The 115,343-nt window shown below is 58.4% G+C and carries 94 protein-coding genes and 2 pseudogenes; 51 read left to right on the plus strand and 45 right to left on the minus strand.

Annotation, left to right across the window (positions count from 1 at the left end; genetic code table 11):
* The first annotated feature begins 250 nt into the window (after nucleotides 1-250).
* Both ACMGFH_RS20260 and ACMGFH_RS20265 read left to right on the plus strand, forming a co-directional pair.
* A complete protein-coding gene (locus ACMGFH_RS20260) occupies nucleotides 251-1,069 on the plus strand; it encodes an alpha/beta hydrolase (protein ID WP_415380420.1) in 819 nt (272 codons plus the stop codon).
* Nucleotides 1,070-1,261: 192 nt separating this feature from the next.
* Nucleotides 1,262-2,575, plus strand: coding sequence for an MFS transporter (locus ACMGFH_RS20265; protein WP_415380421.1), 1,314 nt, complete (start codon nucleotides 1,262-1,264; stop codon nucleotides 2,573-2,575).
* A 76-nt stretch (nucleotides 2,576-2,651) separates the two neighbouring features.
* On the opposite strand, the gene ACMGFH_RS20270 is transcribed toward ACMGFH_RS20265, so the two are convergent.
* Complete coding sequence (locus tag ACMGFH_RS20270) at nucleotides 2,652-3,470, minus strand: TrmB family transcriptional regulator (protein ID WP_415380422.1); 819 nt, start codon at nucleotides 3,468-3,470, stop codon at nucleotides 2,652-2,654.
* A gap of 374 nt (nucleotides 3,471-3,844) precedes the next feature.
* Here ACMGFH_RS20270 and ACMGFH_RS20275 point away from each other — a divergent pair, with 374 nt between their 5' ends.
* Nucleotides 3,845-4,636 (plus strand): TrmB family transcriptional regulator, encoded by a 792-nt coding sequence (locus ACMGFH_RS20275; RefSeq protein ID WP_415380423.1) that lies wholly within the window; start codon nucleotides 3,845-3,847, stop codon nucleotides 4,634-4,636.
* A 193-nt stretch (nucleotides 4,637-4,829) separates the two neighbouring features.
* Entirely contained in the window at nucleotides 4,830-5,114 is a 285-nt protein-coding gene (locus ACMGFH_RS20280) for a HalOD1 output domain-containing protein (protein ID WP_415380424.1), read from the plus strand.
* A gap of 45 nt (nucleotides 5,115-5,159) precedes the next feature.
* On the opposite strand, the gene ACMGFH_RS20285 is transcribed toward ACMGFH_RS20280, so the two are convergent.
* Nucleotides 5,160-5,492 (minus strand): ArsR family transcriptional regulator, encoded by a 333-nt coding sequence (locus ACMGFH_RS20285; RefSeq protein WP_415380425.1) that lies wholly within the window; start codon nucleotides 5,490-5,492, stop codon nucleotides 5,160-5,162.
* A gap of 244 nt (nucleotides 5,493-5,736) precedes the next feature.
* Here ACMGFH_RS20285 and ACMGFH_RS20290 point away from each other — a divergent pair, with 244 nt between their 5' ends.
* Nucleotides 5,737-6,507: an AAA family ATPase gene (locus ACMGFH_RS20290; protein WP_415380426.1), complete on the plus strand. Its 771-nt coding sequence runs from the start codon at nucleotides 5,737-5,739 to the stop codon at nucleotides 6,505-6,507.
* Nucleotides 6,508-6,564: 57 nt separating this feature from the next.
* Here ACMGFH_RS20290 and ACMGFH_RS20295 read toward each other — a convergent pair whose 3' ends face one another.
* Nucleotides 6,565-7,797: an RNA-guided endonuclease InsQ/TnpB family protein gene (locus ACMGFH_RS20295; protein WP_415380427.1), complete on the minus strand. Its 1,233-nt coding sequence runs from the start codon at nucleotides 7,795-7,797 to the stop codon at nucleotides 6,565-6,567.
* A 55-nt stretch (nucleotides 7,798-7,852) separates the two neighbouring features.
* Here ACMGFH_RS20295 and ACMGFH_RS20300 point away from each other — a divergent pair, with 55 nt between their 5' ends.
* The gene (locus tag ACMGFH_RS20300; protein WP_415380428.1) at nucleotides 7,853-7,987 is read left to right on the plus strand and encodes a hypothetical protein; all 135 of its coding nucleotides are present in this window, start codon (nucleotides 7,853-7,855) and stop codon (nucleotides 7,985-7,987) included.
* Between the two features lie 116 nt (nucleotides 7,988-8,103).
* On the opposite strand, the gene ACMGFH_RS20305 is transcribed toward ACMGFH_RS20300, so the two are convergent.
* From ACMGFH_RS20305 to ACMGFH_RS20320, 4 genes are all read right to left on the minus strand, one after another.
* Nucleotides 8,104-9,657, minus strand: coding sequence for a TrkH family potassium uptake protein (locus ACMGFH_RS20305; protein WP_415380429.1), 1,554 nt, complete (start codon nucleotides 9,655-9,657; stop codon nucleotides 8,104-8,106).
* 128 nt (nucleotides 9,658-9,785) lie between these two features.
* Complete coding sequence (locus tag ACMGFH_RS20310) at nucleotides 9,786-10,496, minus strand: potassium channel family protein (protein ID WP_415380430.1); 711 nt, start codon at nucleotides 10,494-10,496, stop codon at nucleotides 9,786-9,788.
* A 10-nt stretch (nucleotides 10,497-10,506) separates the two neighbouring features.
* Entirely contained in the window at nucleotides 10,507-10,944 is a 438-nt protein-coding gene (locus tag ACMGFH_RS20315; RefSeq protein ID WP_415380431.1) for a universal stress protein, read from the minus strand.
* A gap of 1 nt (nucleotide 10,945) precedes the next feature.
* Nucleotides 10,946-11,296: a hypothetical protein gene (locus tag ACMGFH_RS20320; RefSeq protein ID WP_415380432.1), complete on the minus strand. Its 351-nt coding sequence runs from the start codon at nucleotides 11,294-11,296 to the stop codon at nucleotides 10,946-10,948.
* Between the two features lie 288 nt (nucleotides 11,297-11,584).
* Here ACMGFH_RS20320 and ACMGFH_RS20325 point away from each other — a divergent pair, with 288 nt between their 5' ends.
* Together ACMGFH_RS20325 and ACMGFH_RS20330 are read left to right on the plus strand one after the other, a co-directional pair.
* Nucleotides 11,585-12,328, plus strand: coding sequence for a winged helix-turn-helix transcriptional regulator (locus ACMGFH_RS20325; RefSeq protein ID WP_415383287.1), 744 nt, complete (start codon nucleotides 11,585-11,587; stop codon nucleotides 12,326-12,328).
* A gap of 282 nt (nucleotides 12,329-12,610) precedes the next feature.
* Entirely contained in the window at nucleotides 12,611-13,192 is a 582-nt protein-coding gene (locus tag ACMGFH_RS20330) for a hypothetical protein (RefSeq protein WP_415380433.1), read from the plus strand.
* A gap of 128 nt (nucleotides 13,193-13,320) precedes the next feature.
* Here the strand turns inward: ACMGFH_RS20330 and ACMGFH_RS20335 are convergent, their stop codons facing one another.
* Nucleotides 13,321-14,616, minus strand: a complete 1,296-nt coding sequence (locus tag ACMGFH_RS20335; protein WP_415380434.1) for an ABC transporter substrate-binding protein — start codon at nucleotides 14,614-14,616, stop codon at nucleotides 13,321-13,323.
* A gap of 322 nt (nucleotides 14,617-14,938) precedes the next feature.
* Here ACMGFH_RS20335 and ACMGFH_RS20340 point away from each other — a divergent pair, with 322 nt between their 5' ends.
* From ACMGFH_RS20340 to ACMGFH_RS20350, 3 genes are read left to right on the plus strand one after another with little or no spacing between them, the layout of a single operon-like run.
* Nucleotides 14,939-16,177 (plus strand): hypothetical protein, encoded by a 1,239-nt coding sequence (locus tag ACMGFH_RS20340; RefSeq protein ID WP_415380435.1) that lies wholly within the window; start codon nucleotides 14,939-14,941, stop codon nucleotides 16,175-16,177.
* Nucleotides 16,178-16,221: 44 nt separating this feature from the next.
* Entirely contained in the window at nucleotides 16,222-16,368 is a 147-nt protein-coding gene (locus tag ACMGFH_RS20345; RefSeq protein ID WP_415380436.1) for a hypothetical protein, read from the plus strand.
* Nucleotides 16,369-16,428: 60 nt separating this feature from the next.
* Complete coding sequence (locus tag ACMGFH_RS20350) at nucleotides 16,429-18,045, plus strand: helix-turn-helix domain-containing protein (RefSeq protein ID WP_415380437.1); 1,617 nt, start codon at nucleotides 16,429-16,431, stop codon at nucleotides 18,043-18,045.
* A gap of 97 nt (nucleotides 18,046-18,142) precedes the next feature.
* On the opposite strand, the gene ACMGFH_RS20355 is transcribed toward ACMGFH_RS20350, so the two are convergent.
* From ACMGFH_RS20355 to ACMGFH_RS20385, 7 genes are all read right to left on the minus strand, one after another.
* Nucleotides 18,143-19,114, minus strand: coding sequence for an FAD-dependent oxidoreductase (locus tag ACMGFH_RS20355; protein WP_415380438.1), 972 nt, complete (start codon nucleotides 19,112-19,114; stop codon nucleotides 18,143-18,145).
* Between the two features lie 2 nt (nucleotides 19,115-19,116).
* The gene (locus ACMGFH_RS20360; RefSeq protein WP_415380439.1) at nucleotides 19,117-20,382 is read right to left on the minus strand and encodes an ABC transporter substrate-binding protein; all 1,266 of its coding nucleotides are present in this window, start codon (nucleotides 20,380-20,382) and stop codon (nucleotides 19,117-19,119) included.
* A gap of 189 nt (nucleotides 20,383-20,571) precedes the next feature.
* Nucleotides 20,572-21,417, minus strand: coding sequence for an ABC transporter ATP-binding protein (locus ACMGFH_RS20365; RefSeq protein ID WP_415380440.1), 846 nt, complete (start codon nucleotides 21,415-21,417; stop codon nucleotides 20,572-20,574).
* Nucleotides 21,418-21,692: 275 nt separating this feature from the next.
* Nucleotides 21,693-21,929 (minus strand): HTH domain-containing protein, encoded by a 237-nt coding sequence (locus tag ACMGFH_RS20370; RefSeq protein WP_415380441.1) that lies wholly within the window; start codon nucleotides 21,927-21,929, stop codon nucleotides 21,693-21,695.
* Between the two features lie 24 nt (nucleotides 21,930-21,953).
* A complete protein-coding gene (locus tag ACMGFH_RS20375; RefSeq protein ID WP_415380442.1) occupies nucleotides 21,954-22,208 on the minus strand; it encodes a hypothetical protein in 255 nt (84 codons plus the stop codon).
* Nucleotides 22,209-22,243: 35 nt separating this feature from the next.
* Complete coding sequence (locus tag ACMGFH_RS20380; RefSeq protein WP_415380443.1) at nucleotides 22,244-22,606, minus strand: hypothetical protein; 363 nt, start codon at nucleotides 22,604-22,606, stop codon at nucleotides 22,244-22,246.
* 85 nt (nucleotides 22,607-22,691) lie between these two features.
* Nucleotides 22,692-27,173: a hypothetical protein gene (locus tag ACMGFH_RS20385; protein WP_415380444.1), complete on the minus strand. Its 4,482-nt coding sequence runs from the start codon at nucleotides 27,171-27,173 to the stop codon at nucleotides 22,692-22,694.
* A gap of 386 nt (nucleotides 27,174-27,559) precedes the next feature.
* On the opposite strand from ACMGFH_RS20385, the gene sod reads away from it, so the two are divergent.
* Complete coding sequence (sod, locus tag ACMGFH_RS20390) at nucleotides 27,560-28,174, plus strand: superoxide dismutase (RefSeq protein ID WP_415380445.1); 615 nt, start codon at nucleotides 27,560-27,562, stop codon at nucleotides 28,172-28,174.
* Between the two features lie 1,633 nt (nucleotides 28,175-29,807).
* On the opposite strand, the gene ACMGFH_RS20395 is transcribed toward sod, so the two are convergent.
* Nucleotides 29,808-33,386: an ATP-binding protein gene (locus tag ACMGFH_RS20395; RefSeq protein WP_415380446.1), complete on the minus strand. Its 3,579-nt coding sequence runs from the start codon at nucleotides 33,384-33,386 to the stop codon at nucleotides 29,808-29,810.
* A 972-nt stretch (nucleotides 33,387-34,358) separates the two neighbouring features.
* Between ACMGFH_RS20395 and ACMGFH_RS20400 the strand changes: the two genes are divergently transcribed.
* Nucleotides 34,359-34,685, plus strand: a complete 327-nt coding sequence (locus ACMGFH_RS20400) for a hypothetical protein (RefSeq protein ID WP_415380447.1) — start codon at nucleotides 34,359-34,361, stop codon at nucleotides 34,683-34,685.
* Between the two features lie 219 nt (nucleotides 34,686-34,904).
* On the opposite strand, the gene ACMGFH_RS20405 is transcribed toward ACMGFH_RS20400, so the two are convergent.
* Nucleotides 34,905-35,093, minus strand: a complete 189-nt coding sequence (locus tag ACMGFH_RS20405) for a hypothetical protein (RefSeq protein WP_415380448.1) — start codon at nucleotides 35,091-35,093, stop codon at nucleotides 34,905-34,907.
* A gap of 375 nt (nucleotides 35,094-35,468) precedes the next feature.
* On the opposite strand from ACMGFH_RS20405, the gene ACMGFH_RS20410 reads away from it, so the two are divergent.
* Nucleotides 35,469-36,500, plus strand: a complete 1,032-nt coding sequence (locus ACMGFH_RS20410; RefSeq protein WP_415380449.1) for a CAP domain-containing protein — start codon at nucleotides 35,469-35,471, stop codon at nucleotides 36,498-36,500.
* An 82-nt stretch (nucleotides 36,501-36,582) separates the two neighbouring features.
* Here the strand turns inward: ACMGFH_RS20410 and xseB are convergent, their stop codons facing one another.
* Nucleotides 36,583-36,783, minus strand: coding sequence for an exodeoxyribonuclease VII small subunit (xseB, locus tag ACMGFH_RS20415; RefSeq protein WP_415380450.1), 201 nt, complete (start codon nucleotides 36,781-36,783; stop codon nucleotides 36,583-36,585).
* Nucleotides 36,780-37,781 carry an exodeoxyribonuclease VII large subunit gene (xseA, locus tag ACMGFH_RS20420; RefSeq protein WP_415380451.1) on the minus strand — a complete coding sequence of 334 codons (1,002 nt, stop codon included), beginning with the start codon at nucleotides 37,779-37,781 and terminating at the stop codon, nucleotides 36,780-36,782. Before xseA ends, xseB begins: the two co-directional genes overlap by 4 nt.
* 160 nt (nucleotides 37,782-37,941) lie before the next feature.
* On the opposite strand from xseA, the gene ACMGFH_RS20425 reads away from it, so the two are divergent.
* The 3 genes from ACMGFH_RS20425 to ACMGFH_RS20435 are packed head-to-tail and all read left to right on the plus strand — an operon-like array spanning nucleotide 37,942 to nucleotide 40,485.
* Complete coding sequence (locus ACMGFH_RS20425) at nucleotides 37,942-38,799, plus strand: hypothetical protein (protein WP_415380452.1); 858 nt, start codon at nucleotides 37,942-37,944, stop codon at nucleotides 38,797-38,799.
* Nucleotides 38,799-39,575, plus strand: a complete 777-nt coding sequence (locus ACMGFH_RS20430) for a hypothetical protein (protein ID WP_415380453.1) — start codon at nucleotides 38,799-38,801, stop codon at nucleotides 39,573-39,575. Before ACMGFH_RS20425 ends, ACMGFH_RS20430 begins: the two co-directional genes overlap by 1 nt.
* A gap of 10 nt (nucleotides 39,576-39,585) precedes the next feature.
* Complete coding sequence (locus ACMGFH_RS20435) at nucleotides 39,586-40,485, plus strand: hypothetical protein (RefSeq protein ID WP_415383288.1); 900 nt, start codon at nucleotides 39,586-39,588, stop codon at nucleotides 40,483-40,485.
* 113 nt (nucleotides 40,486-40,598) lie between these two features.
* On the opposite strand, the gene ACMGFH_RS20440 is transcribed toward ACMGFH_RS20435, so the two are convergent.
* Complete coding sequence (locus ACMGFH_RS20440) at nucleotides 40,599-40,763, minus strand: hypothetical protein (protein WP_415380454.1); 165 nt, start codon at nucleotides 40,761-40,763, stop codon at nucleotides 40,599-40,601.
* Nucleotides 40,764-40,965: 202 nt separating this feature from the next.
* Between ACMGFH_RS20440 and ACMGFH_RS20445 the strand changes: the two genes are divergently transcribed.
* The 4 genes from ACMGFH_RS20445 (at nucleotide 40,966) to ACMGFH_RS20460 (ending at nucleotide 44,112) form a co-directional block, all read left to right on the plus strand.
* Complete coding sequence (locus ACMGFH_RS20445) at nucleotides 40,966-42,231, plus strand: lamin tail domain-containing protein (protein WP_415380455.1); 1,266 nt, start codon at nucleotides 40,966-40,968, stop codon at nucleotides 42,229-42,231.
* Between the two features lie 242 nt (nucleotides 42,232-42,473).
* Entirely contained in the window at nucleotides 42,474-43,085 is a 612-nt protein-coding gene (locus ACMGFH_RS20450) for a twin-arginine translocation signal domain-containing protein (protein WP_415380456.1), read from the plus strand.
* 208 nt (nucleotides 43,086-43,293) lie between these two features.
* Nucleotides 43,294-43,782 (plus strand): Lrp/AsnC family transcriptional regulator, encoded by a 489-nt coding sequence (locus ACMGFH_RS20455; protein WP_415380457.1) that lies wholly within the window; start codon nucleotides 43,294-43,296, stop codon nucleotides 43,780-43,782.
* A gap of 81 nt (nucleotides 43,783-43,863) precedes the next feature.
* Complete coding sequence (locus ACMGFH_RS20460) at nucleotides 43,864-44,112, plus strand: HalOD1 output domain-containing protein (protein WP_415380458.1); 249 nt, start codon at nucleotides 43,864-43,866, stop codon at nucleotides 44,110-44,112.
* A gap of 309 nt (nucleotides 44,113-44,421) precedes the next feature.
* On the opposite strand, the gene ACMGFH_RS20465 is transcribed toward ACMGFH_RS20460, so the two are convergent.
* Both ACMGFH_RS20465 and ACMGFH_RS20470 read right to left on the minus strand, forming a co-directional pair.
* A complete protein-coding gene (locus ACMGFH_RS20465) occupies nucleotides 44,422-44,784 on the minus strand; it encodes an ArsR family transcriptional regulator (RefSeq protein ID WP_415380459.1) in 363 nt (120 codons plus the stop codon).
* Between the two features lie 68 nt (nucleotides 44,785-44,852).
* The gene (locus ACMGFH_RS20470) at nucleotides 44,853-45,524 is read right to left on the minus strand and encodes a bacterio-opsin activator domain-containing protein (RefSeq protein ID WP_415380460.1); all 672 of its coding nucleotides are present in this window, start codon (nucleotides 45,522-45,524) and stop codon (nucleotides 44,853-44,855) included.
* A gap of 863 nt (nucleotides 45,525-46,387) precedes the next feature.
* On the opposite strand from ACMGFH_RS20470, the gene ACMGFH_RS20475 reads away from it, so the two are divergent.
* The gene (locus tag ACMGFH_RS20475; protein ID WP_415383289.1) at nucleotides 46,388-47,197 is read left to right on the plus strand and encodes a DNA-binding protein; all 810 of its coding nucleotides are present in this window, start codon (nucleotides 46,388-46,390) and stop codon (nucleotides 47,195-47,197) included.
* A 346-nt stretch (nucleotides 47,198-47,543) separates the two neighbouring features.
* On the opposite strand, the gene ACMGFH_RS20480 is transcribed toward ACMGFH_RS20475, so the two are convergent.
* The 3 genes from ACMGFH_RS20480 to ACMGFH_RS20490 form a co-directional block, all read right to left on the minus strand.
* Nucleotides 47,544-48,560, minus strand: coding sequence for a hypothetical protein (locus ACMGFH_RS20480; protein WP_415380461.1), 1,017 nt, complete (start codon nucleotides 48,558-48,560; stop codon nucleotides 47,544-47,546).
* Entirely contained in the window at nucleotides 48,557-48,763 is a 207-nt protein-coding gene (locus tag ACMGFH_RS20485; protein WP_415380462.1) for a hypothetical protein, read from the minus strand. Before ACMGFH_RS20485 ends, ACMGFH_RS20480 begins: the two co-directional genes overlap by 4 nt.
* A 72-nt stretch (nucleotides 48,764-48,835) precedes the next feature.
* A complete protein-coding gene (locus tag ACMGFH_RS20490) occupies nucleotides 48,836-49,555 on the minus strand; it encodes a DUF2270 domain-containing protein (protein WP_415380463.1) in 720 nt (239 codons plus the stop codon).
* A 419-nt stretch (nucleotides 49,556-49,974) separates the two neighbouring features.
* Here ACMGFH_RS20490 and ACMGFH_RS20495 point away from each other — a divergent pair, with 419 nt between their 5' ends.
* The 8 genes and pseudogenes from ACMGFH_RS20495 (at nucleotide 49,975) to ACMGFH_RS20530 (ending at nucleotide 54,490) form a co-directional block, all read left to right on the plus strand.
* Nucleotides 49,975-50,445, plus strand: coding sequence for a hypothetical protein (locus tag ACMGFH_RS20495; RefSeq protein WP_415380464.1), 471 nt, complete (start codon nucleotides 49,975-49,977; stop codon nucleotides 50,443-50,445).
* A gap of 186 nt (nucleotides 50,446-50,631) precedes the next feature.
* Nucleotides 50,632-50,760 (plus strand): hypothetical protein, encoded by a 129-nt coding sequence (locus tag ACMGFH_RS20500; protein ID WP_415380465.1) that lies wholly within the window; start codon nucleotides 50,632-50,634, stop codon nucleotides 50,758-50,760.
* Nucleotides 50,761-50,879: 119 nt separating this feature from the next.
* Nucleotides 50,880-51,212 (plus strand): hypothetical protein, encoded by a 333-nt coding sequence (locus ACMGFH_RS20505; protein WP_415380466.1) that lies wholly within the window; start codon nucleotides 50,880-50,882, stop codon nucleotides 51,210-51,212.
* A 445-nt stretch (nucleotides 51,213-51,657) separates the two neighbouring features.
* Nucleotides 51,658-52,023 (plus strand): nucleotidyltransferase domain-containing protein, encoded by a 366-nt coding sequence (locus ACMGFH_RS20510; protein ID WP_415380467.1) that lies wholly within the window; start codon nucleotides 51,658-51,660, stop codon nucleotides 52,021-52,023.
* Between the two features lie 169 nt (nucleotides 52,024-52,192).
* Nucleotides 52,193-52,429, plus strand: a pseudogene (locus ACMGFH_RS20515) (HEPN domain-containing protein); the annotation flags it as partial.
* A gap of 655 nt (nucleotides 52,430-53,084) precedes the next feature.
* A complete protein-coding gene (locus ACMGFH_RS20520; RefSeq protein WP_415383290.1) occupies nucleotides 53,085-53,312 on the plus strand; it encodes a transcriptional regulator in 228 nt (75 codons plus the stop codon).
* A 238-nt stretch (nucleotides 53,313-53,550) separates the two neighbouring features.
* A complete protein-coding gene (locus ACMGFH_RS20525) occupies nucleotides 53,551-53,877 on the plus strand; it encodes a HalOD1 output domain-containing protein (RefSeq protein ID WP_415380468.1) in 327 nt (108 codons plus the stop codon).
* A 211-nt stretch (nucleotides 53,878-54,088) separates the two neighbouring features.
* Nucleotides 54,089-54,490 (plus strand): hypothetical protein, encoded by a 402-nt coding sequence (locus ACMGFH_RS20530; protein ID WP_415380469.1) that lies wholly within the window; start codon nucleotides 54,089-54,091, stop codon nucleotides 54,488-54,490.
* Nucleotides 54,491-54,544: 54 nt separating this feature from the next.
* Here the strand turns inward: ACMGFH_RS20530 and ACMGFH_RS20535 are convergent, their stop codons facing one another.
* Nucleotides 54,545-56,800, minus strand: coding sequence for a type B DNA-directed DNA polymerase (locus ACMGFH_RS20535; protein WP_415380470.1), 2,256 nt, complete (start codon nucleotides 56,798-56,800; stop codon nucleotides 54,545-54,547).
* Between the two features lie 550 nt (nucleotides 56,801-57,350).
* On the opposite strand from ACMGFH_RS20535, the gene ACMGFH_RS20540 reads away from it, so the two are divergent.
* From ACMGFH_RS20540 to ACMGFH_RS20560, 5 genes and pseudogenes are all read left to right on the plus strand, one after another.
* Complete coding sequence (locus ACMGFH_RS20540; RefSeq protein ID WP_415380471.1) at nucleotides 57,351-59,117, plus strand: restriction endonuclease; 1,767 nt, start codon at nucleotides 57,351-57,353, stop codon at nucleotides 59,115-59,117.
* A 131-nt stretch (nucleotides 59,118-59,248) separates the two neighbouring features.
* Nucleotides 59,249-60,568, plus strand: coding sequence for a hypothetical protein (locus ACMGFH_RS20545; RefSeq protein WP_415380472.1), 1,320 nt, complete (start codon nucleotides 59,249-59,251; stop codon nucleotides 60,566-60,568).
* A 133-nt stretch (nucleotides 60,569-60,701) separates the two neighbouring features.
* A pseudogene (locus ACMGFH_RS20550) lies at nucleotides 60,702-61,579 on the plus strand (ParA family protein).
* Nucleotides 61,576-61,977, plus strand: coding sequence for a hypothetical protein (locus ACMGFH_RS20555; RefSeq protein ID WP_415380473.1), 402 nt, complete (start codon nucleotides 61,576-61,578; stop codon nucleotides 61,975-61,977). Before ACMGFH_RS20550 ends, ACMGFH_RS20555 begins: the two are co-directional and overlap by 4 nt.
* Before the next feature lie 274 nt (nucleotides 61,978-62,251).
* Nucleotides 62,252-62,704, plus strand: coding sequence for a hypothetical protein (locus ACMGFH_RS20560; RefSeq protein ID WP_415380474.1), 453 nt, complete (start codon nucleotides 62,252-62,254; stop codon nucleotides 62,702-62,704).
* A gap of 19 nt (nucleotides 62,705-62,723) precedes the next feature.
* Here the strand turns inward: ACMGFH_RS20560 and ACMGFH_RS20565 are convergent, their stop codons facing one another.
* Nucleotides 62,724-63,149, minus strand: coding sequence for a hypothetical protein (locus ACMGFH_RS20565; protein WP_415380475.1), 426 nt, complete (start codon nucleotides 63,147-63,149; stop codon nucleotides 62,724-62,726).
* Nucleotides 63,150-63,539: 390 nt separating this feature from the next.
* Between ACMGFH_RS20565 and ACMGFH_RS20570 the strand changes: the two genes are divergently transcribed.
* Nucleotides 63,540-64,397, plus strand: a complete 858-nt coding sequence (locus ACMGFH_RS20570; protein ID WP_415380476.1) for a hypothetical protein — start codon at nucleotides 63,540-63,542, stop codon at nucleotides 64,395-64,397.
* Nucleotides 64,398-64,811: 414 nt separating this feature from the next.
* Nucleotides 64,812-65,297 carry a hypothetical protein gene (locus tag ACMGFH_RS20575; protein WP_415380477.1) on the plus strand — a complete coding sequence of 162 codons (486 nt, stop codon included), beginning with the start codon at nucleotides 64,812-64,814 and terminating at the stop codon, nucleotides 65,295-65,297.
* 104 nt (nucleotides 65,298-65,401) lie between these two features.
* Here the strand turns inward: ACMGFH_RS20575 and ACMGFH_RS20580 are convergent, their stop codons facing one another.
* Both ACMGFH_RS20580 and ACMGFH_RS20585 read right to left on the minus strand, forming a co-directional pair.
* Entirely contained in the window at nucleotides 65,402-65,725 is a 324-nt protein-coding gene (locus ACMGFH_RS20580) for a hypothetical protein (protein ID WP_415380478.1), read from the minus strand.
* 2 nt (nucleotides 65,726-65,727) lie between these two features.
* Nucleotides 65,728-66,702, minus strand: coding sequence for a hypothetical protein (locus ACMGFH_RS20585; protein WP_415380479.1), 975 nt, complete (start codon nucleotides 66,700-66,702; stop codon nucleotides 65,728-65,730).
* Nucleotides 66,703-66,885: 183 nt separating this feature from the next.
* Between ACMGFH_RS20585 and ACMGFH_RS20590 the strand changes: the two genes are divergently transcribed.
* Together ACMGFH_RS20590 and ACMGFH_RS20595 are read left to right on the plus strand one after the other, a co-directional pair.
* Nucleotides 66,886-67,575, plus strand: a complete 690-nt coding sequence (locus ACMGFH_RS20590) for an SOS response-associated peptidase (protein ID WP_415380480.1) — start codon at nucleotides 66,886-66,888, stop codon at nucleotides 67,573-67,575.
* Nucleotides 67,576-67,731: 156 nt separating this feature from the next.
* Nucleotides 67,732-69,852, plus strand: coding sequence for a DUF262 domain-containing protein (locus ACMGFH_RS20595; RefSeq protein ID WP_415380481.1), 2,121 nt, complete (start codon nucleotides 67,732-67,734; stop codon nucleotides 69,850-69,852).
* 180 nt (nucleotides 69,853-70,032) lie between these two features.
* Here the strand turns inward: ACMGFH_RS20595 and ACMGFH_RS20600 are convergent, their stop codons facing one another.
* Nucleotides 70,033-71,061 (minus strand): Cdc6/Cdc18 family protein, encoded by a 1,029-nt coding sequence (locus ACMGFH_RS20600; protein WP_415380482.1) that lies wholly within the window; start codon nucleotides 71,059-71,061, stop codon nucleotides 70,033-70,035.
* 265 nt (nucleotides 71,062-71,326) lie between these two features.
* On the opposite strand from ACMGFH_RS20600, the gene ACMGFH_RS20605 reads away from it, so the two are divergent.
* Complete coding sequence (locus ACMGFH_RS20605; protein ID WP_415380483.1) at nucleotides 71,327-72,247, plus strand: DUF955 domain-containing protein; 921 nt, start codon at nucleotides 71,327-71,329, stop codon at nucleotides 72,245-72,247.
* A 23-nt stretch (nucleotides 72,248-72,270) separates the two neighbouring features.
* On the opposite strand, the gene ACMGFH_RS20610 is transcribed toward ACMGFH_RS20605, so the two are convergent.
* The 3 genes from ACMGFH_RS20610 to ACMGFH_RS20620 are packed head-to-tail and all read right to left on the minus strand — an operon-like array spanning nucleotide 72,271 to nucleotide 75,340.
* The gene (locus ACMGFH_RS20610) at nucleotides 72,271-73,431 is read right to left on the minus strand and encodes a BREX system ATP-binding domain-containing protein (protein ID WP_415380484.1); all 1,161 of its coding nucleotides are present in this window, start codon (nucleotides 73,429-73,431) and stop codon (nucleotides 72,271-72,273) included.
* Nucleotides 73,428-74,309, minus strand: a complete 882-nt coding sequence (locus tag ACMGFH_RS20615; protein WP_415380485.1) for a hypothetical protein — start codon at nucleotides 74,307-74,309, stop codon at nucleotides 73,428-73,430. Before ACMGFH_RS20615 ends, ACMGFH_RS20610 begins: the two co-directional genes overlap by 4 nt.
* On the minus strand, nucleotides 74,306-75,340 hold the full coding sequence (locus tag ACMGFH_RS20620; RefSeq protein WP_415380486.1) for a tRNA-guanine transglycosylase: 1,035 nt from the start codon (nucleotides 75,338-75,340) through the stop codon (nucleotides 74,306-74,308). Before ACMGFH_RS20620 ends, ACMGFH_RS20615 begins: the two co-directional genes overlap by 4 nt.
* A 108-nt stretch (nucleotides 75,341-75,448) precedes the next feature.
* Here ACMGFH_RS20620 and ACMGFH_RS20625 point away from each other — a divergent pair, with 108 nt between their 5' ends.
* Nucleotides 75,449-75,739, plus strand: a complete 291-nt coding sequence (locus ACMGFH_RS20625; protein ID WP_415380487.1) for a winged helix-turn-helix transcriptional regulator — start codon at nucleotides 75,449-75,451, stop codon at nucleotides 75,737-75,739.
* Here the strand turns inward: ACMGFH_RS20625 and ACMGFH_RS20630 are convergent.
* On the minus strand, nucleotides 75,736-78,648 hold the full coding sequence (locus ACMGFH_RS20630) for a DUF6884 domain-containing protein (protein ID WP_415380488.1): 2,913 nt from the start codon (nucleotides 78,646-78,648) through the stop codon (nucleotides 75,736-75,738). The two genes, ACMGFH_RS20625 and ACMGFH_RS20630, sit on opposite strands and share 4 nt — an antisense overlap.
* A 130-nt stretch (nucleotides 78,649-78,778) precedes the next feature.
* Here ACMGFH_RS20630 and ACMGFH_RS20635 point away from each other — a divergent pair, with 130 nt between their 5' ends.
* The 5 genes from ACMGFH_RS20635 to queC all read left to right on the plus strand — a co-directional run bounded on the left by ACMGFH_RS20635 (nucleotide 78,779) and on the right by queC (nucleotide 82,701).
* Nucleotides 78,779-80,020: a hypothetical protein gene (locus ACMGFH_RS20635; RefSeq protein ID WP_415380489.1), complete on the plus strand. Its 1,242-nt coding sequence runs from the start codon at nucleotides 78,779-78,781 to the stop codon at nucleotides 80,018-80,020.
* A 143-nt stretch (nucleotides 80,021-80,163) separates the two neighbouring features.
* The gene (locus ACMGFH_RS20640) at nucleotides 80,164-80,625 is read left to right on the plus strand and encodes a 6-pyruvoyl trahydropterin synthase family protein (protein WP_415380490.1); all 462 of its coding nucleotides are present in this window, start codon (nucleotides 80,164-80,166) and stop codon (nucleotides 80,623-80,625) included.
* Between the two features lie 3 nt (nucleotides 80,626-80,628).
* Nucleotides 80,629-81,396, plus strand: coding sequence for a 7-carboxy-7-deazaguanine synthase QueE (locus ACMGFH_RS20645; RefSeq protein WP_415380491.1), 768 nt, complete (start codon nucleotides 80,629-80,631; stop codon nucleotides 81,394-81,396).
* A 2-nt stretch (nucleotides 81,397-81,398) separates the two neighbouring features.
* Nucleotides 81,399-82,016, plus strand: a complete 618-nt coding sequence (gene folE / locus ACMGFH_RS20650; protein ID WP_415380492.1) for a GTP cyclohydrolase I — start codon at nucleotides 81,399-81,401, stop codon at nucleotides 82,014-82,016.
* Complete coding sequence (gene queC, locus ACMGFH_RS20655) at nucleotides 82,009-82,701, plus strand: 7-cyano-7-deazaguanine synthase QueC (RefSeq protein WP_415380493.1); 693 nt, start codon at nucleotides 82,009-82,011, stop codon at nucleotides 82,699-82,701. Before folE ends, queC begins: the two co-directional genes overlap by 8 nt.
* Nucleotides 82,702-82,863: 162 nt before the next feature.
* Here the strand turns inward: queC and ACMGFH_RS20660 are convergent, their stop codons facing one another.
* Nucleotides 82,864-86,007: an ATP-dependent DNA helicase gene (locus tag ACMGFH_RS20660; protein WP_415380494.1), complete on the minus strand. Its 3,144-nt coding sequence runs from the start codon at nucleotides 86,005-86,007 to the stop codon at nucleotides 82,864-82,866.
* 504 nt (nucleotides 86,008-86,511) lie between these two features.
* Between ACMGFH_RS20660 and ACMGFH_RS20665 the strand changes: the two genes are divergently transcribed.
* Nucleotides 86,512-87,426: a transcription initiation factor IIB gene (locus ACMGFH_RS20665; RefSeq protein ID WP_415380495.1), complete on the plus strand. Its 915-nt coding sequence runs from the start codon at nucleotides 86,512-86,514 to the stop codon at nucleotides 87,424-87,426.
* Nucleotides 87,427-87,438: 12 nt separating this feature from the next.
* Here ACMGFH_RS20665 and ACMGFH_RS20670 read toward each other — a convergent pair whose 3' ends face one another.
* Entirely contained in the window at nucleotides 87,439-87,756 is a 318-nt protein-coding gene (locus ACMGFH_RS20670; protein WP_415380496.1) for a transcriptional regulator, read from the minus strand.
* A 496-nt stretch (nucleotides 87,757-88,252) separates the two neighbouring features.
* On the opposite strand from ACMGFH_RS20670, the gene ACMGFH_RS20675 reads away from it, so the two are divergent.
* From ACMGFH_RS20675 to ACMGFH_RS20690, 4 genes are all read left to right on the plus strand, one after another.
* Complete coding sequence (locus tag ACMGFH_RS20675; protein WP_415380497.1) at nucleotides 88,253-89,320, plus strand: hypothetical protein; 1,068 nt, start codon at nucleotides 88,253-88,255, stop codon at nucleotides 89,318-89,320.
* Nucleotides 89,317-92,052: a DEAD/DEAH box helicase gene (locus ACMGFH_RS20680; RefSeq protein ID WP_415380498.1), complete on the plus strand. Its 2,736-nt coding sequence runs from the start codon at nucleotides 89,317-89,319 to the stop codon at nucleotides 92,050-92,052. The genes ACMGFH_RS20675 and ACMGFH_RS20680 overlap by 4 nt, the downstream gene beginning before the upstream one ends.
* A gap of 65 nt (nucleotides 92,053-92,117) precedes the next feature.
* The gene (locus tag ACMGFH_RS20685) at nucleotides 92,118-94,199 is read left to right on the plus strand and encodes a hypothetical protein (protein WP_415380499.1); all 2,082 of its coding nucleotides are present in this window, start codon (nucleotides 92,118-92,120) and stop codon (nucleotides 94,197-94,199) included.
* The gene (locus ACMGFH_RS20690; protein ID WP_415380500.1) at nucleotides 94,189-97,404 is read left to right on the plus strand and encodes a PD-(D/E)XK nuclease family protein; all 3,216 of its coding nucleotides are present in this window, start codon (nucleotides 94,189-94,191) and stop codon (nucleotides 97,402-97,404) included. The genes ACMGFH_RS20685 and ACMGFH_RS20690 overlap by 11 nt, the downstream gene beginning before the upstream one ends.
* 60 nt (nucleotides 97,405-97,464) lie before the next feature.
* Here the strand turns inward: ACMGFH_RS20690 and ACMGFH_RS20695 are convergent, their stop codons facing one another.
* The 9 genes from ACMGFH_RS20695 to ACMGFH_RS20735 form a co-directional block, all read right to left on the minus strand.
* A complete protein-coding gene (locus ACMGFH_RS20695) occupies nucleotides 97,465-98,223 on the minus strand; it encodes a hypothetical protein (RefSeq protein ID WP_415380501.1) in 759 nt (252 codons plus the stop codon).
* Complete coding sequence (locus ACMGFH_RS20700; RefSeq protein ID WP_415380502.1) at nucleotides 98,223-101,591, minus strand: S-layer protein; 3,369 nt, start codon at nucleotides 101,589-101,591, stop codon at nucleotides 98,223-98,225. Before ACMGFH_RS20700 ends, ACMGFH_RS20695 begins: the two co-directional genes overlap by 1 nt.
* 5 nt (nucleotides 101,592-101,596) lie before the next feature.
* Nucleotides 101,597-102,478, minus strand: coding sequence for a hypothetical protein (locus tag ACMGFH_RS20705; RefSeq protein ID WP_415380503.1), 882 nt, complete (start codon nucleotides 102,476-102,478; stop codon nucleotides 101,597-101,599).
* A gap of 5 nt (nucleotides 102,479-102,483) precedes the next feature.
* Nucleotides 102,484-103,338: a hypothetical protein gene (locus ACMGFH_RS20710; RefSeq protein ID WP_415380504.1), complete on the minus strand. Its 855-nt coding sequence runs from the start codon at nucleotides 103,336-103,338 to the stop codon at nucleotides 102,484-102,486.
* A 318-nt stretch (nucleotides 103,339-103,656) separates the two neighbouring features.
* Nucleotides 103,657-109,140: a DEAD/DEAH box helicase gene (locus ACMGFH_RS20715; RefSeq protein ID WP_415380505.1), complete on the minus strand. Its 5,484-nt coding sequence runs from the start codon at nucleotides 109,138-109,140 to the stop codon at nucleotides 103,657-103,659.
* Nucleotides 109,137-109,919, minus strand: coding sequence for a hypothetical protein (locus ACMGFH_RS20720; protein WP_415380506.1), 783 nt, complete (start codon nucleotides 109,917-109,919; stop codon nucleotides 109,137-109,139). The genes ACMGFH_RS20715 and ACMGFH_RS20720 overlap by 4 nt, the downstream gene beginning before the upstream one ends.
* Before the next feature lie 2 nt (nucleotides 109,920-109,921).
* Nucleotides 109,922-112,993 carry a hypothetical protein gene (locus ACMGFH_RS20725; protein ID WP_415380507.1) on the minus strand — a complete coding sequence of 1,024 codons (3,072 nt, stop codon included), beginning with the start codon at nucleotides 112,991-112,993 and terminating at the stop codon, nucleotides 109,922-109,924.
* Nucleotides 112,990-113,886, minus strand: coding sequence for a hypothetical protein (locus ACMGFH_RS20730; protein WP_415380508.1), 897 nt, complete (start codon nucleotides 113,884-113,886; stop codon nucleotides 112,990-112,992). The genes ACMGFH_RS20725 and ACMGFH_RS20730 overlap by 4 nt, the downstream gene beginning before the upstream one ends.
* Complete coding sequence (locus ACMGFH_RS20735) at nucleotides 113,883-114,548, minus strand: hypothetical protein (protein WP_415380509.1); 666 nt, start codon at nucleotides 114,546-114,548, stop codon at nucleotides 113,883-113,885. Before ACMGFH_RS20735 ends, ACMGFH_RS20730 begins: the two co-directional genes overlap by 4 nt.
* Nucleotides 114,549-115,343: the final 795 nt, after the last annotated feature.

A 115,343-nucleotide genomic window follows, 5' to 3' on the forward strand; every position in this document is an offset into this window, starting at 1 on the left:
GGGATTTCGCGAACTGAAGCGCTGGTCGCCGGTATCGATGGGTCACGGTCGTCGGTCCAGCGGCGATGACGACGACCCGAAGCGAGCGGACGCTCGCACGGCTCGCAGTCCCGTTCTGGACCGCTTCGGAGGGACGAGCCCGTGCACTCTGGCGGACCGTCGCGGCGCTCGCGCTCACGCGGGACGCTCTACCCGGCGTTCTCGGTCCGCGAGGAGTAGACTGATACTGTGACCGAGCGTGACTCTCGGTGTGAACGCCCCTTCTCGGGACGCTGTAAAAGAGTGGCTCGGTCGACGGTCGCTCCGGCGGATCGCGATCCGGCTCGTCGCGGTCGTCGCCGTCCTCGCCCTCCTCGCGGGTGTGGGGTTCTACGCCTACTTCGGCGTCTTCGCTCACCACGCACCGGCCGACGTGCAGGAGTCCGTCCGCGCGAACGAGGCCGTCGACGTGCGCGAGGCCTACGGCGGGTACGTGGTGTCCGACGCTGACCCCGGCCGCGAACGGCTCGGACTCGTCTTCTACCCGGGCGGACGGGTCGCACCGGACGCGTATCTCCCGACAGCGGCCCAGGTCGCAGAGCGGGCGAACGTGACCGTCGTCGTCCCGAAGATGCGCGCGAACCTCGCGGTCTTCTCTCAGGGGCGAGCCGACGCCGTCGTCGGGGGCGAACCGCAGGTCGACCGGTGGGTCGTCGGCGGTCACTCGCTGGGCGGGGCGATGGCCTGCCGGTACGCCGCCGCGAACGGCGACGCGGCCGACGGCCTCCTTCTGGTCGGCTCGTACTGCGACCGGCCGGTCGAGGAGACGCCGACGCTGGCCGTCCTCGGCACGCGAGACGCCGTGCTCGACCGCGACCAGTTCGCGGCCAACCGCGAGAACCTGCCGGCGGACCACACCGTCAGTCGCATCGACGGGATGAACCACTCGCAGGCGGGCTGGTACACCGGCCAGCGCGGTGGACAGCCGGCACGGATCGCGACCGCCGAGGCCCACCGCAGACTCGCGACGGCGGTCACTGACTGGCTCTGTCGTGACCTCGACCACTGCCGGAACGGAACGGCTCGCTGACCGGCGTCGCCGGTCCGCGGACCCGTGCTTGTGGTGTCGTGGACGCTGAAGCGACTACTGGAGAGAAGAGGTCGAAACGATCGGGTATTCACTCGGCTATTTTGTGTTCATATGCTGTATTCTGGCTGTCTGCGGCGCATATATTGCGAACATAGGTGGCCTGATGAGTACGAGCGTACACTCTCGACTCGTATGAGCGAGAGTCGGATACGCGGCAGTCCGCGGCGGGGGCTGGCGTCGGCGACCCTGGGGTTTTTCGTCGGGTTCGCCGGGGTCGTGCTGTACGGGCCGGTCGCCAACGAGTTCGAGTCGGCGATGGGGCTGTCGGGGCTGGCGCTCGGGCTGCTCGTCGGCGCGCCGCAACTGACCGGGTCGCTCCTGCGGATCCCCTTCGGCGCGTGGGTCGACGACGTGGGCGCGAAGAAACCGTTTCTGGTGCTCCTGGGGCTGTCGATCCTCGGGATGGCGGGGCTGTCCGGGGTGCTTCTGACCGCGTACCCGGAGGGGTTGACGATGGAGCTCTACCCGCTGATCTTCCTGTTCGGGGCGCTGAGCGGCTGCGGTATCGCGGTGTTCTCGGTCGGGACGACCCAGACCTCCTACTGGTACCCGAAGGCGAACCAGGGGACGGTGCTGGCGGTGTACGCCGGGCTGGGGAACAGCTCGCCGGGGCTGTTCACGCTCGTGCTCCCGATGGCGCTGGCGGCGCTCGGGCTCACGAACGCCTACCTCGCGTGGTTCGCCTTCCTCGGCGTCGGGACCGTCGCGTACGCGGTGGTCGCGGTCGATCCGCCGTCGTTCCAGTTGCGCGAGCGCGGGCTCGACGCCGGGGAGGCGCGGGAGCGCGCTGCCGACTACGGCCAGGAACTGTTCCCGGGCGGCGACGCCTTCGCGTCGATCCGCGACGCTGCGGCCATCCCGCGGACCTGGGCGCTGGTCGCCCTCTTTTTCACCTCGTTCGGCGGCTTCCTCGCGCTGACGGTGTGGCTGCCCTCCTACTGGGCGGCGGTCCACGACGTTGGCGTGCAGTCGGCCGGAGCGCTGACGGCCGTCGCGTTCACGCTCCCCGCGGCGCTGATCCGGGTTCCCGGTGGCTACCTGAGCGACCGCGTCGGCGGCGAGATCACGGCCGTCGCGAGCTTCGTCGCCGTCGGCGCGGCCGCCGTCGCGCTCGTCGGGACTCGCGGGTACACCGCCGCGTTAGCGTCGACGCTCCTGCTCGCCGCGGGCGTCGGCGTCGCCAACGCGGCGGTGTTCCAGCTCGTCCCCGCGTACGTCCCGGAGGCCGTCGGTGGCGCTTCCGGACTCGTCGGTGGACTCGGCGCGTTCGGCGGCTTCGTGATCCCGCCGGTGCTCGGCGTCTTCGTGGACGTGTTCGGTCCATCCGGCTACGCGACCGGCTTCCTCGTCTTCGTCGCGCTCGCGCTCGGCTCGGTCGCGCTGGCCGAGCGGCTCTACCGGCTCCGTCCGACGGTCGCCCCCGACGCCGCGCCGGCCGGCGACTGAGCGGTCGCTCCTCGGTGAATCCGCTGGCGAGCGAACGCGCCGTCGGAGGAGGGACGGACCGAGGCCGGTCGCAAAGTCAGCTGATACCGGGGTCCTCGACGGGGAGCAAGCCGGTGGCCATCAGTCGACGGACGATGGTGACGAGGCCGTTGTCGAACCCGCGCCCGAAGACGGCCTGTTCGCCGCCGTTCGACGTGTCGTCGTCGTGGGCCGTGCTCACCAGGATGGTCGACCGATCGACCAGCAGGATGCGGGTGATCTCCGTGTCGTCGTTGGGGATCGAGCCGTGGAGCCACTCCAGCCCGGAGACGAACACCTCGGCTTCCGGGACGGTGCTCTCGACCCGGTCGCGGAGCGGCTCGGACACCGTCCCGACGATGAGCGTGGCACCGCGTCGCCCGGCCTCCGCGAGCGCCTCCAGCAGCGACTCGGTGGCCACGGCCTCGCTACCGAGGATCAGCACGACCTCGTCGTCGGCCTCCCCGAGGAGCTGTTTCGTCCGGTTGCCGATCGCCGTTCGTCCGGTCAGCGCCCACACTTCGTGGGTCGACTCCGCCCCCGTCTCTCCGGGAGCGGGTTCGATTTCCTTGAGACGATCCCGGAGCGTGTCCGTCTTGGCCTCGTACTCGACGCGCAGCGTCTCGGCGGCCTCGTCGATCCCGACCGCGCGGAACTGCTGGGGGTTCGCGTGCTGGATCTCGACCAGCCCCTTCGATTCGAGCACCCGGACCGCGTCGTACACGCGCGTTCGTGGCACTTCCGAGATGTCGCTGATCTCCTTGGCCGTCGCCTGCGGGAGCCGCGTGAGCGCGACGAACGCCTTCGCCTCGTACTCTTTCAGTCCGAGGCCCTGTAACAATTCTATCGCCTGTTCTGTGTTCGAAATATCGTCCATAGGGTCCCAACCTCAGGTTCCGGTCTCCCGGTCACTGACGTAGGTGTAACTGTCCCACGTGAATACGCCTTCCCCTTGAGAACTCACGAAGGGATCGGCCCGCTCCGCGGCCCGATCCGGAGCATTGCCCGAAATCTGCCGAGAGAGGCGTCGAGGCCGTTCGGCCTTCGCGCTCGACCTACGTTCTCGCCCGCTCTCGTCGGTCCCGGTCGATCGGTGTCGGCCGATGGCTTCACTCACATTATCACAACACGAATATATGCCAGTGTTCCTTATCCCCTGATGGCACGCGGTTCCAGTAGGGTCCCAACCACGCTGTCACCGCGTGTCTCCCTACCCCCTCGGGTAGGATTCGCGGCGACGAGTAGGATTCAATGTCTCAGGACGCCTCGGAGTCGGCTCGATCGGTGGCAGTCGAACAGTTACGGGAACTCGGTTTGAGTACCTACGCCGCGCGGACGTTCGTGGCGCTGGTGAGCCTCGGGGGCGGCACGGCACAGGAGGTGAGCGAGGTCTCCGAGGTGCCACGAACGCGGGTGTACGACGCCGTCGGGGAGCTACAGGAGCGCGGGCTGGTCGACGAGCGCCAGTCGACGCCCAAGCGGTTCTGGCCGGTCTCCGGGGAGACGAGCGGCCGGCACTTCGAGCGCTACTACCGCCACCGCGTCGCGCGGCTGACGGACGCGCTCGACGCCCTCGAACCCCCGTCGCGGGCGGACAAGCAACGCGGCGTCTGGACGGTCACCGGTCGGGAGACGGTCACCGAGCGGGTCGTCGAATTCGTCGACGACGCCGAGGGGGAGGTCGTCCTCATGGCCGTCGGGGACCTGCTCACCGACGAACTGGTCGGCCGGCTGGCCGCCGCGAGCGAACGCGGTGTGTCCATCAAACTCGCCGGTCTCTCCGACTCGGTCGCGGAGACCCTCCGCGAGCGCCTGCCCGACGCCGACCTCTTCGAGTCCATCTGGGCCTGGTCGGACACGCCCGCGGGCCGACTCCTCATGGTCGACCAGGAGCGGACGCTCGTGAGCGTCCTCGTCGAGAACGGTGACGACCCGCCGGATCGCCGCGACGAGACGGCTATCTGGGGGTCGGGGGAGCGGAACAGCCTCGTCGTCGTCCTGCGTGCGATCTTCACGTGGCAGCTCGACGGGAACCGCGAGTAAGGTCCTCTCGGCGGACTCTCAGCTCGAATCCCCCACCGATCGGACCGCCCGGCAGACGGCAAATCGACGTTGTTACTCGCCCCCTCACACAATCTCTATACGTCGCGGGCACTTCGATCAGCGTATCCGAACGATCCTGTCGGCCACCCCTGCGGGGACGGATCTCGCGGACCGTGTCGACGGCGTCGGACTTATGACCGATGTAAATCAGCACTCGGACGGGAAGTGGACCGTCCGACACGACGCGGAGCGGAGTATCGAACCGAGCGTGGCGATCGTCGAGGCCGTCGCGGCGATGACCGACACCGAACCGTCGCTGCTTCCCCCACTGGCGCACACCGTCGACGGCGACGCGTTGAACGCGATCCTGGGCGACGCGGGATCGTCCGTCGCGCTGTCGTTCGCCTACGCGGGCGTCGACGTCTGTGTCGAGGCGACCGGCGAGATCCTCGTCCGAGCAGTCTCCGACGGGAGCTGAACGCGGCCGGGGGTTGCGCCGACGGCTGCGGCCGCTCCACCACTTCTATTCGAGTTCCGCGACGACGAACGCGAGCAGCTTCTCGACGCGCTCGTCGCGGCAGTACCGAACGGTGCCGGTCCGGGCGTCGAACGCGAGGACGCCAGTGTCAGCCAGCTTCGGCAGGTGGACGTGCTGGAGCTGGACGCTCACTCTCTCACGGTCCGAGGAGAACGCCGTCGCGCAGTCCGGTCGCGCGCACAACTCGTCCGCTAACTGGTCGACGCCGATCGCGTCGACGTCTTTTTCGTGCAGGTGTTCCAGGAGCTCACGACGCCGCGGGTCGGCCACGGCTTCGAGCAAGGCGTCGGTCGTTACGGCCGATGTTTTCGATTGCATTGGTTTTCTCACCACGTTTCTCCAGGAACCGCCCGCAAGGGAACATGGATGTGAAGCTTCGGCACGGCCACGGAAGACCGTGCTGTTGACCCGGATCGTCACACCCGCGATCAATCGGTCGCCCCGGCGTAGCCAGACGAAATCGTCGCCGTCGCCGCGACAGATCCGGCCCGGCAGGCGTCGGCATCCGGCGTCCTGTCGATGACGCGAACGTTTTTACGGGAGGGGGAACCACCGCGACGTAATGGTCGAGGCGTTCGCGGTCGCCAGCGGGAAAGGGGGGACCGGCAAGACCACGAGCACGCTCGCGCTCGGGATGGCACTGGCCGAGGAGTACGACGTGACGGTCGTCGACGCGGACATGGGGATGGCGAACCTGCTCTTTCACGCCGACCTCTCCGCGGTGGAGACGACGCTCCACGACGTGCTCGTCGAGGGGGGCGCGCCGGTCGATGAGGCCGTCTACGAGCGCCACGGCATGTCGGTCGTCCCCTGCGGGACCAGCCTCGCCGACTTCGAGGCGGCCGACCCGAGTCGGCTGCGGGACGTGGTCGCGACGCTCGCCGCCGACACGGACGTCATCCTGCTCGACTCGGCGGCCACGCTGTCGAGTCGGGCGGCCGTCCTCCCGGTCGTTCTCGCAGACCGGGTCGTCGTCGTGCTCGAACCCACTATCCCCGCGCTCTCGGACGGGCTGAAGGTTCAGGAGTACGCCACCTCCTACGGGACGGAGACAGCGGGGATTCTGTTTAACAAGGTCAGGGACGCGGACGCCATCGAGCGTATCGCGCCGAAGGCCGAGCGCTACTTCGACGGGCCGACGCTCGCGACGGTGCCCGCCAGCGAGACGGTCCGCGCGGCGCGGCGTGGGGGCCGCCCGCTCCTCGCGCACGCGCCCGAGAGCGAGGCCGCCGCGGCCTACCGGGAGGCGGCCGCCGCGCTGTCAGTCCGCGACGGCGACTCGGAGGCCGTCGCCGACCGCTTCCGGAGCGCGGTCGTCCCCGAGTCGCCGTGACATCCTCTCCCGCTACGACGGCGGGACTCCCTACAAGGGAAGTATTGTAGTGAGGTTTCAGGACGAATATGCCGTGAGTTTCATCTGTCCGGATTTCGGACTCGGCTCACGGTGTCCTGCGGCGCTGTCACTGGCGCTCCCATCCCGAGGTGAGTCATCGCGATCCGGTTCCCAAGGAACGCTCTCTCCCCACGGGTCGATGCGAGCGGCGATATTCGCACTCGCGTTGATATCTGCTTGGAACTCTGTTACCCAGCATGCACTGTTCGTACAGTGAAACTCCGCTTGCGATGGTCTTACGCCGATATGTCCGCAGGCATGGCAGATCTGCGATGTATATGCCGGATTCACGAACCGAACGGGGATCCCTTCCTCCCGAGCCTTGTCTTCGATACGTTCGATAAGTCGGGAAAATGCCCACGTATGTAAACGGCGGTTCATCCGTTTTCCGTAGTCTATAGACTCCCGAATGTTGGTGAGGTCTTCCAAAACGATGATAGGGTCTTCGAACTGTTGAGCGTACTCTACCGCTCGTCGAGACGCTTTCTCAATGATATCGGTGAGAGCGTTCTGGAAATAGTCTCTTCGTTCGTCGACTCTCCAATCTGCCTCACGTGATTCTAACCGTCGAAGAGTCGTGAACATCTCTTTGCGAAGCTGTCGCGCCCGTCCACCATCGAACAGCATTGGCTGGGTCGGCTTTCCATCCTGATAGGCACAGCCTGTCAGGAGTTTGGATTCTCCAATATCGAATCCAACTGGGGTTTGATCAGATTTCTGATCCGCTTCTGGAGCGTCGTATTCTACAGTGACGTGTAATATCCAGTTAGTACGACACTCCTGTAACCGGAATTCGCCAACCGTCACGTTTCCATGGTACAGATCGTTCCATAACTCCCGCTGGGCTGGATTTATCCTCAGTGGGATCCAGAAACTGTTACCCCACCCGGCTTGCGGCACTCGCCAACAAAATTCATGAGTGCGATCCTTTGATCGGTCGAGTTTCCAGCCTCGGTTCGTGAACCGAACGGAATGGTCGTTGTCTAGTTCAGTGGCATTGTGTATCTGGCGAAGTTGCGGGACTCTGGACTTGAGAGCGTCCTTTGCGTATGATGTGAGCCGGTATTCGGTGACGATGTCATTGACTTCTGACTGTGTCTTTGCTCCGCTTTCGAATGCCGCTCTAAGCGCACGGTGATACGTGGCTGTTGTCCGTTGTAGCCGTCGCTCTTTGTGTGCAGTGGGTGGCGCGAGTGTCGCTTCAAGCGTCTTCGTAACCGTCTCGCCCACAGTAGTATTTTAGACTACATAATAGTTAAAACTATCTAATCACTATTATTGGGTGATGCCAAACCTCAATATCGAAGTGGATGAGGAAGAGTTTCAACAGTTGACGGAAATTAAAGAAGCTCATGGCCTAACCTGGCGAGGACTCGTCATTCAGGGCGCACAGAAGTTAGATACTGATGGGCCTTTGTGATGTTATAGAGTTCCCCTTCCGAATACTACTCCCAAGAACTAGAGAATTTAGACCGACGGTTACAGTGAAAGTGGTTGTGGATGAAATATCCACATATGTTGTAGGATTCGTTGATTTTACCGATAGAGGTTGAGGCGCTGCAGAATCGATCCAATCAGTACTGCAATTGGAATGATTTCGAGCCGACCAACCCACATATTGATGATTAACATTGCCTTGGCAGTATCGGGCATATCCGGACCAGTGATCCCGGAGTCGAGGCCCACGTTACTTTGCGCGCTCATCACGTCGAAGATAACATACTCCAATGGGTGTGCAGGGGAGAGGACCCGAAGGAGAACCGCAACGCCGATTGCGAGGAATGTGACCCAGAGCACGAATACGACCGTTGCTTCAGTGTACTCGCTGTTTGCCTGCTGTTCGTTGAGTCGTCGCTCACCGATCTGGAGATAACGAATTGCAGACTGCGGCTGAAACACATCTTGAATCTGCCAAACCGTGCCTTTGACGAGCGTAATCACGCGGATGAGCTTGAGTCCGCTGACCGTCGACCCGGCTGCCGCACCGGTGAGCATCCCTAGACAAGCGAATAATGTCGCGCCAGCATCCCACACCTGTTCCGTCCCGCCACCGATGGTTACACTCCCAAAGCCGGTGTTTGAAGTGGCAGAGACAAATTGGAACAGCCCGGTCCTGAAGGTCTCTTCGAGCGTGTCATACTGCCCGTTTGCGTAAAGAATCGCAGTTAGTGCGAGCGAACCAACTGTGAACCAAATGAACACCCACCGTGTCTGTAGATCGGTGTAGAGATTCCGCACCTCGCCTCTGAACATTAGATAATGGACGGGGAACGCGATACTTCCCGCGACCATTATCGGGACCGTTGCGTACTCAATCAGCGGGCTGTCGTAATGCCCTATAGAGTCCGCGTGGACGGAGAATCCGCCTGTCGAAATTCCGGTCATTCCATGGTTGATAGCGTCCCACAGTGGCATCCCGGCGAGGAGGAACAAGATAATCGACCCGAGAGTGAGACCCACGAAAATCTTCCAGATCTCCTGGACAGTCGTCACGATGCTCGGATGAATCTTCTCCGAGCGGGCCTCACTCTCGTAGAGTGTGTACGAACCGCTACTCCCTCCCCGCCGGAGGATAGCGACGGTCAGGACGATCACGCCGACGCCGCCGACCCACTCGATGAACGACCGCCACCAGTGAAGCGAGCGGGGTAGCTGTTCCTCGATCGCTGCCATCGTGAGCCCGGTCCCGGTGAACCCGCTCGTGCTTTCGAAGACCGCATCCAGCGGGTGGAGGAACACCGCCGTTGTCGAACTAATCGACGAGGGGGTGTTCGTCCAGACAGGGAACGGATCAACCTGGATCGTCCACGCGATGAACAGGAACGGAAGCCCACCGAGAACTCCGATAATCGCCCATGCAGTGGCCGCGGTGACCATCGCTTCGCGCTTTTCCGGCGGATCTGCTTCTCGGTATCGTCGTGCGAGACCAGTTCCGATTCCGGCGACAACTATCGCAGCGACGACGAACGCGGGAATAGCGTAAAACTCGCCGTTCACGGCTGCTACGACCGTAGATACGACCATCATCAGCGAGATTGCCTGGACGATTCGGCCGACGTCACGACCGACAGTGTGAGTGTCTACTCTCATGCTACATCCGTGAACGACTATTTCTGGACTCGGAGGGGCGTCTGCAAGCAGTTGAACAACGAATCTGAGACAGGGCAGTCATGATCATCGGTGAGCTGGATTCTTTTGGAATGACGCAAGCCGGCTGTTCAGAAACCGAACCTGCCCGAGCCATTCGTCTCGTGGTCTTCGTAATGTCCAAAAACATCCGTAACCTCTGGAGTCGCACCGGAACCTGAATAGACCGTTAATAGGTCGCCATGTTCGATACGGGTTTTCCCACGCGGTGTGATGGGCCGGTCTGCCCCCTCACGCTCGATTGCGACGACAAGTGTGTCTTCGTCGAGAAGTTCTTCTTCGTCGGCTTCGATCAGCGTCAGACCAGCGATGGGTGCATCTTCTGCCACTGTGATCTCCAACACTTCGGCCACGTCGCCGACTCGCATGTAGTCGATGATCGATGGTCGTTCCACAGACCGGAAGAGCGATTCTGCGATGAGTCGCTGCGGGTTCTCCATTGTGCTGACCCCGATCTGGCGAAATAGGTTCATGTGCTCCGGATTGTGGACAACTGAAACGATAGCGGGAATGTCGAGTTCCTGTGCCAGCAACGAGATCATCACGTTGGTCGCATCCTGATCGGTAGTTGTGATGATCCCATCTGCACGCTCAGCTCCGGCTTCAAGCAACGTCTCTTTGATCGTCGCATCCGAATTGAGCACGATACAGTCGTACTCACTGGCAACTTCGTCTGCTCTCACGTCGTCTTTCTCGATAACGACGACTTCGTATCCAGAACGCGTTGCAATCTCGATTAGTGGCGATCCGATATCGCCAGCTCCAACAATGATGAGATACATGAGTGGTGGTCTATCGATGGGGTGACGGTCTATGCACCAGAACCGGGATATCGGTACTCCCCAGAAGCTCGTGGGTAACGTCGCCGGACAGCAGCTTCTTCCAGCGGCTGCCTGGTCGAGGTGCGAACACGATAGCATTCGCGCTGGTGTCGTGAGCCGCATCGATGATCGTCTCTGCGACGTTGGTTCCGTAGAGAATCTCGGTTTCGATGGACGCATCGGTGTCGTCGAGGCCGTCAGACACGATATCAAATATTCCTTCTGCGGCTAACTCACGCTGTTCTACCGATGCTTTGTCCAGCTCACCACCCGCCTTCTTGATGACATGGACGACGATCACAGTACCGCCAACAGCGTCGACGCGTGGGGCCAAGGCGGCCGCGAGCGCCGCCGCATTCTCACGGTTGGCGACCGGAACCATCGCCTGCTGGAGGAACGACTCCGACACGTCACTCATCCTCCGATTCGGTGTTGACTCTTCCGAGGTAGTGCCACCTGTACTTGCCCGCCCCGTCGTCAAAATCGGGCTCCCACCTGACGTGGTAGGCAAAGCGGCCATTTCCCTCGCCTGCCTCGTCTGACCGCTCAACAACGACAAGCGTGTACGCACCGTGATCTTCCGTGCGAACGAGTTCCTCTCCCTCTCGCGATTTAATTGCATCAGTGACTGGCGGGAGGTCCCGCAGGAGGCGCTGCGCGTAATGGATGATATCCCTAAGTTGGCTATCGCTACTGGCCTGAAGCGCAGTAGCGATCTCCTCGGGGACATCTTCCGGGGGATCTGTGTCGGATGTAGTCATAGTTGTGAGTGGATTACCGCTGTTTCCGTGCGGACTGTCTCAGCGATGACCCGGTAGGTTGCGCCGCGTGACAGCCTTGGATTGGCTGGCATCGTCGCAGACTATACACTCCAATATTACTGCTAGTGCATAAATATTCGGTCTATATTTTCGGAGAGAAAATTTGATGGCAATATTTTTCTTCTTCTGAATACTGGTCTATAGAAATGATAGATGGGCAGCTCCATATCGTCTGCTTGATTGCCCGAAGAACGGGGGTTAATTATGAGTTCTGACCGTATTGCCAATATGGATTACCGTGTCGATGAGATCGACAAGCGCATTCTCTATTATTTAGCCGAGGATGCTCGGAACACGGCAGCGCCGGCTATCGCCGAGGAAATGGAGGTGACGGCAGCGACGATCCGAAACCGGATCAAGGAACTCGAAGCACAAGGTATTCTTCAAGGGTATTTGGCGGACATCGACTACAAATCAATCGAGGGCCACGTTACGTATCAGTTCAGCTGTACTGCCCCAATTCCGGATCGCGACCGGCTGGCGCAATCTGCGCTCGATGTGTCCGGGGTGGTGACGGTCCGGGAGTTGATGACTGGCAACGCTAACCTAGCTATTACGGTTGTCGGGTCGGACACGAACGACATCAGCCGGATCGCGGGTGAATTGTCGGACCTCGGGCTGCAGATTGAGGACGAGAGCGTTATTGAGGAGGAGTATCATCAGCCATACAATCCATTCGGTCCAGAAGACGCACCAATCGGCCCGTCGCTGACGGATTTCATGAGTCTTGCTGGCGGAGCAGAAGTCGTCGAATTCACCGTCTCCGAGGGGGCCGAAATCGCGGGACAGACTATCGAACAGGCGGTCGAGGAAGGGTTAATAACTGACGAGATGTTGGTAGTCGGAATCGAGCGAGAAGGGGATGTACTCACGCCGAAAGGTGAAACGGATATTCAGACAGGTGACGTCGTATCCCTGTTCTCAAAGACGCAGTTGGAAAAGCACTCGTTGGAGGTATTTGGGACACAATGACTCTAATGGAATCACGCATGGATCAAGCGATGCGGATATTGACGAAGGAATATTATGAGATGTGATCGATGTGGCGAAGATGCTTCTGTCGAGCAGTTCGACGTAGATGGGTTTACCGGCCGACTCTGTGATGATTGTGTCAAAGCTTGGGACCGGATTCAGTCAGAAGAGTAAGTTTGGTTCTGTTCTATTCGAAAGTCTACCTATTAGCTAACTCATCTCAAATTCCCCAGGAAAAAATTAGCGTATAGGATTTCAAGGCTCTCTTGGCCGAATCAAGAGTTGATATTACTAGAAGGACGACTCCTGCGGTCGCGCGTCGTCAGCGACCCGCGGACCGTCCTGATCGACGCGCTCGACCGTGAGCTGACGGGCTACGCCGTCTTCGAGCCCCAGGACGCGCTCCTGCTCGACGCGAGCGGGAGTGGCGTCCTCACCTTCCGGGAGGGCGTCCCGACCGTCGCCTACCACACCGGCACCGAGCGCGCCGGCCCGCCGGCGCTGGCCGATCTCGCCGCCGCCGGCCCCTACCGACTGGAACTGTTCGCCGTCGCGCCGGCGGACCTGACGCGCGTCCACGGCGAGGAGCGCTTTCGCGTCCCCCCAGGGATGCCGGCCGAGCGACTCGCCGGCGACCAGGCGCTGGCCGAGCGGACGCGCGCCGCCGCGCCGGCCGAGCGACTTGGCGGTAACACGCGCGTGCGTAAAGACGGCGACGCGAACCCAGCGGAGACCGACGACCGCCAGACCGGGGCCGTCGAGGCGTTCCTCGACGACACCGAGAAGATCGAGGCGATCCGCGAGCGGGCCCGCGACGAGGCGAAACAGCGGGCCGACGAGTGGGGCTTCGACGACGTACCCTGAAACGGGCGCCGTCGGACCGGTCGCCGCCGGGCGACGCGCGGCCGCGGCGGAACTCGGCCGCACCGGCGGGCGACGGGCGACGGTTCATCGTTGCACCACTTGGGGGACCGAGATCCGGTTCCTCTGCGTCAGAACTCCCCAGTGACGATATCGGCGACCCGCTGGCGGTCGAACAGCTGTTCCTCGGCGGGGACCTCGCCCAGGCCCGTCCACTCGCCGAACGCTTCGGGGTAGATCTGTTTGGCCGCGACCTCCGTCTGGAAGAGGTTGATGATCGGCCCCTGGACGTTCTTGCCTCCGCGGTACACCCGGTCGTTCTGGACGGCCGTGAGTTGGCTCCCGAGATCGCTTTCGGCCATCACGTCGACGACCCTGGTCTGGAAGTCCTCGATCGAATCGGTGTAGCCGAAGGCGTTGTGCGCGACGAGGACGTCCGGGTCGGCCTGGACCAGGGTCTCGTAGTTGACTTCCCCGTCCGAGTACACGCCCGCCTGTTCCCAGACGTTGCCGACGCCGAGGTCCCGGTACTGCTTTTTCGCCATCCCCGGCTGCGTCGGATCGTTGAGCCAGAACACGCCGGAGCCGACGTACTGTTCGCCCGGGACGAGGTACGCTAAACCCACGGTTGGGCGCTCTTCGGCGGGAGGGAGCCGTTCGGCGATCGTCGCGAGGAGTTCCTCGTGAACGGTCGCCAGCGCCTCGTATCGCTCCCGCTCTCGAAACGCGGCGGCGACCTTCTCGAAGGCCTCGTAGAGGGTGTAGTGCGGGTAGTTCGGCCCGATCGAGTCTTGCGGACGGCGGATGAAGCTCCCCAGCCAGGGGGCGACGTTCGTCGCGAGTTCCGAGATGTCCGCCTCGTCGAACCCGAAGTAGCTCTTCGCGTTGTTCGGGTCGATCAGGTGCAGGTCGGCGTCGATGTCGTAGAAGATCTCCTTGTCGTACTCGCCCTCCTGCCGGAGCGGCGTGATCCGCTCGGGATCGACCGAGACGTCCGGGAGCTGTGCGAGCATGTTCGCCGGGAGGCTCTGGGTGTCCTGCATCCCCACGAGCGCGTCGCCTCGGCCGAGCGCGATCAGCATGTCGGCGTAGTCCGCCCGATAGACGACGACCGACTCCGGCACCGACTCGAAGGTGACCTGCGTCCGCGGTTTCATCTCGACCGTCCACGACGCCCGTTCGGTCGCCGTCTCGGCGTCCGTCGGCGTCGACGTGGTTGTTTCGACCGTCGACTCAATAGTCGGTTCCGGCGTGGCAGTCGGGTCCGGCGTCGCCGTCGGTGTCTCGGCATCGGTCGACCCGCCGTCGCCGTCCGATCCGCTGTCGGCCACACAGCCAGCCAGCAGTCCGCCGCCGATGACTGCGCCGCCGTACGTCAGGTAGTCGCGCCGCGTCGGTGCGTCCGCGTCGTCGGCATTGTCTGCCATGGGTTTAGGGTTGCCTAAAACATACTTAGGGGTTCCGAATTTTTGGCGAGCCAAAAACTGCGCGGATCAGCGGGGCGCGCCACGGCGCGGACGCATCGGCAGGCCCTGGCCGGGGCGGTCGATCCCGCAGTGGGGCACTCACCGTCGGTTTTCTCTCGGCCGTTCGGCTCCAGCGCGTCGGCGATCGCGCCAGTCTCACAGATGACCTCGATCGAGGCCGCCCCCGTCACGAACCGCGTCACCGCTTCACAGGGACCTTTGGACGGTTTTGCCACAAGCGCTTTTCACCAATCCGGCCACGTCCCGGACGGAGACACACACGATGAAACGCACCGTCGCGATGCTGGCGATGCTGGTCGTATCGGCGATCGCGCCCGTCACGGCACTGGCCGGGACGGCCGATCAACAGGCCTACGCGGGGAGTCACGTCGCCTTCGACGCGGGGAGCAACGCCGTTGTCGACTACCGGGTCGACGGCGAACAGACGATCGATTCGGTCCGCGTCCAGTCCCAGTCCGCGGCCGACTCGTCGCTCGGACTGGGCGGATCGGTCGACCTCGACGCCGCAGCGAACATCGTCGGCGCGGCCCTCTCGATCGACGCCAGGACCGACGCGAGCGCGTCGATAGCGACCGAGAGCGGCGCGAGCATCGAGGCCCACGACAACGGCCACGGCTCGCTGGTCGTCGCGGCCGACGACTCCGCGCAGTACGTCGCGCTGAACGTCAGCGGCGACGCGGAGCGGGCCGACGAGAAGCGCGTCGTCTACGAGACCGACGGCGGCGCGAAAGCGACCGCGATGGTGGTCGGCGAGGGGAACGTCTCCGTGACCGACTCCGGCAACCTCACCGCGGCGGTCGAAGAGGACAGCCGCCTCGTCGTCCGCAGCTACACCGGGTCCCGCACCGACGCCGACGAGAGCGAAGAGCGCATGGTCGTCAACGAGACGGCGGCCGCCAGCGTCTACGTGATGCAGCAGGGCGACGCGACGGTCACCGACACGGTCACGTACGGCCGGAACACGACCGTCGCGGTCGAAGAGCGCGCGGAGGGCCGCGTCAACATGACGGTCAGCCGGACCGCCCACGAGGGGCGCGTCGTCATCGCGCAGGTCTCGAACCAGACGTTCGAGTCCGCCGAGGACGTGCAGGTGGCCGTCGACGGCGAGGCCGCGGCCAGCGCCTCGTCGTACGCGGAACTCCGCCGAGCGGCAGCGGGCGGCGACACCTCGAAGTACATGGTCCGCCAGTCCGGCGACGCCTCGGCGTCCGCCGACGCGACGGTCCTCGTCGGGGTCAACCACTTCTCGACGCGGACGGTGACGATGACCGACGACGCAGACGACGACACGACGGACACGCCCGCTGGCACTGACTCGACCGCTGCCGACGATTCGTCGGACGGCGGCGCGGACGACGCCGATGCGGACGACGGCGACGCCTCCGACGGTGAGTCCGACGACGCGGCGACCACGTCGGGTGACGGCCCCGGCTTCGGTGGTGCGGCCGCGCTGCTCGCGCTGACCGCAGTCGCGGGTCTCGCCGTGGCCCGGCGACGTTGAGGGATGCGTCGCGCGTCCGAGACCGCTCCGGACAGTGACCCGCGATGGAGCTGGTGATGTGCATCGAGTGCGGGTCCTTCACGCCGGCCGTCCCCGGTGAGGTCCGTCGGCCGATCGCCGACGAGTGCCCGAACTGCGGGAGCGGCGCGTTCAGGGACACCGACGCCGGCCGAGACGTTCGAATCGACTGACTGGTTCCACGAGACTTATTACGGCCTGACGGGACCTCGGCGGTAACTGGGTGCTCCAGAATGAGCGATACTCGGGTTCGCCCCGTCGCCGCGACCGCGGTACTGGCCGTCGTACTCGCGAGTCTGCTCGGCACCGGCCCGATCGGTTTCGCCGGTGGCGCGTCGGTCGATACGGACCGTGCGAGCGGCGCGAGTCCGCTGGTCGGGCCGGCCGCTTCGACGGCGGGAACCGACGTCCTCGGCAATCTGAGCGAGACTACCACGGCGACGCCCACGCCGACCGCGACGCCGTCGGCTGGGACGAACGCGACGCCCACGCCGACGCCGGACGGTTCGCTGTCAGACGCGATCAGCACCGCGACCGAGAACACGACCGAAACGGTCTCGAACACCACGGACTCGGTGGCGAATACGACCGAGGACACGACAGACTCGACGACCGAGACCACGGACGCTGTCACGAACACGACGGAGAACGCGACTGAATCGACGGTCGAGACGACGGAGAACACGACCGATTCGGTGACCGAGACGACCGAGAACACGACGGAGGATCTGACCGACGCCACCGAGGAGACGGTCGAGAACACGACCGACTCGGTGACGAACACCACTGAGACGGTCACGAACACCACGGAGGATCTCACCAACGCGACCGAGAACGGCACGTCACAGATCGTCGATGAAACCGACGATCTCGTCGACGCGAACCTGACGGCGACCGCCTCCGTCGACGGGGAAGCGACGGTCGGTGCGAACGCGACCGTCGGTCTCGACGGATCTGTCGGACTCGGGAGTGCGGAGACCTCCACGACGCCGGCCACAGCAGTCCCGTCCGAACCGGAACCGGCGTCAGCGACGGCTGCCAGCGGTCAGTCGACCGCCGATTCCGACGCGGCGACGACATCGGGCGCCCCCGCCGCGAACCGCGGCGAGGGAGGTACCAGCGGTGATTCGTCGCTCCCCGCGTCCGGAGGGGCGGCCGCCGGTGGCGCGCTCGTGGTCGTCGGCGTGACCGCGGCGGCGGCCTCGAAACACGTCGCCGCGAACACCGCCGCCGCGCAGGGCAGCGAACTCACGTGGCTCGCTCGGGCGACCCGGCTCAAGGCCCACGGGGCCGTCGACGCGCTTCGAGGACAACTCGCTCGCCTGCCGCGCGTGATCGTTCCGCCGGGGTACAGCCGCCACGACGACTCCGACCCGCTCGAACACGAGACCCGGCGCGACCTCTTCGAGACCGTCGAGCGCTCGCCGGGAGTCAACCTGTCGACGCTCGCCGAGGGGTGCGACGCGTCGCTGTCGACCGTGCGCCACCACCTCCGCATCCTCGAAGAAGAGCGCCTGCTCGTCAGCGAGCGCATCCGCGGCCAGCGCCGGTACTTCCCCGGCAACGAATCCGACCCGGCGCTGCTCGCCGCGCTCGACGACACCGCGACCGAGCCCATCCTCCGGACGCTCGCCCGGTCGGGGCCGGCCTCCGTGAGCGACCTCGCCGACGCGCTCGGTCGCGACCCGAGCACCATCTCTCACCACGTCTCGCGGCTGGAAGACGACGGGCTGGTCGAGCGCGAGCGCGACGGGCGGTCGGTCCAGAACAGTCTCGCGCCCGCCGCAGAACGGGTCCTGACTCAGTCGGGAACGGTGAGCGGGCAGCAGCGCCCGCTCGCGACGGAGTGACGGGCGAGCGGCACGCGCTCGGCCCCCCTCGGTCGGTTGCGGTTCCGCCGAACGTTGTGGACCGTCGCGGAACGATTCGGTCGGCTCGCTCGCCGTCTCACTCGCTCGCCGTCGACTCGAGTTCGGCGTCGGGATATCGGCCGTCTATCCGCCGAGCGCGTTCGAGAATCCGTTCGTCGTCGACGTGGTCGAGCAGTCGCTCCTGTGCGCGCTCGTGGCGGCGCTCGATCGCCTCGTCGTCGATGTACGTCTCGAAGACGCGGTCGATCTCCGTCGCTCTGATCTCGGCGAGTTCGTCGGGATCGAAGTCGTGGCCGTCGGGCAACCGGTCGTCGAACCACTCGCGCCAGCGGTCACGGTCGCGCCCCTCGTCGTCCAGTTCGGCCGACTGGCGGACCCAGTCGTGGTGGTCGGCGAACTCGGACGGGATGCCGAGGTCGAGTCGAACGTCCCGGATGAGCGTCCGCGCGGTCTGCGCACCGCGTCCCGCCGCGACGATCGCCTGCTCGTCCGCGTCGGACGGCGTCGCGACGTAGAGCCCATCGACCGGCGTCGATCCGTCTGCGTCGGGATACTCGTCGTCGAAGTGCTCGTGCTCCTCGTCGCCGTGGTCGTGGATCGCGACCATCTCCTCGCCACCGAGCGGCCAGAGGTACTCGCCGTCGTAGCGCGTCGCGGCGACCACCCGCTCGGCCGTGACCGGCTCACCCTCCTGGGGTTCGACGACGAATCCCCCGGCGCCCGCCGCGTCTGTCCCGTCCGCCGCGTCCGATCGGTCGACTCGCTCGACGGACTCGACGAGATCGTCGCGGATCTCGCAGCCGGCTTCCTCGACGTGGTCGTGAATCAGGTCGTAGAACGTCTCGATGTCGATCCCCTCGGGGAAGCCGAGGTAGTTCTCCAGGTGGGCACAGCGCTGTATCGACGAGCGCCCGCGGTCGAAGACGAGCGTGTCGAGGCCGTAGCGGGCGGTGAACACGGCCGCCGACGCGCCCGCCGGCCCGCCGCCGACGACGACCACGTCGCGGTCGAACGCACTCCCGCGTGATTCGATCGCGTCGTCGCTCATGCTCAGAACTCCCCGGTGACGACGTCCGCGACCCGCTGGTGGTCGAACAGCTGCGCCTCCTCGTCGAGCAGCGTCTCGATCCCGTTCCACTCGCCGAAGCGCTCGGGGTAGAACTGCTTGGCCGCGACCTCCGTCTGGAGGAGGTTGACGACCGGTCCCTGGTAGGACGTGCCGCCGCGGTAGAGGCGGTCTTCGGTCACCGCGGTGAGTTGCTTGCCGACGTCGTCGGCCCGCAACGTGTCCATGCGCGACTCGAATTCCGCGGCCGAGACGTGCGAGAGCCCGTAGGTGAACACGAGCGCGTCCGGGTCGACCTCCAGGAGCTGCTCGTAGTCCCAGTTCGCGTAGCTGCCCTCCATGTGCGGCGCGAAGGCGTCGCCGATACCGAGATCGCGGTACTGCTTCTTACCGTTCCCGTCCCCGATCGGGTAGGCGTGGAACGACCCCGACTCGAAGTCCGAGAACGTCGAGACCAGGCCGATCTCCGGGCGGTCGGCTTCGGCGGGGAGCTTCGATCGCACCCGGGCGAGGAAGTCGTCGTGGACTGCCTTGATCGCCTCGTAGCGCTCGCGCTCCTGGAACACCGCGGCGATCTTCTCGAAGGCCTCGTACAGCGAGTAGTACTCGTAGTCGTGCCACTCCTGCCCGTTCCGGCGGATGTAGTTGCCGACGACCGGCCCGACGCTGTCGGCGACTTCGTCGAAGTCCTCCGCCGCTAGCCCGTCGTGTTTCAGGCCCACGAAGTTCGGGTCGAGCAGGTGCACGTCGCAGTCGAGTTCGTAGAACGTCTCGGTGTCGAAACTGCTCGCGTCGTAGAGCTGTTCGACGTCGTCGAAGGAGACGTCGACGCCGGGCAGGGTGTCGTACAGCGCGTCCGGCCAGGTGTCCCTGTACACCAGCGCTTCCAGCCCGTCGAGCTGGCCGAGAGCAATTCCCATGTCTCCGTACGTGCTGTAGTAGGCCATCCATCGGTCGGGGACCGACTCGAACTCGACGGTGCCGGCCGGCGCCATCGTCACCGAGTACGACTCGGATTCGGACGTCCCCGTCTCGGTCACTCTGCCCGACTCCGTCACGGCCTCGTCGGGCGTGGCGGGGTCCGCGGTGTCGGCGGGCGTCCCTGACTCCGTCGCCGTGTCGGCGGGCGTCGATTGCGGGTCGTTCTCGCCCGCACAGCCCGCGAGCAGGCCGCCGCCGGTGATCGCGCAGCCGTATCGCAGATACGCTCTCCGCCCCAGTTCGTCTCCGCCGTCTGAATCCTGCGCCATGGTTTAGGCTAGCCTAAATAATATAAAGGAGTTCCGAAACGTTGGCTCGTGGAACAGGTCGGTGTGTCGATGGGATCAGCGTGAGCGTTCGATACGTCCGAACGCTGGACGTTCACGGGTCTCCGGTCGGTCGTCGCCCGGTGCCGAGTACTCGATGGTAGACTACCGATATCAGACGCGCAGTCTGGATCAGTCGTCGTCCTCGATCGCGACGTTCGGCGAGATCCGCGGTCCGGAGGGGCCGTGGTCGACCGTCGCGTCGACGCGGAACACGTCTGCCAGCAGTTCCTCGGTCACCACGTCGGTCGGCGGGCCCCAGTCGTACATCTCGCCGTCGCGCATGGCGATGAGGTTGTCCGCGAACCGCGCGGCCTGCGCGATGTCGTGGAGGACGACACCGACCGTGACGTCTCGCTCGCGGTTGAGCGTCTGCACGACGTCCATCACGCGGAGCTGGTGGTGCAGGTCGAGGAACGTCGTCGGTTCGTCGAGCAAGAGCACGTCCGTGTCCTGGGCGAGCACCATCGCGATCCACGCGAGTTGCTTCTGCCCGCCGCTGAGGTTGCGCAGTTCCTGATTCCGGAGGTGGTCGACGCCGGCCAGGTCGATCGCCCGATCGACGGCGTCGTTGTCCTCCTCGGTGACGGACTCGAAGAACCCGCGATGCGGGTAGCGGCCGTGGTAGACGAGGTCCTCGACGGTCAGGCTCCCCGGTGACTCGTTCTCCTGAGAGAGCAGGCCGAGCCGTCGGGCGAGTTGCTTCGAGTCGAGCGACTGGACCTGCTCACCGTCGAGCAGCACGTGGCCGCCTTCGGGCGCGAGCTGGTCCGCCATCGCCTTCAGCAGCGTGCTCTTCCCGCTGCCGTTGGGGCCGACGAGCGCCGTGACCTCACCGCGCGGAACGACGACCGTTTCGCACTCCACGACCGGCTCGGTCGTCGTCGGATAGCCGATAGCCAGGTCTTCGCCGACGAGTTCGCTGGCCGCGTCGTCCGAGTCAGTGACGGCGCTCGCGCGGTCGGCTTGGTCGTCCATCGCGTTCTCGTCCGATGCTCCGGGGCGCTCGCGTGAAGACTCCTCGGATACGGACTGGTGGTCTGCCATCAGTGCTCTCCCCTCTCCGTTCGGGACCCCACGCAGGTTCTCCGAGCCGACCCGGTCTCGGCATCGCGTTCCATGGGTTTAGGCTAGCCAAAAATACATAAAGAGATTCCGGAATTTTGGCGGGGTCGACAGCCGCTGATGTCGCGGTGAGCCCTGGGCGCCGCGATGGGTCGGCAGTATCCTGTGAACGAGACCTGAGGAGGGATCTATTTATCCATCAGCACGGGGATCCACCAGACGCGACTGCGGCCGCCGGCCTTCTTGCTCGTCACGTCGGTCTCCGCCTGTAGGTCGTGGAGTCTGTTGAGTGCTGTTCTGCGGGAACACCCCAACTCATCGGCCACCTCGCTCGCCGTCAGCGGCTCGGCGTAGTCCTCACGGTCGCGGAACACCTCGATGACGTCCGACTCGGTGTATTCCGTCTCGCGGCCGGGTTCGACCATAGCGAGTGTTCGGGCTTGTCGGACTTATGGGTTCCCACGAGGGAACCTCTCGGCGACGAAATCGGGTGTAACGCCACCGTAGCTGTGGTTCTTCTGCCGAGGGCTCTCTGCTCCGTCGTCGGCGATCTGCTTTAGTGTGCTCCGAACCGCTTCGTCGTCAAAATCTGCCAGTCCCTCGATCACGGCCTTCCGGATCGATTCCTCCTTCGAAAAGCCGAGAGGCTCGAACAGGGCATTACGGACGTCGCCGGTGTCCTCGTCCAGCGGATCGATCGGCAAAAAGAGTTGCTCGACACCGTCGTCACGGACGTCGCCTATGAGTCACACTCTCGTTCTCTCTGCTCCCATATCCGCGTCCCGTCGTCGTCGCGGCCGGCATAGACGTATTTATCCATCGACGTGTCTGCGTCGCAGGGCGACTCGGTGGCCTCGATCACGATCTGCTCGGGGTGGCGCTTGCACGAGAGGGAGAATTTGATGTCCCCAGTCGTTCCGGTAATGTCGCCCAACGTCGTCGAATTAATCTGCTCGCCCTGTTGGTCGTACGCGACGACGGACACGTTGTGAAACGTCCGCCACCCGTCCGGTCCCTGTGACCTGACAGCGACGGCTCCGGATACTTGCTTTGTCTCGTTGGCCGTCTCGACGCGGAGTCGCTGGAACGAGATGCTCCGCATGCGACTCCAGCGTTCGCAGCCAGCCGTCCATGTCGCAGCGGCTACGGCCGCCGTTTTTATAACCCACCGTCTCGGTTCTGGTTGCTCAATCACGAGTAGGGATATCGTCTGTGTCTATTGTCGATATCTCTTCGATGCTGAAGGCATAGAACCCATCGATGCTTCGTGGTCCTGTCGCCATGACACTCCACTCGTCGCTAGTCGTCTGACCGAAACGAACCCGCTCTGGTGTCTGGTCCGTCCCGCCGCCTATCCCGATACCGTAGCAGTCTCCGCCGCTGTAACACTCTGCGATTGCTCCGACTTTGTCGTCTGCGTATCCCGTACCGAGTGTATGCCCGACCTCCTCCATGAGCACAGCGTACGCGTCGTCGGCTCCTGACGTGGAGTTGACGAAGATAACCGCACCATATGGGACACCGAAGGCGGGGTTCCGTTCTATGGCCGTGATCATCGCTGGTGAACCTGTATGACCCGCCACTCCTGGCGTACCACTAGTCACAAAGGTGTCATGTGGGGCGAACTTCGGGATTTCAGTGAGCGGGTCATTATACTCGTTCATGAACTGAAGATGAAGCGTCGAGCTGTCGTTGTGGAACTCGCTCTCGATCCGCGATAGCTCGTTCGCGTTGAAGCTATCCGGTGTGATGTCACCCGTCGTCGGGTCGTATTTACACGCCACATCGCTCGGTGACCGACAGACAGTACGGAGGGTGGATTTCGACAGTTCGTCACTTGTCGAGAACTGCAATTTGACTCCATACAGACGATAATTCTCGCGAGTCAATTCGAGAACGGATTCGCCCTGATTATTCGTGATCTGACGTGGATCTTTCCCGCTCAGATAGTCAACTTCGATTTCAAGTGAGGGGTCCGGTACCTCTGTGTCGGTCGTCGGGTCCGTCTTCCACTGCAATTCGCCGACGTGAACGTTCGAGTGTTCGTCAACGCCGTCGTCGTCGACATCTGCGCCGCCTGCAGATGGGGCCTCCGTTATGTCGTGGATCTTGATCTGTTCTTGCAGGATCTCATCACCCTGAATACCGTTCCCTGATTGCAGATATTCCCGATAAAGAACGTGATTCTCGGCATACGGGATTCCACGACCGTAATCGTAGCTGACGTTGTAGACGCCGATCCAGCCGTCCCAGTACCCGTCGCCGTCTGAATCCGGGGTGGTCGGGTCTAATCCGAACCTGGGGACGGTCTCGTCCCGTTCGATAATTTTCAGTCGTTCGACCGCGCTGGGCCTGCCCGGTTGGCCATACGACTCGACGACAGTCGTTCCTTTGAGTTCCTGGCCGTCGGTGAGTCCGTCGTCGTCGGTGTCCGGGTCCCACGGATCGGTCTCGTAGTGGGCATATCGCGGACCAGAGGGATCGGGTCCGCGCGGATTCGGTGGGACGCTATCGCGGACTTCTTGCCGATTCGAGAGCCACGTATCAGTTCGCTCCGTCCCGTCGAGCGCTATGAATGCGATGTGCGAGAGTTGGGACTCGCCATCGACCGTCACGAAGTCGAAGTCGTCGCTCCCGTCATCGAGCGATTCGATCCGCTGAGAGAGGTCATCTTTCCCTTCGGACGGCGCCAAGAGACCGAGTGTCCGGGCTTCAGCGGCATCTCCTGCGCTGTTACTGAAGAAGGATTCGAGCAATTCCCGGTGGCGTTCGGTTAGGCCGTACGTGACCGTCGCCTGTGGGTCGGTGTGCGTTTTTCGTTTCTCCTGTGCGTCGTTCAGCCCGTCGCCGTCCGTATCGGGAGTGCTCGGGTCAGAACTCACTGTCAGCGATCCGTTCTGGTTGGTGCTGGTAGCGGCCCAGCGGTACGCACTGCCGCTGCGGTTGACCGTCGCGATCGTCCAAGTCCCGTTTTCGACCTGGTCGGTTAGTCCGTCATTATCGGTATCTACATTGCCCGCCGCGGGGTTGCTCGACCATCGATACCCCGTTTCGAGCGCCCGGCTGTTCGGCGGTTCCTGGGTAAGCCGAGCGTCGAGATTAACCTCCTCGCCGTCTTCGAGTCCGTCGCCGTCGGTGTCCGCGTCGAACGGGTCAAGCGTGATGTTGGGGCCGTTCGCCAGCGGGATACCCTTCACTTCGCGGAAGTCGGGGATGCCGTCACCGTCGGAGTCGCGTGTGACGACGCCCTCGGTGGCCTGCTCGAAGTCGATGAAGTGCGCGCGCATCCAGGAGTTGTCACCGCTGGTGTGACGCGCGTCCGCTCGGAGCGAGACGGTGACCGTCTCGCCGGCGTGTTCGGTGACGTTCACTCGGCGAACGACCGTCCTGGTTTTCGAACTGGTGTCGGAGTCGCTCTCCAGCCGATAGATATCCGTCTCGCCGTCCCCGGAGTCGATCGAGAGGACCGCCGCCGCGTGCGACCAGGAGCTCTGGATGTGGGCCGTGACTTTCACCTTCACGAACAGCGGCCCCTCCTCGGGGAGCGTGGTCGTCCGATTGAGGAATCGTTCGCGATTGGTCTTCTCCCAGACACGGATAGCGTCCTGATCCGATTCGATCTCGCAGCCGCCATCGGCGGGCTGGTCCTTGTAACCGTCGTCGCGCGGCTCGACGTAACAGGTCCAGTTGCTCGCCCCGATCGACGACGGCATCGACTCGAACGTCCAGTTGGCGATGCGCTCGCTCGTCGAGCCGTCGGGTCGCAACGAGAGGATGTCGTTGCGGTGCTGGAGGTACTCTAGCCACTCCTGGTCGTCGAAGACCGTGTACGTCGAGAAATGCTCGGTCGTCGCGGTGACCGTGTTCGAATCGGGATCGACCGTCGAATCGACGTGCTCGTAGCGCTGGGCGCTCTCGTTGAACCGATAGATCGAGAGGTTGCCCTCGCTACTCCCGACGCGCGATTCGTCGTACGCGATGGTGATGTTCGCCCGCGAGAAGTTCGCTCGCGATTCGAACTCGACGAACGGGGCGACCGAAGCGTTGGGCGTGTACTCGTCCTGATAGCGGACGTGGATCGGCGCCTCCACGGTCGTATGGGCGGCGACGTTGCCCTCGCCAGTGATGTCGACGGTCGCACCGAGCGACTCGTTCCCGGTCGTGGTAGTGTAGGTCTCGTTGCCGTCGAGGACACCGTCACCGTCGGTGTCGGGGTCGACCGGGTCTGTATCGAACGGCGCCGTCGGCTCGTTGCTGTCGAGCAGGCCGTCGTCGTCGGTGTCCGGACTCAGCGGGTCCGTTCCGTTGGCCAGTTCGGCGGCGTCGTCGATGCCGTCTCGGTCAGTGTCGGCGACCGTCGGTTGCGTGCCTCGTTCGAACTCCGCAGCGTTAGTCAATCCGTCACCGTCGGGATCTTCGGCGCCGTCGACAACTCCGTCGTCGTCGGTGTCCGCGACGAGCGGGTCGGTATCCGTGATGAACTCCTCGCGATCGGCGAGCCCGTCGTCGTCGGTGTCCGCGGCGAGCGGGTTAGTTCCGCGTTCGAGTTCGTACAACGTTCCCAGCCCGTCGCCATCGAAGTCCTCGCGCCCATCGATCACGCCGTTGCCGCTCTCCTCGCTCCCGGTCTCTGCGGAGTCGCTGTCCGGGTCGAGCGGGTCAGTTCCGAGTCGGGCTTCCATCGACTCGTTTAGCCCATCGCCATCGAGGCGGAGCGTCGCGTTGGCAGTCGTTTTGCCGTCGTTCCCGAGAGCGGTCACGGTAACGTGGTGCCCTCCCTCGGCGAGTGGGGCCCGCAGTCCGACCGGCAGACTCCGATTGGCCGTGACCACCAGCCTGGAGAGATTCCGCTCGACGCGCTGGTTTCCATCGACGAATACCCGTGCGGAGTCGAGCGCGACCGGACCGTCCGCCGAGATATTTACGACGATGGTCCGGTTTATCGTTCCGTTCCCCTCGCGGACGGGGTCGCTGTCGGTCAGCACTGACACGTCGACCGATCCGTTGAACACCGGCGCGGATTCATTCCGCTCGCCAGGACCATCGGTTTCGTTTCCGCCACCGGAGTCGACGGAGCCGACTGGCATTGTCGCGTTCGTCCGTTCGACCGCTCGCTCGACGACGAAGTGCGCCTGTCGCCAGGACTGTCGCAGTTGCCGAATCGAACTCGCGCGCAGTCGGATCGCGCGTCGTCCGTCCGCGTCTCTGGCCCGGTCCATCGTCCGTTCGGCGCGGTCGTAGGTCCGTTCGGCGTTCCGGAGGTGCGCCTCCATGCTCCGGACGATTCCGGTGTTGTCGATGTCGTCGCGCGATTCGTTCAACAGCCGCCGCGCGTCGACCAGCTCCTGATACGCCGACTCGTTGTCGATACGGAGTACTTGGTCAGCGAGAGCCGTCGCGTCCGCTTCGGCCTCGGTCCCGGCGAACGCGGTCAGCGCCTGCACACCGATGGCGTCGTGGTTGAAAAGCTTCGACGACGATGCCCTGATCGGTCCGCGATAGTGTTGTCGTGATTTGTTGAACCGGTCGTGTGCGCGGTCACGCGCCGATTCGTGGCGCCGCTTCGGCGCGTCGAGTTCGTCCGTATCCTCGACGGCCTGCGCTTTGAGCGCTCGGGGCGTCTCCCCGACACTCTCGTTGCCAGCCGCGCCGGCTGTATCGATTGCCACGGCCGGTATGAACGTTGCAGTCACCAGGAAGAAGGCAGCTACCACTGCCCCCACCTTACCCATTGAACCCATGATAATTCTGAATCATAGTCACCATATATATTTGTTACTAAATAACATGTACCTGGTACTCATTCTTCGCTGGGCGAGTATCTCTCCGAATCGAGACCTCGTTCGGGCTGTGGGAGCCCGTCAAACAAATCTCGCTATCGTACACACCCATCGATAGCCCACCCAGTCTCCGTTCCGGGATCTAAATCCGTCTCTCGCCGAACGTCACTGGCGATACCCGCTACTGCAGACGCCGATCAGCGAGTGACAACTGAACCACAAAAATCGATTTCAGAGAATCGTTATGACGCCGTCGTCCGTCCGAAGCAATGCACATGCCAGAAACATCCGATCCCGAGCTGCCACCGCTCCCGTACGACTACGACGCCCTCGAACCGCACGTTAGCGAGCAGGTGCTGACGTGGCATCACGACACCCACCATCAGGGGTACGTCAACGGCCTCGCCTCGGCCGAAGAGACGCTCGCGGAGAACCGTGAGTCGGGCGATTATTCGTCGACTGCGGGCGCGCTGGGCAACGTCACCCACAACGGCTGTGGGCACTATCTGCACACGCTGTTCTGGGAGAACATGGCCCCGAACGGCGGCGGCGAGCCCGACGGCGAGCTGGCCGACCGAATCGAAGAGGACTTCGGCTCTTACGAAGGCTGGAAGGGCGAGTTCGAGGCCGCCGCGTCCGCTGCCGGTGGCTGGGCGCTACTGGTCTACGACCCCGTCGCCAAGCAGTTGCGCAACGTCGCGGTCGACAAGCACGACCAGGGCGCGCTGTGGGGCGCACACCCCGTCCTCGCGCTGGACGTCTGGGAACACTCCTACTACTACGACTACGGTCCCGACCGCGGCAGCTTCATCGACGCCTTCTTCGAAGTCGTCGACTGGGACGAGGTCGCCGACCAGTACGACACCATCGTCTCGCGTATCGAAGGCTGAGGTCGCCTCTCGGTGGGTATTTTCGGTCTTTCTCGATGTGAACAGCTAGCCTTCATTCGATCCGAGATTCCCCTGAGGTCGTAGCAAACGACGAGGACAGAAGTGTCGGGATTTACGGATGAAGGGTCCGACTGATCGGTCGTGCCGGCTGAACTGACGCCCGACTTTCCGTTATTTCTCGGTGGGATGCTCGCGGGTATCTGTGGCGCTGTCGCTGCGCTCATTTACATTGTTGCACTCCCAGGGTCGCCCGCGGTTGCGCTGGCCTACGGGTTCGGCGCACTCGGGCTAACCTTCTTGTCGATAGGTGCTGTCGCCGCTGCTGGTCTCTGGCTGTGGGGTCAGACCTGACTTGTCGAGATCTACTGCCGCCGAGTTCGTGGATCTGTTTGTCGCATTCGTTCTGGACGACCAGATACCCATGCGTCCACGCTGTGACCGTTTCCGACTCGACAATTCTCGTTGGATCGAGTATTATACACTATATGACGTTTCTGGCTAGAGGATCTGGATTCTGTCTCGATCTTGGAGTCATCTATTCCGCACTGTCAAAATTGCTAGGTTATGAATTAGTCTGTCACCAGGACCGATTTATCTGATCGGCAACGGCGATAATCTACCGGATGGGCCAAAATAGACAGATTGGGTAGATAATTTCAGCAGCTGTTTTTCCAGGTTCATCAGTAGCGGTCATCGGTCTTACCCCTCTGATTGGCCTGCTTTACTCACGAATTGATCCCAATCCCGATGTGATAGGTGAAAACGCTATAATCTCTCGAGAAACCCGGGTGTACCTGTCGATCATACTCAGTGAGCCACCGCTAGTATATCGTTAGTTGACGAGTGATCGCGACTAGATTCGGCCGTCGACGGGGCGTTCGAACGCAGTGGGAAGTCAATCGGGCTGAGACCGGTGAAATGCCGGGTCTGAGAAGACTCCAGGGGAACACAATAGCCGAAATATACGATAGATGGGGTGTCGCATACACTGCGTGAGAGCGTCGCTGTTGCAGATTATGGCCGATTCAGAGGTGTCGGGAAACAGACGGACTGACATATTTCGCGGAGTACTTCGATACACTGAATCGCGGGAGAGATACCTATCGAAGGGTGAATTCGCCGGTATTCGCCCATCCACCAACCACGCTGTACGTGTCCTGCACCCCCCATCTCTAGTTGCGTTTCCCCCTGGGAACTCACTATGTAGCGGGGAACTGGCCGAGATGTACATGCCGAATACGCCGATATGATACGGGTGTACCGTCCAAATACCCCTTCTTGGCGCCGTATGGGAATTGTGCGACGCGTTTCGACGACTGGACCGAACGCCGACTCCACCAGGGTACAGGTGGTTCTGCGCCCCCCGACTGCCAGCCCAACAGCTAAAATCAATCTGACTAGTGACACAAAAACGTCACCACGACGCTGCTGTCGAGACTTGAGTCTCAGCGAACTGCTACGGCGAATCGTGGTAAAATAAACAAAACTCTTACATTATGGGCCGAAGAACTTTCCCGCCGACCGCTGGCTCGCAACTCACATACGGAAACTTATACGAGGGTGATAGAAGCCAGTCCCGCGGCCTGGTCTCAGTCCCTCGGGCATGGCCCCAACGTCTCGGTCGCTCCGCTGCCTACAGGAGCTCGTCGCGCATCTGCTTCAGTGTACAGATGTCCGTAAAGCCGGGCTGGTCGATCCGGAACGAGCGGGTCGGTGTCGTGTCGGCGTAGGTCTTCTCGACGCGGGGCTCGCCATCGAGCGGGTCGTTGAGCGCGGCGAGAATTTCGTGGGCGTCGTCGGTCGTCATCGTGAGCCAGATCGCCTCCTCGGGGTCACAGGCGGCCATCTTGTCGTAGTCCGCGGGCACCGCCCGGCGAGTGTCGTGATTGATGCGTTCGACCTCGACGGCGACGACGATATCGCCGTTCTCGTCGAGGGCAACGACGTCGAGTCGGTGACGCTCAAAGTCGTCGGCTGCGTCGTCCACGTCCTCGTCGTCGCCGAAGAAAGCATCAGCGTCGATCGACCCTTCTTTGAGGTCGTAGTAGGGGCGGGCAGTCACTGCCGCGGAGTCGGGGTCGTTCACGAACTCACGAGTGAGCCAGCGGAGGGCGACTTCGATACCCATCACGTGCTCGGCCGACTCGTCGAGATCGCCTTTCCCATGGCCAAACGCCACGCCGTGCCGGTGCGATTCCTGGATCACTGCCCGGCCGTCCGGCGTGACCGAATAGAGCCGGTGAGGATGTTTCGTGTCTTCGCGGACGAGCCCATCGTCGATGAGCTGGGTGACGTCGTCAGTGTCGACACCGGCGTACTCCTTGATTCGGTCCATCGAATCGTAGACGATGTCATACTCTGGGTGGTCATATACCCGCTGTTCGACGTTGTAGACGGCCTGCATGAAACAGAGCTGTCGAGGCGAGTACGCCGCGTCCACGATCTCCTCAGGTGAGAGCTTGAGGTTCAGCTCGCAGATAGGGAAATCGTCCAGGTCGACGTCGGCCATCGAGTGACAGCAGTCGATCGCCTGCATCATGCCCTGGGCGCTGGCGTTGTAGCGGTTGTCACAGCCCTCACAGCGGATCGCATGAGCGCTCTCGTCGTAGTCGACGCACTCGGGCAGCCGCTTCGTGTAGGGCAGCAGCGTATCGACGCGCGGTAACGCGTCGGCGTCGACATCTTCGTCGGTGGTGCCGAACTCGTGGTCGACGGTACTGGGTTCCCCGATTTCGATGCCCGCTTGCTCGCGGGTCCGGTCCTGCAACGCTTCCACGGCGTCCTCGAAGGCACGTCGGTCCCGGCCGACGAGCATGTCGTCGCTCGCGGGGTGGCCAGGCGGGGCGGGCAGGGACTCGCCGAGGAACGGACGGACTGACGGTTCGCCGAAGCCCGCGCCAGGGCGGACGAGCCACTCACCGCGACGCAGCGCGCCGAGGCGGCGCTCGACCTCACTCGGGGACATATCCCCCGTCGCGAGGACGTCGGGCAGGTGGCGGTCGACAGCGACGTTGCCGACGACGAACGTCGCGGTCTCGTTGAGCGCCTCACGATACGTGTTGTTCGCCGGGTCCGGCGAGTCCAGCTGTTCGAGGAACTGGACACCCAACGTTACGGAGAGGTCGAAGCTCCGCCCCTGGGCGAGCAGCGTATCCACCAGCTCGGTGTCGGCGACATCTTTCGCCTCTTCGAGGTAGAGGTTGACCTGTGGGGTGTCCGCGTCACTGGGCGTCCGCTCTTCGCGGGCTTTGAGTGCCGTCCAGAGGTTCGACAGGAGCACGAGCGTGAGCGTCCGCTTGATCCGCGTCTCCATCCCGCCGAAGTCGAAGATGACCACTGTGTCTTCGTCGACGACTTCGGTGAAGTCGAAGCGGGCGTCGTCGCCTTCGGGGACGTGGTCGAACAGCGGGGCCAGGCGGGCGTCGGTCGCGATGGTCTCGACGCGAGAGATGGCCCCGCCCAGCACCTTCGTGAAGACCTCGCGGTCGCGTTCGAGGAGTCCCGAGAAGTACGACTCGAAGGTCGGGTCGGACACGGAGGGTGGCGTCTCGTTGCCCTGTGTGCGCTGGAGGGCGTCGTAGAGTTTCGAGTGGGTGAAGGCGTCGGATCCGTGGACCGGGTCGTACAGCGCCCGCAGGTGATTCCGGATGACTCGCGGCGACTCGGTCGCGTCGTCGTACTGTCCCGCGGGCATCGCCCCCCGCAAGATTTCTTCGTAGTGGCCGGTCTTCCGCGAGCGGGCTTCCTCGCGGGGTAGCCCCGCGTCGAGCAGCGGGCCGATGTCGAAAAAGGAGAACGCGGGGAGGACGCTGGTGAGGTCAAAATAGAGGACGTCGTTGAGGTTGCCCTGTGTCCGGTAGTGGGCCTGCAGGTACTCCTGGGCGGTGCCCCCGCCCTTGTAGTCGAAGAGGATGTCCGGGCCGTCCGTGGCATCGAGGTTCGACAGCATCGCACCGATCGTGAGGACGGACTTGCCCGACCCGGTGTCACCGACGATCACCTGGTGGCGGGGTTGGTTTGCCGGTGGGAGCACCAGCGGGTCGTCGACGGGCTGGTAGTCGCTCGTCAGCGGGCGGACGAGTGCCATGCCCGGTGGGTCGTAGCGCTGGAGTTTGCCGGGAGGTGGGAGCGCGATGCCAGTGCGCTCGCTGTGGCGGATCCCGACGGCCCGTTGGCCGGTCGGGGTGAGCGCGCCTCCATCGAGCAGGCCCACGCCCGGGAGTTCGTCTGGAGCGACGACGAGTCCCGGACTGGTGAAGGTGCGTCGGATGCGGTTCCAGGTACGCTGGTAGGAGACGGGGTCGTGCACGCGGTCGCACAGCGCCGCGAAGCACTCCGTGCCTGGGCCGTCGCCGGCGTCCCCGTCCGTCTCGATTGTTCCCTCGACGTGATGGAACGGACCATCGAGCGGGCTGAGTGCCGAGGCGAGGCTCTCGGCGATATTCGTCGGTGGGCGCCCGGTCTCGTCGGGGAAGACGACGGCACGAGCAGTCACTTGGAACGTCCGGTGGGTGTCGCGCTCGTCGAGGCCGTCGAGTCGTTCCTGGTCACTGGCCGGGGGTTCGTAGGCGCGGTCTTCCTCGACCGGCCGCGGGAACAGCGCCTCCCTGAGTTTGCCACCCAGCGACGCCGTCCCGGTTTCGAGCGCGAGTTCGTACTCTTCGACGGCCGGTGTGATGTCGCGGTACGGTCGACAGAGCACCTGGTAGACGACCGGGACGTCGGCGTCGCGCATCGTCTCGACGAGCGTTGTGAGCGGGAGACGGTGGGTGTCGTCGGTGGTTGCGTAACTGTCACTCGTGAGGTCGCTGAGCGGCGTCAGCGGCGTCTGCCAGTCACAGGGGCGCTCGGCGTGGCCGTGGAAGTCGATGCCGGCCAGCGGTGGACTGTCCGCGTCTATCGACGAGGTGTACTCCGTGTCCGCCGTGTAGAGTTCGGTCAGGTCCGTGGTCGGTGCGAGACTCGCGATGTCGTTGGGGTGCCACGCGACCGTCTGGAGTTCGTAGGTGTTGGGGAGCGCCGTCCGGAGGATCCGTTCGAGTTCGTCGTGGCGCTCCTCGTCGGTGATCCCGACCAGATAGCGGATGGCCGTATCCTCGTTGCCGTCGGCGACCAGGATCCACTCGACGCTCGGCTGGGTTGTGTTGCCTCGGAGTTTGTCTCGGACGCGTGTCTGGGTCGCCCGTTCGAGTGTGGAGTGGAGTTGGTCCATCGCTTGTCCGACGGCCCGTGGTGAGAGTGGTGTGTCCGTCGGGCGGATTTCGACGTAGGTGCGGGGTTCGGGTGTGTCCCTGTCGTCGGCTAGGCTTGGGTCAGTTTCTTCGACGGGGACCGGAAGCGGCCGCGGTGGGCGTGTGTCTGGCTCGGGTTTGGACGGTGCTGCCGATTCTGTAGCGTCTCGTTCACTCGCCATCTTTGGGAGGGCGTCTGGCTGCTGGATTCTGTAGACCTGTCAACAGCTACGTTGGCCTATTCATATCTATTCATTGTACCTTACGGATCGCGATGGTGTTGTGGCGTCCGAACGCCCCCGCGCGCTCGTACCGCCGCGCCTCGCTGCGCTCCAGTGGGTGCTTACGTCGGCGGGGCGGCGACGAGCGCGCGGCCCCGTTCGATTGCCCGCCCGGTGTGGGTTATCGCGCGAATTGCGGCTGATGTCCCCGTCGGTGCGTGTTTTGGCGACAAATCTCGGCATTGAGGAAGCCGTCTACTCGGGATGGACGACAGTCCTACAGTCGGGACACTCGGCGTAGCACTTTGCGCCGTCGTCGGTCTCGTATTCGACCAGTACGTGGACGTCGTACAGAGCCGCCCCGCATTCATCGCAGCGTCCGATTCGGTCGGGACTCTGTTGCATTTGGATCACCCAAAGGGGAACGGGTGCGTGTGACACCCGGGAGGACTGAATCCTCTACCAGCCCGATCGGCCGGTTTGCACTTAATGGTCCGCTGAGCGGGGTGAAAGTAGAACTCCCGTACGGGGATGCTCCTCACAGCACTGGATATTGCTGAATTTGTAGAAATTGCTGAGGTACATGCTGGAGAGTGGAGTTGTCACTAGACTCGTGGCGTAGGGGAATCAATCCACGACGACCCTCTTGTGACACCTGAGACGGGTCATCCCTCTTCGAAATGAAGCGGTGGCCCCAGTAGGACTATGAAAGAGTGGCCGGATAGCGACGGTATGATTCCCGGATTCGTGAAACTCGGTATCCTGGTGATTTTCTTCCAGGTGCTGGGTATCGCCGGTTTCTACGGATATCTTCGGTGGCAGCATCCTGCGGCGGACGCCGGCTCAGTGACGCGTGTAGAGTGGATTCTGGCCGGTGGTGTCGGTTTGCTCACGCTTGGACAGCTTGTTGGGCTCGGGGCTGTCGGCTCCCTGCGGACTGTCCCGTTGCTCTCGTTGCGACAAGCGATGGTCGTTCAGAATGTCAGTCTTCTTGGGGCGTTTGCTGGGTACGGTATCGTCGTCATTGGATTCGTCCTGTATAGTCGGGATAGCGCCTGAACTGGATTCTCTATAGCGCGATTGTGCTGTCCAGTGAGACTCACTCCGATAGTGGTGCGGGGTCAGGTTTCGGCTCGATTGAGGAGATCAGCATACCGGTAGGCGTGCCCACAACCGTTGCAGTACACCATCGGCCCGGCTTGGTCGACGAGGCCATCGTGCTGCTCTGGACATAGTCGCTCGTTCAACTGACTGTCTGTCGTGACTGCCGCGTGGTCACTACTCGGCATGCTCGATCCTCCGACAGTAGTCGGCGGCCGCTGCGGCGGCGTTCGATCCCGTGCCTTCGACGTCGACGCCACCCTGCGTGACGATCCACTCGTCGTCGCCTCGCTGTTCGAGTAAGAGCGTCGTCATGTGTCTGCGCGTGTGACCAGTATCGGTCGTCTCATCGAGAGTCGAACTCATAGATTCTCGAACGGTGCAATAGGTAATAGACGCCAGCCAACACCGAAGCGAAACTGGATCTACTTTCACTGTCGCCGATTTCGATGGAGGAACCGCGTTTAACGGACCTGCTTCGCGGCGCGATTAGGTCTACAGATAGTCGATTTCGTATTCCAGGATCCGATCTTGTGGAACAATACGCTAATTATCAAGGCCAGTGTTACATAAGATAGCTCACATCGGGCTCGTTCTGTCATCAGAGGTTTCGACCCAACTGGGGCATCCCGAAACCTATTGCTACAGGTGCGCCGGAATCATAACCATCCGACTCTCTTCCTTGCTGAGTCAGTGATCTAGGTCCCAGCCATTATAGTGATCAGATAGTAACATTGGGCCATGTACTGGGGGCAGATTTCTCTCGCTGCCGGGATCGCGCTCGGGTCTACGTACTATCTTTCTGAGCGCGGATTCAGTCTGGTGACAGCGATACTCCTCGGTATCTGTGTCTATACTGGAATTCGTTGGGTGATTGCCTGGCTATATCGAATCCGCTACTGGCACACTCGAGGAACGCGTGGAATCTACGATGAGCAGTGTCCGAATTGCGACGCCTATCGATATCGACAGGGGGGCGATTGGATATTGCGGTGTCATCGTTGCGGATGGAAGCCTGGCTGGCCGGTCGTTCGATGGTTTACCCGATCTGTACCGCTGCTACAACTCAAACGAACGGTCGTTGGCCCGAAACTCTTCGTCGCCGTTGTTTCGCTTGCATTGATCGCTTCAGGGGCAACCGCGGGGCTTGGGGTTGGTAGTCTAAACTCCACATTCACGGGCGTTGCTTCGGATAATGGAATCAAATCCACACCAGAAATAACGACGACAGGCCCCAAACCGACCGAGACATCACATCCTCATCAGACAGACACAGAATCCACGAATTCTGAGTTGAATCGCACGAAAATCGAATATCGGGTCCATCAGTACATCAACAAGGAACGGCGCCAACGGTCTCTCTCAATCCTACAGTTTGACACCGACCTTCGAGAGATCGCCCGCTATCATAGTCGTGATATGGCCGTCTCTGGATATTTTTCCCATACTGCTCCAGGCGGGGAAACAATGGGAGATCGATACGAGAAATTCGGGTACTCGTGCCGCGTTGATACTGGGGGGAATCGATACGCCACAGGCGCCGAGAATATTGCGTACACGTACGCTTATACGACAATTCAGGGAGAAGATGGTTACAAGTCGTTTGACGGAAACGAAACGAAGATCGCGAAGGGACTCGTCACCCAATGGATGAACTCGAAGGGACACCGAGAGAACATCCTAACCTCGTACTGGGACGACGAAGGAATAGGGGTCTACGTCCGTGAAGTCGAAGGGAAAACCAGAGTTTATGCGACACAGAATTTCTGTTAGTCCTACGCGATTCTGTTAATCTCGATCAATCCAAGCCACGAATCCATTTGCCACCTCTATTCGAGAACCCACAACCGAATAGTCATGCATGCTCAAAGACTTCGCCGTCGCCGATATCGAGTTCGTCTTCGAGTTCTTCGAGCAGTGACTCACCTTCGGCGTGTAACTCCTGGGCACGTTCGAGCGACACTTCTCCGTCTTCGAGCTGTGCGATGATCGTTTCGAGACGGTCGGTCTTCGCTGCGATCGACTCGTCTTTCGGGGTGGCTGTGTCGTCGGTCATAGGTTCAGTAATAGAAGTGCGAGCGTGAGCAGGAACAGGGCGAGCAGGACGGCGATGAGCGCTCGCTGACGCCGCGTCGTATGCTGGTAAGACTCGACGGCGTCGGCCTTCTCCTGTTCGTGTGCTTTCTGCTGTTCGAGCGTCTCGTAGGCGTGATCGAGCCGGCTGGACAGATCGGCGAGTTCGTCGGTGACGTGCCGATCGTAGGCGCTGTCCAGCTGGTCTTGCAAACCGTCGAGGCGGTCCCGCACCGTCCGGGCATAGGCCTGATCGAATTCCGTGGACAGTTCTTCGAGGTCGTTCTGCAGGTCGTCTTTCCGTGGGACGATCTGGCCGACTTCGGTTGGCGTCATCACGCGCTGGTCGGCCACCTCGTCGATCAGGGTGTGGTCGTTCTCGTGCCCAATGGCGCTGACGGCCGGTGCGGTCGTTCGGTGGACGACCCGACAGAGCGGTGTCTCGTTGAACACGCGGAGGTGCTTGTCGGCACCCCCACCCCGTGTGCAGACGATCACATCGACCTCCGGATCGTCGTCGAGCGCGCTGACGGCGTTCATGAGCGACATGAGCGCGTCGTCACCCTGGACGGTCGTGTCGTGGACCACGATGTCGAGATCGGAATGGCGGTCGTGGATGCTCGTTACCGCGTCCTCCCGGGCGTCGCTGTCGGCGCTCGTGGCGATGCCGATCCGCGTCGGAAACTCCGGGAGTGACTGTTTGGTTTCCTCCTCGAGCAGGCCGTCCTGTTCGAGCGCCTGTCTGTTCTGTTCGTAGACTTGCTGGTAGGTGCCATCGCCGACCGGGACGACCTGCCGGACGATGAGCGAAACCTGGCCTTCGCTCTCGTAGTACGAGAGGTCGCCCTTCACGGCGACCTGCGTGCCGTCCTCGATATCGTCGGCGACGTGGTCGAGTCGCGAGGCGAAGACGACGCAGTGGATGTCGATCTTCCAGACGCGCATCTTGTACTTGACGAAGGGTTCCGCGCCACCCGGCACTGAGTCGGACTCACATTCAAATAGCAGAACGGGACCAACCACCCTCGGGATGATAATTCAAACTACAGATCTCCGACCACGGGTTTGTTTTTTTGCGCCGGCGAAGGGTGCCGGCGCTCCTGTCGGGGACTCCGGTAACCAGAGGTGAGTATCCAACAGTATGATTGAAGACATCGACCGCGACGTGTTCGTGCGAATCCAGACCGACCTGCTGGTGGTTGGAGACTGCATCATGACAGATAGACACCACGCCTCAAACGGGAACTACGAGGATGATGACCCGCAAAACCAGATTGGTGGCATCATCCCTGCGTTTCCACTCTCCGGGTGGCTCCGGCACGGGATGGAGGAAATCGTTCAGGAGCGTGGCGGCACTGTCTGCCATCCTGGTGAGGCCAACGCGAACTTCAAGAAGGACGATATCTACGAGCGCGATCTCGATGACGGCTACCACGAGAAAGGCGCGTGTACCGACGACCCGAAAGAAGACGACGGTTGTGTGGTTTTCGACCTCTTCGGCGGCTTTGGTGGCATTCCCGGCAAGGTGATGCGGCGTCCGATCAAGTTCAACCCTGTCCGTTCCAGCGTGGACTACACACGCGGACAAGCCGAAGGCCACTACCGCCGACTGAACCGAAACGTCGTTTCTCGAAACGCAGATGACAACCGGGAGCCGTTGCGGAACGCAGAGGTAGACGCAGTGGCGAATCTCGACGGCTGTTGGCAGCTCTCCTTTCGTGAGGTGAAACCCGAGTTTGTCGCACTGCTGAATGAAGCAATCGAATATCTCAACGAAAACAAGACCGACTTCATGCATCAACTCGGCGGTGCACGGAACTTCGGCGCGGGGATCGTCGATTGCCACCTCATCAATCCGCTCTATAACGAGCGCGAACTGAAGCGCGTCTTCGACCGCAGGAAAGCCAACTCCAATAAAATGGACGAAAAGGACGACCAGTGGATCGAGGAGTACAACCCGGCATTCGTGGAGGCGCTGGAGGAGCGGGTTGAGGAGTAATGACTGGTTCCAGAAATCACATTCTCATCAAAAGCTACCGCCACGACGCCCACAAGATGACTGGCCAGTCACACAATCACGCCCCAGAGATGTTTGCGGACGTTCCTGTGAACCAGACGGTTCCACACGGCGCGGACGGAGATGCGTCCGCGCTCAGTCGGCCCAACGGCCAACCGGAGCAGACAGTGGAGAACCACGAGACGCACTATCGGCTATCGCTCATCGAAGGTAAAAGTCGATATGACCTCGAGGAGTTCACGAGGAACGGCATGGAGGGCGCCGTGCGCACCCTCTTGACCGAAGACGACCCGAAGACCATGCATCGGTTATGGCTGGAGAGCGACGCCGCCTCGGCGTTCAACGAGAGCGTCTACTACCCGTACACCTCGCTGAAGTACCATACCCTGCTCGTGGCGGCCCTACTCGACAATTACCGTCGCGGTCACGAGTTCGCCGATCTCTTCCTGGTAGTGGACCCCGCTGGCGAGATCGTGCCCCACCGGACGGTTTACGCGGGCGAAGAATTCACGCTCCGAATCGATAAAGACGCCGATGGACGGCCATCTTCACGTCTCGGGAGTCAGCCGTGGCGGTCGTGGGCCTCCACGTGGAGTCGGCTGAGTGCACATCCGCTCAACACTGCTCACGACAAATACGATATGGTGCTCGACGCGAACCTTCGCCGGATCCGCGCGTGGTCCACTGCGCTCCAGTATATCGAGGACTTCGAGAACTGGAGCTACCGGCCGAACAAACCGAATGAAGAAATCGCATAATTACACGATAATAATGATGATACAGCAAGTCCACTGGGAGTTGGAGATGGACTACATTGGCCACCCATACTACGTGAGCGGGAACGCAATCATGCACGCGCTCGGTCAGCAACTCCCCTACGATGTCCATCGCTCCCTCAGTGCCAGTCACGGCGTCTTCGTGCCGGGTCAATTCGGGAGGTTCCCCGATGAACATTCCCAGAGCGGAAGTCAGCCGTACCTCGGAAGCGGCCTCCCTGACGTTGAATCCTACAACGACTTGTTCCTGCTGCGGCAGGCGTCGCATTCGTGGCTTCTTGACTCCCGACCGCGAGACGTGCTGAATACGCACGATATCCGTGTTCAGAGCGGTCATCCGTCGCTGGCCCACGAGACGATCATGGGGAAGCCCGACGGTGCATGGAAACAGCAACAGACGACGAAGTGGTACATCAACGCGTACCTACACGCTGACCGGGACGACATCCTCCCACTCGGAGAGAGTACCTTGGACGGTCTCCAGTTTGGCGGGAAGCGCAACTACGGCTACGGCATCACGCGACTGAAAGACACACAAGTCGTAGACTTGGAGGCGCTAGACTACTCCCGTCTCGAAGATGGCGAGGCGTTCATCCTCGAACTCGTGACGCCGTTCGTGCTGGAGACGGAGCACCCGAACGCCCACGGCCAGACCGTCCCATGGTGGTGGGAGGAAGACCGCCCTGATCTCCGTGAACGTGAGGAAAAGGTGCTGGAGCAGCGTGAGGTCTACAAACTCCAGACCGTAGATCACGGGCAAGTGGTCGCCTACGAAGGCGATCGTCCTGTGGAGACCGCAAAGAGCGGCCTCCTCCGGGTCGGCAGCCATTCGAAGTACGGCTTCGGTGAGCTGCGAGTGAAGCCCGTCGAACCCCTGTCGGTCCAGTATTAGAATCCAGAGAAACAGTCGAAGGGAACCAGGTGAGATGCTTCTTGCGAGACGGAGGAATGGGTCCGAAAAAGCACGTGGCAGACTGAGTAAAGAAATCGCATTTACAAAAGGAATTAATCCGAGACGTCGCCAGCGATGTAGTCGTACTGTAGGTGGTCGCTCGTCCCGACGAGAGCGGCGATCTCGTCGTTGAGGTCGTCGACGAAGGTAATGTTCTCCGTCTCGAGTTCCGCAGCCAGGGCCGTGAGTTCGTCGTCGGTCCCTGGTTCGGTCTCCATGCCTCTATCGTGTGTCGGTTGTGAGTATAAGCGCTGGGTTGCACGCTGCGTGTCGACCGACTGTCTGGTATCCGTCCGCGTTCCCGCTCTGCGGAGACAATATCAGAGACTAATCACCCCGGAGATTGGTAAGTATAGTGGTATATACTGATAATGGTGAATATTAGACAGTTTAATGGGGTGATCCCACATCGACGGTCACGTGGTTCGACAGAAACTCCTGACAGCGGTCATGGTCGTAGCGCTCGTCGCAACTGCAACGACGGGATCGGTCGGGGCACTCACCAACCCGACTGCCGGTGCGACGCAATCGATCAGTGATTCGACGACGGTGACGGTGACGAACGTCGTCGACGGCGATACGGTGGACATCGAATACCAGAACGGGTCGACCGATACCGTTCGGCTACTGGGTGTCGATACGCCGGAAACGTACGGCTCGGTCTCGCCCGGCGAATTCGAGGGCGTCCCGGACACGCAGGCAGGCCGGGAGTGTCTGCAAGCCGCGGGCGAGAACGCGAGTTCGTACGCGACTGATCAACTCTCAGGGGAGACGGTCACGCTGCAGTTCGACGGCCAGGCAGACCGACGTGGTGACTATGGCCGCCTGCTCGCGTACGTCCACGTCGACGGGTCGAACTTCAACTACGACCTCGTGGACCTGGGACACGCCCGGGTGTACGACAGCACGTTCTCACAGAGCGACTCGTTCTACAGCGCTGAATCGACGGCTCAGGCTGCCGAGCGAAACGTCTGGGACTGCCGGACGCCGAACGACGACGGGTCGTCAGGTGACGACGGTTCGTCGGGTGGTGACGCGAATGCGCTTACCATTGACTGGGTGAACGCCGAGGCCGATTCGCTCAACGACGAGCGCGTGAAGATTACCAACACTGGTAGTAGTTCGGTCGACCTGGATGGGTTCACGCTTGCCGACGAGGCGGGCCATAGCCACACGTTCGACGGCTTCACGCTCGGTGCCGGCGATTCGGTGTACGTCCACACCGGAAGCGGAACCGACGACGCTGACGACCGGTACATGGGCTACGGTACGGAGATCTGGAACGACGACGGCGACACGGCGACGGTCACTACGACGGACGGTACGGTCGTCGCCGAGCGGCAGTACGGCGAGAGCAGTGATGAGTCGACCGGCGAGGCCACCATCGAGTGGGTCAACGCTGAGGCAGATTCACTCAACGACGAACGTGTGAAGATCACTAACACCGGCAGCGGCTCGCTCGATCTGTCGGGCTGGACGCTCAGTGATGCGGCTGGCCACGAGTTCACGTTCCCCGACGGGTTCACGCTTCAGTCCGGTGACTCGGTGTACGTCCACACCGGCAGCGGGTCGAACGACGCTGACGATCTCTACATGGGTTACGGCACCGAGATTTGGAACGACGGCGGGGACACGGCAACCCTGGAGACAGCGAGTGGGACGACTGCGGACCAGCTGTCGTACTGATCGCTGGAGTTGCGGGTTCTTTTTTCGGAGCCGTCGGAGTGATATTCAGTGGTTCGCGGACCTGCGGTTCACCATCTCAGCAACTCAGTACAGGGTAAGCAGGTATGGTCAGTATAGGTGGTGCAGGTATCGTTCAGTACAGGGCAGGAACTGGAGGGGGGGAGGGGGCACACGTAGCCTTTGCAAGCCTTTGATTCACCTCTATCGCTGGGCAAGTATGCCCGTCCCAGGAGGGACAAATAATGCCTTCAAACGATGACAACAGTCTCCTCGATAAGGTAACTGGTTCGCGCAGAGCATTCATGAAAAAGGGTGCAGTGGCATCCGGTGCGCTCGCCATTGGCGGGTCCGGAGTCGTCGCCGGGCAGGAAGGCGAGGGGACCGATACCGATGACGACGACGGCGGGATTGGCGACCTCGACGACAACTGGAAGGCGCTGATATTCGCCAGTAACTTCCACCCCAACGCTCGGTTCACGTTCGTCTCGGGCGTCATCGAATGGGTCCCCAACTACGGGGACGTTCGTGACAGCTTCTTCTCGGACTACAACACCTACCACATCCGGTGGCTCAACACTGACGAAGTCGTCCCGCTGTTCGTTGCCCATGACGCAAACATCGGCGAGTACGACGACGACCTCGGGTTCATCACCGACGCCGACGACGACCAGAACCAACCCCAGTTGTTCGAGATGAACCGTGAGTGGACGCCGTTCAGTGACAACGAGCGTCTCATCACCGTCAATGCCAGCCCCGTCGGCGAGGAAACCGAAGACGACATCCTCGACAACGAAGACTGGTGGCAACAGACTGATGACGAGGGAACCGCGACGTCCACCGAGAACGCCAACTAAGGGCGATTACACCATTTTTCGGTCTGATAACCGGTTAGAGGAGTTCATTCTCTCCGTAGTAGCGAATCTGTTCAATACGCAGGTACAGTGAGCAGTTGATTCAGCCTCTCTCCGCTGAAATCATCTTGGCGCGATCGAGCCATACAAAGCGTATACTGAGCGAATCAAGGGAACCCACTTGTTGGTGGCTCCCTTACGGTCCTTGCCTATGGCCTCAGAAGAACTCGACTCGGTTGACAAGGGTATCCTGTATCTCTTGCAGAAAGATGCTCGGAATAACACAACGAACGCCATCGGTGAACAGGTCGGCGTCTCGTCCAGTACGGTCGCCAATCGGATCAACAAGCTCGAAGAGAACGGCATTATCACGGGATATCACCCGACCATAGACTTCGAGCAAACGGGGATGGGTCATCACTTGCTCGTCATGGCGACGGTTCCGATTAATAACCAAGGGGAGATCGTTGACGACCTCGTTCGCGTCCCTGGTGTGGTGAGTGTCAGCGAACTATTAACGAATAACGCAAACCTTTCAATCGAGTTAGTTGGGCAGAACAAGCAAGAAATTGAGAAGAGCATTGGGGAGATGAGTGATCTGGGTGTCGATATCGAGCGCATAGATATGCTGAAGCGGATTCGAGCGTTCCCCTACAATCACTTTGGAAAGGAATTCACGAATGAGGACGACACTGGCTAATTTCCAGCCCCTATTTAAGACACTGTAGTTATTATCAAATTGCCGATATGTTTATCCGAAGCGGAAGCATAGTCGTTCCTGATGAGTCAAGTTCAGGCCGTCGAGACGAATAATCAGAGCGTGAGTGAGGCAGTAATCGAGGCAGTAGCTGCCGCTGAGGGTGTTCGACCTACGGAATTAGCGCCATTGTACGACGTAGTTGACCCCGATGCGTTGGAGACAGTGTTCGCTGGAAAGTCATCTCTGGGGAAAGTGGTGTTCAACTACAACAGTTACGAGGTTACGGTAGATGCCGATGGCCATGTGGCCATCAAGGACTACAGTGGATAGCTACCGTAGTGAACTATGAACCGTTCTATTGAACATGAGTATTCATTTCTACCCCCTCAATCAACTACGGAATGTACCGATTGTCAAAGTTATGACGGGGAAGTAACTAAAGTAACATATGAGGGTGGGAATAGCTATCGGGCATCCATTTGTGAAGACTGCATCATAGAATACGTTATGAGTTCGAATGTCGCTGAAATCGACCGTGTACGACTATCGTGAGAGATGGTCTGTAAGCACAATCGGTGTGCCGGCTATTTCAACGAGAATAGTATCCCAGTAGTAGGATTTCAACAGAGTCAGCGTGCCTTAGTTTCCGTCAGTATCTGTTCTCGAGAATCTGGTGGATTGGTCGCCAGGTATCTTGTCAGCATTCTCCCGGAGTTGTTCTAGTAGCGGACGGATCTCTTCAAACACAGGCCCTTTCTCCACTTGTTGTTCGTCTCGATTCCACCGAATGAACCCCGCGTCTTCCAGTTTCGGAAGATGCATGTGATACATCTCCATCTGGACCTTTTCTTTCTCTATCTCGTCAAGGACGACTCCGTCAGGTTCCTGGACTTCTTGTTGTGGATTGTGATCTAAGAGCGCGAAGAGGAGATAGCGACGGTGATCGGCGGCCAGCATCTCAAATACTGTGCTGGCTTCGACCGCCGCGGAACTTTCTGTCATCACGCCCAATAGAAGTTCAATACCGACATGGCCACGGCCTTATCTATCAGTCTTTTAAATAAGGCTAGTTAGCTGTCTGCCGGTTCTGGTGCTGTGGTCACACGCAGTGTATTAGCGACGAGCGTATGTTGAGCGCGCCGAAGTCGGTCAGAAAACGACTGCGCAGTAATCCCAAGTTCGTCGGCTACCTCCGCCATCGATGCCTCTCGCGGCAGATCGAAGTATCCGAGGCCCCACGCCGTCACGATTGCTTCCTGTTGTTTCGGAGTTAGTCCGAACTGTTCGCCAGTTCGTGGGTTGGTGATCTCGTGGAGGCGGTCAAGTTGGAATGAGATGTCGTGTTCGTTCAGATACTCGGTGAATGCGTTGAGGTTGTCCTGGTCGTCGAACCGCATTCGAAGCACCCACTCATTCTGGTGTCCGCTCGCTTCGAGGATAGACGCGCCAATACTCGTGTACGCGAACACCAATGATTCCACGTGAGATTGCCATTCGGCCCGATACATCGTCATCGCCTCAGACTTGTCGAGTCGCCGTAGGTCTGTGAAGGAATCATCGGTACGTGCTGCTTCTTCGAACGTCTCAGGCGTGACGCCAGACACCCAGAAATATGGCGTGAGATACTCTTTGTCGGTTGCAACGACACGCTCAATTTCGATCACCATGTCTGGTTCGGCACCAAACGTTTGCTGGAACGCGAATGCGTCCGCCGGCACACGGAATTCACCGAAGATGCTCATAGTAGGCGTATGACTCTGAAGACTAAGACAGTTATCAGCAGATTCTGAAAGCATCACTAGGTTTCTACCGATACTACCCCCTATTCACGGTCATGTCACAGAAGTTCCCGTTCGATATGCAAGTCTACGCACCAGTGCATTCAGCCAGCTCTGCGATGAAAACAACCCTCTTCTGAATCGTTCTATGACTCCTCGTTACTTTCTTACATTTTCTGATGTGGGTACCTCGGTGTTCGTGGACTTCCGTTCTGGATCAGTGGGGACTACGTATCCCCCGCGATAGGATTGCCGGAGACAGCTGAAAGTCCACGGCATCTGTCTTGGGGGCTCTCTGCGATCCTCGCTGCGGTGCTTGCGTCGCCCGCAGCCGGCGACTGCCGCGCCCCGTTCAGTCCCACCCCGTGGGTTGGCTGTCTGTAACGTTGTTGGTTGGCCGCAGTGACGGTGGATTGGGTCAGGATCATCGCGTCGGCTCGCCACGCGCGGTGCGTGCCGCCCTTCGCGTCGCTCGCGACCGACCATTCCGGGCGTGCGGGCGCTCTCCGCACCGCCCGCGCCCGTTCCGGGCTAAAGTGAATGTGCCCTCGCGCCAGCGGGTAAGCGCGGGGGGTTGCGCGGCGTGGCTGCTCACCCCCCACGCTTACTCCGCTGGCCGCTCGCTCCGGGCGGGTAACCGCGCGTGGCTGGATTCTGGTCGCCCCGACAGCGCGTCTCGCTCGCGCCCATGGGGCGCTCGCGAAGGCGCGAGCGAGACGCGCAGACGTGTCTGTCGGTCGTGGTCGTCGGAAAACCGCGATGCTGGCACATCGCGGCAGCGGGCGCGTGAGCGCCTTCGTGCGGAAATCACGAACCAAGTGATTCCAATGAACAGTAGAACTCGATTCGGTAATGAAGTTTCGGTCGAACAGACGGACGAACAGGACGCGGAAGCGGCGGTCGACGAGACGCCGGAGCTGCGGCGGTCGGTCGACCAGGAGATTCAGGGGAAGGTCGATACGAACCACCCAGAGGCCAGGCCGGAAGGCATGACCCTGGAAGGCGAGGAGCGCTTCCGAGCGCGGGAGGCCGAGATTCGGCGCACCCGGCAACGGTGGGATCGGCGGCAGTCCTCGGACCGTGAACAGCGGACGCGCGACGTGGTGGGGTCACAGACGCGCTACGCTCGAGAGGAATCCCCCGAAGACCCGCGGACCAAGTTGAGCCAGGAGGAACTCGCGGAAGTAAACAAGCGCGCGGCGCAGATAGCTGACGACCTCGATGAACGCTCCAGAGCGGGGGCGGCGTACCGACTCGCACAGAAGGTCGCCGAAGGCGTGGACATGCTGAACGCGGCGTTGCTGGTCAAAGAGGAGTTGCACGCCTCACCCGGAGTTCCGGTTCCCATCGACACGCTCGAAACGGTTCCGCGCTCGACAGTCGACATTGAAGGGACAGTCGTGCAGTTGTGGGATTCGGATAATCCTCGGATTCAGCAAGTCGGGCTGATCGAGGACGACTCGGGACGGACGAAGTTCACGGTCTGGGAGAAGAGCAGGAAACCATGGGTCGAAAAAGGGCAGACGGTCCGACTGCGACACGTCGAGAAGAGCTGGTACGAGGGACGCGTCTCGGTGGCTGTGACCGGCTGGTCTCGCATCGAGTTCCCGGATCGTGGCCGGTGGTGGGACGAGTAGCGGGCACAGTCCTCCTCTTTTACCTCTGTGCCGGACCAGCCCAACCCCACCTCCCCGCCCACCGCTCCGTGCTCGCTACGCTGCGCGCGCAGCCACGACCGTTTTCTGCTGGTTCCCTATCACAGAGGGTGTCATAGAACTATTCGCAAGGGGGTCGTTTTCATTGTAGAACCGGCTGAATGTGCTAGTAAGTAGACTTGCGTATTGACCACTGGAGTTCCTACCAGCTTCAGATGATATTCGCATCGCTGTGCAAGACACAGCGCGCGTATCGGTCACTGAGATCTCAGCCGTTGGTGAGAAGACGAATTGGTAGAGACAGAGGAACAAGATACTGCGTCGGATCTTAGCGTTGTGATTCGCGGAGGATCAGCGGCTCGATGGCAAGTGTCCGTTTCGCTATGGTGACCACGCGAAGGACGTATGAAACGAACAGCATGAATGGAATGAGCGTCACCGCAAACGCACCGCCCACGACGAGAATGATGTGATCGAGACCGAGTGTGCTTCCTGGGAACGTCCCCGCATCGACGGTTCCGACCATGATACTCGCAACGGCCAATGCCGGGACTGCAGCATAGAGAATCATCTGAGACAAGTCGATGAGTGCCCACTGGAAGTACAGCGTCTTGATGTGTTCGCGCGCCGGACCAAACAGAGACAGCGCTGTTTTGAGGTCGTCAAGCAAGCCGCGTTCTTCCGCTGTGAGGCTCTCTTCGTATTCGTTCGCGAGACGTTCAACTTGGAAGATTTTCCAGCTATAATTGAAATTTAGTGCAGCGAATACCACGTCGAACGAGCCGAACTGCGCATCCGCAAGTTGGTCACGGACCATGTCAGCGTTCCCAGTGACGCTGTCAGCGAATTCATCGACCTCTTCTCGGAGGTTATCATTAGCATTCTTGTCGATAGACTCTCGAAGAGCCGTCGCCCGTTGTGCCGTGATTCCGATGATCTGCCGGAGGAATTCGGATGGATCGGCAGGACTCGGAGATCCGATTAATTCTTCAGTAAAGTCCCGGACATCCATCGAACTGGACATACGCTCGCGTTGATCGCCGAGCGGGCCGTTCTCCTGGGAGAGGACGAGCTGACCGATCGTGACGACGAGTGTCGTCCCAGTCACGATGACCGTGATCATCGTCGAGAACATCGTCTCAATCATGTCGCCGGACTCGAGTTGCCGTGAAAACGGTGGATCGAGGACAGCGACGCCGATGACGAATGCGACGAACACGGCACAGGTCAGGACGCTGGAGACGAGAAGGCGGTTCGCGCGCAGCAGCAACCAGAGTTTAATCCGACTCTCGCCCGAGCGCTCACGCATCGTGTTGGCCGTACTGATGTTGGTCTCGTCAGTCATACTGGCTCATCCGATTGGGAAGGTCGCTTGAAAACGAGGTACTTGGTGCCGCCTCCCTCATAGTCGATCGTCTCCACAAACTCCCAGCCCTCTGCACCGAGTTGATTCAACTCTGCTTTCGGATCCTCTGCTTCTTTTTGGGTCTCATCGCGCGGTGGGCGAAGCGTCTCGTACTCCCAGTGTGTCGCCTCTGATTCGGACATCACTCCTAGTAGGTACTGCAGCCCTCTATACTCGGTCCACTACCGAGATGGTACGTTATACGGAGAACGGAGTTATCGGTCTGTCTCCTTCCAGTCGTCCGTGTCTCCTTCACGGAATTCACCCTTGGCATGGCGCTCGTGGGGCCAGAAGGCGACGCCCAGCAGTACGACGTAGAACACACCCACAACGGCAACTACAGCAATCCCAGGAATACGGGCGATTCCAGCGGTTGTCAGCCAGTCTTGGCGCGGTGCGAACGCTGTAATTCTGAAGACCCACGCAACCAAGAGTATACCGAGCAGAGCGAGGTACACACGCCGGAGCCGGTTTGCGAGTGCTTCATATACCGAGACTTTCAGCGTCGGCCTGCGATAGTCCCTGCTCAGTTCCGCTCGCCAGTCGTGACTTTCGACACCCTCGGACGGATCGAGGGCGTTTGCGAATAGGTTCTCTTGGATCAGTCGAGCACGAGAGCGAAAGACATCGTAGTCCCGGTACCGTCGTGCTTCGATGCCCAGAAAGATGGTGACGACAACGATCCCGATCAGCAAAATATAGTGTGGGTTATCGGGACTCGAAAACGCCCACGTCAAGATTGCTGCCATCAGCGTCACCGCCCACGTCGTCGTCTGGTCGAGGCGCTGGCGCCATGTCCCCACTCGGTCGATCTCTCCGCGATAGGCGTGGGCCATCACCGACCCGAGTCCCGTACTGTCATCAACCATTTCGCGGCCAATCTCCCGGTGGTCTGGTGCTGTTGGGTCGAACTCGTCGCTACTCGAATCGGTCATAGAAGAAAGACATCTCCTCGCTCCATAAGCAGTGATGGTGACGGCGTACTCTGAGTGTTAGTACTGGAGAACATCGAACAGTACGCACCACAGTCCCACAGGACAATTCGGACAGACGCCGTCGAAATAAGGGAATGTGTAGTGCTGACTGTATCCACTATATCTTGCACGGTCCCGTTCAACCTACCGAGACGATGTCAGAATCAGTGTGCTGAATAGAGGGCGCGAATCTTGCATGGGTATCCGTTGGCAAGCCAGGCAAGTCACCTTGACTGTTCGTCCCGGGACTGGGAGCGGTGCTCGGGAGGGTGTGTCCGCAGAGCGTGTCGGGAAGCGACCTGTTGGTTACCACTTCACCCGGATTCCCTTCTCGTGGAATCGCTACGGGCCTTAATTGTCGTGCCCGCTCTACTATCGGTATGACACTCGACGTATCCATCCCGGAGCCACCCGATCTCTCGAACCGGGGGCGACCGAGCGGTTTCGACTGGGAAGGATCCGAGACCCTCGGATCCGAGGACTTCTACCGCGAGGATCTCGAGAACCTCCTCCAGGAAGGCGCGTGGCGTGAGGGGTTCGAGGAGTGGGCGGGGTACACGGATCTCGACGAGGAGGAGGTCCGAATCGTCGACGACCTCGACCTGTTCCAGGCCTTCGACTTCTACCGTAATCCAACGGACGACCACCTCCGCTTCGACGCCCCGACAGTGCCTGAAGACTGGCTCGAGCGCGACGTGACCGAATCGCTCGATTCGAGTTCGGTCTCGGCCATCAACGGCGAGTTACATGACCTCGGCCGGGCCGTCCACGAGACACTCCAGAACTACCTCGAGCGGACCCGCGACGCCTCCGACCGGAACGAGGAACCCTTTGGCGAGCGCGAGGAGTAGATCGAGGTAACGGAGGAACGCGGGCGGTAGTAGGGTGGGCGTTGGTGAGGCGGAGGGTGGAGTGGCGGACGGTGGCGAACCGGGCGGTGGATTGGCAGGCGTTGGAGGGGTCAAGAAGCTCCAGAAGGTGGTCCGGGATGAAACCCTAACCGTAGCTAAATCCACCGAATACCGCGCGCGAACTACATGGGTCGTGCTCCCGAGTCATTGGCGACTCAGGAGGCCCTCTCGATCCAAAAGGTCTACACCCAGCAGTGGGAACCGAAGACCAGCAACAGCTCCAGGGCCGCCGGGATCGCGTCCGTCGGCGACTGAATCGTTTTCCTGGTCTTGGGGAGTGGCTTCGAGATCTGGGTCAGTCGGAAGGGGAAGTTCGACCCACATCTCCGATAGGCAGCCCTACTGTTATCCGCCTGAATCCACTACCATGAAATATGGCAGATGATAAACAGGGCCGAGATGAGCAAGCGGATGATCAAAAACGTCGCCAGCGAGAGCGGATGCAAGAGGAGGCACGTACCCGCGACGATGAAGAAGAGCCGATGCGCGTCGACGCTGGTGAGGGGCTTGGTGATCTTGATGAAGCGCTCAAATCGCACGACTATCCAGCCACGACAAATGAGTTGGTTGAGGCCTATGGCGATTATGAACTTGAAACTCAGGGCGGCAAGAAATCCCTGGAGGACGTGCTCGCTTCAACTGATGACGAAATGTATGACTCAGCCGAGGACGTTCACAGACGGCTACTGGAACTCATAGGCCGATAGCACAACGGTCCAACACACTCATCTCGCAAATTGGACCGCCCGTGCTGAGATAAGCTCCGTCTGTGGTTACCCCTCTGCTGAATCCACTCTCTGTATCTTGTACGCAGTTTCTGACAAGAAGTGAGAGTATCAGAATCCGTCACGTTACATCCTTCGCCTGCATTGACCGATTTAGAGGTGTTGCAATGATGGTGTGGCAACCGTTCTATAACTCCCTGTATCACAAGCAACCGGTTTCTCTACTGGCCTCCTCACACGGTGGGTTTGTCGCGCCCGAAAGGCATGGGGGCGCACGATCCGCCCTCGGGAGTAACTGATCACCGTGAGTTCACACGATGACTCGACCGACGTATCTATCGACTCGATTCCCATCGATATCGAGGGAACTGACTCGGAGCCAGTCACTGGGGAAATCTAAATGCCATCGAAGCACGTACGCATAGCTATGTCCGAGCCGGATGCGTCGACCGCGCTCTCTGGCGATACTGCGCATGCCGATGCTGCCGAGGCATTCGTCAAGCGTGCGCGCTCCCGGTTCGGTGAGCGGATCGGGGAGTTGTATCTGTTCGGCTCGACAGCGCAGGGAGACGCTCACGGACTCGCCAGCGACATCGATGTTCTGGTTGTCCTCGACGCCCCCGAACGAGAAGCGACTGCCGATGGACTTCGCGAACTGGCCTACGACGTGATGCTGGAGTACGGTCCCGTCGTCGAACTGCATATTCTCTCGGCGGAGACGTTCGAGCGCTATGAGCGAGGGGGCGACCCATTTATCGAGAACGTTGTCTCCGAGGGGCGCTCGTATGTCTGAGGACAGCGATCCAACGGAATCCAGCCCGTCAGTCCAGCGAGGGCTTCAGCAGGCGAACTAGACGCTCACGGATGCAAAGACCGGTCAGACAACTGGCCTCTCTGATGCCGCAGTCGTCAACCGACTCTACTACGCAGCCTTCCACGCTGCACAGGCAGTTCTCTACGACTACGGACACAACCCTACGTCCCACGGCAGAGTCATCTCCCTGTTCGGCTCGGAAATCGTTGTCGATGGGGAGGTCTCCCGCGAGCAAGGTCGATTTCTGAATCGTCTGTCCGAACTTCGAAAGCAGGCCGATTACGGCTACGAAGCGATTTCCGAGGAGATCGAGGAGCTCCTGGAGCGGACCGAGCAATTTGTCACAAAGATGGAGACGCTTTGCGCCGATCAGGACGAGCCGTGAATTCGTGAGGACCGCGGTATCGAATCTTGTCGAGCCGATCTCGATCGGAGAGGTCATCGTCGAATTTGACGGCGAGATCGATATTCGACGAACGAGCCAGTGTCCCGAGATTTACGACCCGAACGCCACAACGAATTCGACGTCCGGATCGGCGCAGGCTGACTCTTCGAGGGTGTCGAGAACCCTCGAAGCTCAATTGGCAATGGGATCGAGCGTGATTCACCGGTCGTCTGGGTCTCTGTCCCCCAGCGTCGGTCTCTCGATCAGATGGCCACACGGGAGCGCACGGCACTCGGTCGGGCCGTAGATCTCGATACCGACTAGCTCACAGCCACAGGTCGGACACTGGGCCGGGTACCAGTGGGTCTCCTTCGAACGCTGCGTCCCTCGATCGCTGGTCGGTTCTGACATAGAACGGGCCGTCAATTGGCTCTTCTGGCGTGCTGTTTGCAAGGTGAGTCGATGGCCGTGGACTCTCCGACGTTCGATTCTCTGACTGGCGGACTGCCAGTACTACATGATTTAATGATACGTCTGTATAAGAATTCTCATTAAATAATGTGGCTAGCCACATGAATTTATTATTGGAACTTGATAAGACCCCGCCCGCCGATGTAGGGGCAACGTGGCTAACCGTCGCACGCCGCCGGGGTGGATGCAGTTGCCGATAGACGATCGGATCCTCGAGTGTCTCTCGTCGTCGGGCCTGATTCTCTCTCCCTCGGTCATCGCCATCAACATCGATAAATCTCGTGATGAAGTGAACCGCCGATTGTCGACGCTGACCGACGAGGGATATGTAGAACGCGTCAAACGGGGATACTACCAGATCTCGGAACCTGGGGAGCGGTACTTGCAGGGCGGAATCGACGACTCCGGATAGTATTTGGAATTCACCGACGCCGTGTTCATTCGAAAATCGACTACTGTCTCGGTGAGCGAAGACCGTTGAGTGTAAGATGCCCCTCTAGGGGATTATTTTGCAGTATTCGTACCTATTCTCAGGTCTGTCGATTCGCTCAATGTAGGTCACGTAGTGACCGAAACACATCTTCAACTGTTTTCTTGTTAGTCCTCCTCATGGCGGTTTCAAGTGGTAGGGTTTAGTGAGGAACCATGTGATGGACAAGGTTGTTTGCTGTACCTGCACGCCTGTGGTGGGAACACGGTTCGGCGGCGATCGCGAGCGGGCGCCATCAACGGCGGTCATCGAAGCGGTTGCAGCCGCGGAAGGTGTGGCCCCGACAGAACTTGACCCAATTTACGATGCGATTGATCCAGAAGCGTTAGACACACTTCTCGCGGACCAGAACGACGCGTCGACATGTGTTCGGTTCGATATCAGCGGGTGGACTGTCTTTATTCGCGGAGATGGTGCGCTCCGGGTGTGCGATCCTGCTCTACAAACTGACCCAGCGTCAATATTTGATAAGTCAGTTGCCGATTAATTTAGCCGTACACTGAGCGGCGAATTCATTAAATATCTCACTGGGATTAGTGTCCGGTTCTCCCTCCAGAGTCGGATCTGGTCAGTACAGGGAAAGTACATACCATTCAGCAAAGGTCGTACGCAGACCGATGGAGATCGCTAATATGCCACTTGTTTATTACACCAGCCAGATTTAAAGTTCTTCGAGATAAAGTGAGCTATTGAGTACCATGGTGGGGATACATCATGAAAATGGTGCGCAAGTGAGCGAGAGGTGGGACACCGTTTTCAAGGCTCTCTCGTCCGAGCCGCGTCGCCAACTTATCGTGTCTCTATTGGACGCTGGACCAGAGCAGTCAGTCCCGTTACCCGAGAGTGCGATAATGCCCAACGTTCCACCCGACCAAGAAGTACTCCGTCAGGAATTACACCACGTCCATCTGCCGATGTTAGCGGAAATGGAGTTCATTACCTGGGAGACTGAACCGCTGAGCGCCTCACGCGGTCCACGATTCGATGAAGTAGCGGTGGTTTTCGAAGCGCTCCACGCGGAAGCGGGCCGTATTCCCGAGTCAGTAGTTCTTGGCTGTCAACGACTTGAGGAAGAACAGCAGAAGAGCGTCGAACTTTAAGAGACAGCTTACGCGGTCAGTTCGCAAGTCCACTTACCAGTGTATTCAACCAGTTCAATGATGAAAACAACTATTTTGTGAACCATTCTCTGTTACCCCCGACTCGTGCGGTTCTTTCCGATACCTGTTTTGATATTGCTGGTCGGAACCGATTACGCACTCTGAGTACGCCGCAAGCGTTGCGTCAGTGGTGTCGGTGAGCCGCTGGCGAATCTCAGTCCGATCCCATCCCAGCGGCGAAAGGACGCTCTCGATGGCGCGGACGAGCTGTGTCTCGTAGTACGATTCGTCGTAGTCGTCGACCGCTTCGTGGGCGAGTGCAACCCGCTCCTGAGACCCCTTCTCGTCGTCGACGACCACGTACTCAATGTCCTGGCCGGGGTGGACGTCGAGGCCCTGGTCGTGGGCGCGTTCGAGCGCGGCGACGTTCTGGGTGTACTGGGTGTAGGCGTCGACCGGTTTGGAGACGCGATTCCGCTCGACGAGGTCGGCCGGGTCGACGCGACCCGCCTCGAGTCGGTCGATGGCCGTCTCCAGTCGGTCGACGACCGACTCCGGGTCACGGGTCTCGTCGAGGACGCGGATGCAGTCACGCTGGACGCGTTCGACGAACGGCGGTGTCGAGCGTTGACGGGCTTCGATACCGCGTGTCTTGTACGAATCGTCGCCAGCGCGTCGGCCGAAGTACTTCGTCAGGGCGCCGGCGTCGCTCTCGCGCTGCGGGACGAACGCAACCCAGTCGTACGCTGCCTCGTATTCGAGGCGGATCCCGATCTCGTTGGTGAGGTCGGCGGCGATCGCATCCAGGTCCTCGCGCTCGCTCGACTCGAACTCGGGATTGGGCGTCACCCAGATCGAATCGACGATGCCGTGGACGACGTCCCACCCACCAGATTCGAGGCGCTGTTTCGCTCGCAGCAGGATCTCGCGAGCGTAGGCGTTGATCGCCTCGTGGCACTCGATCCGGCCGAACTTGGCGTTCGAGAAGCCCTGATAGCCGAAGCAGGCGACGAGAATCCACTTCAGCGCGTCCGACCGCCCTTCGAGCGCTTGCAGGCGGTCCTCGTCGGGGTCGTCGCGCTGGCGTTCCTCGCGGATGGCATCCTTGATCACGTCGCGGTCGTCGATGATCGGCTGGAGGACGTCGACGAGATATCCCTGCTCGTCACAGATCGCGTAGTCGAGTTCGGGCACGTCCGCACGGTCGCGATGGCACTCACAGCGGATGACGTCCGGCGAGACGTTGCGAGTGCAGATGATGTTCGGGTAGAGGCTGGAGAAATCGAGCTCGTGAACGTCCTCGTGCAGCCCAACGTTGGGAGCGAAGATGAACCCGCCCCGGTCGGCGTCGTGGAGCGTCCCCATCGGCTTGTAGAACTCGTGGCGCCAGGAGTTCCAGGGCGTCAACACGCCGCGAGCGGTCGCCTCGCGTATCTGGATGGCCGTGAGGACGTTCCCGATCGACGCCCATGCGAGTTCCTGCAGCGGCTTGTGTGAGCGCCCGACCAGGTCGAGGATACCGTCGAGATTCGTCTCCCCATGGAAGAAGGTGTTCGACTCGTCGACGATCGCCCGGCCCGGGACGTTGTAGCGAGCGGGCGAGTGGCCGACGCGACCGTAACTGGCGTACGTGGATCGCCCGGCGAGTTGCTGGTAGTCGACGTCTGGCCACCGACTCAGCGAGAACTCGTCGACACCTGCGTCGGTGGCCATGTCGTACAGTGTGGGGACGAGGTCGCTCGTCGAGCAGACGAGCACGTCTGGATCCCGGTCGTCGACAGCGGCCTGGACAGCCCGGACGATGCTAGCGGGTGTACCCGCGACAGACTCGCCGTCGACGGTGAGTTCGCCGTAGCTATCGCCTGCCGTCTCGGCGACGGGGACGGCCAGCCGGAGCGTGGCAAGGTCGCCTGTCGGCGTCGGGTCACAGCCCGTTTCGAGACAGTAGCGAAACTCACGGGTAAAATCCACGTTAAAGCAGGCCAGGTCGCCGACGGGGTATTCCGTGAGCTGGCGACCCTGGCGGGCGAGCGGCGTGACGCGATCGACGTGGTCGACGTCGACGGCGAGGACGCGCTCGTCGGCACGGCGAAAGCCCGGCCGACGCTCGACGAACTCCGTCGCCACGACGTCCGGGTGGCGGTCGTAGAACTGGCGGAGGCGTTCGAGGTCGACGCCGGCGTCCGGATCCCGCGGCGCGACGTAGAACCGCGGCGTATAGCCCTCTTGTACGATCACCTCAGCGCTGTCGCTCGTCGTCGTCCACTCGAGGACGCGACCGTCGTCGAGGAAGTCGATCGTGTAGGACATCAGGTATTCATATCCTCCAACACCTGAGAGAACGTCGGAAGTCACGATAAGCCGTGGCGTGTCGTTTCCGGGTTTCAAGAAAGGGGCGAGAAGAACACAAACGACGGCGTTTCAAACCCAGTAACTACTAGTAGACGCTATTGTGCCGAAAATCGCTATACGACAGATGACTGCACCAAACCAATGTCCTATATCAGTCATATCTCTCAAGTCTGCTGGATTAGAAACAATCTCAGCAGAACGCCCTTCATTTCACGTTTAAGTTACTGAACCAGCCGGCCACTACACACTGCCTATCTATGAAGATTGTCTTCACCGCTTCACGGCCTATCTGTCTCGTTTCGTCCGGTGAAGAATATATTCGCTCTGTGGGCCAGAACTCGATATCTGTGGCCTCATCCCCCCCGGATCAGTCTCTCATCTGTTATTGCGTAATCGATAACGTAGGTGATCCTGTTGTAATGTAATCCTTGATGTGTACTGTGCATATTACTTTCACTCTGGTGTCGGACAATTGATAACGCAGAATCTTGTACGTAAGTAGCAAGTCATGGGCACCGATCCGCAACCAGACACTCGCATGGGTGTGAGCGAGACTTCACAAACTGAGGACGATACTCTCAAAGAAGCGCTGCAGTCGATCAACGGTCGAAGTTTCGAGTTCTTCGTATCCGAACTGTGGGATGCGATGGGGTGGGAGACCGAAGTCACCCGCGAGAACAACGATGACGGGGTAGATATCATCGCGAGACGCGACGGCATATATCCCCAAAAACGGCTGATACAGGCCAAACGATTACAATCTGGTGACTCGATCAACCGAAGACAGGTCCAGCAAGTCTCGTATCTGCACACTAAATCGGACGTCGACGAGGTAATTCTCGTTACAACGGGCACGTTCACTCGCGGTGCGAGAACATCTGCAGATCGGGCGAACGTCAAGCTCGTCGACATCGACGACCTACTGCAGTTAGTTCGCGAGTACGCCGATGCAGAAAAACTTCGCGAACACGGGTACGTCCGGACGGATTCTGGACAGAACGCATTCAACGACGAAGGCGCGGGCTCTGTGGACCACCCACTAATTGAGCAGTCTGCTATCTCGCATCCGCCCGCTCCGGATCCCAAATCGAAGCCACAAGCACCTGGGTTAGACACCGACAATCCCGTTGATGTCGATTTTGGACCCCTGCTACGAAGTCTACCGGACCAACTGTCCTATCGGACGCGATTTGCGCTACTTCTCCAGCAAGCAAGTAGCGACCCACTCGATGTTGCTGTTATCGCGCCACCTTCCATGCCAGTCGACAAGATCGGGGCCTGGACACAATGTCAGCGTCCAACACTTTCAGTAAATTGTAGCCATGTTTCCGAGAGGACTCTCTACGGAGACTACGACCGCGGGAAAGAAAAACCAGCACTGCTCACCGCTGGCGACCCGGATGTTATCTGGTTAAAGCAATTCGACAATCTATCCAACCGAGACAAGCTGGCGGAACCGCTCAATCAACATCTTCTCACACGGGCAGACGGCACGGTAAATCAACGAGATATCGGCAGTTCATTGTTACTTACAACTGAACCGAGGTACGGGACGTTCGATCAGTATGAAACTCTGTATGAGCAGATTCCAATATCACCTCGAATAGCCTACAGCTGCGACGCGGTCTGCGTAGACGTCGGTAGCCACTACCTTTCCGTCCCGCCGGCACTACAAATTGAAACATCTGGAAGCGGTGTCTCTGAAGACAGATTGCGAACTTACTTATCGAAAGCGCGCGCAAAAGAGATCGACGTCTCTGAGATTGATTTCAATCGTGTATTGACGGTATTGGAACAGTTTATCGGTGAAGATGAGGATCTCACTATTCGCGAACTACCGAAGAAAGACACTCTCCTCAGGTTATCTACTGCCTGTGCAAAGCTTCGGCTTGGAGATGCTATTCATCCGGTTGACATCGCGTATTCACTCCAATTTGCGTGGCCGCTCGCTTGCCGCTCAATTGCGATAGGCGAATTTTCGGATGTGTGGGGCGAGTTGCTCGACAAGTCAGTGACGATGCTGGGATACGAACTTGAAAACGAGATTGAAGAGAAGATTGGCACAACCAAGTCACAGAGGGATCGGATAGAGGACCTCAAGACGCTAATAGAGGACATCGAAGACGAGTATGAAGATGGGGCTCCCGTAGATGTGATTGTTGAACGAGCAGACAGGGCAGGAATGGACAGAGCAAAAGCTGAGCATGAGATTGAACAGCTGAAACAAAAGGGAGAAGCATACGAACCGAGGACCGATCACCTTCGGACGACGTGATCACTCCACGTTTCCGGTGAAGACGCAGGGGCATACCTCTTTGACCACTTTCACCCTGGTCACAGAGGGTTGAAAATACCCGAATTCATATTTGATTTACACCTATGTGGCGAGCGTTAATCGCGGGGGATGTGGTGGGACCTCACGATAACTTCGACGACTCGGCGGACATCATGTGTGTCAACTGCGGCGCGCCGTCTCACCACGTCTCTGCGCACACGAAGAACGAACAGAATCCGAACAAACAGGACATCTTCACGCCTGCCCACTTCCGCCACAACCCTGACGAGGGTGATTCCTGCGCAGGCGGTGAATCGGATATCCACATCCGCCGAAAGAACGTCGCGCTCTCGAAGGCTATGACGGAGTTCGACTGCGACGAAGAACGGAGTCGGACAGAAGAGTTCGTCGGCGACAATCGAGCTGACGCACGCGCCGTCTTCACCGAGACTCACGATACGTATGGCCGCGGGCTCGCGATCGAGTACCAGCACAAGAACGAGTCCAAGGACATCGAGGCCGTCACCGAAGAGTACCTCTCAGAGGGCTACACTCCTGTCTGGCTCTGGGAGGAGCAGTTCTCCGAGGACGATCGGGACGTCGACCTCTTCGGCGGCACTGTCGTTCCAGTCTGGCCGAACGCAGTACCCGAACAATCCGAGTGGGGTGGCGAGTTCGACTACGAGCCGTTCAGACGCTCGCGAATAATGCCCTACAATGTCTCGTCTAACCACGCGTTACGGGCCATAGTCCCTACACAGATCACTCCTGGGAAACTATGGGGGGTTCAATTCACGGCCGCTCAGGTGACCTATCGGATGCCTCCCGAGTGGCACGACGACCAAGCTCAACGTATCTGGAACGAGACCAGCTGGGAGGATATCTTCAACCCACCGGAAGACTATCTGGACATCTGGCCGTACGCGAAGGTCCCGGCCTCACTTCCGGGCGAATGGAGTGCAGACGTACTCAGAGAGTGGTGGGACGAGTCTGACTGGGCTGCCAAGTTCAAGTTCCCGTACAACTACGACCGCACTTACGGGAAGAATCACGTCGACGCAACGATCCACCTGTTCTCTTGGCTAGAACAGGACGAACTGTTCTTGTTCAAGGGTCCTCTCGGATCGAGCGCCTTCCAGAAGTGGGGAACGGTCGACATCGAAGATCCAGCGACGCCGACAATCAGCGGTAGCGCAGAGGCTCTCATCCCGGGCACGTACGAAGAGCAGGTAATGAAGAAATTCCGGCCATCTCGTTCTATAGACGTAGAACGCCCGTCAAGCCCGATAGACGACATCCAGTGCTGGGACTGTGGCGCGTACTGGTGGTACAAGAAAGACCACTCGGAGTGCCCAAAATGCGGTACCCCAGTTGATTGGGTGTGGAATGTCGAGACATACCGCGTCTCCAGATCATCGTTAGAAGAACTGGACTCAAACCCTCTATCATAGTTGAGCACACGAATACACCTCCCGGCCGGTTCAACCAATCGGTTCAACCGATGGAATGGATCAATTCATTCAACGAACCAAATGAACCAATAGAATAAATTAATTATTTACCGAAATCTGCGATATACCGGCCATGCTGGCCTACAGCACATACTCCGAGGCGGGCGGCGTCGGAAAGACGACGACCGCCGCGAACCTCGCGGTCGCACACGCTCGCGCCGGTCTGAAACCGCTCGTGATACCGCTCGACCCACAAGAGGGAAACTCTCGCGGCTGTTCGGGGTCGACGACGATCGCGCCGCCGACGTTGACACGCTCGCCCATCATATGATCCGCCGACCGAAAGGCGACTTTCACGATCTCATCCGCACGACCGAGCACGGCATCGACATCGTTCCCGAACACAACAACCTCGCCGACCTGGACGGCTGGCTCGATCGCGAGAAAGAGCAGGCTGAGGCCATCGGCGAAGCGTTCGGTACCCGCACCGCACTGCTCCGCGTGCTGAAGGACGGGGGCGTTCGCGACGAGTACGCCGTTCTGATCTGTGACCCGCCGGCGACCGAGGGCGTCCACCTCCACAACGCCATTCACGCGACGCGCTCGCTCGTGATCCCGGTCGAACCAAGCGAGAAGGGCCGTGCAGCAGTCGAAGGGTTTGAAGCGCTCGTGAACGGGCTAGAGTCGGAATTACAAATCGAAGTCGGGGTGTTAGCCGCTGTCCCGACTGGCGTCAAGAACACGAACGACCAGCAAGCCATCCTCGACGAGATCGACTACTCCACGCCGGAGATCATCGCCGAGCGGACGTCGCTCATGGAGGGCTGCTGGCGCCAGCAGTGTTCGGCCTTCACCTACGTCCAGGAACATCGCGACCGCCTTCGCGACTACGAGCTGGACCCGCTCGCGCAGTACGACCGAATCGCCCGGTACCTCGAAGAGCGCGCCGGGATCGAGGCGCCGAACCCACCGGAAGCTGGTGACCTCGTCCACGAGGTGATGCACGCATGACGAATGGAATGAAAGACGGCGCCGGGGAAGACCCGTTCGCCGAGGATCCCGAGCCCGTGGAGCAGACTACTGAACCCGACGAGACAGACGACGAACCGGCCACGGAGTTCGACAACAGCGGGAAGTCGGAGTCGATACAGGAAACTGAGGAACTCCCGTACGTCCTCACCCGGAAGACGGTCAAAGAAGACCGGAACAACGAGCACGTCGCACTCCTCTGGGACGAGTACTCCGAACTGGAGGACGACATCCACGAGCGCGTAGCCGACGAGATGGGTATCAGTTCGAAGGACCTCTCGGTATTTGACCTTCGAGAAGCCGTCTGGGAGCTCGCGGACGAACACTCAGACGAACTCGCTGATATCCTTCTTGGCTCGGGCTACGAACACCGCAAATAGCTGCTCGATGTGTCAGAATATTGTAACCGTATGAGTGACAACTTCGAGTTTCCCGCGGATACCGACATTCTTCGCAACCCACGGACCACTGAGTGGCTTAATCGCGTCAAAATTCGCGCCTGATTCCCGAACGATTATATGATAATATTGTGTTATACCAATACGGATTCTGTGTGTATGGAACTACTACCATCACCAATCACAAGTTCCGAATACATCAGATAGCGGGAAGGCTTATCTGTCCGAGTGCATTAGCGACGCCGAGGACAGAACAATGGCCAAGAAGGCACTACTGGGGCTCGCCGCCCTCGTTGGAGGTTCAGCGCTGTACGACCGCTACAGAACGTCGCTGCACGACCGCGTGGTGAAGCAGACGTTCAACACCGTCGATCGCCACACCGACGAGTCGGCGTCGATCTACGTTGACCACGTCGACGACGAGGTAGACGCGGACGGCAACGCGCAAGGGGTCCTCGATACGGCACAGGTGCCCGATCTCATCGTCGAGGGGTTCGACAACAAGAACCTGATCGTTGAGGTCGACACCGCCGAGGCGCTCGAAGACGACCTAGTCGATTGCGCCGCGCAGATCCGCGACTTCGCGATGCCCGGCTACAAGCGCGTGCTCGTGACCGACGATACAGTCGTCGGTGAGAAGTTCGTCGACGAACAGGGTCTTGACGGGGTTGCCGTGGCGACGTCCAGTAGCGTCAGGCAGTACCTGTAGAATTCGGCTCGTGTGAGGGTTACTGAGCTTCTATGTCGCCGATATCAAGCACTTCGTCGAAATCCTTGTTGCTCGCCGGTTCAGTCATTTTCTTACCGAGCTCGTAACCGAACTCTGAGAGCCGGGACTTCTCGTCTGCATCTGTCCCCGTTGGGAGTGGGATATACGCTCGCCAGGTCTGCTGGCCGATGTATATGATATCGCCTTCGTAGTAGGGTACCCCTCGATATTTGAGTCGGATACCGCCTAACTTCACGTCGGGGTTATCAAAAGATCGGCTCGCCCAATCTCCGTAAAACTCGCCTATGTCCCCCTCTGAGAAGGGGCGTACCGCTTCGATCGTCATTTCTCTCTGTTGATTTGTCCATGTGTCGGGCTCTCCCCAATGCTTCCATTCGTTCACGTCGCTGTCTTTTACGATCTGTTTTGCCCCTGAGAGGTCCATTGGTGTATTTCAATTATGTCGAGAGTGGTAGAACTTTTGATTTCGATCGTTTCCACACAAAACCTCGGAGGATAGGATCGCTGCGCGCCTTTATTTCACTTCCTTAACTAATGGAATCCCTGTTAGGTAGGTATGCATATTGACCAGATAATCTGTTCTCAACCGTCACAAGTGGAGAATTCTGATACACTACAAATATTTTTACTGATCTGCAGATGTGGAAATTTGGCCCAATTGGTCTCTTAGTATGAATTCAATCTATTGTTGTCCATATTGAATTAAAGTGGACAAAGATCAGTTTAGAGCCGATGGATAATTCACACATACCATAATATATTTTATATTAGTTGAGGAAGCTTTATGGCCATAGATACTATCAATTAGATTGCAATGCGAGAAAGTAATTCGGAAAAGAAGGTTGGGCCGAAGAGTACAAAGAGGAGTTTTCTCAAGAAGGCCGGTGTAGCAGCCGTAGGACTACCCTTCGCATCAAATGTCGTATTAGCAGACACAAAAGACGAGAAAGATCCTTATATGAAATCGCTGGAACTCCGGGAAGAGAATAATTGGAGTGCCAGTCGATGGCACGATTATCTTGAAGAGGAAGAAAAGCTATCTTCAGGTTCGTCTCAAGTAACAGTTTCTAACCCAGTTCCTGAAACACCTTCTGAAACACCTTCTGGAACACCTTCTGGGCCTAGTCCAGACAAGCTCGATAGAGTAGAATCGACATTCACATTCACGTATACCAGACATAATGAATCAGTCACTCCATTTGATGATATTGATCTGGAGTGGAATCACAAAGCAGGCGACCTCGATGACTATGGGGAAAATCCCCCAGATCTGGCTGGTATATCATTTGCTAGTAACCACTATGATCGAACTTACGAAGAGGACTGGGTGTACTATGAACGTGGTAATCTCACAAAAGATCCGAATGGGTTTAATTCCAAAGATCCAAACCATGGGGCTGCCGCCATATTTAAAGACGGTGGCATAGCATCCGGTTACAATTCATGGTTTGGACTACGAGTAGAACCAAACGAGGACCTTAGCCCGTCTGATCGTGAAATAGAGTTCGATTACGCACACACCTATCCGGTTGGTAAAATCGAAGGGATCTCAATCGGTACCGGTGGAATATCTTTCTCTGTTGCATCTAAGACAAAAAGATGGGATTATGAAGAAAGCTTCCGTGAAAAAGACATTGTAGATGGAAAAACGACTGATCCAGGTCCCGCGTAGATCATTGTTGTAATGATTTAATTAATTTTTTAAATATAACCCGCGGAGATACGCATCTCCGAGCGGTCAAACAGTCCGACCCCGATCATATTCTCTCGAGATATGCCGATACAACCGAGGAGATGTTCAAGTCGATTGGATATTAACCACCGACGTACCCGACAATCCAATCACGTATTCTGGCAACTGTGCGAGATACAGAGCGCGTATGCAGTATGGCGGCGTCGGCGGATATCAAGGTGATCGAGTGAGGGGACTAAAAGGTGAATTCTGCAGAACCGCCAGTGATTAGAGTTGGTAACTCACCCGGACGTCACTAGATTACAGGCCTCAGTTTGATATGGCGATACGGTAGCTAAAAGTGGCATTTACCTATCCAGCAGTTTTTTGGACACACTACCAGAACCCGTCATTATGTCGCTCCGAAGTCCCCGTCAGGTTCTCACAGAAAGCGTTCCGATTGCTGGCATTATGGTGTTCTGGCTGGTAGCCTCCTGGATTGGCTCGCACCCGCTTCTCGGAACTGGAGCAAGGGTTGCTGGTCTGGTGATGGCCCTGATGTATGCCTTTGTTCGGGGCATCGCGTTTACGACTGGTTCCCGCCCGTCACCCGAACTTGATGATATCGGGACAGTCCTACGGGTTAATGCACTCGCGCTAACTGCTGCTGCTGCGTGGTTTGTCCTCGCACGGCTGACCCTGATTATCGGACATGTGTGGAACGACTTGGCACTGCCGGGCTTGTTTACCTCGCCCGCCGACGGGTTTGCGTTCGCGTTCACTGCGACCGGCGTGATGACTGTCATCATGTACGCCATCGCACTTGGGACTGCCGCCATCCACGATGGATTTTCCCGGGGAGGTACCACGGACCCAACTGTTTCGCCTGCGGACGACTAAACGGCCATACCAGATGAATCTACGGGTTGATCGGTACGTGAGTCCCCTATATTGACCGCATCCAGGGTGAATGTGTCTCCTACAGAGGGTTGCAACAGAGCCGGTCATTGACCGTCCCGGTCGTGATCGCTGTGGCGCAACTGCCTCTTGTCACCCTGTCCGCTCTGTTCGACCGCGGCTTCGAGTTCATCGAGACGCTCGGCGTGGTCGTCGAGCCGCGCCTCCTGTTCGAGGTCGATACTGAGCAGCGCGGGCAGGAGCGGGCTCTGATGGTTCAGCAGGCCACTCGCGTCGGCGTGCTCCCGGGCGTAGGTGAACAGCTGATCGAAGCGGGGTTGGTCTTGGCGTCGTAGCGCCTTTCGGAACGTCTGCCAACGCTCTTCGATCGCCCGGAGTGCATCCCGATAGGTAGGGTTCGTCCGCCCCATCGTTATCGCCCGCCCGCGTTTACGGCGGCCGGCCAGGCATCGAGCAGCGGGTCGGCCGTGCGCGTCTGCGTCGTCCCGTCGACGGTCACCCCATGCCCGACTTCGTCGTCTTCGTTCTGGGCGAGGCCAGCGGGTTCCAGCCCGATGGTGGCAGCACGTTCGCCGAGGAGCTGGCGCCAGTAGGCGAAGGTCGTCTGGTAGTACGCCCCGTCGCCGACCGGGTAGACGAGCGTCTCGAACTCGTCGCCGACGAAGCGCGGTCCCAGCTTGGTCTGTTCGCATACGAGGTGGCGGTCGGCGGTCGTCTCGATTGGCGCGGTGACGCCGTCGTCGGCCGTCCGCGTGACGAGGACGGGGATGTCGTAGCCCGTCGCGTACTCCCGCAGACGGGCGAGCCCGCGGGCCTGCAGCATCTCGGCGTGGCGGTCCCCGAGGGTGTCGTCGGCCCGGTACTGCGCGTCGACAGCGGGAGCGACGACGAGCGACGGCGTTTGTGGGGTTGCGTCGGAATCGTCTGCTGAGTGGTCATTGCGGTCGCGGCGGTGAGTCACGAACGGGTCGGTAGAGGTCGTTGTCTGGATGTGACTGTTCACGGCCGAGGGCAGGTCACAGAGTGCGCCGTAGTGCTGGTAGGCCGTGAACCCACGGGCGACGTGAATCCGGTCGAGCAGGCGCTGACTCGGGGTGAGCCGGGAGATCGAGGTCGTGGTCGCGTGGCCGTCCGCGTCGACCCAGAAGGCCGGCCCGTCGTGCATGAGGAGATGGTCGAGGACGAGCGACTGGAGGACGGGCACGCCGCGTGACCCGTCGACGTCCAGGAGCGTAATCCCAGGTTCGAGTGAGGGAAGAAAGACGTCCTCGCCGGCTGGGTTGCCCTCGCGAGCGAACTCTTGGTTCCGATCGGCATCGCGGACGGGCCGGTCGACCGACAGCCGGGTCGCCATCGAGTCCGACTGCGTCGTAGTGTGCTCTGACATATCTGCAAAGAGGAACGGATTCAGAATAAGCCGTGGCGTGTCCCTTCCGGGTTTCAGAGAACGGCGACTCGGAGGATCCAGATCGCGGCCCCGTCCTGCGAATTTGTAGTAGAGGAGTGTCCTTTCCGGAGCGCCTTCCAGGCGGGTCGGGAGTTCAAGCCCACGGAGTGCGTAGACGGATTCATGTGTGGTCGGACATCGCTGTTCATCCCGCAGGACGACCTCGAAGACCGGTTCGATGCGACGGTCGTCACCGACGGCGGGTACACGCCGCGGTACAACATCGCGCCCGGAGAGTCACTGGAGGTCATCACGAACGAAGCGACCGAAGCGATCGATCAGTTCCACTGGGGTCTGATCCCGTCCTGGGCGGACGACCCCGAAGAGGGCTTCATCAACGCCCGTTCAGAGACAGCGGCCGAGAAGCGCGCGTTCGCGGACGCCTGGGAATCGCGCCCGTGTCTCGTGCTCTCGTCGGGCTTCTACGAGTGGCAACAACGAAACGGCGGGCCGAAGCAACCGTATCGGGTCTATCGTCCCGACGACCCCGCCTTCGCGATCGCCGGGCTGTGGGAAACGTGGGATGGCGACGATGAGGACGTGTCCTGCGTGACGATTCTAACGACCGAGCCAAACGACCTGATGGCCCCGATCCACGACCGAATGCCGGTCGTATTGCCAGCCGACGCCGAAGACCAATGGTTGACTGCGGGTCCGGGCGAGCGGGCTGAGCTCTGTCAGCCGTATCCTGATGGGAATCTAGATGCCTACGAGATCTCGACGCAGGTCAACAATCCCGACAACGATGAAGCAACTGTGCTAGAACCGCTCGGTCACGAGCAGTCGGGACTGGGGGAGTTCGGATCATCGTAAGGTGAGATCTGTTTCGGAAACAGTGGGGTTCTGAAAGTGCTCCTTTTCTTCGTAGAGACTTGACTGACCGCGCAATTGTAGCCACCAGAGATCTGCTTACGCCTCGATATCCGGGGGAAGAAATATTGGTCTCACTGCTGTTGTGCATAGATATTCATGGATACGAGGACTGAGAAGTTGAACTCGCTATTGAAAGATGGGCTCTTCGATATCCCACGCTACCAGCGAAGTTATTCCTGGAAACAGGATCAACTCCAAGACTTGCTGGACGACCTACGTTATCTTCCGGATGGTCGCACCCACTTCTTCGGGAACATCATCCTCGAAAAGCAAGATGATCCATTCCGAACCGACAACGGTCTTCAATACGATCTCTTCCACGTTGTGGACGGCCAACAGCGTCTAACGTCAGCAATTATCTTTCTCCACGTAGCCGCCCAGTACGACGACACAGTTGCAGAAACACTAGACCACGACAATCTAATCTTCCCTGTCGATGAACGTCCCCGACTACTTCCGCAAGATCAGGATAAAGAGTATTTCCGAGACGGCGTACTCGGAACAGCGCAGATCGACAGACAGACCCCTTCACAAGAGCGACTCAAAGGAGCTATCGAATTTTTCGAGGAGCACTTTCAGAATTTGGACGACGACGATGAAATCAGGAGTTTGGCCGAAACGCTTCGTTACGACTGCCGTATCAATGTCGTCGAAATCGACGAGGAATCAGAAGCTGCGTCGATTTTCGAGAGTTTGAACGACCGAGGGCGGCCGCTATCAACGCTGGACAAAACGAAGAGTTTCCTGATGTACATGGACGATCGGTCCAGCAACAGGGGAAAACTAGCAGAGCAAATCAAGCAGCGCTTTGGCAAGATCTACAGGGAACTGTTCGTCCTCTCCAATGGTCACGAACGAGTCGATGATTTCGACGAAGATAGCTTTCTCCGATTCCACTGGGGGCTCTACGATGGATACGACTCTGACGAATATTTTCAGGGCTTCGAGACGCTGAAAACGAGATTACGAGAGCAGTACCGAGCCGGTGAACTCGAAGCAGTGCAAGAGGCCATCGATGACTATACTCTCGATCTGCGAGAGGGGGCATCTGCGTTCGCCGCAATCTTCGAACCGCAGTCGCTGCCCGAAAATCCACGTTCGTCATTGATTTTGCTTCTCGAACTCGGACGGCTCGCGAACGTTCTTCCTGTCCTGATGGCATCCTACTTGCAGTTTGGTGAGGAAAACCCGAGTGGATTTGCCGATATCGTCGATGCCTGTGAGACGCTAGTCTTCCGGATGTACGGTATTGACAATCGCCGTGCGGATACAGGGCGGGGTCGGTTGGTTCGACTCGCCCACGAGATCCATACCGACGATTCGCTTGAAAGTGAGGAAGTCGTACTACGAATTGATTCGATCACAGAGCGATACACTGGAGACGAGCGCTTCGAACGACAACTCCGCGATCCGGAATTCTTCGACAGTAACACCAGCCGAGATATCAAATATCTCTTCTACCGATATGGACAGCAGATCGATTCCGAGGCTGGTGAAGAAGTCCTGAAGGATGTCTCTCATATCCTCTCTCAGGAGTTCCAGGTCGAACATATCCTAGCCCGGAAATTACCATCGGAGGAGATTCCATCGGATCTGTCGGGTCACTTTGATGAACACGTTCACCGGTTGGGCAACCTCACTCTCGCGAGCCGCTACTGGAACAGTTCCTATGGAAACTTACCATTTGCAGAGAAGCAACGAGCCAGCGGCAATCGCGAAAAGGACTACGAGTCATCTGCGCTTCGGGTGCAGAGTGAATTAGCGGATTTCGATACGTTCGGCAAACGAGAAATCGACGAACGGGAAGATACCCTGGTCGAGTTTGCTCTCGACGAGTGGGCAATTTCGCCACCGAAGATCGATGAACCAACTGTCGAGTCTCGAGAGGAATTTACGGGGTATTTCCCGCCCGATTTCTTCGACCGTCTCTCGAACAAACAAGAAGCGATGTTTCGAGCGCTATTCGAAGCCGAGGGCCCGATATCGAGCGATGAACTAATCCGTCGCATGGAGGAAGAGTACGATGAATCGGTCGGTGGGAGTACTGGGTTAGCGGGTATCCTCGCTGGGTTGACGTCGAAACATTCCAAAGAGTTCCGACGCAGTATCATGCCGGCTGATTGGAAAGGCGACCAATACCACTGGCAACTTACCTTCGATGAGACACAGGAAGAGAGGTTTCGGGAACAGTTGGGCTATGATACTGAGGAGAATTGACGCTCGGTTCGTGAGCTGAACACTCACGACTTATCTCAAGTTCTGGTCTTCTCACCGAAATTCACTTCAATCCGATTTTCGGATGCTCCGACCAACCACGATCGCATTGCGAACTGGGCTCCCTACAGACGAAAGCGAACTCCACCTCGTCGGGCTGGACAGCGCTCTTAGGACATTTCCTCACTGCGTCGCCGACGTAGCGGTCGCATCCACGAGTGCGTACTCCCTATCGCGACTCGTGCCCTCAGCTTTTACCAGGTTGTATTGGGTCATCTTCGAGAGGTAGGTCCGGATCGTCCGCTGTGTCCGCGGGTCGTCGACGCGGTCACTGTAGTGGTCGTGAATCTCGCTCGGACCGAGCGGCCCGTGGTCGCGGACGACGTCGTAGACGACCTGCTGGTGGGGCGTCAACGCGTCGAGGTTCTTCTGTTTGATCTGTGCCCGAGCGTCCGAGGCGGCATCGAGCAGGAGTTCGTCGGTGATTCGCTCGCGATTCTCGCGATCGGCCTTGCTCGCGGCCGTGCGGAGGATGCCGATCGCGAGCCGGGCGTCGCCAGCAGCGGCGTCGGCGATCCGGTGAAGCTGGTCGGCCTCGATAGTGTCGGGGTCCAGCCCCCACTTCGCTCGCGCGGCGAGGATGTCGCGCAGTTGTTCGTCGTGGTAGCTGTCCATCCGGACGTGTTCGCTCGACCGGAGGCGGCTGACTAGCCGTTCGTCGATGCAGTCGAACAGTTGCTCTTCCGTGTTGGCGATACAGATGAGCGCGAACTGCGGGAGGCTGTGGAGGTCGTAGATGACCGCGGGGTTTTCGAGCTGGTCGACTTCGTCGAGGATGACGACGCGTCGCGACCCATCGTAGCTCTGGAGACGGTCGACGAGTTCGTCGTGGGGAGTGGACTGGCGGTGGATGTCGAGCGTCTCACCGAGGTCGTCGAGGATCTGATAGAGGGCGCGATAGCGAGTGTAGTTGCGCCAGCAGTTGACGTACGTCGACTCGACGTCGAGGACTTCCTCGCGGAGGCGCTCGGCGACGAACTTCGAGATACAGGTCTTGCCCGCGCCACTGGGGCCGGTCACGAGCGCCGTGTTGGCCGGCTCGTCGTTCGTGACCGGTTCGAGCACGCTGGAGAGGTGGTTGACCTCGGCGTCGCGATGCTCGACCTCCCGCGGGACGAAACCGGCGCGCAACACGCGAGCATCGCGGATCATTCTGGTACAGTGGTTCCGGCTTTGACTACAAAAACATATGCGGGGCGTTTCCGGGAAAGGGTGAGAGTGGGATATCTGGGTCGGCGATAGGCTCCCTTCTGTGCCGTTTTCGAATGGCTACGGTCGGTGTTTCCCGAAAACCAGTCTTGGCTGTAGCCGATTTCCGGGAACGGGTCGGGTGACGCTCGCGTGTGTTCTGTTTGCGCCCCTGAGGGGTGGGGCGCGTCCTGCCGGAGGCGCCTTCCGTCCAACGGAGTCGCTATTCATGGAGACAACTGAGTCATCGGTCTCCTTCGACGAGACCGACACACGACGCGATGAGATGCACAGCACGATCGACGCCTGGATCGACGACCTCGTCACGGCCGTCGACGAAGCACAGTCGAGCGACGAGTTTCAGGAGTGGCTCGACGTCCAGAGTCGGTTTCACGACTACTCGTACCGGAACACACTCCTGATCAAGCGGCAGTGTCCCGAGGCGACGAAGATCGCTGGGTACCGGACGTGGCAAGCGGAGTTCGACAGGCACGTCCGGGAAGGCGAGTCGGCAATCTGGATCTGGGCGCCGATCATCACGACGCGCTGTCCCGAGTGCGAGAACGCGCCGAGTTACCACGAGAAGATTGGGTGTGAGTACGACGAGACAGACCCAGAAGAATGGTCAGAAGGATTGGTGGGATTCAAGCCTGCGCCTGTCTTCGATGTCTCTCAGACCGAGGGCGAGCCACTCCCGGAACTCGACACGGTAGCGACGGGCGAGGCGGCCAATCTCCTTCCAGAGCTGATCAACATCGCGGACGACATCGGTGTGAGGGTGAACGTAGTCTCCCATGGCGAGTGGAGTCATGGGGACGCTGAGGGGATCTGTGGGCGTTCCGGGACCGAGGAGAAGCCAACGGTCGAAGTCCGTGATCGAGAGAGCCGGGCGGCGGTCGCCGGGACGCTGATCCACGAGTACGCACATGCGCTGCTCCACTTCGACGGTGTGGACGACACCGAACGGTCGAAACGTGAGGTAGAGGCAGAAGCCGTTGCGTACATCGTTGGCCGATACTGCGGGCTCGACATGAGCGGGTCGGCGTTCTACCTCGCGGCGTGGGAATCCGATGATGCCGGAACTGTTCGGGATCGACTCGATCGGATAAGTCGAACAACTGACAAACTGATGGAGCCCCTCGAATATTGAGGATGTCTCTCTTCCTAGTAGAGTTATTCAATCACTTCCGAGATACACTCCTGATCGATTGGTGCAGATGGTTCTCCATCGTCAATTGTCGCATCGAGCACCCGGCTACAGAGGCTGAGAATCTGCCGTACATTCCCCTGTGAACGCTGGAGAATATACTGGAGTCCATCCTCGGTAAACGGCTCGATACCACCTCTTGACTCATCCCGGGCGAGGTCGAGATATTCACGTACGAGACTTTGGATCTGCTCTTCTGTCATGGGACGGAGTGCAACCTCCTGGCCGATCCGTTCCGAGAACGCATGATATTCGCTCATCACGTCCTGCCAGACCTCGGGTGCACAGCCGAAGAGCACACAGAGTCCCTGGCTGTTCTGATCCATCAGGTGTCGAATGCTGTTCAGCGTTGCTTGTTCGTCTTTCGGCGAGAGACGAGCGATACGCTCGAATTCATCGACGAACATGAACACGCCCGTATAGTCGAGATCACGGAGCATGTTCTTCAGTGCAGTGAAGGCCCGCACAGCTGTCGTATCATCGTCGATCGCGCTGTGGATCTCCATCTCCTTGCGTTGCTCGTATCTGAGTCCCTCGGCAGTGAGCCACTGCCACGCGTAGAGATTGGTATCTTCATAGACGAGATGTACGAGTGCCCGCGCGAAGTCGGCGAACTTCGTCACATCACTCAGTTGTTGGACCGCCGTCGGCACGATTTCAGAAAGGAGGACTTCGCCATCATCGATCAAATCCTCCATTGCAGACGCACTCATCGGGTTTCGGTCAGTCTCTTCCCGCGTGACTTCAGCGAGGTATTCGTAGCTCAACTCCTGAAACCGATCGAAGCCGACGTCGTAGATAAACTCGTGGTAGATGTCGAGGAACCCCTCGCCCGGTTGGGCCACGTATCCGACGAAGACGTCGTCTCGATCCCGGACGAGCGACCGAGTGTATTTGAGGGTATGGGACTTTCCGTTGCCGTACTTCCCGGTTACGACAAGGTGTTTCGACTTCCCCGTGCTGAGGACTGATGAGACAGTATTGCTGATCCGATCGGTGACGTGTTCCTGGCCACAGTAGATCAACGGATCATCGTTCGGGACTGGGCTGTAGGGGAACGGGTTACTCTCGAGGCCGAACTCCGAGTAGTCGCGCTGTTCGTCTGTAATCGTGAAGTTTCCGCTCATGAGTGGGTGTACGTGAGGTTGCGGTCGTGGACCGTGAGGTAGTAATACTGTTTGCCGAACTGTTCGATACCAGCCATTACTCGATCGGTGGACTGCGATGTTGAGACAAGTCCCTCATCATCGGAGAGTTCCATGGTCTTGATCCCGTAGTCTGCCTCTTTGGCACCGGTATCAACCGGCGCTCCCGATAGTTCTAGTTTTCCGACGTTCTGCTGTGCGAGTGACCCGAGTGCTTCGTCGAAGGCATCGCGTGTCGCACCAAGGCGGCTACAGAGTTCTTCACGCACCTCGGGGATCGAGAGATAGCGCTGTCGCATGCCCACTCCAGCGGTCTCTTCGAGGTCGTCGTAGACCTGGAGGAGCGCGTACTCGAACGTGTTTGGGATGTTGTCTTCTTCCGTTACGTAGTACTCGCCGGTGAACGCGTTGCGCTGTAACACACCGAGCCGTCCTGCCCAGTCGCCGAGCACCTCGACACTGGCCTGATTGTAGGTGTACGGGCTGAACTCAGCACTGGCTTCGAGTTCCGTGAGCGTCTCCTCAAGCGTGATCGGGCCCTCAGATTCAACGACGTCGATGAACGCGCCGTAGTGAGGACTCCGCGTCTCGAGAATGGAACTCACTCGGAACCAGTCTTCAGTCCGAATCGCCTCGACGAACGATTCACCGACAGCGGTACATTCGTACAAATCATCGTCGGATTCTTCGAGGAGTGCGATACGGGAGGCTTCGAGGATAGCTGAGCGAGCTCGTCGATGGCTGACGTCAAGTTTCTCCTCGATATCTTCTGTCGTCTGCTGTCCGTCGCTACAGAGATGCGCTACCTCGACGAGTCGTGCGAGCGACACCGGCCGGACAGTCGGTCGCTCGTCACTCATGTGAGCCTCCGGACCTGCTGCTTGGCAAGTTGGAACGCACGATTTGTGACTTCGTTCCCCTGGAAGCGGAGGTCGAGATACCCCTCCAGATCTTCACCTGCGGCGGCCATGTATCGGAATCGGCGCAGTTCAAGCGCTAACGCCCAGAGGTTATGCTGGACGAGGAGATCGCGGTCATCACGGACCGCATCAAACCTCCGCGTACTGCAAATCGGGCAGGCGCACGGCAGGTGGGACAGTTCCTCGATGTTCTTCATCGGTTCGCCCCCGAACCCCGGGATCAGATAGTTCCGATTGCCAGCACTCCGGATGAACGCCGAGGAGTCGAAACTATCCACACCGAGATAGAGAAGGAGCGGTTGGTACGTGACGCCCCCAAGCCCGTAGACGTGCAGATGTTTTTCCGTTGCTCGCCTGGCCGCTAGTATAATCTTCGTTACCTTTTCATAGTCGGTTCGGATGGGGACGAGACTTCCGAGGGCGTAGCCATCGAACTCGCCGTTCCGTTCCAGATGTCGGATACTGTTCCGGACCGTCTCGGGGTCGTACCCGTGGACACTGCCGAAGAGGAGTGCGTCCCCATCGTGGCGCTCACTTGCTTCCAGAGCGAGGTCGATACTCCGACTGATCCGGCGTTGGTTCTCCGCTTGCCGGTTGTCTCTAGAGAGGGGAACGTCGACGGTTCCGTAGATGTCCGCCTCGATCTGAGACTGTGTTTCAAGTGTCTCTTCGGGAGTCGTGTCGACCTCGTTCTGCTGAAAATCGAACCCCCCACTATCGGCGAAGATGATCGTCTCATCCGAGACATCCATCTCCCCCCGTAGTGTGGACTCCCCCTGGAGTCGGTTCCATTGCGGTTCCCGGTTCCGGATGGCCCGAGCGTTGACCATCGCCGTGGGCAGGTCCGGGATGCTATCGGTGTATTCTGGTGTATTGTCGCTCGATCGTTTCCCGATGTTACTGACCGGGAAGAGGACGGGCGTCTCGACCGTCCCGTGTGGTGTCTCGAGCGATCGATGTCTGTACAGCATGGCGACGCGCTGTCGTAGGCTCGGCTTTCCTGTAAAACTTTGCCCAAACAAAGCTATATTACATCAAAATCGCAGGCGATTTGTTTCGGGTATCGAAAGAGGCCGTAGATGGGTTCCGAACACGTGCGCGAGGTTCTCGGTCGAAAGCGCACTGTGGAGATACTCGACTATCTTGACGGGGCCGAGTATCGGAACTACTCCGAGATCAAAGATGCAGTAGACACATCGAGTATTACTATCTTGGACTCACTTGAGCTCTTGGCCGCCTATGGACTCGTAGAACGGACTGAGAAGAGTAAGAAAGATGTGAGATATGAATTAACGGATGCGGGCAAAGAGTTCTTACAAGCGGTGCGGACTATCGAATCGCTGCTCGAAGCGAGCGTAGATTCCGACTAGAAGTTCTCTATCCCGGCCTGGATCGGTTCTTCATCCACGTGCCGACAGAGCGCCCGGATCGTTTCTGGATCAAGTGCATCAACCTCAGAGAGATTCTCCGCGAAGTTCTCAAGATACAGTCCCTTCAGACCGATAACGATAGTCCCGTGGCGTTTTGCGTCTTCAGTCCGGGCAGGCACCGAGACGATGTTCTCGAACTGGTCGTCGACGAGGTCGCGATTGAACACGACGCCGATCCGGTCGGGTGGGACCTGCTGGATGGCCGTATCGATGTCGATGCTGGTGTAGTAGTCCTTCCCCATTGTGAAGAACACGATATCGTAGTCAGCCTGCGCGAGCACCTTCGAGAGATCGGACTTGAGGTTCAGTCGCTCGGATCGGTCCCTGATCTCACCGACGCTCATGTCACTGAACGTCACTTCGTACGGCGGCAGTTGTTCCGACTCTTCGACGAGGCCGAATCCCGCACTGATGAAGTACCGCTCTACATTGTGACCATCGGCTTTCAATCGACGAACTGCATCGGTAACGGATTCCTGCTGTCGACCAGTATAGAGATCTTTCGCCTCGATCCCACGGACGTTTTCAGAACCGAGTAGCTCCTCTCTCGAGCGGTTCTCGAGTTCGTCGACCCCGAAGATCGTCGCTCCGTCAGGCACGTACTTGGACCCGGAGCACTGGTCGATAACGAGGATATCTAATCCGTCATCTGATTCCAGCACCGGTGGATGGGGGAGGAAATCACGACCGACCGAGTAACTCTCACCGAGGTCAGCGAGTACGCTCTCCCGAAGTTGTTCCCCGTGGCGATGTGTTTGAACTTCATCGACTGCCTCCTGCAGCGAGCGTTCAGTCGCTTCGAAGAACGCGTCTGGATCATGAACGTAGAGCCGATCGTAACGGCTCAGGGATGCTTCGAGCGTGTCAGCCATCTTCCCAGGTGCAAAGGAGACAGAACTAGGTGTCTCCTCCCACCATTCGTGGATCCCGCTCGCGTCCACGACTCCGAGTTCAGCAACCGGAAGGTCGTGTGTCGCATCCCAGAACTTCGGTTTCTCGCTCTTGAGATACGCCTCTACAGTTTCGTACCCACCGAGCGATGCCGTTCCCTTCGTGACGACGAGTGTCTTCGGCAGTGATTTGGAGAACTCGTCGTAGAACCGGTCGGTATTGTGGAAGCCTCGTCGCCGATTCCGATCGTTGCCGCGGAAGAGACAGACTTCGATACCGTGTTCCTCACAGATGGGGCAGTCACACCGTTCCCAGGGTCGGTTCGCGAGCGTCTGCTGATAAGCTTCGAGTAGGTCCTCGTCACCGATCCAACTGGCGTAGTCCTGAAGGACGAACCAAATCCGTTCGAATCGATCCATCCCGGCCGGGTTCTGTGCGTCAACTTCGAGGACACTGGCCAGCCGCGGAAACCGCTGGAACGTCTCTTCTGCAGTTCGGAGGAGACTCGCGTAGTCCTCGAACGGTAACGGGTCGTCCGGTCCGTCACTACGGAGATACTTGACGATCTGATCTCTGAGATCTTCGCTGAAGTAGGCTCGCAGCTTCCGAGCCGCTGGGAAGTCTTCGCGTAGTCGCGACTCGACATCTCGAAGCCGCGTCGCGTCGAACTGCTCGTCGTGTCTGTGTTCTCGGAGGTACTCTTCGGCCGCGGTGAGCGTCTCGTCTGCGGCTTGCTCCCACTCCCGTAACGCCTCCGCTATCGGTTCTCCGTTAGCATACGCTCGAAGTGCTTCAAGTGTTTCACGCCCGCGTAGCGCTGTCTCAACCGCATCTTCGATATCCGCTCCGTGACTCGGGTATCGAACTCGGATCGCATCGTATCGCTCGTCAGCGTCTAATCGATAGTTCTGTCCACCGGTCCATGCAGAGCGGAGCATGCTGGCACTGTCGAAACTCGCCATTCCCGACCGGCCGATCGTCTCGAACGCTTCTGACTTCGCGAACCCGAAGACGTGTGTGTCCACGCGGGTTTCGTGTGTCCGTTCGTAGTGCTTCACGGCCTTGCCGACGTCTTTGACGATCTTCCGGACCTCGTGGATGGGACTTCCTGCAACCCCTCCGATACCGACGTAGTCGTATCCGAGGTCGAGAACTGCTTCCGTGGCCTGCACGTATTTCTCCGGTTTCCATCCCTGAATCGCGACCATCAGTCGGAAGGGGTAGTCGCCTTGCTCGTAGAGCTCGCGGATTTCACGGGCGTTCTGGAGGGTCAGGTCGTATCGAAACTGTTTGTCGTCCTGCCGGTAGACCGCACGCGGGTCGTCCGCAAATCGCTGGAGCACCGCTTCGACGCTTCCCTCGAAGTCTTCCGGGGTGAGGGCGCTAACGTCAGTAGCTGGTCCGGTGCAGATGGACGGTTCGTACTCGGCGACGTACGAAGGCCACTCGGCGGGCCATTCGTCGATCATCAGGTCGACTGCATCCGTTATCTCGTCCGGGATATCGGACTTCTTGAACCCATTCTGGAATGCCCGCTCGTCTAGGTAGAGCCGCCCTTTCTCTTTCCCGGATCCGAGGACGAGATGGTCGATCGTGACGCCCACAGTGACTTCGAGCGTTTCATAGAAATCGAGCATCTCGGCGTTCCCATACGGAGGGAAGGGGAACGATTTGTATCCCCAGGCGCCGCAGTCACTGATCGTCGGTAGCCAGTCCGGAATTGAGAGAATCGGATCATCGTACACGCCGTGCTCGGCGAGGCGTTTCGATTTGCGCTTGGTCGATTCGACCTGTTCACGAGAAATAAGCACGCCGTCGATGGGTGTTTCGTCTTTCTCGAAGATATCCCAGATATAATCTAGATCACGCTCTTGCCGGTGGAGTGTCGACAGTTCGTCGTGCTCGAAATCGTACCCCGCGTCCACGGCGTCGTCCCACTCGGGTACATAGAACCTCACTGTTCGTCGGTCACCATACCGGTGTATCGCGTTCTGGCTTATAGTTGTGACTCCATGGCTCGTGATAGCCAGTTCACTGTCAGTTCCAAAGGAGTGTTTATGGCGTCGGAGATCGTCCCCCCGATGACTAATGGGCGCGCTGATCGAGCCAGCCGTACTCGCGAGAGCGAAGGACTTTCTGCTCCCGTCGGACGCTGAGCGTGGATTTGCCGTCGTCGACGCCCAGTTCAAAGCAGCCACATGGGGAAACCAGTCGATTGGGGCAGATACTCGCTCACAACTCGAACCGATTAATTCACTCCAGATGGCCAGCGGCAACCCCGACGCGATACTCGCGCCCCCGAAACCAGGAACGTACCGCGGTGCCATCGAGGACACAGTCACCGCGCTTCCACTGGCTATAATCGAAGCCAAAGGGGAAACCGAGCACAATAGCCAGAAGACGACTCGCATCGCCATTACACAGGCTCACGGCCACCTGGGTGAGGCCAACCTTGGCTTCGCTGCGGTCCCCACGGGATATATCTCGGACGAAGACCGATCGCTGGCTCGGGAACTCAATATCGGATTGCTGGCTATCGATGAGGGACACGTCGACGTCGTCGAGAAATCGCGACTCGTGGGTACGGAAACCACGCCGACAGCCGAAACCGTTCGCTTTCACGCACAACTCGGCGGAACGGCCGTCGAGAGTCTGAAAAAGAACCATCCGAAGAATGCACTCGGGTACGCACTCGCGATTCAACATCCAGGAGACACAGCCGACGTGTTTACGGACTACGTGATCCAGTCCGTCGACGACGCCCGGTTAGATGCGATGGCGATCGGATTGGTGTCAAAATCGCTTGGTGGCCCCCAGCTCACGCCGGCTGGCAGAGAAGCCGTTCGGACAATTCGGTTCCATCACGGCGGACTTGAACCGGCTCTCGACTGTATCGATGCTCTCACCGGGAGCGGTCGACGGTTCATCGACGAGTGTCCTGTGATGGGGACTGTTGTCCGGCAATCTCTGCTTTCGTACCCGCCGACGCAGGTGCTGGTCAACACGCTTGACGACCTCGCTCAGGATGGAGTGACAGAACCGAGTCTGGCGACCGTTGCGAGCGCGGTCGCAGCAGAGCGGCCGAACTTCACGCTGGATCTGTTCATTAGCACGCGATCAGAATACCGCGACCGCGTGCTCAGCGACAAAGACGGGGAAGTCATCGATACCTCGGCACTCACAGAGGGAGAGGTCTACTCGACGCATACAACGTTCCAGTACAAGGCGATGCTCTACCACGCCGGAATTCTGACAGAGCGGGGGACTGGCACCAAATCGGAACTCGATCCCAAATCCGATATCTGGGCACTGGAAACGTCTATCGTGTAATCGGAATCGGTTGATCACCCGGTGTGAGCCGTCTACTTCCCGTGAAGTACCAACTGACCGCCTTCCGTTTCTGGGTCGAATTCCACGGATTCCAGTTTCACTTCGAGGGCCACCTATAAGACAAATCGCGATATTCTTGAGATATGGCCTCAGGAACATCTATTGGGGAACACGAATCAAGCGCGCCGCTTGAAGCCAACGAGCGTGAGCTGCGGATTGGTGAGGACAAGCCGATCCGAATCAGTTCCGGGCACCGGATTCTCCACCACGATGGAAAGTGCAGTCGACCCCACGGGCACAACTACGAGATCTCTGTCAGCGTCGTCGGTGAGCTCACGGAAGAGGGATGGATCGTCGACAAAGGAGATATTACCTCAGTAATATCTGAGTGGGATCATCGATTCCTTCTCGAGAAGGGGGATCCCCTCATCGAAGCGTTCGAAGAGAGCGGTGACGGCGACGCAGTCGTCGTGTTCGATCATCCGCCCACAGCGGAAGTGATGGCTGTCCTCCTCGAACAGCGATTACTCGACGAGTTCCCCGACACTGTGTCGGACGTCTCTGTCTGTGTTCGAGAGACGAGTGAACTCTGTGCCGCTCCCTAATTTATGCCGGTCAACGCAAACGCGCAGGTGGACGGCAACGATGCCGAGGGAGACCTCCCGATCAATGAGTTGTTTTATTCGATACAGGGTGAGGGCGAACTCGCTGGCATTCCTTCCGTCTTCGTCCGAACCAGCGGCTGCAATCTCCGCTGCTGGTTCTGCGATTCGTATCACACCTCGTGGGAGCCGACGCACGCCTGGATGGATATCGATGGAATTCTCGACGAAGTCACGTCCCACAACCAGTGCGACCACGTCGTCGTGACCGGCGGTGAACCAATGATCCACGATGAGATCACCGACCTTCTGGATTCACTTTCGGCCGCAGGCTATCACACGACGATCGAAACGAACGGAACGATCTATCGCGATGCGGAAATCGATCTGGCGAGCATCAGCCCGAAACTCGCCAGTAGCACGCCCACTGCAGACAGAGATCCGAAAGGCGACGGTGAATGGGAAGCTGAACACGAGCAACGCCGCCTCGACCTCGATGCGCTCGCCGATCTAGTCGAAGCGTACTCATTTCAGTTGAAGTTCGTCGTCACCGGCGACGACGACGTCGAAGAGATTCAGACGCTACTAGACGAACTCCGTCCAGTAACGAATGCGACTGTTCGAAACGAGGACGTGCTGTTGATGCCGGAAGGAGCGACACGGGACCGGCTCAACGAGACTCGCGAAGTGACCGCTGAACTGGCGATGGAACACGGCTACCGCTACACACCTCGGCTTCACGTTGACCTCTGGAACGATGCACCCGGGACCTAACGATGACTAACGACGTTCAAACAGACGCAGGTGACCATGTCGACAGTATTGAGGCAGAGGAACAGCCGATAGACTACTCGAAAGCACAGGAAGGAGCCCGGTTGCTCCTTGAGGCGGTCGGTGAGAACCCGGACGAGGGCAGTCTACAGGATACCTGGGAACGGCGCGTCCCCGAAACGTTCGAAACGCTAACCGAAGGGACGCGTGCTGAAGCGAAACCGACGCTCCGGACCTTCGACGCCACGAGCGATGATCTGGTCATCAAGACGGGAATCCCGATGTATAGTCTATGTGAGCACCACCTCCTACCCTACCACGGTACGGCTCACGTCGCCTATCGACCGGACGAGGAGGTCGTCGGACTGTCGAAACTGCCTCGCTACGTCCGCTGGCAGTCGCGCCGACTCACCATGCAAGAGGAACTCACCACGGATATCGCCCACGGGCTAGCGGACGAACTCGGAGCCGACGCAGTGATCGTTGAGATTACTGCGACCCACCTGTGTGAAGCGATGCGCGGTGTCGAGACAGCGACGGAAACGACGACTAGGACGACGGTCGGGGAACTGACCGATAGCGAACGCGAGCGATTCATCGAGCAAACGCGAACTCATGACTGACAACTCACGTGCTGTCGTGCTCGCATCGGGCGGGATGGACAGCGCAACGGCTGCGGCAGTCGCACAAGACGACGGACAGGACCTCTACATGCTCCACACGTCGTACGGGCAGCGTACCGAATCGAAGGAGCTAGAGTGCGCACAGGCGCAGGCGAAACACTACGACGCGGTGGACTTCCTTCACCTGACGACGGACCACCTCTCGAAGATCGGCGCGTCGAGTCTCACCGACGACGAGATAGATGTTGCGGACGCCGACCTCGACAGCGACGAGGTTCCGAGTTCCTACGTCCCGTTCCGGAATTCGAATCTCCTGTCGATGGCTATATCATACGCCGAAGCCAATGACTGTGGAGCGGTGTATATCGGTGCCCATTCAGAGGACTTCTCTGGGTATCCGGACTGCCGACCTGCGTTCTTCGAGGCCTTTCAAGAAATCGTCAACGTTGGAACGAAGGATGAGACCTCAATTAGCATCGAGGCCCCATTCGTCGAGTGGTCGAAGACCGACATCGCACGGCACGGACTGGAACTAAACGTTCCATATGGGTTGACCTGGAGCTGCTATCGTGATGAGGAACCAGCCTGCGGGACCTGTGACGCGTGTGCGTTCCGATTGAAAGCGTTTCAGGAGGTCGGTGAGCGCGACCCGATCGAATACGCTGAGCGGCCGGACTACGTTTAATCGGCTACGATTCTACGAATTTGTGGATGGTTCGATGAGTACGCAAGAACTTCAAGAGAGGCCGGAGCCGTTCTTCGCCGGGAATGCCTGCTTCCTATAGCCAAATCTGCCTAAATCGACTGCACATGGACACGTGGCCGATCGAGGATTGTACGTGGCGAATTAGTCCTCAAGCGAGTACTCCGGCCGAGCCGGGCAACTCCAGCGAATGTCACACTCCGCGCAGGTCCCGTCGGAGGGACGCTCTGCTTCTGTGATGTCGAACCAGTTCTTATTCTCGCGATCCTTCAGAATATCGCTAACCGTTCGCTCGAAGTCTCCCAGCGAGTCTTGTACGGTATCGTCGTCGAACGTCAACTCAAACCGGGCATGGTCACGGTCTTCTTCACCGAGGAAGTAGATTACACCCCGGTCCGGGTAGGAGCCACGGCGATATCGATACAGTTCGGCGTAGGTTTTCAGTTGGGCCCGGTAGTCGTCGAGTTCTCGTCCCTCGCTCGGGCGCTGGCCAGCCTTGTAGTCCCAGATCTCCCGCCCCTCGTCGTCACCGACGAGCACGTCCACAACGCCTTCGAGGACAAAGTCCTCTCTGTTGCTTTGGAGACGATGTTCAGTGTCCTCGACCCGCGGGTAGAGGTCGGCACCTTCTCGGAGATTGAATCGCGTGATGTATTCGAGCGCAGCCCGCTCCGCTTCCTCGCTCATCGGGTAGATGTTGCGAGCCTTGAGTGCTTCCGCGACTTCTCGGAAGTACCGCTCGATATCGCCTTCTGTCGGCATGTCTCCCTCGCTGGTTCCGTCGAGTTCCCCGGCGTGATGTCTGTGCGCCCGGTCCAGTGTTTCGTGGACGACTCGCCCGAAAAACAGTTGCGTGACGTGGTTCGGGGCGAAGTCCATGTCGGTGTAGTAGCCATACTGACGTTTGCATCTGCGATAGGCCAGTACGTCGCCAGTGATGCTGAACCGTCGTTTGAGTTCGACGTCTCGGTGCTCGCCGACCGTCCCATCGACCTCGAACGCCGACGCGTCATCGATGCGTCGCGATCCCTCGAACCAGTCGACCGGGAGGGGGTCGCCGTCTCGATATCCGAGCGCGAGGTCTGTTGGCGCGTCCTCGCGGTCGAGCAAGAATAGGTCCTCTTCCGCGCGGGAGTACGCGACGTAGAACCGTCGGATCTCGTCACGGATCGACCGCTCGGTCTCGTCACCCAGCGGAGAGATGTCGGCATACGGGGCCAATTCTTCCTCTATCCAGTAGGTGCCACCGAACGTCCACGGTTCGCTATCGAGGTCGCTCGTGAAGACGACCGGAAACTCTAGACCTTTCGCCTGGTGGACCGTCATCACCTGAACGAACCCCTCGGGGATCTGGTCGTGTGGGTCCTCAGGCTCGTCGAAGTCCGTCGCGTCGAGATATCCACAGAACAAGTAGTAGAAGTCGGTGAGAAAATTCGTCGAAACCGAGTCGGCCCACGACGAGGGCGAGAGCGTCGACCGGCCTGTGACGCTGACGAATGAGTCGAACAGTTTCGAGAGGCGGCCGAGTCGCTTCCCACGAGCAGGTTCTGCTTGGCTCTCGATCCAGGTAAGGAACGGATCGAACGAGAGAATTCGATAGAACAGATCTAACAGATTTAGACCGAGCGAGTCACCCTCGTCTGCTTCGGTTATTTCCCGACCGATCTGGTCGACATACCGGTCTAGCGCTGTCGCATCGTATTCGTCGACGTACGCGTCGAACCCGTCGTACCAGTCCTCGATCTGAGTCCGGACACCGCCCTGGATAGAGCGTTTTTCGAGCGCATCCAGGTCCGGGTCGATGCACCGAATGATGGCTCCGAGTGCGAACTGGATCTCGGGGTGGTCGAGAAACGCCTTGTTACGCGGATTGTGGACCGGAATATCCCGCTCGCGAAGCGCTTCGACGAACGGGCCTGTCCAGTTGCTGTTCTCTTTCGTACTCTTGAAGAGAAACGCCACCTGACTGTAGTCGTCGATATATCCGGTATCATAGAGTTTCTCTACGAGCTCAGCGGCGACAGCGGCTGATTCGCCGTCGCTATTGCCTTCTAGTATCGCCCGAACACTTTCTATCCCGTCTGTGGATTCCCGAGCGACCTCCATCGACTCCTTGTCCGGTGCTCGAGCGCCCGCTGCCTGCATTTGTGGATGCTCACCGACGTAACGGTTGCACCACGACATGATGTCGGCCGTTGATCGATAGTTCCGCTTGAGCTGGATGGTTTCGACCGCTGTATCGAAGCGATCCCGGATGCGATCTGGAAACTGGATGAGACACTCGACGGTGCCGCCGCGGAACCGGTAGAGCGCCTGATCGTCGTCACCGACGACGGTGACGTTCGGTTCCTCCATTTCCTCCAGAAGCTGGAAATACAACGCCTGCTGAAGTGGATTGGTGTCCTGATACTCGTCGACGAGAACGTGCTGCAGTGGAGGTCGGTCGCGGTCAGCGTCCCCATGAACGAATCGTTGACCCGTGTCGTGGTCGAGAAATTCGATGAATCGTTCTAGGAGGCGCGAAAAGTCACACCGCTGGTTCTCTCGAAGCGTTTCACGGTACTTTTCGAGTCCTTCCGCACAGATGCGCCACGCGCGTTCGTCGTGGTCTTTTAGTCGCTCAGTCGGCGCTCGGTACTGCGAGATCCGGTCGAACAGTTTCGCCGCCCCACTCGTCGACTGCCACTTGTTCGGTCCATACTGCCTGCTCACCTTCCAGCCGAATATCTCGTCGAAGAACGTCCAGTCGTCGCTCGTCTCGACACCCTCGTCGGGGAGTGTCGCCCACTCGTCAGTGTCGAGTTCGCTCCCCCGTAAATAATCCACGAATGTACAGTTGTCGCACATGAACAACTGCTGACCGTCTTCGTTCAGCAACTCGACGTTAGCGTAGTCGGGGTACCGGTACTCTTGCATCACGTCGTTGCAGAGAGAGTGTAGTGTCCCGATCCGGAGTTCGTTCGCGTCGATCACGTCCCCGAATCCGAGCGTCTCGAGTCGGTCGATGATACGTTCTTCGAGGCTCTGGGCCGCCTTTTCGGTGAAGGTCGTCAGGAAGATGCTTCCAGGCGGAACTTCGTCGACCAGTAGCAGTCTGAGAGTTCGCGAAACCAGAACCTCCGTTTTCCCACTCCCGGGACCTGCTGCCAGTTGAAGCGGTCCACCGCTGTCGCGAATCGCTCTGCGTTGGGCGTCGTTGAACGACCACCTGGGGTCGTCGAAGCGTTCTCGATTTGCCGCTTCGAGCAGCTCGAAAAACGTGGACTCGTTAAGTGGGATATCCGACATTGATATGTTCGATTGGGTGGCCGTCTGACCGGTAGTCTGATGATCCCGGTGCTACCACGACGGTCCTATGCGTACCAGTTAGACCGCCCTATATAAATTGATAAGACCGATCTGTCTCTTCGAGGGCTGATTCTCTGGATTTGGCCGAGGATGAATCTGCTACGACAAATAGCTATAAGTTTGTCGAGTCCCGTCTTGTGAACGCGAGAAGTTTACCAACGACCCATCCGGGTCTGTGGCAACCGATCAGAAACTAGACTTCCTTCCACAGGGGTCACATTCAAGAAAACGACACTCCGCTCGGAAATTCGGTTCTGCCGGTGACCACGACCGGCGTCGAAAGGCGCTGTGTCGGGGTTGGAGCACCAGCAGGAATATCGCTATCCACGCTTTCGAGGGCGCAGTAGCAACTGGTTCAGTCGTCGTTCCGAGCGGAATTCCGGTTCTCGATTTCCTCGTTACGAACAGCGACAGTACCGCTCACGATCGCTGTCTCTCTTTCCAATGACTCAGCGAGCCTCCCAGACTCTGCAAACTGACGGTACCACTGGAGTATCGCCGGAAGCAACTACAGGAGTAGTAGATGCTTGCCCCGAATGCGAGAGCACAGATATCGCCACGGTCTCTGACGATCTCCATTGCCGTGACTGTGGATTCGTTATCGACGAGAGGTCGGTTGATCAGTCACTCCCCAGTTGGACTGATTCCGCACGGCGACACTACGGGCCAACTTCGAGCACACAGCATCTACAGGTAGGGACCTGTGTCGGCATCGAGACAACCGATCTTCGGACAGATCGCCTGCGTAGATACAACCGTCGGCTACGGCCAGCAGATCGGACGCTCCACAGGGGACTACGAGATCTGCGTGGTGTCTGTGAGGAACTCGAGATTGCCAAAACTACCCGCGAACGAGCAGCGCACCTGTTTCGGCAATCTGTTTCGAGGGGCTTACTGCATGGGCGGACCATCGAGGCGTTTACAGCAGCAGCCGTTTTCCTGGCTGTTCGGGAAGCAGGGCGGCCGATGACGTACGACTGGATCGAAAGCGTCTCACTTGCGGACACGAACGAAATCTCTGGAGCCTACAGGCTTATTGCCCGAGAACTGGGTCTACAGATTCTGCCTCCTGAGCCGAACGATTTCATCCCAGTTCTCGCCTCAGCGGTCGACGCTTCGCGAGATGTGGAACGAGTCGCCGAGAATATCGTCGCAAGATCCGGTGAAATGGGCATCTCTGTCGGCAAGCATCCAGCCGGGTTCGCTGCTGCTGCCCTGTATGCAGCGAGCATACAGACCGATATCGAAGCTGATCAACAGACGTTCGCTGATGCAGCGGAAGTGAGCACTGTCACAATCTCTCGTCAGTGGAATACTATTCAGGATAAACTCGAACTCGATAAGCTCGTAGCCGAATAGGAGGGGTTATTTTCACCAGTCAAATGGTAGTTCGTCTTCGTGACTCTCCAGTAGTTGGAGCAGTGGCCTGATTTCGTCGAATCTCTTCCCCTTCGAAAGTTCGTAACTGTCTCTATCCCACTGGATATACCCATAGTCAGCCAACTTCGGCAGGTGAACGTGTGTCATATTGACGAGGTGTGTCTGAGCATCAACATCCCTCTCAAAGTCAGTAATATCGACTGATGTAGTATCTTGTGGGGTGCACTCTAGCAGCGCAAACAACAGCCTACGTCGCTGAACGTTACGCAACGCTTCAAACATGTGGTCGAGCGCAGCTGTTTCTACCATCTCACTGGTTACAGTAATTCGGTGTCTTATAAACTGATACTCGAATGATTGTTGAGTATGATTAATCGAGTACTTAGATTAAAAATGATGAGTTAAATTAGGATGTATTCAAACTGGTTCGCACAGAGTTACGCTTTTGTGATGGGACTCAAAAGGTCAGCCCGATACGGGATTAATTCCAGCCGATTTCTGGAGACAGTCTGCCCACCGTTGTGTCAAGAAAGTAAGCGAAACGCCGGCGTGAAAAAGGGGACGCGAGAAGAGGTCGCTGGTATCTGCCGGTCAAGCAAGCCAGACGAGACTCTCCAGTCACCTGATGCATCAGCCACACCTTCAGAGAGAAATAAACGGCACTGAAGAGTAACCGGACAATGTGGAGTCCGAGGGGTTCTCTTTTGACGTCATCTCTGTAGAACTAAACCGAGTGACGGCGTGAGAATCCCACCAATGCTTATACTGGTATACCTGTAGTGTAGTGGTATCGTGGTGACTGCCTGTGTCTGAAGGGAGTGATCCGAGTGAGGATCACTGGGAGGTCTTCGACGAGGCCCTCGCAACTGCACGTGAGCAGCTAGAAGCAGCACGGACCTCCTATCGACAACTCGGAGAACTACACGCGACGCCCGCGGAGTCGTATGCATCTGCTCTCGCGGATTTGGAACAGCTAATCGACGAAACTGACGGTGTACTCGACGTGACACCGGAAGATGCAGCGGACGCGACGGCGACTGCCGATCGTGTGACTCTCGTTTCGAGGACCCTCGATGCGATGTTGGCGCACCAGACTGACCTCCTCGAAAGTGAACTCGAAATTTATGCAACGTGGCTGCATTCGCTCAAGGAGACGCCAGTAGCCACCATGGATCTCTCCGACGAACTCGACGCACTCCAGGCGTTTGTCGAAAACGAAAACTACGGCCCCCTCCGCACCGGTGACCACTTCACCCTCTCACAGTTCCGAGCGGATTTGCAGGTGGTCGATTCATTTGCCAGAGAGGAACTTTCGGTCTCAGAGTACGTCGAGTACTGCTTGACCTGCATCGACTCACATCAGAGTGCGTTTACCGAGGACCTCAGAACACTCGTTCAAGAGGACGTCTCGTACAGTATCAAGTCCGACCGGAAACCGATCAACGACCTTACTCAGACCGTTCGCGATCGGCGTAAAGAGGACGGACTCGGAACGATCGACTGTGAAAGCGCTCGGATCGCGCTCGAGGGGACGATGATGCTTCGATACCAGACCGCTCTCGCTTTAGCTGCCCACAATCATCGAAGTCGTCTGAGTTCGATTCTGGATTCGGTGGATGATGCGAGCCACTCGAAAGAGGACCTCACAGATACCGTCTCCATCGACGACTTAGAACAGAGCGTTACTGGAGCCGTCGTCGAACACTCCTCGGTTTCCGTCGAAGAACGGGTGTTCGATCTTCTCCGAGAGCACGACGGGAGCCTCTTACGTGCACTGTCAGCAAGCGATCTCGATCCGGACGAGTTCTTTGCGACGGTCCAAACTGGACTGGAGGACGGGCCGATCAACGATCTGGAGGCACACTTCGAATGAGTGAATCACGATCTCCGAATCCACCCAACGAGACTGCTATCGACGAAGTCTGGAGCGAACTGACTTCCGACGAACACTCGGCCCTGTTTCGAGACCTCAAGGCGACGACGCTTCGTCGAATAGACGAGCACTGTAAGCGTCAGATCAACGCTGGCGAGTACGACAGCGCGGCAAAACTATCGGAGATCTACAGTTGGTTCGCGGACGAACACCTCACCGAGGGGTCCCCGCTAGTTCAGCAGATCTTTCGCTCTGATACCGTCCAGCGGCACGATGTCGAATACGGGACCGACACGCTGGGACGAATCGTTTTCGACCGAGTAATCGAGACGCTAGAAGGTGACGACGAGCTCCTGTACGTCTACGATCGACAGCGAGTACGAAGTCGAGTCGCAGAGATGGCGCGATACTTCGCTCTGATTCGCCAGCGAATCAACGAGGACACCGATTTCGAGTTCGCGCCAAACCTCGTGAAGATGGTCAAACTGGCCATCGTCGACCGTGAACAGCCTATTTTTGAGGGGGATGAAGCGTTCTCCTTCGCGAGTACACTCCGGGCAGTCAACAAAGAACTCGTCGGGGACGTTTCGCCGACGACAGAACTCGAAGAGACGGTCGGCACTGACTGGAAGCGGATCGTTCGTGAGACTGTTCGTGTGTTCAAAGAATTCCTGGAAGATGGACTTGCAGCGGAGTTCGATTCACTGGCCGCCTTTCAGAAGCGCGCGCTCGTGAAACTCTACACGCAGTCGGTGACCGATCAGAACCTCGACACAGAGCTCGCACACGTCATTACAGCGAGCACGGGGGGTGGGAAGACAGAAGCGTTCCTCTTTCCGATCCTGATGTACTGCCACACTGCCTGGTCTGCCGGGATCGACGGTACAAAGGCGATCTTGACGTACCCTCGTCGCGATCTCTGTGATAACCAGTTCGAACGAGTGTTCGAGTACGCACACACTATCAACAAACTTCTCGACCGGGAAACGGCCGCGTTCGAGGACGCTCCTATCTCGATCAGTATCCAGCACGGTAACCGGACACAGATCGAAGTCGATTGCCCGGAGTGCGACGGCACTTTGACACCCCCGGAACGGTCCGGTGGAAACGGGCACAAAGACGGCGCACTGTCGTGCTCTCGTCACGACGATCATCGGTTCGACTGGGCGACGACTGACCGCAGGGCCTCGGCAGACATCGTCATCATGACCCAGAACTCGCTCCATCTCCGACTGATGGACGGGCACGGACGGGCGGCATTTTGGGAGCAGACGTATCCCCCGAAATTCCTCGCACTGGACGAAGTCCACGTATACACAGAGCAAGCGGGGATGCACGTCTCGAACGTATCCCGCAGATTCAAGCGAACAGTCCGTGAGCAGTCGCCGGGACAGGCCCCGACACTTGTCGCGTCAAGCGCGACGATCCACAACGCGGAGGAGTTCACGGAACGCATCTTCGGCGCCGACGATGCGAACCGGATCCATCCCCGCGATGATGAGACGGATACGGTCGGATCCGAGTATATCCTGTTCGTCAAAGCGACCGAACCACGAGAGGTGGCGATCCCGATCGGGGACTCTGTCTTCCAACCACAGGACGAATGGGACGACCTCGAACGGACGACTGCTTCGAATCTCTCGTGTATGATTCAGGTCGCGTTCGGGTTTTGGCACACCGCACGGAAGGAACGCGGTGGGACACGCGGGACACAGTCGGATAAGGACAAGATTCTCGGCTTCGTCGACTCTATCGACTCCGTCAGCCGCCTCGGTAGCTTCGTAGAGGACGCCGAACAGGAGCGGGAACTGTTCCAACTCAGGCAACCGGACGCGTTCCTCCACGGTGAAGGGAAAAACCCTGACTGTCCCTCAGAGCGATTCCGGAACGGCGTCGACGACCAGTACGACGAGTCGGCAGTCTGCGAGTCACTGCCGCCGAACAAGTATCTCAACGAGTGTTCCGTCTACGAGGCCGGCGAATGCTGGTGGACGATGGACCAGAACTTCGAGCTGCGGCCGATGCAGATGGCCGTTCAGAAAAGCGGGCGTCGACAGCGTCCCAACGAACCGGTCGATCCGGGGACCGACTGGGACCAGCTAATCGCAACGAGCACACTCGAAGTCGGCTTCGACAACGACAGTATCATCGGGACGTTCCAGTATCGTGCACCGATGAGCGTCCCGAGCTTTCTGCAACGCAAGGGACGTGGTGGACGAGACGCAGAGGATCGCCCAGTGACAGTCGTCGTCCTCGGTTCGACATCGACGGACTCCTACTACTTCCACCATTCAGACTATCTCAGCGACCCTCGTGAGGAACACCTCGAAATCCCGCTCGACGAGGAGAACCAGTTTGTGCGAGCGGAACACATGATCGCCGCTGTCTTCGACTATTTCAACGTTCGTACCGGCGTCGACGCTCAGCGGATCTACCAGGGTTCGTATGGCGAATACGGTCCGGACATCGACGAGTTAGAGTCGCAACTGGACTCCCAACAGAGCGACCTCCACAACTGGTTGCGACAGACGTTCGACGTGGACGAACCTGAGGTCGAACGTGCGCTGTCGGCACTGGACGACTACGTCGATTCGCTCCAGCAACCCGTCGCTCCTGGTGTCGACGAGACACCGTACTGGAGACTGTTCCAGGAAGCCGTGGAGGAAGCGGGATCGTCCGGGTCGTACCGGCCGTTGGACGAACTTGCATCTCAGTTTGGAGGGGAACGATAGTGTCGGACGATCTGTCTGACGAGGAACGCCTCGGTCGCCTCGAGGGGATCCAGCAACACCTCAAGTTGCTCGAAAACATCGATGCGACGTTTCTGCAACTTCCGAACGTCTTCGACGCCGACCCGGCAGCGAACGAACCGTTCGTCCTATCGAACTCGTTCATCCCGGAACAGATCGGCGGTTCAGTCAGAGTTGTTCACAAGGATACTGATCGAGGGACTCGCAATCCGCTCGAGACCGAGAACCTCAATCAGATGCTCAGCAGTTTCCTTCCGGGCGGGTTCAAAAAGCGGTGGCAGAACTTCGATCTCTGGCAAGGCCACTGGGACTTCATCCACGACCAGCCAGGGACGGCCGATATCGAACCGATGTTCGATTTCGACGAAGCGATTTCACTCGACGAGTTACTCGGTGACGATGCGGAGGAGTACACGGTGCTGGATGTCGACATCGAGAATACCGTCGTGTATGTGCCGAGTACACTCTACGTCCAGCAACTCCCCCGAGATGCCGAATACCACTGGAGTGTCGACTTCGAGACGATCGTCGCGTCTCGAAACGTCCCCGGGCGGTCGTTGTACCTCGGTCGAAGCGACCCAACGACGAACTATCTGTGGTTCCGTCATCTCCGCAGCGAGGTCGAAACGGGCCAGCAGGAACTTCCCGACGAGAACGATATCGTCACGACCTACTCCTACGATGCCGACGTGGAGTTTCTCCGCTGTTATTACACGTCGCTACTCACGATCCACGAACAGGAGACGAACCAGACACTGTCGAAAACACTGGACTATATTCACGGAGGCGACGACGCCCGTGCGCTCGTCGCGAGTTCTGAACGGAGCCAGCTGATCGTCTTCGAAGTCGAGCGGCCCACAGTTCGAACCCGAGTAGAGCGGGTCCTACAGGATCAGCCGTCTCTGTATCGGGACCTCCAGTTCGCGAAGGTGTATCGAGATGTCTGGGATCGACTGTTCTTCCAGGAGGGACTCCTCGAGAACGTCTTCGACGTCGAACCGTTTGTCAACCATCTCGTCGCTGTCGACTATCGATGTCGGACGAACGACGACCTCGCTGCAGATTCCGTCTTCGAGGCCGAGGTCGACACGATCCGCACCCAACTCGAACAGTTGCTCGAACCCGGCGATGAGCTCGATCAGGGGGCGCTCTGCATGATGGGCTACGATGCCGCTCATAGCTCTGATGTACTCGCGGCTATCGAAACAGCGCCCGAACTCGTCGAAGAGATACTCACTGATTGTACGGACGACGAGTCCCTTCTTGACTTCGGTGAAGAGGTGCTCGTTCACTCTGTCGAGCATGCGCTCTCCACGTGGACGAGCGAGGAAGCTCTCGCGAGTGGGTCCTTCGAACTCTGGTACGACGTGAATTTCCAAGGTCGAGACGACACTCTGGCACAGATCGGAATCTACGACTCTATCCAGGGCGGGGCTGGTATCGCCGACGAGGTCTACGAGTATCTCTCGGAGTCGACATCGGTAGACCTCGACAGTGGCCTCGCCAGCCAAGCGGCGTGTCACACTGCTGCGACCGATCGGGCAGTGCTCGAACTTCTGGCGAGCGGTGACGGCGAGACACTGTACGAACTGTTCCAAGAAACGTCTCGGATCGAACTCGAAGCGGATGGTGATAGTGATACAGACCGGGACTCTGCGGAGGCGACGGGATTTCAGGGACGACTCGTTCAAACTCGTGACGAGATCATCAGCGGGCAGCCCGAGGCGTACAATCTGCTCGATCTCACGTCCCATATCGAGAACCGTGTCCAGGCTCTCTTCGAGACGCGAGAGATCGCCCGCTTCAACGCGTACGTCGCGTCGGAACACGAGCGCGTCGAAACAGAGATCGAACGCACACCGCGTGCCGTCGACCTCCTCTTGCATCTTCACCAGCACATCTTCCGAGACCCACGTGTTCGAGATACGTACCGACGCTTCGCGAACGACGCAAAGGGGCGTGACCTGTCCGAACTCGGTGAGCGCTTAGAAGAACTGACACTCCAGTGTGTGACCGCCTGTCCCGACTGTCTCGAGACAGAGGGACAGAACTGCCTTCACGGAATGAAGTATCAGACGCGACTCCTCAATCGGCGACTCCTCAGGGAGGTTTGTTCCAATGCTATATAATCTCGCAACTGTCAACGACGATATCGCCCGTTTCGACGGTCAAGAAGTGACGGTCCGGTGCCGTATCACCGGCGATGCCCATCGAGGGTACACAGGCGGTGAAAAAGTGCTGTACGAGGTGACTGACCCGACCGGGAACCTGGAACTTCAGACGCTAATCTCGTTCTGGCTCGAAGAGCCCAGTGGCGGACCGTTCGACGACATTCGGAAAACAGAATCGTACATTCTCGACGTACTCTCTGGCGCCGGTTCCGACGCTCCGGATCTCCCTCGTGGTGAAACGTTGTTGGTCAGAGGAATTCCAAAAATCGCAAGCCACCGGAACGGCCGTCAACTGTTCATCAACGTCACGTCGGTCGTGATTCGGGAGCCCGACCTTCGCATCGGTAAGAGCGAGCTCCGGACACAGGAGGCTTGTCCGCGTCGGTACTACCTCCGATACGTCAAGAAGGTGTACGGCGGGAGTTCGTCGGTCAATAAGTACCGATTCAGAGGGAACGCAGTTCATCTCTCGCTCGAACGGGCTCTCGAAGAAGACCAGACTCGATTTGCAGAGAACGCTTGGACGTCGACGGAGGCTGCCGCTCTCGCCGAACGAGTCATGGACGAAGAGTTGGGGCTTGCACAGGCGAAACTGAGTATTTCCGGTCAGGGGCTATCGATCAAATCTGACGTGGAGGAGATCGTCAGTCGGCTATTTACAGATTCGAAGTTCTGCGAGTCACTCAGCGATGCAGACGAGATCGTCCCAGAGCAGCCACTTCCCGAACAGTACGGCTACAATGGAACAGTCGATATCGTCGTCGATGGGATCCCGTACGACCTGAAGACGACGTGGCAACTCGACGCTCAGAAGCGGGAAAAGCACAGCCGTCAACTTCGGTTATATCTCTTTACACTCCTCCTTGAACGACTCGAACCAGACGAGAACTTGTTCGACGCAATAGACGACGACTATCGGGGTTATCTCGTGTACCCGAATCTCGAAGACGCGGACACCGTCTCGATCAAGGAGGTTACACTCACGGTCGACGATATCGCCGAGTTGGTCGGTGCGCGAAACGAGGTCGCAAAGACTCGCAGTACTTTCGGCCCGCCGTCTCCGTACAACCGCGACTGTGAAGGCTGTCGATACCAGCACGACCAGTCTGTCTCCGCGACTGGGGAGACGCTCCCACCTGCGTGTACCTTCCACTGCCAGAACGAGCGGCGGTGGCCCTGCTACGAGTACGACGAGGAACGTGGTGTCGACAGCGATTGCTCGCTGTTCGACAGCTGTGAACAACGGTTAGAGTACCGTGACCCCGATGAGACGGATCATTACAACGCGCTTCGGAGCGCGCTACAGTCGGAGCGGAAGGCCCGTGATACCGCAAACGACCTCATGGACGGAGTCGACCGGACCATCCTCAAAGAGAGTGGGCGGCTGTTGACCGGACTGAAGATCGCTGGTGGCAGTAACGTCGGGCTCCACTACGAAACTGACCAACCGATCGTCCCCGCGTTCAGCCCGGGTGAGTCTGTCCAGATCGAACCGGTCCAGACAGGCGTCGAGAAGAAGACAGTGACGTATCTCGGACGCAAGGACGGAGCGTTCGTCTTCGGGTTCGACACCATCGATCCAGCGTTCATGGACGAAGACCGTGAATACCGCGTCAGATACGGCTTCAACCCAGATATCGTCTCCCGACGGTACTTACCGTACCTCGATTACGCTCAGCGGCGTGAATCGAACCCCCGTTTCGAATACGATGAGACCGGTGGCTCTGATGGATCCACTCGAGTCGAGAGTACATCGGCGATTCTCGACGAGCTCGACAACGAGGAGGTATTCGTGGATCTTCCCACAAGGACAGATCGGACACCTGTATTGGCAGGTCTGATCGGTGCGCTGGCGAGTGGGTCTTATCCGAAGCCGACCGGCGAAGGTGAGACCGTTTCAGAGTCAGCAAGTCGTGCTCTCGTACTCGGGCAGACGCCTGAGCATGTAGAACTCGCACACGAGGCGACGCCCGATGGCTCTCACTATCGGATGGACGGGTTCGCACGTGGCCCTGATACGATTCACGGTGGGCTAGATAGACAGACTGTCGAGGAACGGCTACTCGGCTCCCGCTCCCTCATCTCTACTGTCGAATACGCGCTCGACACGGGGCACTTCCACGAACTGGAGGAGGGCGGATTCGGCGACCGCGACCACTCGGAGAACTTCTTCGATGTCGTCGTGCTATTTGACGCAGAGCAGATTACCGAACCCGTGTATCTGTATCTCCGTGATGTCGCCGACAGGGTCGTCGCTATCGGGGACAGTCGTCGACAGGGGCCCGACATGGTCAGCACTGACGCCATCGACCGAGGACTCGATCGGTCGTACTTCGAGTGGGCACACGAGCGATACGCCACCGTCCCAGTCGCGGAGGTCGCCAGTCTCCAGTTTGGTGGACATGGCAACGGATTCGTCCGCAAACTGTTCGACGACGATCTCTTCGACGCTATCGACGCCGAATTGTCGTTTTTCGGTATTCACGGGACTGAAGCGACCGAAACCGAGGAGATGCGGCTCACTGTCTCACTCCGTGCTCGCAACGGTATCGGACACGATCTCGAATTCGACGTCTCGCATACCTCGGTGAATCCATTCGAGATTCAGGAGGCATTCGCGGACCGTGAGTATCTCGATGCGACGAACTTCCCGAGCGAGGGATCGGTCCTCGTCGACGGCTATCCACTCCAGCTCGTGGAAAAGCGGCCACTCGAAAACGTCGAGAACGCCGAGTTCCACCGCATCACCATCACAGCCGACCCTAATGCCATCCCAGCGTTCTCACAGACGTTTCTTCGGAACCGACCGGAGGCCAGTATCGTCTGCCAACTCGTCGACGACTACGACCCCGATTGTATCGTGACCCCCTTCGAAGCCCACGCCAACGAACTCCAGCGCCAGTTGACCACCCGTGATATCGATGTCCCCGTCCGCCTTCCCAAAGACCTCAATGGGGATATCGCAGACCGGGCGATCGTGAGTTTCGCGGCGGCAAACGAAGCGGGTATTCTCCATCCACCACTGACCGACCCTGATACTCTCTACTCGTTACTCACCTGCGCCCGCGATATCCTCATGGTCGGGGACAAGCAGACGCTCACCTCGAAAGACGGCGTCGAGTTCTTGGTCGATCAACTGGCCGAAGAATACGAACTGGAGTAGGTCGACTTACTTTTTGGAACTGGGAACGCCCATTCGTATCTTCCATAGTGGGAAACGAAATTAGATACTGAGATCGACGTTTCGCTGGATCGCTTCGACTTTGTTCATCTCGTTGATTACCGTGTCTGAAGCCTTTGAAAGCGGAACTTCACTACTTTTGCTCAACTTCTTCAGTAACTCGATTGTCTCGTCGCTCAAGTCGTGTTTTTCTTGGAAAGTATCCCAATCGGTTTCTATATTTTCGAAAGACTCCTTGTATCCTCGCCACTCACTCTTTAAACTGGCCACGTCTTTCATATCTGAGGCAAGGGTCCGGTCCAGAAACATCTTCATGTCTTTCAGTAACTCTTCCGCTGAGGCGTCTTCAGAGACGATTCGCTGGACACCTCGAGCCGTGCTGATATCGCTTTGCCAGCGCTTGCGTTCTTTATCGATTCGATCCTGAACTTTCGATGTAACTGATTCAATATCGTCCTGCAAAGCACGGACCTGCTCAGTCATTTCTCCTAAATCTGGCTCAGAGCCGCTAAGCGTATCGATTAGATCTGGTTTCGGTACGCATACATCATCCTGAATCCGTCGGCGGATTGTCTCCACCTCGTCTGGGACCTCTTCTTCAAGTACCTTCTCGAGAATCCGCGCTTTCCGCTCGAATGTTTCGACTTTACTCCCGAATCTTCGGAGGGTGTTGTTGTGAGAGTCGAGATTCGTCTTTGCCGCTTCGAGACGCTTGTCAATGTTCTCCCTGTTTTCGTACTCGTCCGCTTTCGACTCGATTTCACTAACTTTTGATTCGAGATCAGTCTTTGATGAACCCACTATCGGTCACCTACCAGTACCGAATCGATAGAGTCGCGCTCTTTTTCGTATCTATCCATCTCGTCAGTTCTCTCGATTCGATCAGGGAAACTCCCTCCCTCGGGGAGTTCTTTGTCCTCTGCTTCGTTAATCATCTGTACGATCGAGTTATATACGGACCATTCTTCCCGTTCGTTGCGACTCCGTTCGAAATCGTGGAGTGTCGCGACCAATTCATGACTGCGTTTACTCTCCACATCAGAGAATGTCGCCATATCGGCGCGGAATTGCTCGATGTCGAACTCGCCACCGCTATCGAGTTTTGTTTTCGCTTTCTTCCAGTTGGTGTACTTAGACACCTTCATCCTGCCTATCGCACAGTCCAGTCGATCGACGAATTCGGAGAGGCTTTCCGTTGTATGACCCGGTTCGTAGATCTCTCGGATATCTGTAATCTCGTCAATGACGTGTTCTGCGTTCTCCGAGCCTGTGAGCTGGTTCAGTTGTGTCGCATAGTCGCTCACTGCTACGAGGAATTTCTTCAGCGACTGCCCTGTGGATCGAGTCGTGTTGATGTGATATGCCTCAGGGAGTCCACTAGTTTCGATCAGCATCGCTTTCTCTAGGTAGTCGTCAAGATTTGCTTGAACAGAACTAATAGAATCACTGAGTAGTTCGTAGTCGATAACGTTCTTCTTGATGAAGAAGAATCCCTCCGCAAGTTCGAAGGAATCTTCCCTGAGGTTTAGAAGTGCCTTTGAGTTCTCTACAACGGTGCTATCATGATTTTCGGCCCGTACTAGCGGCGGTTTGAAATCTCTGTCAGATTTGTTGGGCGCCTCTGACAGTACAACATCTTTGGATAACTCTCGTTTCCCCGTTGCGAGGTTGTGTATCAAGAACTGCGTTAGGACTATCAGATCCTCAATAGACATCTCCTTCGGCAGACACTCTTCGATCTCTTCGCGCATCGTTTGACGAAAGTCCGTGACCTGTCCGTCTGCCCACTCTCGCAGGAGATCATAGTTTATGTTATACTTGTCTTCCTGTGGGAACTCGCCATCACTACTGATGCCGTACCAGAACAATGGCCGATAGAGGTTATCGTGGTCTGGTCCGAAGGGAAGCTCAAAACTGATCCCTTTTCGATCATCGACGCCTGGAAGAGAGACTGGTATATTGCTACCACGCGTGTACCAGATGCCTTTGACACCGTCATTTGAGGCGTTGTGGTTACCGAGAAGTGTGGGTTCATGCCATTCCTCAAGAATGCCTGCAGCACCATCTCGAAGGGTTTTCGAACTCGGATACTTTTCACCAGACGTTATCCAGTTCTGATATTCGAGGAGTCGTTGTTGAACCTCCTCAGGCTCAAGGTTCGTGTCGACAGGAAGTACGACCACAGGGCCCCCAGAGTCCTCGATATCCAGTTCAATTTCTGTCTCTGTAGACCCCTTCTTTGCCCTATATATTACTGAGTCTTCTTGTGGGGCGTTATCGAAGAATTTCCCTTCTGCATTAGTAGACCCTAATTGCGAGTCCCCACTGTATATCATCACATCCTCTTCAGGTGTGCCATCCATCCGTGCGGTAAACTCTACTTCTTCGCCAATCTCTGGTTTAGTTGGATTAGGCGTTAACTGGAGTGTTCCGCGAGAGATATCTAACTCCAACTGAGAAGAGCTCTCATCTTTTTCAGCTGTTAACGTAATCGTTTGCTCTTCTTCAGGAAGAGTTACATCGAGCCGCCCTTGTCCATCGGTCTTTCCAAGAGAATTAGTTTCGGAGTTTACCTGCACACCTGATTCCAGTTGGTTGTCTATGGTAGCCTCTATTGTTATCTCCTCTCCTGGCCGGAGGGTTCCTCCGACGAGAGAAAGTGAGATCGGCGGAGTTGTGACGGTGCCAGTGAAGTGGGCCCAGTTATCACGGATTACGGCTGACGATTTACTGACATCGAACGTCTCGAGGATATTCTCTCTGACACGGAGTCGGCTATCTGCTGAGGTGGACCCATACCATTTGACGAGATTTTGGATTTCCTCGCCATAGGTCATATCGACTGATGTGGGGAAGGGTTCGATATATGGATTATTCTCATTCGCTTCGTAGGGAGGCACCGTGGCATTTAGACACTCTTTGATAACTCGAATGAGCAAGAGCCTGGGGGTTCGTCGTTCGTTCCCTTCCTGTACGAGCTGTTCGTAGGATCTTCGAATGAACTGGCCATTAAACGGGTATAATCCATCGAAGGCCTCGTGATCGATGTCCACATCTGAATCACCGGAGGAGTTGTCGATTATCGCAGACATGTATTTTCGCGCCAGTTCCACAGTCACGTCGTCGTCGAGGAAGTAGGCCCGACCGCGATCGTCAGTGGTACTCAGATAGCCTTCAGCGCGGTCCTGCATGTAGGTGTACGTGTCGTTGCTGGTACTGAGTGCTCGACCGAGGTCGTCTTTCTCCCATCCCGTCGTCCAACCAAGGACGACGTCGTAGTGCCCGCTATCGAGCTGGAAGATGTGATCGAGGAGTTGTTCTTTGAGAACGCTGAACGTCGTCAGGTCTTCACAGATCAGCACCGGTCGGAGGCCGCGGTCCTCGTACTTCTGGGAGAACTCTTCGAGTTTGCCCTGAAAGTCCTCGACACCGAGGTTCTGGGAGAAGATCGAGTGTACTCGACCTCGAAGGGCTGGGAACAACGTATCGCCACCCTTCGCCTTCCCGAATGCTTCCAGCGATAGATCGCGGTAATCCCGCTCGCTGATCAGATCGGGTTCGAACGTCTCCGTGTCGTCGACGACCCCCTTCTGATGACTCCTGATATTCTTGATCAGGATCGACCTGAGATCCGTCCCCTTCGGTCGTATGGCCGTGAGCTCCTCGAGTTCGGTTTCAGTGAAGGCGCTCGTTCCGCCCTCGAAGGCCTGAAGCACTTTGATGATCGCCTCCGCAACGGGTTCGGGGTCTAATTCGTCGATGTTCTTGATATCGACGTCCTCGTCGATCGGCCCCGAGATGATCTCGAGGATATCACTGATGCTCGTTTTATTCCGGGAAACGTGGAGCGCGACGTGGGTATCGGAAACACCGGTGTCAGTTTCGGTCCCGATCTGGTACTCGAGCCACTGGCACAGCTGACTCTTGCCACTCCCCGTCTCGCCGCGGAGAATGAATATCCGGTTGTCGTCGTCGACTTCGGACTTGAGAATCGCGTCCCTGAATTCGGCCTGCGTGACGAATTCGTCGTTCCCCTGGTGCGGGAACAGGTAGTCCGCTCGGATCTTGTCAATATCGATGTGCGTTTCGAGAAATTGTTCACGCGATTTCTGGTGCGACTCCGGCGTCAGATAATCTTTGACCGCTTCGTCGTCCCAGAGCACTGGCATTGAACTCATCGCTGAACTCCCAGTGTAGACTGTTCCAGTGGATACTGATACGGGTCGCGCCCATCTTCGACATCGACTGAAAACGACTTGATGCTCCGATCGGTCGGGTTCTGCCGCGTCGCAGGCAGTTTCACTTCGTTCTGTGCGTCAGCCATGCCTCGGAGAGTGAGGATATCGTCGGATTCCATATTCTGAAGGACATCCGCGAATGCCGGATGCGCGCTCGGGGTCCCAGTCTTAGAGTCGAATACTTCGAAGAAGTGCTCCTGGACCCATTCCATCAGGTCGATTAAATCGTTCGATTCGTTCCGTCGATCGTATGCTGTCAGAACGTCAAATATGAGTGCTCGGCATGGACTCAGGATGAGTCCACGGTTGTCCGTTTCCGAGATCAACCCCAACTGGACCATCAGTGAGCGCCACATTCGAAGCTTCGTGAGGTTCCAGTCAAACTCGCGCTCGAATTCTCGTCTAACGTCGGGAAGCAAGCTATCAAGTGGAATTGAACGGTCGGCCTCCCGCAGACTCACATCGTAAATCCTCGAAAAATAGTCTCGCGGTTCCGCCTGTTCTCGGAGATGAAACAAGACACGCGCCTCAAACCCAAGGTCGGGAAGGATAGATTCATTCTGTAGTTCGATTGGTTGGCCGGAGTCTGGCCTGTTGACCATATCGATAGAATTGAGGAAATCCACGCACTGTCGGGCGTTATCTTCTTTCCGTTCTCCATCTCGCTTCGGGGCAAACGAGTCGACAACCTGCTGGACTGATGTTTCGCCTTGTGCCTCAATGTACTCGTAGATGGCTTTGAGTTCGGCACCCCTGACGAGATTGTAGTTGATGAGGACGCCAGACGGCTTCCAGTCGGCGGTAGTATAGTCATTCATTGGGATCAGCGAAGTTCAGGGTCACGGCGTCGATACTCGTCGAGATTCGCTCTGTTGTACTCACAGACGTGGAGTGTATCTATCATCTGATTCGCAATCTTCTGTGTTTCTCCGCGTTCCGTCCACGATCGAAGTGCCTCTCGAATCCGCTCCGAGTAGTTCGTCAGGACACTTTCGAGGTCGTGTTCTACGAAGTAGTAGAGTGGTTCCCAGGCGGGACTCTGCGACGGAATCTTCGAATACCCGAACAGCTCCTCTAATGTCGATGCCGAATGGCCTTGGCGACCATGGTACGCCGAGAGGAGGTGGTAGTACATGTTTCTGGTCCGGGCAAGCGGTAATTCGGGGTCGAGAACCGTCTCGTGTAACCGAGTGCTGAGGGTCTCATAATCCTGTACGGTCACGTCGAAATCGTCGACGATGGATCGTCCCGGTTTTCGAGTATAGGTCGGAGTCTTCGGGGATGTCGTTTCAGTGACGAGCACGTAACGACCGTCCTCGTTAGCGGCCCGATTTAGCAGTGCCCGCACCAACTCCTCTTCTCCGTCATTAATGTGGTCCTGTGTTGTTACGTGAACCAGTGGGAACTCCAAGTCGTCGCTCACTCCGGTCGCACGGTCTGCTGCAATCGATTCGTAGTCGATCAGTTTGAAGTCGTTGTCCCAGAGGTCAGTATGGATCACCGTCTCCATCTCGAAGAATCGGAACAGGGGAACTGATCGGAGTTGCGCACGCGCGTGTTTCCCATCCTTTCTGAGCTGCGGATCACGCACCACTACCGTGTTTGCTTTCGATCTGATGAAGTCGCTAAACGGCGGAATGTCCTCGGTGAACAAGTTGGGCCAGTCCGCCTGTTCCATGGTTACTCCGCCCTGTTCGGAATTTGCATCATCGTTCGTGTTTTTGGGTTCCATGTCGGTGCGCTGTTCTTGTCTCGGCAGAGCAACGATCAACGGCGGTCTGCTCTATATTCAGTCACTGTTCAGTGTGACCATAGATAACTATACTGGCTGATTATTCGATCCTGAAATCACTAGCATTCGGTGGATCGAACTACTTTCCGAAATCACACACTTTGTTACGTATTCGTCTGCCAGAACTGTGTCCATCTGGATACGTGTAGTCTAGTTCCCACCGGGGTGCTCCTGTAGGGACACGGGAGGGCTTAGATTCGCCCGTTATTCCTGAATTTCTACCCCTCGACTGACTAACTCGGAGACGACATCGCGGTCCAACGTCTGTGGGTCGTTGTACGTATCACAGCCGTACTGGAACACGCAGAGCGGGCAGCCATCATCGCAGTCACACTCGAAGTGTTCTTCGATGAGTTCGACCGCTTCCCGGAAGTTCCGGTAGGTCTCCCCGTCACTCTCGACCAGAAGCCGACTGATCTGTGCGCCACCTTCCTGGGAATCGAACAGATAGACCTCTTCGTCGTCTACCGTCTCGGTGAGTTCACGGACGTCCACGCCGCCCAGATACTGGAGAGCGACGCGGAAACCATGCGTCAACGCGTGCGTTGCACCACCGTCTTCGTCATCAGACAGTGTAACGCGGACGCCACTCGTCGAGTACGAGTATCCGAGGCGGACGAGCTCGGACGGCGAATCGTATCCGTCGGGGTCGTGATCCGGGTCGGCTGTACAGCGAGCGAGGTCCTCCTCGTGGTTTCGGACGATTATGCCGTTGCAGTCCTCGTGACCACACCGCTCGAACAGCGTCTCCTGCGCATCCATCTCACCTGTCTGGTACTTGGCCCGGTAGCTGTCTGCGTGGACGAGGACATCGAGATCGCCGTACTGGATTGCACCTACGCGATTACCGCTCTCGTCGGTGAGTTCGAACTCGTCTACTGATTCGAACGAAAGCACAGACGTGTCCCGTTCAGTGTACGTGCTCTGTACCTCCGCTTCCGAATCCGTGTAGACATCGCTAGCCCGGAACCCGTCGCCGATCGAAGGAGAGAGGTCCGATCGATACGCAGTGACCGAGTCTAATACGGCGATCTTTCTCGGCTTCAGTGGTACCTCAGCAGTACACGCATCACACTCCTCGGCGTCGAGAGAGTAGCCTGTGTGGCAAGCAGGACAGACTAGTTCCTCAGCTAGTTGTGACTCTGTGTCCGATTCTGCGACCGTCGTCCGAACGGACTCCGTGGCGTAGTCGTCGTAGTCCGCCCGGCAGACGATGTATGGGCTGTTACCGTGGAGATACGCTGCACCGGGATGGAGTTCACTGATCGCCATCCGCATCTGACGTCCTCGGTCACCGCCCAGCGGTTCGCGGTCGTAATTTTCTTTGACGAGCGTTGCGCTGACCGATGTCGAGATCGACCGCATGTTGAAGGCGAACTTGCTCTGGCGCGAGGATCGGAGGAACTCGCTGTAGTCCTGAGTTCGGATGTCGGTCAGGTGTTCGTCGATAACCGACTCCTGTTGGCGCAATCGTTCGATCTCTTCCCGGAGCGACTCTGCTTCCTCGTCGTCGCGAGTTTGTCGTCGTTCTCGTTCGAGGTTACGGCGTTCGTCGTAGAACTCGTCCTGTGAGTCGAGGAGTTCGCTGGTGTAGTCGAAGTAGTGATTGATGTACCGGTCGGGGAAGGAGGAAACGGCTTCTGTTACGAGGCCGTCGAACGTCGTCGCTGCATGCCGAATCCGGCCCGAACAGTCGTCACCGGTACAACGCTCTCCTGACGCCACTGTCGATCCATACTTCAGTCCACAGAGTTCACAGTAGTGGTAGTCGAGCAGTCCGGTCAGGTACTCCTCGATGTCGTCAGCGTAGTCGTGTACGAGTTCCTCTAGAACCTGAATCTTCGGTCGTCGAGTGTCCATCTGGAGGACTTCGTTCGTCTGTGCACGTATCGCTGTGAGCTTACTCCATTCGCTCGTATCGTCCCTGTCGGGATTTCGAACGAATTTGTCGCCCCCTTCGACTTTCGAACTGTTTCCGACGTGTTTTACCTGCCAGTCGATCCCGAAGTTCGCCGAGATGTAGTCAAAGACTGCCCACGAGAGCGAGACGCGGAGGACTTCCTCGTTGTGTTCGTTCAGTGGGACGTCCTTGGGCGAGGTATCGATGAGGTCGATCGGATTCTCGTAGTAGTAGTAGTCGATCGGATTTCGCTGGCTGACACTGTGAACGAGTGCGGACTTCGAAGACCGGCCTGCACGACCGACACGTTGCAGGTAGGCGTTCATATTCGGTGGCGTCCCGAACAGCAAGAGCGAGTCTAGAGCTCCGATGTCGACACCAACCTCCATCGTCGGCCCTGAAGAGAGGAAATGTGGGTGTTTGCCTTCTTTGAACAGGTACTCGATGTTGCGTCGCTCTTGTTTGTCGGTGAGCCCGAGATACTCGCGTGCCCAGAGGAGCATCGCCGAGACGTACGTCGCACGATACGCGCGATAGGAGAACCGCGGATGGTCTGGCGAGGACGCCTCAGCGAGCGATGTCTCGTACGGGACAGCATCTGACGAGGCCTGGCCGAAGGTGCGTTCAAGTCGTGAATAGGTCTCTGTCCGACTGGGATCGAACCAGAGTTCGTCACCGTCGCCAGCCTCAGTGACCTGCAAGGCGGCCGGTGACAGCGAAACCCACTCCTCATCGTCGTCGAATTCGAGGACGCCCATGCTGTTCAGGCCGCGAAGGACGGGAGTCGGTTGCCCGAGCCCGCTCTCTTCGCGAAGGCTGTCGATATGTAGCCTGTTCCCTGTCTCGACGAGGGGGCGAACTATCGCTCGTTCGTCCTTGTCGAGGTCGATGGAGGGGTCTAATCGAACGTCGATGACACCGTCTTTGGAGAGCGGCCCATCGTATTCACGGAAGCGTTGACTGAACCGATGGGGGACGACACGCCGGAGGAAGCGATCCCGAACGGCCTCTTCGTCGTCCCAGTTCCGGCGCGCGCGGCCCTTTAACTTCCCCATGAGAGAGACGATTCCTTCCGAGACATCTCGTTGCGAGGAGAGGTTCTGCTCGAGGTGAGCGAGGGTCTGGAATCCGCCGTCGAGGACCTCGTCCAGGGATACCCAGCCGTCGGTCGCAGTAATCTCCGAGACGAGAAGTTGGTCCAGCACGGTCTCGGTCTCCGGATCGTCGAAGTCACGCCGGAGCTCCCGCATGTCGCTGTGAGCATCGGCGAACGAGAGCATCTTTGCCGATTCGACTCCCTCGTCTTCGGCGACGGCACGAAGCAAGAACTGGGCTGTCGTAACTGCGAGATTGTTCTGACTGTACTGGAGTTCGTCGTACCGACCCAGCCTGTAGCTCGTTCCAGAGTGGTAACAGGGAACACCAGCGCGAAAGTCCGATGGGCTTCGAAGACCACCGCTCGCGTCGAAGGTACCGTACGACTCGACGTCAACCGTCCTCTCGAGGAGGTCGGGATCTGAACAATCACACTCGAACCCAGCAACGACCTCTTCGTTGCAGTCTCGACACTCGGCCCGCTTTGTGAGTTCGAATAGCCCTGCTCGACCGAACGTGTACGATCCACAGTCGCACGTCTCCGGCGGGCGCTTTGTGAAGTGGACCTCGTCACAGTCGTCTTTTCGGCAGGTCCAGGGGAGATAGTTCGTATTGACGAGGTCGGTACCGCAGTCACATTTGCCGACGGAGCCGTCAAGCTTTTCGGATCGCCCGCATTCACTGCAGTCGACGGAGTCAGAAATTGTCTCCGGTGTAAGGTTCGTCGAACCGCAGGTCTCACACCCATACGAGACGACGTGTTCGCGCTCACAGGATGGGTTCGAGCAGACTGCCGTCTCCGGGTCGGTGCGTACCGTCGGCGACCCACAGGTCTCACACTCGGTCGTCGTTTTGCGGCGCCCGACGTATCCACAGTCTCCGCACTCGAGCCACGGTCGAAACGTAACTCGGAACGATTCGACGGTTTCCCCGTCTGCAGCGCATCTCTGACACGTGTGCGAGTCCTCACGACGACCGCCGTGTTCCGTCGGCGTGTAGGGGTCGAGTTGCTCACACTCTGGGCAGTACCACGCTACGAGTGCCTCCTCACCACCGTGGTTGCAGTATGTGGACCGCGTGACGAACTGATACCCGCACTCGCCACAGGATTCCTGCGGTGATCTGTAGACTGCATCGCATTGAGCGCACGCGTAGAAGCCATCGAGGGGCCAGGAGAAAAGGTGACTTCGATTTTCGAGTAGTCCAGAGAACTCACCGACAGTGCGGACGTTTGCGAGCGTCTGTTCGGCCTGTTCGGCTGTCAAGTCGAACTCCGACTGCAGATCGTCGATCAACTGTTTCCGAGTTCGCGGTTCCTCGTAGAGCATCCGATGGACATACTGGATCGTTCGTACGGCCTCGTTTTCGGGCGTTTCGTCGGTGAGATAGTCGAACAGTTGGTTGCTAACTGCGTCAGATAGCTCGTTTCGACTGAGCCCTTCGTGATCGTCTACGAGGAACTCTCTGTCAGCGAAAGCAGGTGGGGTCGAACCCGGGTCTCGACCCATGTCGATGAGACTCTGTTCGTCAATGTCGACGTTCGAAAGCGAGCCCGGCGTGGAATCAGGCTGATTCGGCACGATCTCTCGTGGCCGTTCATCCACGTGAGTGATGTCCGCGACGCCGGCGACTTTTCGGAACAGTTCGTCGTGGTTGTTGACAGTCGCTGAACTCGCAATAACCTGCAGATCGTCGTCACCGAACCGCTGGCGTCGGAGCGCTCTGAGGCGCTTCACCAACATCGAAGTATAACTCCCGAACAGTCCCGTATACGTGTGGACCTCGTCGAAGACGACGAAGTCAGGTTCGTAGATGAACGTTTCGTGCTCCGATGGCGCGTTGACGTTCATTGCCCGAAGATTGACGATATCCGGGTTCGTCAGAACGATGTCCACGTCCTCTTCGAGAACGTCGTTCTTGGTGAGGTGAATGAAATCTAGCGGGACATCACTCTCGCACTGCTGTTTCGTCGGCTTCACGGTAAACCGGCCGGTGTCCGGCGTCACACGAAGATTCTCACTGCATCCTTGGCACTTCTCCAAGTCTTCGTTATAGCCGGGACAGTCGAAGAACTTGAACGACGACCGAAGGTAGCCCTCGGCACCGTGTTCGCCGGTATGGGTCGGTGTGTCGCCGTCGTAGATGCCGACAGTGATCTGCTTTCGCTTCGGGACCTCGCGATTGATCTTGTAGAGGTAGTCGATGAGTCGCTTGAGTTGGTCCTGAGCGAGCGCCTTCGTCGGGTAGACGAGAAGTGCTTTGACACTCTCGGGATCGCAGCCGTCGATCTCACCTTCACGGGCTCGTAGCACGTAGTCCAAGATCGGGATAAGCCACGCTTCAGTTTTCCCACGGCCCGTCGCGGCCGTAACGAGTGTGTCGTCGCCCTGCTTCACGGCGTCGACTGCTCGCTCCTGGAAGTCGTAGAGCCGGTCGAATCCGAGCTCGGAGAATGCATGTTTGATCAGCGGATGTAATCCTGCATCCGAAGCGAAGGCCTCCCACGACTGCTCGCTCCAGTTCGGCACGTCGAGTGCCTGCAGGAAGGGGCCACGAGAGCCGATGAACGAGTCGTCGTTCCCCGTCGCCTGGAATCTATGGTAGACATCCTTCGCTGCCGGATCTTTGTTCCCGAGAACGTACGCCTCGTACGCTTGCTTTACTTCTTCTGCGCGGCGTGCTGGATCGTTCATCGTGTTTGGAGTTCCACTTGGAGGGCGGATTCGAGTTCGGAGACCTGTTTAATCTCCTCGAGTGTCGAAAGCGAGAGATCGGGGAGTCGGACCGGCTCATCGTCCGTGAATTGTTTCAGGTCCTCGATTGTCGAGTCCGAGAGTTCGTGTTCGGCCTGAAAGGCGTCCCAACCGTGTTTTCCGGACCGCTGTTGCCATTCGGCTGTCAGTTCATTCCAGCGCCTCGCGAGCGATGATGGTTGCCTATCAGTCTTCCAAATTTCCTGACCGATGAAAGTCTGCATTGTGCGAACGTGATTGCTGAACTCGTCGTTTCTTCCACCAATGATCGAGTTCAGTTCGAGTGCCGACGAGAGTTTCGACCGCCATTCCTCTTGGTACTCGTCTTCGATCCGGTCCGTAACGGTGTCGATCGTCTCTTCGAGACTATCTGTTGCATCACTGATATCGTCCTGAGTCTCCTCAAGTGAGTGATCCTCTGCTGCATCGAGTAGGTCTTCTTCGTCGACGTTCGCCACTTCCTGTACTCGTTCGAGCGTGTTCTCAACCCGGAGACAGTTCGACCGGGAATCGTCAAACACCTTCTCGAGAACATCGATATAGAACGCTAACTCCCTGGCCGCCTTTTCAAGTTCGATGAGTTGACTATTGACTCGCCGAATCGAAGCTGTTACCCTATCGACCTTCTGTTCGGTGTTCTTCGACCGCTCGATTCGTTCCGCTTTCTCCTCGAGATCACCGACTTTCGTGTCGAGGGTCTCATTGAGTATCGTTGCCATATTTAGATCCCTCTGATCGTTTCGACTGCGGTGTCACGCTTCTGAACGAACGTCCCGAACTCTTCGGAATCGCGAACGAGTTCTCTGAATGCCTCGGCTTCCGCATCAGGATGATCTTCGATCGCTTCGATCATCTCTGCTAGGACGGTGTAGACAGTCCAGGCTTCCTGTGAGGACCTACTATCGTTGTACTCATACATCAACGAGAGTACTTCTACACCACTCCTCGGGTCGATAGTTTCGAACGTCTCCAATGTCTGGCCGAACTCGGCCAGTGCCAATTCTCGTGGTCGTTGTTCGAGTAGCTCGTAAGTGTCTTCCCACCGCGTCCGTAGGTTGATATCTAATGGCTTGATGCAGTCACGAAGGCATTCGTAGGCAGACTTCAGGTCCGCGGCTGTATGCCCACTGCTGTGGAGATTACTTACCGTCTCGATGTCTTCCTCAACCGCCGAAATATCGAACGACTGTTGTAGTTTCTCGATTTCGCTCGCATAGTCCGAAACGATCTCGAACAGTCTTGCGACACGGGCGGAGCCAGACGCGTCAGATCTCGTCGTTCCAATTCGGTATGCATCGGCAACCTCAGAGGAATCGATCCGCGTTGCTGCGTCGATATATCCATCGAGATTTTCAGAGACGTTCCGGATTGCCGGGGCTAGCCGGTCGTGATCGACGAAGTTCGACTTCAAGAGGAAAAATCCCTGACAGAGACCTGCGATATCTGCTCGTCGAGTGGTCATTCCATTGAGGCCTTCTGTGAGTCCGGCAGGGAGTTCGAACGGGGAATCTTCCCACTTGAAGGGAGACTGGTCGTCCATGCTGTATTCGTCGGAGTCACGAATAGATTTCCCGCGGTCGATTGTATCATCGCCGTGAGCGGCGTTGAACACGAGGAACCGAGCGAGAATGAGGAACTCTTCTAGAGTCATCTCATCGGCGAGCGCGTCCTCAAGATCAGTCCGCATACGCTGCCTGAATGCGACCACGTTGTCGTCAACCCAACTACGAATGGCATCTAGATTCGCATCCTCGCGGAACTCCCCTTCCAGCCCGTAGTGCATCATCTCATAGAGCATCCGCTCGTAGTCAACGTATTCGTCTGAGACATGAGATACAGTTACAGCGACATCTTTGCCCGCATCGGGCCCACGGATCTCAACTGGGACATCGCTTCCACTAGCGTAGTAGAACCCAGCCGTTCCAACCGTGGTCGCGTTTTCGTTAGCCAGTCGTGTGGGGTCGTAGAACCGATTGAGCGCGGCCTGTACGCCTTCACGGAGTCGGTTCGCGCTAGGAAACTCTCCACCCCCGCCGAACCAGTTTCGGAAGTGCTCGATACGCTTTGCTCGTTCACTCTGTTCCTTTTTCGCCTCTTTCTCCTCAACGGGCGTTGTTTTGGACTTCGGCGTGGAGGGTCTATTCCCGTCTTCCTGTTCGGAATCGTCGGTATCGCGCTCTGTGACGGGGTCCCTGCTACGTATACCTCCGTCGAGATCCTCGTCCGGGTCGACCGGCTTGAGATCAGAGTCCGGCACTTCCCAACCGACGTTTTCGTACAGTACGTCCAGATGAACGTGCCCATCCACGACTGTGATGTCGTCGGGAATCGCTATGTCAAACGCCTCGAAGTATGTCTCAGGGACGACGACACGACCCCCCTCCATCCGTCCATACCATTTTACGAGGCTCCGGAACGATGCACTGTACGATTCCGCAGATGTTGGTGCGGTGAACTCTCTAATGTATGTGTTGCCGGCCATCTTCTCATGGGGCGGAATCTCCGATCGGAGGCAGTCGCCGATGACGTGGTAGAGGAGGAGTCGCGGCGTCTGCTGAAGGTTTCCGTCCTCGACGAGATTCGCGTATGCCCGCATTATGAACTGCTCGTTGAAGGGGTATAGGTCGTCGAAATCGGACTGATCGATCCCTTCTAAGTCCACACTATCTGAGTGTTGTTTGATCACAGAGAGGTACTTTCTAACGAGTTGGATCGGCATCGCACCGTCCTCAAGGAAATACGCCTCCCCGTTTTCGTTCGTCATCCGTAGATACCCATCCGCTCGCTGTCTCATGTGCGACAGATCCCCTGTCGTCAGTGCGTCGTCCGCCTTCTCGGTCTCCCAACCGGTAGTGTATCCCAATATCACATCGTAGCCGCTTTCCATCTCGTCGCCGCCGTCACCCAACTGGAAGATGTGGTCCATCAGATCGTCCTTCAGGAACGTGAACGTGGTAACGTCTTCACAGATGAGGACAGGCCGTTTCCCTTCCTTCTGGTACTTGTCAGAGATATCCGCGAGTTCGTTCTGAAAGTCCTCAATTCCGACGTTCTTGATGAGTCGATCGTGGATGGCGTTGCGGACCGTGGGGAACACTTCGCTATCCTTGAATGTCTCACCGAAGACGTTGAAGCAGATTCTGCCGAACTCCTCACGTGTGATGAGTTCGATTCGCTGTTCTCGGTCTTCTTTCTCTACTGCATGCTGATACTCGCGGATGTTCTCTTCGAGCGCCGATCGGAGGTCCAGCTTGTTCGGGTAGTCTTCGATGAAGTCGTCGAGTTCGAACCCAGAGAACGTCTCTGTATTCGCACCGAACGTTCGGAGGCCAGTGATGATGAAGTCCGCAAGATCGACCGGGTCAAGTGCGATGATATCATCGAGTTCCTCGTGCTCGGCGTCAATGTGTTCGTAGAGTTTTGCGAGGATATCTGCCATGCGTGTGTTGTTCCTCGAAATATGGATGGCGACGTGCTCCTCTGCACCTTCGAGATCGCCATAGCCGTTGAGTTGATATTCGAGCCACTGGCAGAGGTGGCTCTTCCCGCTGCCGACTTCACCCTTCAGTAGATAGATCCGGTTCTCGACATCCTGTGGATTCGACTGAACGACGTGTTTGAATAGTCCTGTTTCGGAGACAAAGTCACCATCGTAGCCGATTAGACTCTCGGCCCGAATCTTTCGAATTGGGATATGAGTTTCGAGGAAGACATCGGGTGATTTCTGCTGTGACTCTTGTTTGATGTAGTCGGTGACGACATCCGTATCCCAAGTTTTCTGTAGTGAACTCATGCCTCGAACCTCCGTTCGTTTCGGTCCAGCGGATACCAGTAGGTCGGTCGGTCAGGTGCGGACTCCACCTCGAATGTCGCGACGTTTTCGGTCCCACCTTGCGTCCGTGAAAGTTCGACGACATCCTGAGTGTCCGACATCGCACGGAGTGATACGACACCGTCCGCTTCCAGATTGCGGATTGTATCCGCAACACCTGCCGTCACCGATGGGACTCCAGGACGGTCGTCGAAGACCGGGAGAAACGCATCGTCGATCCACTCGAGTGCCCTAGCAAACCGCTTCGGATCATCTCCGTGTTGATTATGCCACTGGAGTAATTCGTGCAGTAGTGGCCGTGTTGGAGACGTGATGATCGCGTTCTCGTCATCTTCGTTATCGTATGAGATGGCCCCGATGGTCTCTGCGAGGTTTGCCCACATGCGTATTTTTTCTCCCCGCCAAGTGAGATCGAACGTCTCGTCATCCCCTTTGACTGCCTCAAGGAGCGCCTCTTCAGGAATTCGGCGGGCATCCAGATCTGCCATTACGTCGAAAATAAACGAAAGGTGGTACTGGTTTTCCGTTTGCTGACGGATATGATGGAGTAGGCGCGCTTCGAAGGATTGAATGTCTGGGTAGACACCCTCGTTGAAGAGCGAAACGACGTTTTGAGCGTCTACTTCGATTATATCGACTGCTTTGAGGAATTTTAAACACTCGTCAACGTGATCGGCTTCCACCGTAGTGTCGTCGCTCAAGGGGCGTCCAAAGCGCTCTATAAGTGCGGATTTCGGAACGGCGCCCTGACTGTTGAGAACGCGATAGATCTCTTTCAGTTCTGCACCTCGAACCGTAGTATACCCTGTGAGCAGAGCGTCGGGTTTGTCGTAGTTGTAACTATAATCTGTCATTCGTAAAGGACCGTGTTCTGTTTCCGTTGTTCATCGAGTTGCTCGACTTGATACTCGCACCGGGTTAGCATCGCGTCCATCTCGTTTGCGATCTTCTGAACGTCGCCTCGTTCCAACCAGGAACGGAGTGTCTCACGAATCCGTTCAGTGTACTTTTCGAGGATCGTCTGCAGATCATGCTCGACAAAGTAGTACAGCGGTTCCCAAACCGGACTCTGGGGTGGTGCATTTTCGTAATCGAACAGTTCAACCAATGAGTTTGCCGGTGCGCCGACTTCCCGATGATGATCTGAGACTTTGTGGAAGAAGTAGTTGCGAGTCTCCTGCAGGGGGAGAGCCGAGTCGAGGTTCTCCTTGACGTATTTCTCGACAAAATTGGGATAGTTGACCGTTGTTACTGGACTGTATTCGTCTGTCACCGGTCTTTGAGTCGATACTGCCGGAAGCTCTGGGGAGTTGGTGTCGGCAACGACGATATAAATATCGTCATTACCACGAGTCCGCAAGATTTCTCGCATGACGTACTGTTCGCCGTTCCGAACTACTTCGCCATCTGAAACATCAGTTTCGAGGAGTCCCTTCTGACTCACGAGATGGACGAGCGGATAGGTGAGTTCTTTCACCTCCAAATCGTTCGGATCTATATAGTCGTAGTCTACCATCTGGAAGCCGTTTTCCCAGAGAGGATTGTGGAGAAATTGTTTGAATCCTAGTTCCCAGAGAAGGGGCAAACTCCGCAGTTGCGCCCTTGCTTCATGACTATGTTGTCCGACCCTGGGATCCTCAATGACTACAAACGGAGTGTGTGATGAACCCGTAAGTTCGATTAATCCATGAGTCACTGCCAGTCACTATACCATGAACATGATTACTTATAAATTGTTAACCGCCTTTTCACAAATTGATATTCCAATTCGGTCGCCCTCCCTCTGTATTTGGCCGGTTTTAGAAACCAAGATGTGATTTTGAGGGCAGGATGGTTTGGGTCATCGTATCTAGCTAGGTCATTCGGTTGGGTTTCAATCGGCGATACAGATCGAACAGGCTGACAAGCGAGTAGTTGAGAGACTACCGAATGCATCCACGAACTGCCCCCGGGGGGCGATTTCAGAAAATCCGGAGTTGGCCCTCTGTATTACTTGAAGTCTCACCACAAGGTGTGCACGATCTCGTAGATGTTGCGCCGCAATTTGTCGGCTGGTACGAGAACGGCCTATTCAATGTTGGCCTCATGACGATGGCGTGCTTCGAAAGATCCGTACCGACACATCGTGGTATATAGCTGGCCAAATGGCATTAGAAGAGCATCCCTGAGGACTGAAAGCGACGAACGGTGTCCCACACCATGTACCATACACGATTGGATTCGCTGAGCAACCGAATCAACTCATTGAAGTGACTAGACTGCTGTCGGCGATTATTCGCGTGGATCACGATGCAAGTACTGCTGTGTTATT

Source organism: Halosimplex rarum, assembly GCF_047715405.1.
Classification (GTDB): Archaea; Halobacteriota; Halobacteria; order Halobacteriales; family Haloarculaceae; genus Halosimplex; species Halosimplex rarum.

Excerpts from the sequence above, each read along its gene's own strand:
- ACMGFH_RS20555 (WP_415380473.1), top strand. The coding sequence starts at position 61,576 with ATGACGAATGGAATGAAAGACGGCGCCGGGGAAGACCCGTTCGCCGAG.
- ACMGFH_RS20665 (WP_415380495.1), top strand. The coding sequence starts at position 86,512 with ATGACTCAGCGAGCCTCCCAGACTCTGCAAACTGACGGTACCACTGGA.
- ACMGFH_RS20440 (WP_415380454.1), bottom strand. The coding sequence starts at position 40,763 with ATGGAGACCGAACCAGGGACCGACGACGAACTCACGGCCCTGGCTGCG.
- ACMGFH_RS20700 (WP_415380502.1), bottom strand. The coding sequence starts at position 101,591 with ATGCCAGTGCTCTGGGACGACGAAGCGGTCAAAGATTATCTGACGCCG.
- ACMGFH_RS20465 (WP_415380459.1), bottom strand. The coding sequence starts at position 44,784 with ATGACAGAAAGTTCCGCGGCGGTCGAAGCCAGCACAGTATTTGAGATG.
- ACMGFH_RS20485 (WP_415380462.1), bottom strand. The coding sequence starts at position 48,763 with ATGTCCGAATCAGAGGCGACACACTGGGAGTACGAGACGCTTCGCCCA.
- ACMGFH_RS20405 (WP_415380448.1), bottom strand. The coding sequence starts at position 35,093 with ATGAGTTCGACTCTCGATGAGACGACCGATACTGGTCACACGCGCAGA.
- ACMGFH_RS20615 (WP_415380485.1), bottom strand. The coding sequence starts at position 74,309 with ATGAGTGACGAGCGACCGACTGTCCGGCCGGTGTCGCTCGCACGACTC.
- ACMGFH_RS20340 (WP_415380435.1), top strand. The coding sequence starts at position 14,939 with ATGAAACGCACCGTCGCGATGCTGGCGATGCTGGTCGTATCGGCGATC.
- ACMGFH_RS20640 (WP_415380490.1), top strand. The coding sequence starts at position 80,164 with ATGGCCTCAGGAACATCTATTGGGGAACACGAATCAAGCGCGCCGCTT.
- ACMGFH_RS20520 (WP_415383290.1), top strand. The coding sequence starts at position 53,085 with ATGCAGTTGCCGATAGACGATCGGATCCTCGAGTGTCTCTCGTCGTCG.
- ACMGFH_RS20620 (WP_415380486.1), bottom strand. The coding sequence starts at position 75,340 with ATGCTGTACAGACATCGATCGCTCGAGACACCACACGGGACGGTCGAG.
- ACMGFH_RS20460 (WP_415380458.1), top strand. The coding sequence starts at position 43,864 with ATGAGTCAAGTTCAGGCCGTCGAGACGAATAATCAGAGCGTGAGTGAG.
- ACMGFH_RS20265 (WP_415380421.1), top strand. The coding sequence starts at position 1,262 with ATGAGCGAGAGTCGGATACGCGGCAGTCCGCGGCGGGGGCTGGCGTCG.
- ACMGFH_RS20720 (WP_415380506.1), bottom strand. The coding sequence starts at position 109,919 with ATGGCAACGATACTCAATGAGACCCTCGACACGAAAGTCGGTGATCTC.
- ACMGFH_RS20570 (WP_415380476.1), top strand. The coding sequence starts at position 63,540 with ATGCGAGAAAGTAATTCGGAAAAGAAGGTTGGGCCGAAGAGTACAAAG.
- ACMGFH_RS20325 (WP_415383287.1), top strand. The coding sequence starts at position 11,585 with ATGGATTACCGTGTCGATGAGATCGACAAGCGCATTCTCTATTATTTA.
- ACMGFH_RS20680 (WP_415380498.1), top strand. The coding sequence starts at position 89,317 with ATGAGTGAATCACGATCTCCGAATCCACCCAACGAGACTGCTATCGAC.
- ACMGFH_RS20430 (WP_415380453.1), top strand. The coding sequence starts at position 38,799 with ATGACTGGTTCCAGAAATCACATTCTCATCAAAAGCTACCGCCACGAC.
- ACMGFH_RS20270 (WP_415380422.1), bottom strand. The coding sequence starts at position 3,470 with ATGGACGATATTTCGAACACAGAACAGGCGATAGAATTGTTACAGGGC.
- ACMGFH_RS20710 (WP_415380504.1), bottom strand. The coding sequence starts at position 103,338 with ATGGAACAGGCGGACTGGCCCAACTTGTTCACCGAGGACATTCCGCCG.
- ACMGFH_RS20450 (WP_415380456.1), top strand. The coding sequence starts at position 42,474 with ATGCCTTCAAACGATGACAACAGTCTCCTCGATAAGGTAACTGGTTCG.
- ACMGFH_RS20455 (WP_415380457.1), top strand. The coding sequence starts at position 43,294 with ATGGCCTCAGAAGAACTCGACTCGGTTGACAAGGGTATCCTGTATCTC.
- ACMGFH_RS20540 (WP_415380471.1), top strand. The coding sequence starts at position 57,351 with ATGGGCACCGATCCGCAACCAGACACTCGCATGGGTGTGAGCGAGACT.
- ACMGFH_RS20400 (WP_415380447.1), top strand. The coding sequence starts at position 34,359 with ATGATTCCCGGATTCGTGAAACTCGGTATCCTGGTGATTTTCTTCCAG.
- ACMGFH_RS20580 (WP_415380478.1), bottom strand. The coding sequence starts at position 65,725 with ATGGGGCGGACGAACCCTACCTATCGGGATGCACTCCGGGCGATCGAA.
- ACMGFH_RS20285 (WP_415380425.1), bottom strand. The coding sequence starts at position 5,492 with ATGCAATCGAAAACATCGGCCGTAACGACCGACGCCTTGCTCGAAGCC.
- ACMGFH_RS20610 (WP_415380484.1), bottom strand. The coding sequence starts at position 73,431 with ATGAGCGGAAACTTCACGATTACAGACGAACAGCGCGACTACTCGGAG.
- ACMGFH_RS20480 (WP_415380461.1), bottom strand. The coding sequence starts at position 48,560 with ATGACTGACGAGACCAACATCAGTACGGCCAACACGATGCGTGAGCGC.
- ACMGFH_RS20290 (WP_415380426.1), top strand. The coding sequence starts at position 5,737 with ATGGTCGAGGCGTTCGCGGTCGCCAGCGGGAAAGGGGGGACCGGCAAG.
- ACMGFH_RS20595 (WP_415380481.1), top strand. The coding sequence starts at position 67,732 with ATGGATACGAGGACTGAGAAGTTGAACTCGCTATTGAAAGATGGGCTC.
- ACMGFH_RS20530 (WP_415380469.1), top strand. The coding sequence starts at position 54,089 with ATGGTGGGGATACATCATGAAAATGGTGCGCAAGTGAGCGAGAGGTGG.
- ACMGFH_RS20345 (WP_415380436.1), top strand. The coding sequence starts at position 16,222 with ATGGAGCTGGTGATGTGCATCGAGTGCGGGTCCTTCACGCCGGCCGTC.
- ACMGFH_RS20575 (WP_415380477.1), top strand. The coding sequence starts at position 64,812 with ATGTCGCTCCGAAGTCCCCGTCAGGTTCTCACAGAAAGCGTTCCGATT.
- ACMGFH_RS20590 (WP_415380480.1), top strand. The coding sequence starts at position 66,886 with ATGTGTGGTCGGACATCGCTGTTCATCCCGCAGGACGACCTCGAAGAC.
- ACMGFH_RS20335 (WP_415380434.1), bottom strand. The coding sequence starts at position 14,616 with ATGGCAGACAATGCCGACGACGCGGACGCACCGACGCGGCGCGACTAC.
- ACMGFH_RS20280 (WP_415380424.1), top strand. The coding sequence starts at position 4,830 with ATGACCGATGTAAATCAGCACTCGGACGGGAAGTGGACCGTCCGACAC.
- ACMGFH_RS20490 (WP_415380463.1), bottom strand. The coding sequence starts at position 49,555 with ATGACCGATTCGAGTAGCGACGAGTTCGACCCAACAGCACCAGACCAC.
- ACMGFH_RS20635 (WP_415380489.1), top strand. The coding sequence starts at position 78,779 with ATGGGCGCGCTGATCGAGCCAGCCGTACTCGCGAGAGCGAAGGACTTT.
- ACMGFH_RS20600 (WP_415380482.1), bottom strand. The coding sequence starts at position 71,061 with ATGATCCGCGATGCTCGCGTGTTGCGCGCCGGTTTCGTCCCGCGGGAG.
- ACMGFH_RS20410 (WP_415380449.1), top strand. The coding sequence starts at position 35,469 with ATGTACTGGGGGCAGATTTCTCTCGCTGCCGGGATCGCGCTCGGGTCT.
- ACMGFH_RS20625 (WP_415380487.1), top strand. The coding sequence starts at position 75,449 with ATGGGTTCCGAACACGTGCGCGAGGTTCTCGGTCGAAAGCGCACTGTG.
- ACMGFH_RS20355 (WP_415380438.1), bottom strand. The coding sequence starts at position 19,114 with ATGAGCGACGACGCGATCGAATCACGCGGGAGTGCGTTCGACCGCGAC.
- ACMGFH_RS20475 (WP_415383289.1), top strand. The coding sequence starts at position 46,388 with ATGAACAGTAGAACTCGATTCGGTAATGAAGTTTCGGTCGAACAGACG.
- ACMGFH_RS20310 (WP_415380430.1), bottom strand. The coding sequence starts at position 10,496 with ATGTATCTCATCATTGTTGGAGCTGGCGATATCGGATCGCCACTAATC.
- ACMGFH_RS20510 (WP_415380467.1), top strand. The coding sequence starts at position 51,658 with ATGTCCGAGCCGGATGCGTCGACCGCGCTCTCTGGCGATACTGCGCAT.
- ACMGFH_RS20585 (WP_415380479.1), bottom strand. The coding sequence starts at position 66,702 with ATGTCAGAGCACACTACGACGCAGTCGGACTCGATGGCGACCCGGCTG.
- ACMGFH_RS20715 (WP_415380505.1), bottom strand. The coding sequence starts at position 109,140 with ATGAACGATCCAGCACGCCGCGCAGAAGAAGTAAAGCAAGCGTACGAG.
- ACMGFH_RS20360 (WP_415380439.1), bottom strand. The coding sequence starts at position 20,382 with ATGGCGCAGGATTCAGACGGCGGAGACGAACTGGGGCGGAGAGCGTAT.
- ACMGFH_RS20365 (WP_415380440.1), bottom strand. The coding sequence starts at position 21,417 with ATGGACGACCAAGCCGACCGCGCGAGCGCCGTCACTGACTCGGACGAC.
- ACMGFH_RS20350 (WP_415380437.1), top strand. The coding sequence starts at position 16,429 with ATGAGCGATACTCGGGTTCGCCCCGTCGCCGCGACCGCGGTACTGGCC.
- ACMGFH_RS20670 (WP_415380496.1), bottom strand. The coding sequence starts at position 87,756 with ATGGTAGAAACAGCTGCGCTCGACCACATGTTTGAAGCGTTGCGTAAC.
- ACMGFH_RS20495 (WP_415380464.1), top strand. The coding sequence starts at position 49,975 with ATGACACTCGACGTATCCATCCCGGAGCCACCCGATCTCTCGAACCGG.
- ACMGFH_RS20425 (WP_415380452.1), top strand. The coding sequence starts at position 37,942 with ATGATTGAAGACATCGACCGCGACGTGTTCGTGCGAATCCAGACCGAC.
- ACMGFH_RS20525 (WP_415380468.1), top strand. The coding sequence starts at position 53,551 with ATGGACAAGGTTGTTTGCTGTACCTGCACGCCTGTGGTGGGAACACGG.
- ACMGFH_RS20500 (WP_415380465.1), top strand. The coding sequence starts at position 50,632 with ATGGGTCGTGCTCCCGAGTCATTGGCGACTCAGGAGGCCCTCTCGATC.
- ACMGFH_RS20380 (WP_415380443.1), bottom strand. The coding sequence starts at position 22,606 with ATGCGGAGCATCTCGTTCCAGCGACTCCGCGTCGAGACGGCCAACGAG.
- folE (WP_415380492.1), top strand. The coding sequence starts at position 81,399 with ATGACTAACGACGTTCAAACAGACGCAGGTGACCATGTCGACAGTATT.
- queC (WP_415380493.1), top strand. The coding sequence starts at position 82,009 with ATGACTGACAACTCACGTGCTGTCGTGCTCGCATCGGGCGGGATGGAC.
- xseB (WP_415380450.1), bottom strand. The coding sequence starts at position 36,783 with ATGACCGACGACACAGCCACCCCGAAAGACGAGTCGATCGCAGCGAAG.
- ACMGFH_RS20705 (WP_415380503.1), bottom strand. The coding sequence starts at position 102,478 with ATGAATGACTATACTACCGCCGACTGGAAGCCGTCTGGCGTCCTCATC.
- sod (WP_415380445.1), top strand. The coding sequence starts at position 27,560 with ATGCCAGAAACATCCGATCCCGAGCTGCCACCGCTCCCGTACGACTAC.
- ACMGFH_RS20730 (WP_415380508.1), bottom strand. The coding sequence starts at position 113,886 with ATGACAGATTATAGTTACAACTACGACAAACCCGACGCTCTGCTCACA.
- ACMGFH_RS20320 (WP_415380432.1), bottom strand. The coding sequence starts at position 11,296 with ATGACTACATCCGACACAGATCCCCCGGAAGATGTCCCCGAGGAGATC.
- ACMGFH_RS20275 (WP_415380423.1), top strand. The coding sequence starts at position 3,845 with ATGTCTCAGGACGCCTCGGAGTCGGCTCGATCGGTGGCAGTCGAACAG.
- ACMGFH_RS20725 (WP_415380507.1), bottom strand. The coding sequence starts at position 112,993 with ATGAGTTCACTACAGAAAACTTGGGATACGGATGTCGTCACCGACTAC.
- ACMGFH_RS20560 (WP_415380474.1), top strand. The coding sequence starts at position 62,252 with ATGGCCAAGAAGGCACTACTGGGGCTCGCCGCCCTCGTTGGAGGTTCA.
- ACMGFH_RS20395 (WP_415380446.1), bottom strand. The coding sequence starts at position 33,386 with ATGGACCAACTCCACTCCACACTCGAACGGGCGACCCAGACACGCGTC.
- ACMGFH_RS20735 (WP_415380509.1), bottom strand. The coding sequence starts at position 114,548 with ATGGTAGACTACGACTATATAGATCCGAACGATTTGGAGGTGAAAGAA.
- ACMGFH_RS20470 (WP_415380460.1), bottom strand. The coding sequence starts at position 45,524 with ATGAGCATCTTCGGTGAATTCCGTGTGCCGGCGGACGCATTCGCGTTC.
- ACMGFH_RS20505 (WP_415380466.1), top strand. The coding sequence starts at position 50,880 with ATGGCAGATGATAAACAGGGCCGAGATGAGCAAGCGGATGATCAAAAA.
- ACMGFH_RS20300 (WP_415380428.1), top strand. The coding sequence starts at position 7,853 with ATGCCAAACCTCAATATCGAAGTGGATGAGGAAGAGTTTCAACAGTTG.
- ACMGFH_RS20645 (WP_415380491.1), top strand. The coding sequence starts at position 80,629 with ATGCCGGTCAACGCAAACGCGCAGGTGGACGGCAACGATGCCGAGGGA.
- ACMGFH_RS20535 (WP_415380470.1), bottom strand. The coding sequence starts at position 56,800 with ATGTCCTACACGATCGACTTCCTCGACGACGGTCGCGTCCTCGAGTGG.
- ACMGFH_RS20565 (WP_415380475.1), bottom strand. The coding sequence starts at position 63,149 with ATGGACCTCTCAGGGGCAAAACAGATCGTAAAAGACAGCGACGTGAAC.
- ACMGFH_RS20690 (WP_415380500.1), top strand. The coding sequence starts at position 94,189 with ATGCTATATAATCTCGCAACTGTCAACGACGATATCGCCCGTTTCGAC.
- ACMGFH_RS20660 (WP_415380494.1), bottom strand. The coding sequence starts at position 86,007 with ATGTCGGATATCCCACTTAACGAGTCCACGTTTTTCGAGCTGCTCGAA.
- ACMGFH_RS20605 (WP_415380483.1), top strand. The coding sequence starts at position 71,327 with ATGGAGACAACTGAGTCATCGGTCTCCTTCGACGAGACCGACACACGA.
- ACMGFH_RS20370 (WP_415380441.1), bottom strand. The coding sequence starts at position 21,929 with ATGGTCGAACCCGGCCGCGAGACGGAATACACCGAGTCGGACGTCATC.
- ACMGFH_RS20305 (WP_415380429.1), bottom strand. The coding sequence starts at position 9,657 with ATGAGAGTAGACACTCACACTGTCGGTCGTGACGTCGGCCGAATCGTC.